This is a genomic window from Paenibacillus sp. FSL R5-0914 (assembly GCF_038004525.1).
Classification (GTDB): Bacteria; Bacillota; Bacilli; order Paenibacillales; family Paenibacillaceae; genus Paenibacillus_AQ.
This window is the reverse complement of record NZ_JBBORH010000003.1, coordinates 1,268,770-1,384,112: the sequence shown is the minus strand read 5'-3', so window position 1 is coordinate 1,384,112 and position 115,343 is coordinate 1,268,770. Positions and strand designations below refer to the sequence as shown.

General features: G+C 43.4%; 89 protein-coding genes (1 of these 89 running past the window's edge). 20 read left to right on the top strand and 69 right to left on the bottom strand.

Going from position 1 to position 115,343, the window contains the following annotated elements; all coding sequences use genetic code 11:
- Positions 1-61 precede the first annotated feature (61 nt).
- The 25 genes from MKX60_RS29175 to MKX60_RS29055 all read right to left on the bottom strand — a co-directional run bounded on the left by MKX60_RS29175 (position 62) and on the right by MKX60_RS29055 (position 28,388).
- On the bottom strand, positions 62-1,012 hold the full coding sequence (locus tag MKX60_RS29175; protein ID WP_339270167.1) for a nucleoside hydrolase: 951 nt from the start codon (positions 1,010-1,012) through the stop codon (positions 62-64).
- Positions 1,013-1,083: 71 nt separating this feature from the next.
- On the bottom strand, positions 1,084-1,365 hold the full coding sequence (locus tag MKX60_RS29170; protein WP_341061703.1) for a hypothetical protein: 282 nt from the start codon (positions 1,363-1,365) through the stop codon (positions 1,084-1,086).
- 117 nt (positions 1,366-1,482) lie between these two features.
- Complete coding sequence (locus MKX60_RS29165; protein ID WP_076298577.1) at positions 1,483-2,664, bottom strand: MalY/PatB family protein; 1,182 nt, start codon at positions 2,662-2,664, stop codon at positions 1,483-1,485.
- Positions 2,665-2,790: 126 nt separating this feature from the next.
- Positions 2,791-3,861, bottom strand: a complete 1,071-nt coding sequence (locus MKX60_RS29160) for a dihydrodipicolinate synthase family protein (RefSeq protein WP_076283230.1) — start codon at positions 3,859-3,861, stop codon at positions 2,791-2,793.
- A complete protein-coding gene (locus MKX60_RS29155) occupies positions 3,861-4,877 on the bottom strand; it encodes an NAD-dependent epimerase/dehydratase family protein (RefSeq protein ID WP_076298578.1) in 1,017 nt (338 codons plus the stop codon). The genes MKX60_RS29160 and MKX60_RS29155 overlap by 1 nt, the downstream gene beginning before the upstream one ends.
- Before the next feature lie 1,003 nt (positions 4,878-5,880).
- Complete coding sequence (locus MKX60_RS29150; RefSeq protein WP_341061702.1) at positions 5,881-7,650, bottom strand: IlvD/Edd family dehydratase; 1,770 nt, start codon at positions 7,648-7,650, stop codon at positions 5,881-5,883.
- A 50-nt stretch (positions 7,651-7,700) separates the two neighbouring features.
- The gene (locus MKX60_RS29145; RefSeq protein ID WP_341061701.1) at positions 7,701-8,540 is read right to left on the bottom strand and encodes an amidohydrolase family protein; all 840 of its coding nucleotides are present in this window, start codon (positions 8,538-8,540) and stop codon (positions 7,701-7,703) included.
- A 12-nt stretch (positions 8,541-8,552) separates the two neighbouring features.
- Positions 8,553-9,452 carry a fumarylacetoacetate hydrolase family protein gene (locus tag MKX60_RS29140; protein WP_341061700.1) on the bottom strand — a complete coding sequence of 300 codons (900 nt, stop codon included), beginning with the start codon at positions 9,450-9,452 and terminating at the stop codon, positions 8,553-8,555.
- 20 nt (positions 9,453-9,472) lie between these two features.
- Positions 9,473-10,243, bottom strand: a complete 771-nt coding sequence (locus MKX60_RS29135; protein WP_076283235.1) for an SDR family NAD(P)-dependent oxidoreductase — start codon at positions 10,241-10,243, stop codon at positions 9,473-9,475.
- A gap of 17 nt (positions 10,244-10,260) precedes the next feature.
- Complete coding sequence (locus MKX60_RS29130) at positions 10,261-11,154, bottom strand: SMP-30/gluconolactonase/LRE family protein (RefSeq protein ID WP_081392981.1); 894 nt, start codon at positions 11,152-11,154, stop codon at positions 10,261-10,263.
- A gap of 21 nt (positions 11,155-11,175) precedes the next feature.
- On the bottom strand, positions 11,176-11,937 hold the full coding sequence (locus tag MKX60_RS29125; RefSeq protein WP_076283236.1) for an SDR family NAD(P)-dependent oxidoreductase: 762 nt from the start codon (positions 11,935-11,937) through the stop codon (positions 11,176-11,178).
- Between the two features lie 24 nt (positions 11,938-11,961).
- Positions 11,962-12,618, bottom strand: a complete 657-nt coding sequence (locus MKX60_RS29120) for an RraA family protein (protein ID WP_052404229.1) — start codon at positions 12,616-12,618, stop codon at positions 11,962-11,964.
- 42 nt (positions 12,619-12,660) lie between these two features.
- The gene (locus MKX60_RS29115) at positions 12,661-13,665 is read right to left on the bottom strand and encodes a Gfo/Idh/MocA family protein (protein ID WP_341061699.1); all 1,005 of its coding nucleotides are present in this window, start codon (positions 13,663-13,665) and stop codon (positions 12,661-12,663) included.
- Complete coding sequence (locus MKX60_RS29110) at positions 13,665-14,663, bottom strand: Gfo/Idh/MocA family protein (RefSeq protein WP_341061698.1); 999 nt, start codon at positions 14,661-14,663, stop codon at positions 13,665-13,667. Before MKX60_RS29110 ends, MKX60_RS29115 begins: the two co-directional genes overlap by 1 nt.
- 32 nt (positions 14,664-14,695) lie before the next feature.
- Complete coding sequence (locus tag MKX60_RS29105; protein WP_076283238.1) at positions 14,696-15,601, bottom strand: Gfo/Idh/MocA family protein; 906 nt, start codon at positions 15,599-15,601, stop codon at positions 14,696-14,698.
- A gap of 47 nt (positions 15,602-15,648) precedes the next feature.
- Complete coding sequence (locus MKX60_RS29100; RefSeq protein WP_081392984.1) at positions 15,649-16,716, bottom strand: glycosyltransferase family 4 protein; 1,068 nt, start codon at positions 16,714-16,716, stop codon at positions 15,649-15,651.
- A 31-nt stretch (positions 16,717-16,747) separates the two neighbouring features.
- On the bottom strand, positions 16,748-18,616 hold the full coding sequence (locus MKX60_RS29095) for a WD40 repeat domain-containing protein (protein WP_341061697.1): 1,869 nt from the start codon (positions 18,614-18,616) through the stop codon (positions 16,748-16,750).
- Positions 18,613-19,677 carry a zinc-dependent alcohol dehydrogenase gene (locus MKX60_RS29090; RefSeq protein ID WP_341061696.1) on the bottom strand — a complete coding sequence of 355 codons (1,065 nt, stop codon included), beginning with the start codon at positions 19,675-19,677 and terminating at the stop codon, positions 18,613-18,615. The genes MKX60_RS29095 and MKX60_RS29090 overlap by 4 nt, the downstream gene beginning before the upstream one ends.
- Positions 19,678-19,741: 64 nt before the next feature.
- Positions 19,742-20,620, bottom strand: coding sequence for a carbohydrate ABC transporter permease (locus MKX60_RS29085; RefSeq protein ID WP_042126182.1), 879 nt, complete (start codon positions 20,618-20,620; stop codon positions 19,742-19,744).
- 48 nt (positions 20,621-20,668) lie between these two features.
- Positions 20,669-21,634, bottom strand: a complete 966-nt coding sequence (locus tag MKX60_RS29080; protein WP_081951079.1) for an ABC transporter permease — start codon at positions 21,632-21,634, stop codon at positions 20,669-20,671.
- Positions 21,635-21,743: 109 nt separating this feature from the next.
- Complete coding sequence (locus MKX60_RS29075) at positions 21,744-23,402, bottom strand: extracellular solute-binding protein (protein WP_042186709.1); 1,659 nt, start codon at positions 23,400-23,402, stop codon at positions 21,744-21,746.
- 568 nt (positions 23,403-23,970) lie between these two features.
- Positions 23,971-25,383 carry an extracellular solute-binding protein gene (locus MKX60_RS29070; protein WP_341061695.1) on the bottom strand — a complete coding sequence of 471 codons (1,413 nt, stop codon included), beginning with the start codon at positions 25,381-25,383 and terminating at the stop codon, positions 23,971-23,973.
- A 158-nt stretch (positions 25,384-25,541) separates the two neighbouring features.
- Positions 25,542-26,780, bottom strand: a complete 1,239-nt coding sequence (locus tag MKX60_RS29065) for a collagen-like protein (RefSeq protein WP_341061694.1) — start codon at positions 26,778-26,780, stop codon at positions 25,542-25,544.
- Positions 26,781-27,114: 334 nt separating this feature from the next.
- Positions 27,115-27,768 carry a deoxynucleoside kinase gene (locus MKX60_RS29060; protein ID WP_042186705.1) on the bottom strand — a complete coding sequence of 218 codons (654 nt, stop codon included), beginning with the start codon at positions 27,766-27,768 and terminating at the stop codon, positions 27,115-27,117.
- Positions 27,765-28,388, bottom strand: a complete 624-nt coding sequence (locus MKX60_RS29055; protein ID WP_076283243.1) for a deoxynucleoside kinase — start codon at positions 28,386-28,388, stop codon at positions 27,765-27,767. Before MKX60_RS29055 ends, MKX60_RS29060 begins: the two co-directional genes overlap by 4 nt.
- Before the next feature lie 296 nt (positions 28,389-28,684).
- Here MKX60_RS29055 and MKX60_RS29050 point away from each other — a divergent pair, with 296 nt between their 5' ends.
- Positions 28,685-30,208 (top strand): stalk domain-containing protein, encoded by a 1,524-nt coding sequence (locus tag MKX60_RS29050; protein WP_341061692.1) that lies wholly within the window; start codon positions 28,685-28,687, stop codon positions 30,206-30,208.
- Positions 30,209-30,257: 49 nt separating this feature from the next.
- Here the strand turns inward: MKX60_RS29050 and nspC are convergent, their stop codons facing one another.
- The 4 genes from nspC to MKX60_RS29030 all read right to left on the bottom strand — a co-directional run bounded on the left by nspC (position 30,258) and on the right by MKX60_RS29030 (position 34,637).
- Positions 30,258-31,394: a carboxynorspermidine decarboxylase gene (nspC, locus tag MKX60_RS29045; protein ID WP_042186699.1), complete on the bottom strand. Its 1,137-nt coding sequence runs from the start codon at positions 31,392-31,394 to the stop codon at positions 30,258-30,260.
- 9 nt (positions 31,395-31,403) lie between these two features.
- Complete coding sequence (locus tag MKX60_RS29040) at positions 31,404-32,603, bottom strand: saccharopine dehydrogenase family protein (RefSeq protein WP_042126167.1); 1,200 nt, start codon at positions 32,601-32,603, stop codon at positions 31,404-31,406.
- 293 nt (positions 32,604-32,896) lie between these two features.
- Positions 32,897-33,187: a hypothetical protein gene (locus MKX60_RS29035; RefSeq protein WP_076298590.1), complete on the bottom strand. Its 291-nt coding sequence runs from the start codon at positions 33,185-33,187 to the stop codon at positions 32,897-32,899.
- Positions 33,147-34,637 (bottom strand): stalk domain-containing protein, encoded by a 1,491-nt coding sequence (locus MKX60_RS29030; RefSeq protein ID WP_341061691.1) that lies wholly within the window; start codon positions 34,635-34,637, stop codon positions 33,147-33,149. Before MKX60_RS29030 ends, MKX60_RS29035 begins: the two co-directional genes overlap by 41 nt.
- 352 nt (positions 34,638-34,989) lie before the next feature.
- Between MKX60_RS29030 and MKX60_RS29025 the strand changes: the two genes are divergently transcribed.
- Positions 34,990-36,876 carry an LTA synthase family protein gene (locus MKX60_RS29025; RefSeq protein WP_341061690.1) on the top strand — a complete coding sequence of 629 codons (1,887 nt, stop codon included), beginning with the start codon at positions 34,990-34,992 and terminating at the stop codon, positions 36,874-36,876.
- 68 nt (positions 36,877-36,944) lie between these two features.
- Here the strand turns inward: MKX60_RS29025 and MKX60_RS29020 are convergent, their stop codons facing one another.
- A complete protein-coding gene (locus MKX60_RS29020) occupies positions 36,945-38,666 on the bottom strand; it encodes a glycoside hydrolase family 13 protein (protein WP_341061689.1) in 1,722 nt (573 codons plus the stop codon).
- Between the two features lie 272 nt (positions 38,667-38,938).
- Between MKX60_RS29020 and MKX60_RS29015 the strand changes: the two genes are divergently transcribed.
- The gene (locus tag MKX60_RS29015; protein ID WP_339802246.1) at positions 38,939-39,934 is read left to right on the top strand and encodes a LacI family DNA-binding transcriptional regulator; all 996 of its coding nucleotides are present in this window, start codon (positions 38,939-38,941) and stop codon (positions 39,932-39,934) included.
- A 39-nt stretch (positions 39,935-39,973) separates the two neighbouring features.
- Here the strand turns inward: MKX60_RS29015 and MKX60_RS29010 are convergent, their stop codons facing one another.
- A complete protein-coding gene (locus MKX60_RS29010; RefSeq protein WP_231573413.1) occupies positions 39,974-40,183 on the bottom strand; it encodes a hypothetical protein in 210 nt (69 codons plus the stop codon).
- Between the two features lie 18 nt (positions 40,184-40,201).
- Positions 40,202-40,783 carry an ATP-dependent Clp endopeptidase proteolytic subunit ClpP gene (gene clpP, locus MKX60_RS29005; protein WP_341061688.1) on the bottom strand — a complete coding sequence of 194 codons (582 nt, stop codon included), beginning with the start codon at positions 40,781-40,783 and terminating at the stop codon, positions 40,202-40,204.
- Between the two features lie 182 nt (positions 40,784-40,965).
- Here clpP and MKX60_RS29000 point away from each other — a divergent pair, with 182 nt between their 5' ends.
- On the top strand, positions 40,966-41,805 hold the full coding sequence (locus MKX60_RS29000; RefSeq protein ID WP_341061687.1) for an RNA polymerase sigma factor: 840 nt from the start codon (positions 40,966-40,968) through the stop codon (positions 41,803-41,805).
- 420 nt (positions 41,806-42,225) lie between these two features.
- On the top strand, positions 42,226-43,113 hold the full coding sequence (locus tag MKX60_RS28995; RefSeq protein WP_341061686.1) for an NAD-dependent epimerase/dehydratase family protein: 888 nt from the start codon (positions 42,226-42,228) through the stop codon (positions 43,111-43,113).
- Positions 43,114-43,529: 416 nt separating this feature from the next.
- Here the strand turns inward: MKX60_RS28995 and MKX60_RS28990 are convergent, their stop codons facing one another.
- Entirely contained in the window at positions 43,530-45,293 is a 1,764-nt protein-coding gene (locus tag MKX60_RS28990) for a methyl-accepting chemotaxis protein (RefSeq protein ID WP_341061685.1), read from the bottom strand.
- A gap of 265 nt (positions 45,294-45,558) precedes the next feature.
- On the opposite strand from MKX60_RS28990, the gene MKX60_RS28985 reads away from it, so the two are divergent.
- Positions 45,559-46,488, top strand: a complete 930-nt coding sequence (locus MKX60_RS28985) for a MerR family transcriptional regulator (RefSeq protein ID WP_341061684.1) — start codon at positions 45,559-45,561, stop codon at positions 46,486-46,488.
- Positions 46,489-46,561: 73 nt separating this feature from the next.
- Here MKX60_RS28985 and MKX60_RS28980 read toward each other — a convergent pair whose 3' ends face one another.
- Both MKX60_RS28980 and MKX60_RS28975 read right to left on the bottom strand, forming a co-directional pair.
- Positions 46,562-50,653 carry a choice-of-anchor I family protein gene (locus MKX60_RS28980; RefSeq protein WP_341061683.1) on the bottom strand — a complete coding sequence of 1,364 codons (4,092 nt, stop codon included), beginning with the start codon at positions 50,651-50,653 and terminating at the stop codon, positions 46,562-46,564.
- A gap of 92 nt (positions 50,654-50,745) precedes the next feature.
- A complete protein-coding gene (locus tag MKX60_RS28975) occupies positions 50,746-51,204 on the bottom strand; it encodes a DUF2798 domain-containing protein (protein WP_341061682.1) in 459 nt (152 codons plus the stop codon).
- Positions 51,205-51,341: 137 nt separating this feature from the next.
- Here MKX60_RS28975 and MKX60_RS28970 point away from each other — a divergent pair, with 137 nt between their 5' ends.
- Complete coding sequence (locus tag MKX60_RS28970; protein WP_341061681.1) at positions 51,342-51,758, top strand: MarR family winged helix-turn-helix transcriptional regulator; 417 nt, start codon at positions 51,342-51,344, stop codon at positions 51,756-51,758.
- A 73-nt stretch (positions 51,759-51,831) separates the two neighbouring features.
- Here MKX60_RS28970 and MKX60_RS28965 read toward each other — a convergent pair whose 3' ends face one another.
- The 5 genes from MKX60_RS28965 to MKX60_RS28945 form a co-directional block, all read right to left on the bottom strand.
- On the bottom strand, positions 51,832-53,769 hold the full coding sequence (locus MKX60_RS28965) for an FAD-binding protein (protein ID WP_341061680.1): 1,938 nt from the start codon (positions 53,767-53,769) through the stop codon (positions 51,832-51,834).
- A 203-nt stretch (positions 53,770-53,972) separates the two neighbouring features.
- The gene (locus tag MKX60_RS28960; protein WP_341061679.1) at positions 53,973-54,785 is read right to left on the bottom strand and encodes a MerR family transcriptional regulator; all 813 of its coding nucleotides are present in this window, start codon (positions 54,783-54,785) and stop codon (positions 53,973-53,975) included.
- Positions 54,786-54,898: 113 nt separating this feature from the next.
- Positions 54,899-55,942, bottom strand: a complete 1,044-nt coding sequence (locus MKX60_RS28955) for a YeiH family protein (protein ID WP_042186676.1) — start codon at positions 55,940-55,942, stop codon at positions 54,899-54,901.
- A gap of 580 nt (positions 55,943-56,522) precedes the next feature.
- Entirely contained in the window at positions 56,523-58,502 is a 1,980-nt protein-coding gene (locus MKX60_RS28950) for an ATP-dependent DNA helicase (protein WP_076283257.1), read from the bottom strand.
- A gap of 92 nt (positions 58,503-58,594) precedes the next feature.
- Positions 58,595-59,446 carry an aldo/keto reductase gene (locus MKX60_RS28945; RefSeq protein WP_341061678.1) on the bottom strand — a complete coding sequence of 284 codons (852 nt, stop codon included), beginning with the start codon at positions 59,444-59,446 and terminating at the stop codon, positions 58,595-58,597.
- Between the two features lie 197 nt (positions 59,447-59,643).
- Between MKX60_RS28945 and MKX60_RS28940 the strand changes: the two genes are divergently transcribed.
- On the top strand, positions 59,644-60,537 hold the full coding sequence (locus MKX60_RS28940; RefSeq protein ID WP_341061677.1) for an AraC family transcriptional regulator: 894 nt from the start codon (positions 59,644-59,646) through the stop codon (positions 60,535-60,537).
- Positions 60,538-60,968: 431 nt separating this feature from the next.
- On the opposite strand, the gene MKX60_RS28935 is transcribed toward MKX60_RS28940, so the two are convergent.
- Positions 60,969-62,474 (bottom strand): alpha/beta hydrolase family protein, encoded by a 1,506-nt coding sequence (locus MKX60_RS28935; RefSeq protein WP_341061676.1) that lies wholly within the window; start codon positions 62,472-62,474, stop codon positions 60,969-60,971.
- Positions 62,475-62,694: 220 nt separating this feature from the next.
- Positions 62,695-63,618 carry a ketopantoate reductase family protein gene (locus tag MKX60_RS28930; RefSeq protein ID WP_341061675.1) on the bottom strand — a complete coding sequence of 308 codons (924 nt, stop codon included), beginning with the start codon at positions 63,616-63,618 and terminating at the stop codon, positions 62,695-62,697.
- A 148-nt stretch (positions 63,619-63,766) separates the two neighbouring features.
- On the opposite strand from MKX60_RS28930, the gene MKX60_RS28925 reads away from it, so the two are divergent.
- A complete protein-coding gene (locus MKX60_RS28925) occupies positions 63,767-64,318 on the top strand; it encodes a TetR/AcrR family transcriptional regulator (RefSeq protein WP_340968564.1) in 552 nt (183 codons plus the stop codon).
- A gap of 422 nt (positions 64,319-64,740) precedes the next feature.
- Here MKX60_RS28925 and MKX60_RS28920 read toward each other — a convergent pair whose 3' ends face one another.
- Positions 64,741-67,251, bottom strand: a complete 2,511-nt coding sequence (locus tag MKX60_RS28920; protein WP_341061674.1) for a DUF4855 domain-containing protein — start codon at positions 67,249-67,251, stop codon at positions 64,741-64,743.
- Positions 67,252-67,638: 387 nt separating this feature from the next.
- Between MKX60_RS28920 and MKX60_RS28915 the strand changes: the two genes are divergently transcribed.
- Positions 67,639-67,896 (top strand): hypothetical protein, encoded by a 258-nt coding sequence (locus tag MKX60_RS28915; protein ID WP_341061673.1) that lies wholly within the window; start codon positions 67,639-67,641, stop codon positions 67,894-67,896.
- A gap of 317 nt (positions 67,897-68,213) precedes the next feature.
- On the opposite strand, the gene MKX60_RS28910 is transcribed toward MKX60_RS28915, so the two are convergent.
- From MKX60_RS28910 to MKX60_RS28870, 9 genes are all read right to left on the bottom strand, one after another.
- The gene (locus MKX60_RS28910; protein WP_341061672.1) at positions 68,214-69,170 is read right to left on the bottom strand and encodes a pectinesterase family protein; all 957 of its coding nucleotides are present in this window, start codon (positions 69,168-69,170) and stop codon (positions 68,214-68,216) included.
- Between the two features lie 27 nt (positions 69,171-69,197).
- Positions 69,198-70,088, bottom strand: coding sequence for a dienelactone hydrolase family protein (locus MKX60_RS28905; RefSeq protein ID WP_341061671.1), 891 nt, complete (start codon positions 70,086-70,088; stop codon positions 69,198-69,200).
- A gap of 11 nt (positions 70,089-70,099) precedes the next feature.
- A complete protein-coding gene (locus MKX60_RS28900) occupies positions 70,100-71,461 on the bottom strand; it encodes a glycoside hydrolase family 28 protein (protein ID WP_341061670.1) in 1,362 nt (453 codons plus the stop codon).
- Positions 71,462-71,483: 22 nt separating this feature from the next.
- Positions 71,484-72,605: a glycoside hydrolase family 88/105 protein gene (locus MKX60_RS28895; protein ID WP_341061669.1), complete on the bottom strand. Its 1,122-nt coding sequence runs from the start codon at positions 72,603-72,605 to the stop codon at positions 71,484-71,486.
- Positions 72,606-72,715: 110 nt separating this feature from the next.
- Positions 72,716-73,819 (bottom strand): glycoside hydrolase family 88/105 protein, encoded by a 1,104-nt coding sequence (locus tag MKX60_RS28890; protein ID WP_341061668.1) that lies wholly within the window; start codon positions 73,817-73,819, stop codon positions 72,716-72,718.
- Between the two features lie 41 nt (positions 73,820-73,860).
- Positions 73,861-74,736, bottom strand: a complete 876-nt coding sequence (locus tag MKX60_RS28885; RefSeq protein ID WP_042186649.1) for a carbohydrate ABC transporter permease — start codon at positions 74,734-74,736, stop codon at positions 73,861-73,863.
- A 21-nt stretch (positions 74,737-74,757) separates the two neighbouring features.
- A complete protein-coding gene (locus tag MKX60_RS28880; protein ID WP_042186647.1) occupies positions 74,758-75,726 on the bottom strand; it encodes an ABC transporter permease in 969 nt (322 codons plus the stop codon).
- A 104-nt stretch (positions 75,727-75,830) separates the two neighbouring features.
- Positions 75,831-77,393: an extracellular solute-binding protein gene (locus tag MKX60_RS28875; protein WP_042186645.1), complete on the bottom strand. Its 1,563-nt coding sequence runs from the start codon at positions 77,391-77,393 to the stop codon at positions 75,831-75,833.
- 177 nt (positions 77,394-77,570) lie between these two features.
- Entirely contained in the window at positions 77,571-79,088 is a 1,518-nt protein-coding gene (locus MKX60_RS28870) for an extracellular solute-binding protein (protein ID WP_339246687.1), read from the bottom strand.
- Positions 79,089-79,267: 179 nt separating this feature from the next.
- Between MKX60_RS28870 and MKX60_RS28865 the strand changes: the two genes are divergently transcribed.
- The 5 genes from MKX60_RS28865 (at position 79,268) to MKX60_RS28845 (ending at position 86,110) form a co-directional block, all read left to right on the top strand.
- On the top strand, positions 79,268-81,613 hold the full coding sequence (locus MKX60_RS28865; RefSeq protein WP_042186641.1) for a helix-turn-helix domain-containing protein: 2,346 nt from the start codon (positions 79,268-79,270) through the stop codon (positions 81,611-81,613).
- A 528-nt stretch (positions 81,614-82,141) separates the two neighbouring features.
- Positions 82,142-82,858 carry a rhamnogalacturonan acetylesterase gene (locus tag MKX60_RS28860; protein ID WP_076300820.1) on the top strand — a complete coding sequence of 239 codons (717 nt, stop codon included), beginning with the start codon at positions 82,142-82,144 and terminating at the stop codon, positions 82,856-82,858.
- On the top strand, positions 82,845-83,945 hold the full coding sequence (locus MKX60_RS28855) for a mandelate racemase/muconate lactonizing enzyme family protein (protein WP_339246680.1): 1,101 nt from the start codon (positions 82,845-82,847) through the stop codon (positions 83,943-83,945). Before MKX60_RS28860 ends, MKX60_RS28855 begins: the two co-directional genes overlap by 14 nt.
- Positions 83,946-83,962: 17 nt before the next feature.
- Positions 83,963-84,805 carry a sugar phosphate isomerase/epimerase family protein gene (locus MKX60_RS28850; protein ID WP_081383067.1) on the top strand — a complete coding sequence of 281 codons (843 nt, stop codon included), beginning with the start codon at positions 83,963-83,965 and terminating at the stop codon, positions 84,803-84,805.
- A 144-nt stretch (positions 84,806-84,949) separates the two neighbouring features.
- The gene (locus MKX60_RS28845; RefSeq protein WP_076283271.1) at positions 84,950-86,110 is read left to right on the top strand and encodes a glycosyltransferase family 4 protein; all 1,161 of its coding nucleotides are present in this window, start codon (positions 84,950-84,952) and stop codon (positions 86,108-86,110) included.
- Here MKX60_RS28845 and MKX60_RS28840 read toward each other — a convergent pair.
- The 5 genes from MKX60_RS28840 to MKX60_RS28820 form a co-directional block, all read right to left on the bottom strand.
- The gene (locus MKX60_RS28840) at positions 86,082-86,546 is read right to left on the bottom strand and encodes a DUF2269 family protein (RefSeq protein WP_042186633.1); all 465 of its coding nucleotides are present in this window, start codon (positions 86,544-86,546) and stop codon (positions 86,082-86,084) included. The two genes, MKX60_RS28845 and MKX60_RS28840, sit on opposite strands and share 29 nt — an antisense overlap.
- Before the next feature lie 148 nt (positions 86,547-86,694).
- Positions 86,695-92,883 carry a rhamnogalacturonan lyase family protein gene (locus MKX60_RS28835; protein ID WP_341061667.1) on the bottom strand — a complete coding sequence of 2,063 codons (6,189 nt, stop codon included), beginning with the start codon at positions 92,881-92,883 and terminating at the stop codon, positions 86,695-86,697.
- A gap of 418 nt (positions 92,884-93,301) precedes the next feature.
- The gene (locus MKX60_RS28830) at positions 93,302-95,134 is read right to left on the bottom strand and encodes a UbiD family decarboxylase (RefSeq protein ID WP_341061666.1); all 1,833 of its coding nucleotides are present in this window, start codon (positions 95,132-95,134) and stop codon (positions 93,302-93,304) included.
- Between the two features lie 110 nt (positions 95,135-95,244).
- Positions 95,245-95,766: a serine O-acetyltransferase gene (locus MKX60_RS28825; RefSeq protein ID WP_042186629.1), complete on the bottom strand. Its 522-nt coding sequence runs from the start codon at positions 95,764-95,766 to the stop codon at positions 95,245-95,247.
- 259 nt (positions 95,767-96,025) lie between these two features.
- Positions 96,026-99,784 carry an alpha-L-arabinofuranosidase C-terminal domain-containing protein gene (locus MKX60_RS28820; protein ID WP_341061665.1) on the bottom strand — a complete coding sequence of 1,253 codons (3,759 nt, stop codon included), beginning with the start codon at positions 99,782-99,784 and terminating at the stop codon, positions 96,026-96,028.
- A 258-nt stretch (positions 99,785-100,042) separates the two neighbouring features.
- Between MKX60_RS28820 and MKX60_RS28815 the strand changes: the two genes are divergently transcribed.
- Complete coding sequence (locus MKX60_RS28815) at positions 100,043-100,627, top strand: GNAT family N-acetyltransferase (RefSeq protein WP_076283275.1); 585 nt, start codon at positions 100,043-100,045, stop codon at positions 100,625-100,627.
- A gap of 122 nt (positions 100,628-100,749) precedes the next feature.
- Here MKX60_RS28815 and MKX60_RS28810 read toward each other — a convergent pair whose 3' ends face one another.
- Both MKX60_RS28810 and MKX60_RS28805 read right to left on the bottom strand, forming a co-directional pair.
- Positions 100,750-101,187: a MarR family winged helix-turn-helix transcriptional regulator gene (locus MKX60_RS28810; protein ID WP_081383065.1), complete on the bottom strand. Its 438-nt coding sequence runs from the start codon at positions 101,185-101,187 to the stop codon at positions 100,750-100,752.
- Between the two features lie 163 nt (positions 101,188-101,350).
- Positions 101,351-102,388, bottom strand: coding sequence for an NADH:flavin oxidoreductase/NADH oxidase (locus MKX60_RS28805; protein WP_341061664.1), 1,038 nt, complete (start codon positions 102,386-102,388; stop codon positions 101,351-101,353).
- Between the two features lie 221 nt (positions 102,389-102,609).
- Between MKX60_RS28805 and MKX60_RS28800 the strand changes: the two genes are divergently transcribed.
- Positions 102,610-102,990, top strand: coding sequence for a VOC family protein (locus MKX60_RS28800; RefSeq protein ID WP_042186616.1), 381 nt, complete (start codon positions 102,610-102,612; stop codon positions 102,988-102,990).
- A 31-nt stretch (positions 102,991-103,021) separates the two neighbouring features.
- Here the strand turns inward: MKX60_RS28800 and MKX60_RS28795 are convergent, their stop codons facing one another.
- Both MKX60_RS28795 and MKX60_RS28790 read right to left on the bottom strand, forming a co-directional pair.
- Complete coding sequence (locus tag MKX60_RS28795; RefSeq protein WP_076300815.1) at positions 103,022-103,672, bottom strand: suppressor of fused domain protein; 651 nt, start codon at positions 103,670-103,672, stop codon at positions 103,022-103,024.
- A gap of 59 nt (positions 103,673-103,731) precedes the next feature.
- On the bottom strand, positions 103,732-104,808 hold the full coding sequence (locus MKX60_RS28790; protein ID WP_341061663.1) for an alpha/beta hydrolase family protein: 1,077 nt from the start codon (positions 104,806-104,808) through the stop codon (positions 103,732-103,734).
- Between the two features lie 179 nt (positions 104,809-104,987).
- Between MKX60_RS28790 and coaA the strand changes: the two genes are divergently transcribed.
- Positions 104,988-105,923: a type I pantothenate kinase gene (gene coaA / locus MKX60_RS28785; RefSeq protein ID WP_339270052.1), complete on the top strand. Its 936-nt coding sequence runs from the start codon at positions 104,988-104,990 to the stop codon at positions 105,921-105,923.
- A 162-nt stretch (positions 105,924-106,085) separates the two neighbouring features.
- Positions 106,086-107,111, top strand: coding sequence for a glycosyltransferase family 8 protein (locus MKX60_RS28780; RefSeq protein ID WP_341061662.1), 1,026 nt, complete (start codon positions 106,086-106,088; stop codon positions 107,109-107,111).
- A gap of 112 nt (positions 107,112-107,223) precedes the next feature.
- Here the strand turns inward: MKX60_RS28780 and MKX60_RS28775 are convergent, their stop codons facing one another.
- From MKX60_RS28775 to MKX60_RS28745, 7 genes are all read right to left on the bottom strand, one after another.
- The gene (locus MKX60_RS28775; RefSeq protein ID WP_445670775.1) at positions 107,224-108,465 is read right to left on the bottom strand and encodes an RICIN domain-containing protein; all 1,242 of its coding nucleotides are present in this window, start codon (positions 108,463-108,465) and stop codon (positions 107,224-107,226) included.
- Positions 108,466-108,726: 261 nt separating this feature from the next.
- Positions 108,727-109,536 (bottom strand): acyltransferase domain-containing protein, encoded by an 810-nt coding sequence (locus tag MKX60_RS28770; RefSeq protein WP_076283283.1) that lies wholly within the window; start codon positions 109,534-109,536, stop codon positions 108,727-108,729.
- Positions 109,537-109,940: 404 nt separating this feature from the next.
- Positions 109,941-110,588: a hypothetical protein gene (locus MKX60_RS28765; protein WP_042186601.1), complete on the bottom strand. Its 648-nt coding sequence runs from the start codon at positions 110,586-110,588 to the stop codon at positions 109,941-109,943.
- 134 nt (positions 110,589-110,722) lie between these two features.
- The gene (locus MKX60_RS28760) at positions 110,723-111,244 is read right to left on the bottom strand and encodes a flavodoxin family protein (protein WP_076283284.1); all 522 of its coding nucleotides are present in this window, start codon (positions 111,242-111,244) and stop codon (positions 110,723-110,725) included.
- 20 nt (positions 111,245-111,264) lie between these two features.
- A complete protein-coding gene (locus MKX60_RS28755; RefSeq protein WP_218640832.1) occupies positions 111,265-111,687 on the bottom strand; it encodes an FMN-binding protein in 423 nt (140 codons plus the stop codon).
- A 118-nt stretch (positions 111,688-111,805) separates the two neighbouring features.
- Positions 111,806-112,387 (bottom strand): TetR/AcrR family transcriptional regulator, encoded by a 582-nt coding sequence (locus MKX60_RS28750; RefSeq protein ID WP_076283286.1) that lies wholly within the window; start codon positions 112,385-112,387, stop codon positions 111,806-111,808.
- A gap of 181 nt (positions 112,388-112,568) precedes the next feature.
- Complete coding sequence (locus MKX60_RS28745) at positions 112,569-114,653, bottom strand: alpha/beta hydrolase fold domain-containing protein (protein WP_341061658.1); 2,085 nt, start codon at positions 114,651-114,653, stop codon at positions 112,569-112,571.
- 204 nt (positions 114,654-114,857) lie between these two features.
- Here MKX60_RS28745 and MKX60_RS28740 point away from each other — a divergent pair, with 204 nt between their 5' ends.
- Positions 114,858-115,223, top strand: a complete 366-nt coding sequence (locus MKX60_RS28740) for a VOC family protein (protein WP_076283288.1) — start codon at positions 114,858-114,860, stop codon at positions 115,221-115,223.
- A gap of 116 nt (positions 115,224-115,339) precedes the next feature.
- Here MKX60_RS28740 and MKX60_RS28735 read toward each other — a convergent pair whose 3' ends face one another.
- A protein-coding gene (locus MKX60_RS28735) for a beta-N-acetylglucosaminidase domain-containing protein (RefSeq protein ID WP_341061657.1) crosses the window boundary here: on the bottom strand, positions 115,340-115,343 show its 3' portion. Its footprint extends 4,118 nt past the window's final position; only the last 4 of its 4,122 coding nucleotides appear in the window; its start codon lies off the right edge, out of view — the gene reads right to left on this strand; it ends in the stop codon at positions 115,340-115,342.

The following is a 115,343-nucleotide window of genomic DNA, read 5'->3' as shown; positions in this document are numbered from 1 at the left end:
TTAATAGATTGTCATCTATGAGCTTCGAAATTATTTTTCATATTAGTAGAGGTCGACAAAATTACATAAACACGCTCAAAAAGGTTCCCACTGCTCGTTCAACATCAACATCCACAGCAACTTGTATGGGTTTACCCACTTTTGGCAGAGCCCGCAAATCCGCTACGACCATTCCCGATGTAAACTCACCTTTGTGCTCCACACGAACATTCATCTCTTTATAGGTTACTAGATCCGGTTGCAGCGCAACCATAAGTGCTAGTGGATCATGCAGCGGTGCGCTGTTAATCAAAAAGTTCGCTTCGCGGTAGAAATTAAAATAATGAGTGAGCGATTGCTCCATAAACGAAATGATCGCTTTATTTTCTTCACGTCCAAAACGGTTCAATAAATCGATATGCTCTTGGGTAATCCGCGTCTTAAGCGTAACGTCTAAGCCCACCATCATAACGGGAAGTCCAGATGTAAATACATGATCTGCAGCTTCAGGGTCTCCAGCAATATTCGCTTCTGCAACCGGTGTTCTATTGCCGGGATTGAAGATCGTACCGCCCATCACCACTACTTTTTTCAAAGTATTCTTAATACCAGGGTCCATATCAAGCGCCATCGAAAGGTTGGTTAGATGTGCCAGTGTAACTAATACAATTTCTCCGGGATTCTCATTAGCCATCCGAACAATAAACTCAGATGCAGTTTCGCTAATGGGACGCTGGCTGGATGGAGCAATTTCCACATTACCAATACCGTTCTCACCATGCACATGAGTGGCGTAGCCTGAGTGCTCACGAACAAGTGCCTTCGATGCTCCGATAGCTACTGGAATCTCATAACCAGGCTTAGCAAGCTCAATCAGTCGCAGTGAATTGTCCGCCGCCTTGTCGACATCAATATTTCCAAAAACGGTTGTAATTCCTTCTACAATTACGTTTGGAGCGCGTAATGCATATAGAATTGCCAGTGCGTCATCAATACCTGTGTCTGCATCAATAATAATTCGTGTTTTGCTCATTTATGTTCTCTCCCACCCTGCAATGTCGTATGGATTATCATATCACGGCCTACCAGTACGCTCAATTTTATTCATTTGCTGTTCTCTTTAAAAGTATGAATAAAGCTTTCAGGATCACACTCTACCAAATAAGTATATACACCCTTACTCGTGTACAGATAGAACATCCCCTCTGAACCTCCCATTGAGCGATAGGACATATCTAAAATATCTTTTATTGGAAATTCACGATGACGAGTCACGACTCTATCTTTGTACAAATACATTAAGCGATTGCATGTAATACTTCGTTGTTCTCCATCCTTAATTTCTCGCTGTATCTTATAATACGGAAGCTGAGCTACCCATTTCATTTGAAGTCCTCCTGCTTGACGTAATGGACTCCATTTTATTATTCTTTTTACCTTTTTGCAAAATAAAGAAGCTCGACGATCCCCTTAGAAGGAATCATCAAGCTTCAGGAATACCTTTTATTTCGCAGTATAAGCTACAGCTGCTCGGCAAAAGCGTTCCAGCGCTTCAACTAGAATAGATCTAGGACAAGCTAGATTGATCCGCAGATGACCTTGTCCCTCAGTTCCAAAGACAGAGCCTTCATTAAAAGCAACTTTAGCCTCTTTGTACATCAGCTGTTTAAGTCCATCTATATCCAGATTCAGACCGCGGCAGTCAACCCATAGCAGGTATGTGCCTTGCGGATGCATCACTTGGACCTGCGGCAAATGCTCCGACAGATAGCTAATCGCATAGTCCACATTGCCTGACACGTACTCTAAAAGCTCATCCAACCATTCTTCACCATCATTATAGGCAGCTTCTACTGCACCTTGGGCGAAGTAGCTAGCCATATGTAAACTCAAGGCTTTCATTTTTCGATCAAATTTAAGCTTCAATTCCGGATTGGAAGACACGATAAAAGAAGATTGTAACCCCGGTAGATTGAAGGTTTTGGTCGCGGCAAGTGTGGTTAGTGTAATATTCGCAATTTCCTCAGATAAGGATGCAAAAGGGATATGCTCATAACCTGGAAGCGCCAAGTCACAATGAATCTCATCAGAGATTACGGTCACTCCATAACGCAGACAGAGCTCACCAAGCTTCAGCAGCTCTTCTCTTTCCCATACTCTACCACCCGGATTATGCGGACTGCATAAAAGCAGCAGCTTGGCTCCACCTTGCATCAGCCCTTCCAATTGCTCATAATCCATCTCGAAGCGTCCATTACGAATAACAAGCGGATTCTTGGCGACCTTGCGATCATTCATTTGGATGACGTCATAGAAGGGATAATAGACTGGCGACTGTAAAATAACCTCGTCCCCTGGCTCGGTAAACAGCTCTACAGCAAAACTTAAGGAGGTTACGATTCCGGGAGAATCCGAAATCCATTCCGGTTTAATTTCCCAATCATGCCGTCTTCTGAACCACGACGTGATAGCTTCTTTATAAGAGTCACTAGGTACACTGTATCCGTAAACCCCTTGTTCTGCGCGGCGCAGAATCGCTTCCTTCACTGCAGGAGGACTTTCAAAATCCATGTCTGCCACCCAAAGTGGCATAATATCCTTCTCACCAAACAACTTCTCGGACTGGTCCCACTTGTAAGAACGTGTATTACGGCGGTCAATTACGCGATCGAAATCATACTTCAATTAAAGTCACCTCATCCTTATAAACTTGTCCCTTATTGTATCATGAGGCGGAGGATATCGCACTCTGGATAAGAAAGAACGCACTTGTCGAAAGTGCGCCCTCCTTAACTCTTATATAACTACGTGTTATTGCAGCCAATCTTCCAAATGCGATGCCACAAATCCATCATCCACTAGATGGGGATAGTCTCTGCGCACTCTGTTGATTTCCTCCACTTGCCCCGGGGATAATTGTTCCTCCGGATTTAGACACCATAAGCCTTCAAGCAATCCTTGATGGCGAAGCACTTCATGAATACCCGGGATACAGCCATGAAAATGATGCGCGGGATCAAATATCGCCGCATTGCTATCCGTCACTTCAGCCCCAAGCGTCAACCAATTGGATGCCAACGAGGGTTCATTTCTGACCTTTTTAATCTCATTAAGCAGCTGTACTGCTTTGCTCGTCCAGACCGCCCAGTGGCCAAGAAGGCCACCGACTATTTTTTTCTCAACGGGCTTGCCGTTCACCATAAATCGGAAGGTCGTGAGCAGATCGCTGACAATATTATCATCATTTCCGGTGTACAGAGCAATTTCTTCGCTACGGCTGGATTCAAGCACAGCTCTGACTACATCCAGCGTCTGATAACGATTGAACGGCGCCATTTTGATGGCGATTACGCCTTCTATTTCAGCGAATGCCTTCCAAAAATCAAAGCTTAAAATCCGTCCTCCCACCGACGGCTGAAGGTAGAAACCAAACACCGGAATCACATCTGCCACTCTGCGTGTTCGTTCTAGCAATTCTTCCTCACTCAAGGTTTGCAGGCCTCCCATGCTAAGCAGTCCCGCTTCATACCCAAAGCTTGCGGCAAGGCGCGCTTCAAGAACTGCCTGCTCCGTCCCACCGCAAATACCCGCTACTTTCATGAATGGCCGATTTAGCTGGGCAAGTTCCACCTCTTCCGCAGCTAGACGTAACACAGGTTCCAGCAGCCCTACTTCTGGATCCCTGATCTCGAATTGAGTGGAATGCACGGCAACCGCGACTCCACCCGCCCCGGAAGCAACATAATAACGGGTAAGTGCCCGTTGACGTCGCTCATCCAGCTTGCGCTCTTTAGTTAAGGCGAGAGGATGTGCGGGAATAGCCAACCCATCATGAAGCGCGGCATGTAATTCTGAAGTCAAAGGTACTCTTGTCAGTGTCATTAATATTTGCCCTCCCGCTCCTGAAAATGCGTGGGTTTATTCCAGGTTTCTCCGCCTTGCCCTACCCAATCGCCAATCCAGTCGATCATTTCGGCCAGCGATACCCGCGGATAGCCAAAGTTGGCAGCGGCTTTCGCTGCATTACTTAGCAGTGCAGTAGGTGCTTCTGCACCTGTAAAAATCGGCTCAATGCCTAACCTTCGGCCGAATTCATTCGCAGCCCAGCGCAGGGACAATGTCTCAGGCCCAGTAATGTTCATGACATTAGGCGGCGAACTGCAACGTAGCAGTGCTCGCAATGCGATTTCATTCGCATCCCCTTGCCAGATCACATTGGCATGACCCATTGTGATATCAATGGGAAGTCCCTCCCTAACCGATCGAGCAAGCTCCAGTAACACACCATACCGAAGATCAATGGCGTAATTCAGCCGATAAATGAACATCGGCGTTCCATTTTTATGAGAGAAATGTTCAAATATACGCTCCCGGCCCAGACAGGATTGCCCATACTCCCCGTTCGCGTTCGGAGAAGTTCTTTCCGTTGCGCCTCCTAGGCTGACCGGAGTAAAAGGGTAAACGTTGCCTGTCGAGAATACAACCATTCGTGAATTACGGAAACGTTCCGCAACGCGGCCCGGCAGATAGGCATTCATCATCCAAGTGAAATGCTCATTCCCGGTCGTGCCGAATTTATTCCCGGCCATATAGAGAATATTTTGGGTTTCAGGGAGTGCCTGCAGCGCCTTATCGTCAGACAAATCGGCGGAGATAATCTCGACCCCGGCCTCTTCAAGCTCTCGTCTCAGCTCCTTATTCGAGAAGCGGGAAACGCCGATAACTTTCTTGTCTAGCCCCGCTTGGCGAATTGCATTCACCGCTAGCCTTGCGAGACTGGGTCCCATCTTGCCCCCCACGCCTAGTAGCATAATATCTCCATCGAGCTGGCTAAGTTCCTCAATCAGTGCTGCCGATGGACTTGCCAAGCGCTCCTCCAACTCTTGAACGGTTCGCATCATTGAACTCTCCTCTCCATTGACTCAAGTTTGTTGCTTTTACCACAAATGACCTCAAAGCTTGGTGTAATCGGACACGATGCTAGTTGTAATTGGGAACCAGGCTAGCTGAGATTAGAAACTAGCTTGTTGTGATCGGAAACCAAGCTAACTACAATCGAAAGCTAACTAGCTACATTCACAAACCAGCTTGCTACAATCGAAAACTAACTCCCTGATTGCAGAATGTGCAATAGAATTTCCAAATTCATCGCAAAAAAATGAATCTATTGCACTTCATACATCAGATTCCCGCTATAAGCTCGTTTAGTGGTGATTATCTGAAATTTCATTGCACAAAATGCAATAGAATCAAAGTCCAGCCTCTCTAGATCGGAATCTATTGCATAAAATGCAATCATTCAAAGCAAAGCAATCATCACATTCAAATCATTCAAATCATTCAAATCAATAAACCAAATTCAGTCCAGCCTATCCAGTTCAGTCAAACAATCTAGTAAACTCATACTAACTTTTGTCTTAGTGTAGCTTAGGCGCTTACCTTGTAATCCGACGCTTGGTCTCATTCTCTTCCAACACCTACAGCCCTAAGCGCCTCGCGGAAATATCCAACTCAATTTCGTCGCCATCCTGCACAAGGGTCGCTATTCCTCCGATAGCCACTTCCGGAGCCGCAAATACGTACGATTCGTGCGATATTTGCGACATGCGCGACACTTGCGATTCGTGCAATGCGTGCGATACGTGCGATACGTACAATTCGTACAATTCGTGCGATATAAGTGTATTTCGTACACTTATATCAACTCCTGTTCCCGCAGATGGCAATTTAGTTGTACTATCTGCAATTAATAATCCAAAATGAGGCTAAAAACAGCGATTTGATTAGATTTAACTGTATGAAGTGCAGTTAAAGTCCAAATGAGACGATTACGATATACTGTAGTTGTATAAAGTGCAGCTATTTTATCTTCACAAGCATTAGATTATTCAGTCTCGGCTATTATTTGATGTGCACCGATTCCCTCTCGCTCAGCAACTCTTCTCTAAGCTCAACAGGGAGAAGAAAGTCAAAGTCACAACCGAGGTTCGCTTGAAGCACACGCTCATGAAACAGCAAGCCATACCCTCTGTCGTAGTGCGGCTTGGGCGCTTGCCATGAGACCCTACGTCGTGCCAATTCTTCATCCGACACCTTCAGCTCCAGGCGCCTCGCGGAAATATCCAGCTCAATTTCGTCGCCATCCTGCACAAGCGCCAGCGTACCACCAACAGCAGCTTCCGGCGCCGCATGTACAATTAATGCGCCATAGGAAGTACCGCTAATCCGCGCGTCAGAGATGCGGACCATGTCGCGTATGCCCTGCTTCAGCAGCTTTTGCGGAATCGGGATTTGCCCGATCTCCGGCATCGCTGGAGCACCCTTCGGGCCTGCGTTTTTAAGCACTAGCACACTATTCTCATCCACGACCAGATCAGGATCATCGATCCGCTTATTTAGATCGGCCGGGCTCTCGAACACTACTGCGCGTCCGATATGCTTTTTGAGATGAACGGATACAGCGGTCTGCTTGATCAGCGCCCCATCCGGCGCCAGATTCCCACGCAATACGGCAATCCCACCTTGGCTGTCCAGCGGCTCCTCCAAGGTACGAATCACATCTCTGTCCAGCGTTACTGCCTGAACCAGATTTTCTGCAACCGTTCTGCCCGTTACAGTCAAGCAATCCCCATGCAGCAGCGGCTCCAGCTCCTTCATCAGTGCGGGTACACCACCTGCCTCGAAATACTCCTCCATTTGATATTTGCCCGAAGGACGCAGGTTCAAAATAAACGGGGTCTGACTACTGATCCGGTCAAATGTCTCTAAAGGCAGCTTCATCCCCAGCCGCTGGGAGATCGCTATAAGATGGATGATAGCGTTCGTCGATCCGCCGCTCGCCATCGTAACTGTGATCGCATTCTCTATCGCCGCTGCAGTCATGATGTCGCGGGGACGAATGCCCTGGCGAACCAGCTCTACGATCTGCTTGCCCGTTCGCTCAGACATATGCCTGCGTCTGCTGTCCGGCGCCGGAATAGCCGCACAGCCCGGTAACGCCATGCCGATCGCTTCGGCGATCGAGGCCATCGTGCTTGCTGTGCCCATCACCATGCAGTGACCGTCACTACGGCAAATTGCATTCTCTGCAACAGCCAGCTCTTCGTCACTTATATTTCCGGCTTTATGCTCCAGCGTAAAGCCATAACAATCCGTGCACGCTCCAAGGCTACGGCCGCCCAGTCGACCGTTTAGCATAGGGCCACCTGTCAGCACAATGGCTGGAATATTGGCACTAGCGGCTGCCATCAGCTGAGCGGGTACCGTTTTATCGCAACCCCCAAGCAGCACTACCCCGTCAATGGGATGCCCCTTCATCATTTCTTCCGTATCCATCGCCATCAAATTACGCAACAGCATCGTTGTAGGCTTCACATAAGGCTCACCAATCGAGATCGTCGGGAATTCCATCGGCACTCCCCCTGCCTGCCAAACACCACGCTTCACATAATCCACCAATTCATTAAAATGGGAATGGCATTTATTCAGCTCACTGAACGTGTTGCAAATGCCGATCACTGGCTTGCGGAGATCTTCTTCGGTGTACCCCATAGACTTCGTGAAGGAACGATGGATAAATCCCCATAAATCTTTTTCCTGAAAATAGGCCTCGCTCTTCAACTTATCACCGGATTCAGCCACACTCTCCTCGCTGTCCCTGCACTCCGCCATGACCCCATCTCCTTTTAACAACCTCGCTTATAGACCAAGCACTTAATCCCTCAGATAAAACCAAGAATATCCGGTGTTAGACGATGTATTATGTCATCGATAAATTTTCGCGGTATTTGTGGCAGCTTCGTTCCCTCCGCTAGATCATTGATATGGTACAGAGTATCTAGCATCTTCTGTGTCCCAAAGAACGGATAATCCGACCCAAACAATATTTTATCTTGAACCCCATATTCCATCGCAGATACCAGTGCATTATAAAATTGCCAAGGTCTACTTCCTAAAGCAGAAACATCCATATATAGATTAGGATGCTTGCGCACCAATGAAATACATTCATCAATCCAGGGATGACCCATATGCGCTACAATCATCTTCAGCTTCGGAAAAGCACGGGCAATCGGGTCCAGCATCGCCGGCCTTGATGCATCCAGATAACCCTCCGGTACAAAAGAGGTTCCTTGATGCCAAAGAATAGGTACATCTAGCTGTTCTGCTTTGGCATAGAGGGCATAATGCCTGGGATCATCAGGATAAAAATTCTGATAGATAGGCGCAAGCTTCAGCCCTTTTAATCCCATCTCACGGATCGCAGTCTCAAATTCAGCAACACAATCCAGATGATTGGGATCTACACTTGCAAAACCGAATAATCGATCCGGATCCGTGCGACAGTAATCTGCGACATAAGCATTCGGCACAACCAGTCCCGTTGCATGCGCTGCCATGGCCAATACGATAGCACCAGAGAATCCTTCCAAATTACTACGATGTTGCTCGGGGGTTGCTTCGATATTCATATCCGGTCCCCAAGCCCGTTTGATCGCCTCATCCGTAGGTCCCGAAACCATTCCCGGTCCAAACAAATGGGTATGACAATCGAAGATCATCCCTACTCCCTCCTATTCGCTAACCATCGTATTTGTAATGGCACCAAGCTTCTCAATCTGCACCGTGACCACATCACCAGCTTGCAAATAGACCTGATCCTCTGGAGGGTAACCCATCACTACGCCTTCTGGTGTTCCAGTCAGGATAATATCCCCCGGCGAAAGCGTCATACACTGGGATACATAGCTGACAATCTGCTTGCAATTAAAAATCATGTCCGAAGTGTTGGAGTTCTGACGCAGTTCACCATTCACCGTGCACTGAATATCGAGCTGATTGGGATCGCCTACTTCATCCGCAGTGACTAAGTAAGGCCCAATGGGTGAAAATTTATCGCAAGACTTTCCCGCTAGCCATTGACTCGTCCGCATCTGTAAATCTCGCGCCGACAAATCATTAGCCGTACAATACCCGAAGACATAATCCAGTGCATCTTCCTCCGTCACATATTTCGCGGTTCGTCCGATGACGATGCCAAGCTCTGCCTCATAGTCCACCTTCTGGCTGTTCCTCGGAAGCGGAACTTCTGAGCCATGTCCAGTTAGTGTATTGTTAAATTTATTGAACAAGATGGGATATTCCGGAATGGCCATCCCAGTCTCTTCCGCATGCCGGCGATAATTAAGGCCAATACAGATGATTTTTCCAGGATCAGTAACACAGGGACCGAATGCTAATTCATCTTCCTGCTTCAGCCAGGATGGATTCACTTCTCCTTCAGGCAGCTCATTCACAAAAATCCTCAGTTGGTTAAGTGCATCCTCCCCACCATCAAGCAATTGCTTAACCGTTACTGGAACCTCCGTCCGAGTGGATAATGCAGTCTGTGCCGCCTCAATATCCACCACACCATGGTCGGTTAGAACGCCCATATGATCATCTTCTTTTTGCAAAAAGGTAACTAGCCTCATCTATAAAACTCTCCTTCACTTTATGCATTTTTTCCGAAGACAAGGCCACCATCCACATATAGCGGCGAACCCATTACAAACCCGGACTCATCGGAAGCTAGAAATAGTGCAGCTCGTGCCACATCCTCAGGTTTGCCAAGCTCACCGCTAAGCTGTCTACGCTTAATGGCCGCAACCGAAGCCTCTGGATCCAGAGAAGTCTTCAAATAACCTTCTACAAACGGAGTCATAATCGTACCTGGTAGCAGCGCATTTACACGAATGCCGTAAGGTGCATAATCAACCTGCATTGCTTTAGTTAAAGATAGAACAGCTCCCTTAGAAGCACTGTAGGAAGCTCGCTCTGCGACTCCGATTTCGGCGATGCCAGAGGACATATTAATGATAGAACCCTTCTTGGTCTTCATCATATAAGGGAGGACAGCCTTGCAGGTTAAGAACACACCCGTCACATTAACCCGCATGACCCTCTCCCATACTTCCTCGGAAACCTCATGTACCGCACCCACGCCACTGATTCCTGCATTATTAAAGAGCACATCGATACGTCCAAAAGTATTAAAGACTTGATCAGCCATCACGGTAGTACTGCTAGCATCGGTTACATCACAGGGTATGAACATCGCATTTCCACCCGTCGCCTCTATTTCAGTGACAGCGGCTTTTCCTGAATCCTCTTGGACATCGGCAATGATTACTGTCGCTCCTTCTGAAGCGAATAAAGCAGCCGTGCTTTTTCCAATTCCCGAGCCAGCTCCGGTTATTATGATGATCTTATCTTTGAGTCGCATCGCTTTGCCTCCTCTTCCTACTCCTTAGCCTGAAAGTTTCCCGGCAACAAGCCAGTCATCCCGGGCTTAGCCATAAACAAACCGCCTGCAAACGGATAATCACGTAACTCTTTCTCGTGCATCCCTATCCTTGCAGTTGTAATGTAGAGTTCCGTTAGATCACTGCCTCCAAAAGTACACGAGGTCACCAGTGGTGCTGGAACTCGAATGAGTCCAAGCTGCTCACCCGTCTCCGGGTTCCATCGTGATACACAGCCGCCGCCCCAGTGGGCGACCCAAAGCATGCCTTCACTATCTATTGTCATTCCGTCCGGATAGCCAGTTGTTGTAGGAATTCGGAACGCTACTCTTCGGTTACTTATCCTTCCAGACTTTTCCTCGTAATCAAATACATCCACTTGCCTAGTCGGCGTATCAATGTAATACATCTTGCTCCGGGAATAGTCCCAAGCCATTCCGTTCGAGCAGCCGATGCCGGATAACAATTGGTGTGTGAAACCATCAGGCTCCACGACGTAGAAACCTCCGGAATCCGGCGCATCATTGTTCAAGCTTATCGTTCCCACCCACAGTCGGCCTTGTCGATCGCATTTGGCATCATTTAATCGGTTGAGTGGTAGCTCTGCTTCTATCGAAGTCAATAAGACAGGAGAATTCTCAGCTTGAGAGAGATAGACCCCATCCTCCATGGCCAATGCAAGTCCTCCCACAGTGGTTGGAATCACTGCGCTGATCATCCGGTCGAAGGAGCGGACTACTTCATTACCCGTGATCCGGTTGTATATTCTAAGCTTCCTTCTCGTAACATCCACCCAGTACAACTGTTTGGATTCGGCATCCCAATGCGGCCCTTCACCAAGCTCAGCCTGAGCATCAATCATCAACTCTGCCTGAATTTCTGTAATTTCCAAAACGTTCACTCCTTCTTCTATTTACAGCTCACTACCATTAGCCAAATGTCCACCATCCACACGAATGGTTTCTCCCGTTACATAGGAGGCTTCATCAGAAGCCAGAAAAAGAAATACATTGGCAGCTTCCCTTATCGTTGCCGCCCGCTTCATCGGTGTATGCTCCGAATAAGCCGGGAGCTTCGAAGCTTCGCGCAGCTTGCGGTCGAGGGGTGTATCCACAAATCCCGGTGCTACTGCGTTTACCCGGATCCCATAAGCCGCCAGCTCCACTGCCATCGATTCGGTTAGCAGTATAACAGCAGCCTTAGAAGCATTGTAATGCGCGAGCTCCGAGCTTGCTGATAGACCATTTTTGGAACTCATATTTATAATGGCGCCTCCGCCACCCTGAGAAATCATTTGTCTCGCTGCAAGCTGACCTATTAAATAAACCGCCCTTACGTTGATATCAAATACTGCATCCCAATGCTCAACCGAGATGTCAAGAAAGTGTTCACGAAAGGCGATTCCGGCATTGTTCACTACAATATCTATCCCACCGAACCTTTCAAAGGCTTGGGCAACAGATTGTTCTAACTGTGAGACATCGCGAAGATCACATATCTCTACTGCAGCTTTTTCACCATAATCCTTCAAGGTTTCAAGTGCAATAAGAAGCTCACCCTCACTTCGGTCCAGCAACACCACCTGAGCGCCTTCTTCCAGAAATCGATGGGCGATTCCCAGTCCAATTCCTCTTGCTGCACCTGTGATTAGCGCTCTTTTGCCAGCCAGCCTCATGTATATCACTCCCTCGAATCTTGTTCAGAGCACCCCGTATTTATCGTAGACCTGCCGCAAGGTATATCCTTCGAGCAGTTCATCCCGTGTATGATTCTCGCGAGTCACCTTATCCATGGCTAATTGGAACACTTCATCGATGATGGCGCCCGGAATCACAACGATACCATCACGATCACCAAAGATTACATCTCCGGGATGGACCATTACGCCACCGCATAGCACCGGAATGTCATAGTCGATAACAATTCCACGCCCTTGAGAATCAACAGGTTTGGTCCCGGTAGCAAAGACAGGAAAACCAAGCTCCAGAATTTTAGCAGTATCACGGATTAGTCCATCTACAATGGCTCCGCGGCCACCTCTCATTTTGGAAGCCGTAGACAATAGCTCTCCCCACAGTCCGTTCTGCCGCGATTCATTCGTACACCCGATGACAATCTCACCGGGCTTAACGCTGTCCACCGCCTCAATCTCCTTCGTGTACGGATCTTCCGGCAAATGATGAATATCCACAGACAGAATGGTCTTTGCTCTTCCGGCAACGATCCAGGTAGGATCTATCGGGTTAATATTTTCACGCATCACCTGATTACGATAGCCCAATTGATCCAACGTATCAGAGATTACCGCAGAGTAGAGCTTTTCACACATACTATCGAACAATTCCTGATCCTTCATAGGCGGTTCCATCCTCCTCAAAGTTTTGTACTTACAGCATCCTCATTTAATTAAACGCACCGGTTGGCCTGCATGAGCAGATTGATAAGCGGTAAGTGCAACCTCAGTGGATCGGAGCCCATCTATTCCCGAAATCGGTACCTCCACCCCTTCTATAAGCGCCTGTACAAAAGCCTTCAGCATCAGTTCATTCATGTCATCTCCCCAGAAGGACCAGTTCCCTTTGCCAGATGCTCTTCCGTATACATTGTTTTTTTGGTTAAAAGCATCTATGGAGATAACACCTTTAGTTCCAATGATTTCTAGGGTCACATCCCCCCATGTGGGGAAGCCGGGATTGCGTGACCAGCTAGGATCCAGCACTCCGAACACACCATTCTCAAAAGTTACATGCACCATTCCAGCATCATCGATCGTCCGCTTGCGCTCTGAATCAAATAAGGTATCCGCATAGGCATACACCTGTTCTACAGAAGAACCAGAGAACCAGTTCATCAGATCCATCACATGCACAGTGTGATCTAGAACAGCACCGCCTCCCGATAGGGCTTCATCAGAGAACCATCTAGGACCCGGAAAAGAACCTCTGTTAGTTCCTTTAAAAGCGATAATTTCACCAATATCGCCGCGATCTAGTGATTCCTTAGCCCGCACAACCGGAGTGAGGAAGCGGCAAGGAAAGGCTGTCATAAGCTGTACTCCCTCTTCAGAGCAGACCGAAATCATGCGTTCCATTTCTTCCACTGACAGACCTAGCGGCTTCTCGCACAGTACATGCTTGCCCGCTCGGGCTGAAGCGATGGTTAGCTCAGCATGATAGACATTTTCCGAGCAAATAATTACGGCATCTATATTCACATCTTCCAGAAGTTCCTTGTAGTTAGCATAATAGGGAATCGAATGACGTTCTGCGAGCGCCTGTGTGCGCTCTGGCACCTCATCAGCAATTCCACTGACCGTCACTTCAGACATGTGCAGTAAACTTGCCAAATAGTCAAAAGCATGCGCATGCGCGAAACTGATCATGCCAATATTCAAACGGCTCATTAAATATCCCCCTTCACTTCAAGCTTCACCGGTTGATGGGTTATTGCCGATTGCTGAGCAGCTTCAGCCCAGCGTACAGCTTCCAGCGCATCCTGCGCAGTGACTATCGGCTCTTCCTCACTTGTTAGACAGCTTAGAAAATGCTCCAGTTCCAAATAATACGGATCCTTCAGCAGCACACTCGAAGGCGTCTCCACAAATCCCGATGTAGAGCCCGTCGTTATCGACTTGCGAATATGCAGACTTTCGCCATCCCCGGTCCCGCCTGAGATGATTCCTTCCGCATCCGCATATTCAAAAGAGGAGTGAAACGGCCCTGGATACCCCCAAAATGCTTCAAGCTGTGCAATGGTTCCATTCTTGAACCGGAAAGTGGCTGAAGCATAATTTATGTCTTCCGACTGGTGCTGGAACGCATATACTTCACGGGCTTCACCAAAAGCCCCACGAATGTAGTCAATGTCGTGAATCATTAAATCTATAATGACGCCACCGCTAAGAAATGGATCCCGAAACCATGCTTGCACGTTTCCGGGATGTGAACCCGCCCGTTTAGCATGGTATATTCCGCCTTGAACACTGCTAAGCTGCGTTATTCCCTCCGCAAGCTGTCTGTAAGAAGGAAAGAAACGAACGACATGGCCCACAAACAAACGTACACCGCGCTCGTTGCAGTAACGAATTGCTTCTTCCGCTTCCTGCGAAGTGAGTGCGAGCGGCTTCTCACAGATCACATGCGCACCATGGTCAGCCGCAATCCGTACCAGTTCTACATGCAAATAGGTCGGCACAGCAATACTGACCACCTCTGGCTTTACCTGCTCGAGCATTTCTTGTACAGATGTAAAATAGCTAACGCCCACTAAATTTCCTAGCACCTCAGCGGCTTTTTCAACGATGTCACATACGGCTACAAGCTCAGCTTCGGGCATGGACTTGTAGCGATCCGCATGAACAGTCCCCATGCCACCGCATCCAATCACTGCTGTCCTAATCAATACACTACACTCCTTTCAGATTGTGCTATCCTTTACAGACGAACATCAGCACCGCTTACCCGGCTTTCGTTGGCCGCTTCGATGAAGCGAATCAACTCTAGTGTTAGGGAAGATCGTACTGGTGGACAGTCCCCTCGCGCCATAGCTATAAATTTCTTCAGTAATTGCTGATGTCCTGCGTTGTAATTTGCTCCGAGCGCGTTAATTCCGTTACTCCCCCGTTGACGGTGCAATACGATATAGAAATCAGAGCCGCCTGTACGGTTTCCGCGGATCGTCCCGATTCGCCCGTCCTTCCACTGGCCGACTACCCATTCTTGCGCATCGTTACTGACGGCACGTACCGAATGACAACCTTCTCCAAGAGCGGCATATAACATCTCAGCAGCGTGTATACCATACCAGAATAACCCCGGTTGTGTCGGCTGAAGATCGAGTGGTCCAGTGCAATCCGCACCTAGAATAGCACCTGCACTTTCATCCTCTAAGAGGGCTACCAGCGGTCCACCGAAACGTAGCATAGAGCTGGAGAAAAATGGCGTTCCATACCTCTCCGCCAATTCCACAATCACCTTCGCATCTTCAGAAGAAACCGCTAACGGCTTGTCAATGAATACTGGCTTTCCGTAAGGAGCCAGCACCGCAAATTGTTCCTTGTGCACTCTCCCATCTACAGAAGTCAATAGAATCGCATGGGATCTCTCCGCAACTTCTTCTATAGAATCGAGCAATTCAACCCCATAGCGCTCCTGCAATTCACTGCTGATCGGTCTCACACGTGAATAGCTTAGCTCGAAATCAAGAGAACCCCCCGGATAACCGCAGTGTAACCTGCCACCCGGAATATATAGCGGATGAGATTCATCATTTAGCAGCGCCGCGAAAATCCTGCTATGTGAAGTGTCCATTCCTACCATACCGATCTGCAGCTCTTCCATTTCAACAACACCTCTTATTCGGTTGACAGCCCCATGGAGTGATCCACTTATTTAAGAATTAAACGTTCTTCCCTGAAACGTTCAAGTAGTTCCATGTATTCTTTTCCCACTTGTTCGATGCTGTAAGCAGTTCTAGCTTTCTGTTCTCCCAATGACTTCAAACCTTCCCTCAGACTATTCTGCTCCAGCAGTGCGCTCAATCTGTCCACACACTCCTCTTCATTGCCTGATTCGTATAGGGAAACACTTAACGGACCATCCAATAATTCCAGCAACGCCCCTACACTCGGAACCACTACCGGACACCTGCAGGCCATCGCCTCCAGTACGGTCATCCCAAAAGATTCATTGGTCGTGGTACTAATATATAACCCACCATTCTGCGCAACCGATGAATAATAGCGATGCATCTCATCGTAATCCACTTTGGGAATCCACTTGAAATGCTTAATCCCCTGCTGTTCTACCTTTACCATCAGCTGTTTCTTGATCTCGTCGGGAGCAGTATATCCCCCAACAAGCATAAATTGCAGCTCTGGCATCTTGGCATTCAGCTTTCCAGCAATGTTCAAATAGGACGACCAGTTCTTGTGATCATCCAGTTTACCCACCCACAAAATAGTGGCAGGCTCCTGCTCAATACCCGCTTCATATCGGAACAAATCGGTATCCAGGCAATTATTAATATGATAAGCACCCGCTATGCCGATACCGTCCAAATAATTCTTCATGTAAGCGGAGGGAGTGATCACATAGTGAAAAGGCAAACTATCTTTCGTTGCGGCCAACTTCTGCAGGGGTTCGGAATAGGTGGTATGTACCTCATGAATAATAACCTTTCCCTCTTGTACAGGCCCAAGTGCTTCATACAGCTCGTAAGTATCAATAGTAATAATGACATCGAAATCATAGACTTCCATGTAGCTCTTAATTTCTTCAACCGTCCCTAGAATTCGGACATGCTCATAACCTTCAAAAGCGCTCGCCCCGCCGTAATCCTCTAGAAAAGCAAAATGCACTTCCGAGTGGTGCCGCAAAAATTTAAGTCTATTTGCAAGTTGAGTGGTTACCCCACCCAGAATACAGAATTTATAAAAATATAAGATTCTCATCATCCCTCACCCTTCGCCAAGGATAGTGCAGACCTTACTTGTGCATCCGATACAATGCTGTAGTTCTTGCAAAAAATAGATCACCCTCACGGTCCATTGCCAGCAGCCGCGCATCGTCATCCAACACCTCAAGCTCCTCATTCCGCATATTAAACTTGAACAAGCGATTCATCGACACGCCGTACAACATGCCTTCCTTATAAAGCAGTTCATTACCACTGCGCCAAAAATGAGTCACTACATTCCAGTCCATGGGGAACAATGAGTAAGTCTTTATAGTTTGCTTCAGCTGTGGATCGAACCGAAATAACAGTCCCGCCGTCAAACCCCAAAGATGCCCTGCATCATCTAGAACCAAAGCAGAAATAGCCCTTTCCCCTTGCACCGGTACACCTTCCCATACTTTGCAGCGCTTCTCTAGATCCCAAATCATTAGAGAGGCATCCGCACGCTGAGGAGCAATCCCAAGTCCACCCCAGACGGACCCTCCAGCAAACAACAGCTGATCTCTACAGGTCAAGGACACCACACTCTGCAGCGGCAAAAGATTTCTGAACACCTCACGTGCACCGCTCGCAGGATTGTACAGTGTCAACGCTCCTCCATGCCGACCATAGGAAGGAACCGTTCCAATTGCGATCTCTTCTCCTGCCCAAGCCCAAGCAAAAGGGCGGTCCTGCTCCTCTTCCTGTAAGGAAAATAGCAGCTCTGGATTCTCTCCCGGCTTCCAATCTTCATTCGGGTCATATTTGAAAATATTCGCTCGCGGATATACACCTAGATAAAGACAATCGCTCCCAGCAAGCATACCTTCCGTCTGACCAATGCCCCGATATGAAATGATCTCGTCGGCTGCCTTATCGAATCTGGACAGCCCACCTGCGAAATACCCTCCGATGTAGAGAGCATCATCAGGTCCATAGGTTATAGACTGCAAATGGACCGATTGACCTTGCAGACCGAAGTCCTTGACCGTATACCGATCCGTCGCCGGATCGTAAATCCAGCAACTCCCGTCCCTGTATACACCCGTTAAGCAGCGCTCTTTCCGATTTAGAGCATGGTTATTCAGCCAGCCATAATCACCTGCCGGCTCCGGCATAGCTAGTGAAGTAACGAACAGGCTTCCAGTCCGGACATCATAACGCTGCAAATAGTCATCTTTAATGAAATACACATTTCCCAGCTCATCCGGCGGCGAAACACTAAGTCCACTCACATGATCCAAAGTGTCTCCCCACTCCTGCAGTTCCAGATCATAAATATACAACCGTGCAGACGGTGTAATTCGAGCAAAAAGCTTACCCTGAACGATGTTCAAGTCATAAACCAGTTGCTCGCCTTTACATTCATCTGGTAGCCTGATTTCCGAGCGTTCTCCCGTCTCCGTATCCAGTACAACAATATGCGGGGTTTGTGTACCAACTCCCACATAGAGCTTACCGTTCCACGCTTCCATAGAACGCGCATACTGTTCTCCAGCTACCATAGCACCGTAATCCCTAAACACTCCTGTCACTGGGTCATACTGGAACACTTTCCCCCCAGGATAACATCCCCCATAGATCCTGCCTTGCGTACCTGCTGCCAACCGCCACGTATAGAATTCACCGGGAATCATCTCACCCAGGTTCTCCACACCATTCTCATGAGTGTACCTGTACAAAATGCCACTTCCCCCGATATACACTCCGCCGGTTGTTAAGACTACACCCCAGCAATGATCCGAGCCTTCCAGCGCATAACGTTCCACCGCTTCTTCACCGCTCGGGTCTAGAACAAATAAGATACAAGGACTTCCGGAAGAAACAGCGTAGATCCGGTCTGCCCCTTGCCATGTTCCATAAGCTGAGGCCCAAACCGCCAGACCGTTCAGTGGTTCACCGATCCGCAGCGCCTTCATCTGCTCCCGCCTTCTTTCGTCAGCTGTTCCTTCACCTTCGTTTCACATCCAGAGACTGCTGCAGGATAAGCTAAGACCGCTCCCAACAGATCCACGGGGTCCTCTGCATAACGCCGAAAGGCTTCTTCACAGCGTTCGACCGGGAATATCGCGCTAATCAACGGCTTCACCTGAATGTCCCCTTCAGAGATTAACCGAATATATTCAGCCATATTACGACCTTCCGTCCATCGCACGTAGCCGTAAGGATAGTCGATCCCCTTCCGCTCATAGATAGGATCATATCGTCCGGGACCTCCGGCTCTAGAAATCAGCACTTGGGCTTCCTTACCGAACATCAGATCACGAGAGAAATCAGGCTTAACATCTCCAACCAACAGTACCTTGCCGCGATCCCGTACCCACTCTAGCGCTTGATCAATAAGGTCTCCGGTTTTACCGCCGGCGCATACAATGACTGCATCTGCTCCCATGCCCTCCGTCAGGTTAGCAAGATGTTCCTTAACCTTCTCCGGGCTAGTAGCAATATGTCTAATTCCAAGGCGCTCAGCCATCTCACAGCGCTCTGTAAGCAAATCATAGACGATCACTCGGCATCCTGCCGCCTTAGCAATCTGAGCAATCAACTGCCCAAGAATTCCGGCACCGATCAGCACAAGTGTCTCCCCAAACTGTGGTGCAACCTGCCTTACTGCATGTACTGCAATGGCTCCAAGCCCTACTGTTGATGCTTCCTCCGAACTAACATGGTCAGGAATGGGCACCATCAGATGCTGAGGCATTAGCAGCCATTCTGCATGCTTTGCATAAGGTCCGCCGTAACAAGCTACACGAAGACCCTCTGCCCAGTGTTCCATTCCTTTCCCACGTGTTCGGATTACACCCGCTGCACTGTATCCAAGTACAATTTGTTGCGTACGGTGCAGGCCATTCATCATTATTTCCGTTCCGGGGCTAATCGCCGAATATTCAGTCTGGACTAGTACAAATCCATCTTCAATGACTGGTGTCAGAACATCCGACATGCGAATCTGTCCTTCCTGAGATATTACCGCCTTCATATGTCTTCTCCTCCCGACTGCTTCAGAAACGATTCCGTCACATGCAGCATCTTTTCTATCGCTGTTACTCCTTCAACGCACCGATCATTACGCCTTTTACAAAATATTTCTGCAAAAATGGATAGATCATTAGAATGGGAACGGTAGCAATGATAATCGTAGCGAATTTAATAGATTCACTAATACGAAACACCTCATCTTGGGTAACGCCGGCCAGCATATTTTGCGCAGAGGATTGAATCAGGATTTCCCTCAATATCAATTGAAGCGGGAACAAATTCCGATCCTGTAAATAAATCATGGCCGAGAACCAACTGTTCCAGTGGCCTACCGCATAGAAGAGGGTCATCACCGCCAGAACCGGCATGGAGAGCGGAAGCACGATCCGCAGTAAAATTCTGAAATCGTGGGCGCCGTCTATCTTGGCAGACTCTATCAAACTATCAGGGATAGACTGAAAAAAGGTCCGCATCACTATCAAATTGAAGGCACTAACCGCACCAGGCAACAGCAGCGCCCACCGCGTATCATACAAGCCAAGCTCACGGACATTCAGATACGCAGGAATTAGACCACCACTGAAAAACATCGTGAACACTATGAAAGCCATAATGACATTTCTCCCCTCCAGATTCTTTCTGGACAGAGGATAAGCACCAAGTGTAGTTAGTACCAGATTAATCAACGTACCGACAATGACATAAAAGAAAGTATTTCCGTAAGCCGTCCATACCCGCGTATCCTCAAATACCAGCTTGTAAGCATCCAGATTAAAGCCGATTGGAAAGAAGCTTACTTTCCCCGCAGCAATAGCATGAGCATCGCTGAATGAGGAGACCAGCACGTACCACATCGGGTACAGGAACAGGAAAGAACACAAGATTAGAAACAGCACATTGCAGCTGTCGAAAATGATTTCACCCATACTGCGTTTCACAACCATTGTCTACCCTCCTAAAAATCGTACAAAACTCGTATCGGAAGCTTATGCTCACCATAGGCTGCTTTCAGTTGTTTTCCGGCTGATACGGTTGGCTAGAACGAGTAATGTGAAGTTAATTATGGAATTGAATAATCCTACCGCGGCAGAAAAACTGTAATTCGCTTCCATCACACCTCTTCTATAAACAAATGTTGAAATAACATCCGCAGTGACGTACGTTCCAGGATTGTAAAGCAATATAATTTTGTCCCAGCCCACATTCAGCAGGGTACCCACATTCAGAATCAAGAGGATTAACACCGTAGGCAAAATCCCAGGCAGCGTTATATTCGTTAGCTGCTTCCATCGTCCTGCACCATCTACAACTGCAGCCTCGTACAGGCTCGGATTGATGCCAGATAACGCTGCTAAATAGATAATTGAGTTCCAGCCCAGGCTCTGCCACATACCAGAACCCACATAGATCGTTCGAAACCATTCCGGCAGAATCAGGAACTGAATAGGCTCCGAGATCAGACCGATGCCAAGCAACAGGCTGTTAATAATGCCTCCGGGCTTGGTGAAATCAATAATCATCCCGCAGATAACGATCAGCGAAATAAAATGCGGCAAATAAGACACGGTCTGCAGAAAGGACTTCAGCTTCTTGAGCCGCAGCTCATTGAGCAGCAAAGCAAAAGCAAGTGAAGCAGGAAAAATGAAGATGAGTGAGTAGAAACTCATTAAGAAGGTATTTTTAAGCAGTCTGAGAAAATAATAGCTTTCGAAAAACTTTTCGAAATTCTTGAAGCCCACCCAAGGACTATCCGTGATCCCCAAGTAGGGGTTGAAATTCTTAAAGGCAATGATCGCCCCATACATCGGCTTGTATTCAAAAATCAGAAAATACAAAACCGTAGGAAGGAGCATGAGATAAAGATAGCGATTGGAGGCTATCCGCTTCCAGGGAATCGGACTCCTCTTGACCGGAAGCTTCCTGCTTTCAACTTTAGCGACTTTTACAGGTACAGCCATATAGTTCTCCTCTCCCGGACACTGGCGTTAGTCATAGCTGTCATGTGGCGAGCGGTCACAAAGCACTCTCTGAACCGCTCGGCCCACGACAACCTCCTCACAAGCTGAATCATTTCCCTTTAAATCGCTCGTATGCAACCTGATACTCTTTTAACACATCGTTAATTCCCATCTTCTCAAGTTGCTTCATTACTTTGTCATAGTCCTCAATCTTTTGGCGCCCCATGATCATGGCATTGATTGTTTCGGCTACATAGGTCTGAATATCGGCCATCAAAGGAACAACTACATCGTTTTCCTCTGTTGTGAATTGGACTGGAGGCAACTTGCTATCAAAATCGATATAGTCACTATATAACTCGAGCGGATTCTCCGTTTGCCCGTTAGCTTCTCGGATTTGTTCAGCATATCTGGTATCCGCTACCGTAGCCCAGCTTCCGCCCCCGATCGTATGGTTCAGCAGTTCTTGCGTATTCGTGAGGCCATTGGTCGGATGAGTTACTTCTTTCTTATAAATCGGTTCTCCGTTTACCAGATCATATGACTTGCCTTCAACCCCAAAGTTGTTCAGCAGAATGCCTTCTTCTGAGTATTGATAATCCAGCCATTTCATCACTTCCTCAGGATGTTCCGTCCGCGAGGAAACCGCTAATCCGTGTGCTGCTGCCTGCCAGCGGAAGGAGACATGACGTTGATCACCGTTCGGTCCTTTAGGTGGAATGGCTGGTGCAATTTTGAAGGTTGGATGTTTGCCCTCCATTAGGGTAGTAAAGTTCCCCATGTAGGAGCCAGACCAACCAAACCATGCCCCTGCCACATCGGTAGTCACCTTCTCAGTCAGCGTCTGGAATGTGGTATCTACCAGATAGTTCGGGTCAAGCAATTGTTCATCGTAAAGACGGTGCAGATAGGTTACGACATCCTTGAATTTAGGATCATTCGGTCCATATTTTACTTGGCCATTATCCACGAAGAATCCGTAGTCGACGCCAAAGGCAGGCGCGAATAACATCATGATATTTTCCAAGTTGACTGTGACTAGTGGAATTTCATCCTTTTTGCCATTTCCGTTGGCATCCTGCTCCCTAAAAGCCTTGAGCATGTTATACCAATCTTCGGTAGTTTCCGGCATAGACAGACCCAACTTATCGATCCAGTCTTTCCGTACTTGCGGGAACATTTGAGTGAGATCCTGTGAATCAAGAACGAGATTAGGCAGGTAAAAAATGTGGCCTTCAGGCGAAGTAATTTGTCCCCGGATATCCGGGTTGTCGTCGAGGATTTTCTTGAAGTTTGGCGCGTTTTTCTCAATTAAATCTTCCAGAGGAAGCAGCGCGCCTTGTGTACCATATTTTCCGGAATCCGTGCCCCATAGATCATTGTAGATAATGTCCGGCAGCTTACCAGATGACATCAATAGGCTAAAGGCTTCCGCACTGGCTTCCGTACTATGCTGAAAGTCAATATGAATGTTAGTGTTCTCTTCCATTTGCTGAAAGGATAATTTCTCATTAAAATTAGTTCCTCTGAAATTGCCGCCGCTGGGTGACCAAAGTGACAGTTCAAGCTTATCTGAAACAATCGGGAGCTGCAGACCACCTACTGTTTTACCTTCCTTAGCGGGAGCTTGCGTAGCCTTCTGAACTTCCGCAGTAGGATCTGCGGTATTGCCCGTCTTAGTATTCGAACCGCCGCAAGCAGATACGAGTGTAACTAATGACAACAGGACAGGCAGCAGCAGAACTAATTTCCTTTTAGCAACATTCATAATTCAACCCCCTATTAATAACTAAAAAATAAGATAATCATTATGATATATTCACTAACATCAATCAGAAGGAATCAACGATACATCAATAAATTTTTAAATGAGTCATCACTCTGAAAATTACCTTTTATAGGGGATATCCTCCTTTCAACTGCCTCTTTTCTACTTTAATTAGACGAAAACATCTGTTCTGACTTCTTTTTGATTTACATTTCAGAGTATCAGATCTATTATTTCACTAATCTGATATATATCTGATGTATTTTATTATATTTTCCAGCCTACATGATGTCAATATAATAATAAGAAATATCTCTAATAAGTGTGATCTTATATAACATGTACCTGTCGCAAAATGTTGAAATCCCTCAAATTTAATAGAAAACGCTTACAAAATTACTCGTATTTCACTGCTTTAAATAAGCCATCTCTGATCTCATACAGATTAGGCACAATATACAACTTTTGCTTGCTTTTATTTAAAAAAATGCGTAATAATGGCCCACCAGCACCATTATCACGCTTTACTGATATTCTAAAGAGAACAGCCTTCGCAGAAGAACACCTTTTAGACCTTCTTATCGGCAGCAGCATCCTGTTCCGAGATTAAGAGACTCAATTCCTCATGAAGCGTTTCCTCATCAATCATCTTAGACCAATAAGCGTTCAACAATTTACGAAAGCTTTTTAGAACGGCTATAGGAAGTCCTAAATCTTTAAGGTAGGAGAAGGTTGGAAATAGCTCTCTGTACATCAGATATCTCGAAGGACGATTCAAATGATCCGCCGTACTCATCTCAGCGATCCGCTTTCGAGCTGGAATACTTACTGTGCGTTCCCGAATAATTTTCTGTGCTTCTACGGAAGCAAGGAAGTTAACGAATTGACGAGCCGCTTCCTTTTGTCGTGAATTTCCGACCACAGCCGCTCCGATCGTGACCAGTAATGTCTTCTGCGGATCTTTTGTTTTCAGCCTAGGTAACGGAGCAAGATCATAGTTCAGCGTTAAGGCCTTGAATTCATTTAAATTAAAAAAGGTCGTCAGAATCATAGAAACTTGTTCTTGGACAAACAAAGAAATCGTCTCATCTTCATGATTACCAGCAAGATATTTAGGGAAAATCTGATGGTTGTTCACGAGCCGGCTATACACACTGAGACTATTTGCCGTCTCCGGACTAAGTGTACGGTGTTCGGTCCCGTCTGCCACGGTTTGAATCCCGCTCTGCAGCAGGAATACAGAATAACGGTTCTCGGAAGCAGGCACAAAATAAATAGCATGGCGTCCACGTTTCTCTGCCAACTGACGAGCCGCCTCAATTAAGTCATCCCAGGTCCAATAGCTATCCGGCTCAGGAAGATCCGCTTCCCGAAAATGAGCCTTGTTGTAGCACAGCACCACGGGGGAGAAGGAAATCGGATAAGCATACAACTGTTCTTCATGATAGAAAGCTTCTGTCGCGATTGGATATAATTCAGGATCAGGATCAAGCGATTCCAGCAGCTCAGCCGAGCCATTTTCAGCCATTTCCTGAAATTGCGTGCTATTCAGAGATACGGCATCAAGCATCCCATTATTGATCATCTCTACGGCAGAATTCACATGGTCAAAATCATTCAGCGCCAGCGGAAGAATATGAATACCGGGATGCAGTCGATGAAATTCACCAATTAGATCATCCAGCAGAAAGTCCTTGGACAGCGAGGCACTGCAGCCAAAATGAATACGGATTCTCTCCTGCACGGACTCCATAACCTTGCTTCCGACACGGTCGATTTTGACGATAAGGCCTTCTTGGACTAATACATCCAGCCCTCTTCTGACAGATTTATTGCTTAACTCAAACTGCTTGGCTAGCATACTCTCTGCTGGTAGATACGCACCTGGTTGTAGCACTCCACTTAGGATATCCGTACGAATCTTACCCACCATATGATCCAGTCGCTCTCGGAAGGAATGACGACCTGATTTATTATTCATGTACAATTCTCCCCGAAAAATTCAAATTTACATCATCTCCCTCTTATTTTGCGTCAACTCTGAATTGAAGTCAAATGGAAATTCCAGCAAATGCCATAAGAAAAGCCACCTGATTAGAGGTGGCAAACTTCCAAATTATCTATACGTAAGAGATTTCGCTATGCTAATTGTGTAATAACGAGATGTGCTGAAACAGATCTTGTTCCTCCAGCAAGAGGAGTAATAGTAAGTGCGGTGGAATTGCCAGCAGGATTCCGAACTGTCAGTATGGTGTTAATGACCGTTGTTTGCACTATAGCCATTTCTACGATTTCTGATGTACCTGTCGCACGTCCAACTACCGTATAGGCCAGATCTGCGCCATTAAGAGTCAAGATGAGTTGGCCTGCTTCGGTTACACTAACCTGAAACAACACCTGATAAGTCCCTATTGCCGCTAAATTAAAAGAACTAGGGCCCGTTCGTGCAATCGTCGTCCCGCTGGTAGGGCCATTTTGAGGAAAACTCACGTCTGTGCCCGGTGCTACAGTTGCTGCATTATCAGGGGGCATCAGGGCAAAAAAATCAGCAAAACCTAATACTCCTCCTGCTGCTCCGGTCGCTCCGGTTGCTCCTGCGACTCCTGTCGCACCGGTTGCTCCGGCCGCTCCTGGTGCCCCGGTTGCTCCGGTTGCTCCTGCTGGTCCGGCTGCTCCTGGCGCCCCAGTTGCTCCTGCTGCTCCGGCCGTTCCTGGTGCTCCGGTTGCTCCTGCTGCTCCTGGTGCTCCGGTTGCTCCCGCGACCCCTGTCGCTCCTGCTGCTCCCGGCGCTCCTGGTGCTCCTGTTGCTCCTGCTGGTCCGGCTGCTCCTGCCGCTCCGGGTGCTCCTGGTGCTCCCGGTACCCCAGGTGCTCCAGCCGCTCCAGTCGATCCGGTTGCTCCCACAAAACCTTGTGGTCCTATTGCTCCTGCAGGACCAGGTAAACCTTGCGGTCCCTGAGGACCTACGGCTCCTTGTGCACCCGGCACTCCTTGCGCACCCTGAGGACCAACGGGTCCCGCTACACCCTGTGGACCTATTGCTCCCGCTGGACCAGGTTGACCTTGCGGTCCTTGGGGTCCTGGGGGCCCACCGGCGGGACCTTGAGGTCCTTCTGCTCCTTGGATTCCTCGTGCTCCTTGGGGTCCTGGTACTCCTTGGGCCCCTTGTACTCCTTGGATTCCTTGTGCTCCTTGAGGTCCTGTAGCACCAACGACTGTTGGAGTGGTAACATTTACTTCGGGCGGAGGACATGTGACTTTTACAATCTTCTTAATAACTTTTCGACGATGTTCTTTTCTTTTTCTTTTCGAAGGAAATACAGTGGCGATTTTTTTCTTATGACACTTTTTATCATCTGGACAACTCAATACGTACACCTCCCTATAAAGATAGTTCAGTGTACGCATCTTATTAATTTTGGACATGGACCAATAACTAGTTTCTATTAGACTGGAACCTATTTCTATAAAAAAGGGCTATAAAAATAGGGGCTGGCCCTTGAGTAGATTACAATGTCCACACCAATTTGTATTGTTTTTCGTATTTTATCACTAGGACAACTGACATTTCCCTATTAGACCCATATCTATGATTTGGGTCTTTTTTTATTTTTACAAATCATCCCTCAAACTCAGTTTATATCGCTTAATTCGCTTTCTGATTTCATAAAAAAACAGCCCCCAAATCCCGGGGGCTTCTAACCATTAATTATTATATTTTATCAGCAGGCTTACGAATCGCATTGCCCACCTTCACAAGAATATCAGACATCGAAGTCTCATCATTTACATCATAATCATCAATGTTCAAACGAAGCACTGGACAAGCTGTAAACTCGTTGATCCATTTCGAATATCTGCCATGCATATGTTCCCAGTAGGAAACATCCGTTTGAATTTCCATCTCGCGGCCACGTTCATTAATTCGGGTCAGGATGGAAGGCAGGCTGCCTTCAATATAAATCAGCACATCAGGATGCGGGAAGTACGGCGTCATAACCATAGCTTCATACAGGCTGGTGTAGGTTTCATAGTCCGTTTTGGACATCGTACCTTGATCTGCATGCATTTTCGCAAAAATACCGGTATCTTCATAGATGGAACGATCCTGAACAAAACCACCGCCAAGTTCGAACATCTTCTTCTGCTCTTTGAAACGTTCAGCAAGAAAATAGATTTGCAAGTGAAAGCTCCATCTCTCAAAATCATGATAGAACTTTTCGAGATAAGGATTGTGATCGACCTGCTCTAACGAGGTTTGAAAATTAAGTCTTTTGGCCAAGGCGCCTGTTAAAGTGGATTTCCCCACCCCGACAGTTCCAGCCACGGTAATTATGGCATTTTCCGGGATATGATATGAATTCATTTCATTAGCTCCTTTATATAAGAGACAATTTCAGTGAAGTGTTCTGGATTCTCCACGAAATCGACTGCATTTCCATCAATGGTAATAATAACGGTCGAAGGCTCCTGAATGGCAAGAGCGGCCATCGCGTCATCATAATCTTTAATTAATTGCTCCAAATACGCAGTATCCATCCCCTCTTCAAAGGGCCGCCCACGTTTTTCAATTCTGTTTAATAACGTATCTAAATTGGCCTTAATATAGAGGATAATATTTGGCTTTGGCAGGTCATCCGTAAGCACATGATAAATTTGCCGATACTTTTCACGTTTCGTTCCATTCAGCGTTCGTTCTCCAAAGATCAGGTTCTTATAAATATGGTAATCCGAAATGACCGGGATCCCTTTATCTATGTATTGTGTAACGGTATCTTCAAGCTGTTTATACCGATTACAGAGAAAAAACATCTCCAGTTGAAAGCTCCAATCGTCCATGTTCTCATAAAATTTAGCTAGAAACGGATTCTCATCGACAATCTCTTTAATGATCGGTAAATTTAACTCCTCTGCTAGCATAGACGCTAATGTTGTTTTTCCAGCCCCGATTGGGCCTTCCACTGCAATAAACGGTGCATGTCTCATTGACGCTGACTTCCTCCTCAGATACGAACCTTTCAATAGCTAATCAAGCATAAACGCCTTCGGCGTCTTTATAAGGACGGTACGTGTGTATGCGTGAAATATAAGGATAAAGTATAGTGTGAAACTTATACTTTCTTTATTTAAAACAGACTAAATTATTGTATCACATGAGACCTTTCTTGTGAGCGGGTAAATATGAAGAAACTTTTCCAGTAGTTCTAGCGTCTAAATGTAAGATAATGGATTATATCGTGAACATATCAAATTTATCTAATAAGAAAAAGAGAGGTATTCCTATGAAAAAAAAATGGATCAGCATGGTTAGTGCTCTTCTAGTATTAAGCCTCGCCTGTAACGTAAGCGCAGCTGCAGCTGCAGAGAACACAACCACGACATCCAACCTCACTTCGTATGGCGCGGATTATCTGACGAAAACAGATGGTTCCTTCTGGGTATGGGGAGGTAATCGCTCCGTCCCTACGCAAATCCATGACCTGAATGAGGTACAAGCATACTTTGGTTCCCAATATGTAATGAAGAAAGACCTTTCGGTCTGGCAATGGAGAACATCGGCATACTCTGAAGCTGTTAAAGTGACCCCCGTTCAAGAGCTAGACAATCTGGTCGATATGTTCATGACGGGAAATAGAACGATAGCCCTTAAGGAAGACGGGACGATTCTAAGCGCCCCCCTTTCGTCCGATGGACTCACTACCTCCGCGTTCACACCCGTTTCCGGCGTCGATAACGTGACTGCTGTGGGCGGTTACTATGAGTCTGATCTTCATAAGAGCTGGACACGTTACGTGTTCTTAAAGAAAGATGGAACTATTTCTACTACACGCGATGACTTCGAAAGCTTCGAAACCATCCAGAATTTAACGGATATTATTCAAATCAAAAACAATCTTGCACTTAAGAAGGACGGCTCCATATGGAGTTGGCCAGTCCAAGATTATTACAAGAACCAAGGAGCTCCAATAGATCTATCTGCGACCCTTCTCAAGGGAATCAGTAATATTAAAAGTTTAAAAGGAAATCAGAACAGCCTATTAGCCATTGATGGGGCCTCTCAATTATGGTTCTGGGGTGCTACCATTACAGGTTCTTCAGACGGAACAACCTATCATGAACAACCACCGATTCTTCTAAAAGGGATCAAGAATGTAGTTGATGCTTACATCGTAGAGCGCTCTATTGTTGCATTAACCGGGGAAGGAAACGTCTATCAAACTTCTATTGAAAACGAAATGATGCCCGCAGATTCAAAATTCACACTTCTCGAAAAAGAAGTAAGTAGCCTAAAGAAAGGTGGACGACATATCATCATGCAAAAGAAAGACGGCTCACTCTGGGGCTGGGGCGTCAATAAGGACGCACAGCTGGGCTATGGCGACTATGAATTCAGCCATGCCGGGCCCGTTCCAGTGCAAAAGCCTATTTCGATCTCCTTAAACGGAGAATCTATCCCACTCTCAAATGGAGTTATTACTCGAAACGGACAAAATTTCGTCCCGCTTCGATCGCTGTTCGAAAAATTAGGAGCCACAATTACCTATAAAGAGAACATTACAGCTGCGAAAACAATAGATAAACAAATTATGATCACACGAACCACTACAGATAAACCGGCTCTCGCCATCAGTATTAACGGTGTAACTGGAGCGACAATGGTGAACAATAAATCCGTGAATCTTCCTACACTACCCTTCATCGTAAACGGTTCGATGTATCTGCCACTTCGCTTTATAAGTGAGCAGCTCGGAGCAAATGTCGAGTGGCTCCCACAGGAGGAGCGCATCGCCATCACGATGCAATAAGGAGTAATCAAAAAAAGGTGTCCCATCACGGGACACCTTTTTATTAATCTTAAGATAAACGTTCGCTGAAATCTTCGAAAGCGAACTGTTTGATTACTTTGATTCCCTCTTCTTCATTGTAACTAACAATAGAAGGCAGATTCACACCGTTAAACATATGATTCTTCACCATGGAATAATGGGCCATATCAAGGAATACGAGTCTGTCGCCGTATTTCAAAGGCTCCTTGAAGGAATAATCTCCGATAACGTCTCCCGCAAGGCAAGTCATTCCACCTAATCTGTACGTATAAGGAAATTCCCCAGGTTGTCCAGCATCGATAATGTTCGGACGGTACGGCATAGCCAGTACGTCCGGCATGTGGCACTCTGCTGAGGTATCGAGAATCGCAATGTCCATTCCGTTATGCATCACATCAAGAACGGTAGCTACCAGATATCCGGTATTGAGAGCTACTGCCTCTCCCGGCTCCAGATAGATTTCCACACCGTAAGTCTCTTTCATGTGTAGAATACACTTCACCAGGGTCTCCAGATCATAATCAGGGCGTGTAATATGATGACCGCCACCGAAATTAAGCCATTTCATTCCTTTGAGATAAGGTCCGAACTTCTCTTCGACTACTTTGAGCGTACGCTCAAGTGTATCCGAATTCTGTTCGCACATTGTATGGAAGTGTAGTCCATCAATGCCCTCAAGCTCTTCCGGTCTGAAGTTAGGGAGAGTTACTCCCATTCTGGAATAATTGTAGCACGGATCATACAGCGGAACTTCGATCTCGGAATATTCCGGATTCACTCGAATGCCGCAGCTGATGTGTTTCGGTGCATTCTTAACGCGATCCTTGAATCGATTCCACTGGTCAAAAGAATTGAACACAATGTGATCGGAGTATCCAAGGAGCTCATCAAACTCACTATCTATATAAGCTGGTGCGTACACATGAACCTCTTTGCCCATCTTTTCATAGCCAAGTCTGGCTTCGAACAAGGAGCTCGAGGTTACACCATGCAAGTACTTCCCAACTAACGGATACAAGGAATGCATGGAGAAGCCTTTTTGCGCGAGCAAAATCTTCGCTCCAGTGCGTTCCTGTACAGAATTCATAATCTCAAGATTACGTGTAAGCAATCTTTCATCTACAAGGTAACATGGTGACGGGACCGCGCTGATATCTATATCCATTATCGCGCCTTAGTCTAACAGCGTTGGCGAGAAATCTTCTTGCCAAGGCAGACCATGTTTATTTAAAGCTTCCATGAATGGATCTGGATCGAACTCTTCAACGTTGAATACGCCCGGCTTCTTCCAGATACCTTTTATAATTAACATCGCTCCGATCATTGCAGGAACGCCTGTAGTGTAGGAAATGGCTTGGGAGCCAACCTCTGCATAGCACTCTTCATGATCGCAAACATTGTATACATAATAAGTTTTTGGCTTTCCGTCTTTAGTTCCTTGGATGATACATCCAATGTTCGTTTTTCCTTTTGTTCTTGGTCCCAAAGAAGCTGGGTCCGGTAAAATAGCCTTCAAGAATTGCAGAGGAACGATCTCTTTTCCTTCATACATGATAGGCTCGATAGAAGTCATGCCCACATTCTCAAGCACTTTCAAGTGAGTCAGGTAATTCTGCGAGAAGGTCATCCAGAAACGGATCTTCTTTACACCCTTGATGTTAACGGCCAAAGACTCTAATTCTTCATGATACAAAAGATAAATATCTTTTGGTCCAATTTCCGGAAGATCGTATACTTTTTTCTCGGAAAGCGGTGCAGTCTCAATCCACTCGCCATTCTCGAAATAGCGGCCATTGGCTGTAATTTCACGAATATTGATTTCAGGATTAAAGTTTGTTGCAAATGGATATCCGTGATCACCAGCATTGGCGTCTACAATATCAATGGTATGAATCTCATCAAAATAGTGCTTTTGAGCGTAAGCTGTGAACACGCCCGTTACACCTGGATCAAATCCACTACCAAGCAACGCGGTAAGGCCTGCTTTTTCGAATCTTTCTTTGTAAGCCCACTGCCAAGAGTATTCAAATTTCGCTGTATCTTGTGGTTCATAATTGGCAGTATCCACATAGTGCACTCCTGTTGCCAGGCACGCATCCATGATTGTCAGGTCCTGATATGGGAGAGCGACATTAATAACGACATCCGGCTCAAAGCTCTTGATCAGTTCAATGACTTCGTCCGTATTATCTGCATCGACCTGAGCAGTAGAAATCTTCGTGCGGCCTCCGGCTAATTTATCTTTCAGAGCGTCACATTTCGCGACAGTTCTGCTAGCTATGCAGATCTCTTCAAATACATCCGGGTTCTGGCAGCATTTGTGAACAACAACACTGGAAACACCGCCAGCGCCAATAATTAACGCTTTTCCCAAAATAAAAACCTCCTAAAATTCCATTTGCAAAATCAACAAGGCTGATTATACATAATATTTTTGAATAAATCAATAAAAACCGACAAAAATTGATGTTTATTGTGTAAAATCTTCAAGGATTCTTGTTAATACTCTTGAATGCTCATATTTCCTCGATTATCCACCTATATATCTAATGAAAATCGCTGGAATGGAGTAAATTTCCGGAAACTTGGACAACTAGATTATTCTATCACAAGAGGGGGCTACTTCATACGTTTATTTTAAACTCAATGAGAAACCTCACCACCCTTTCAACTCCGCGTAGAGACGTTCAGTTTCAGTGGCATCCTGAACGGCCATTCACCAGTTCCGATCAACAGCACTGCAATGAATATAAAGAGGGCCGTAATGTATACTCTTACCCGTTTTTGTCCCAATATTACCGTTGTTCCTATGCCCATCCGTTTCAAGATCCTAATTGAATGATCATTGGGGTTATTATACGTTGTCCCATTGATCCAATATTCATCAGCATCATGATTAAGAATTTCGAGCTGTTTTTTATTGGTTTGAATGGATTTGAACAGCGTAAGCTTCGGCATCCCATTCTACCTTAGCGCCTAACATTTCACTCACCAATCTTAAAGGTACATATACACTATCATTAATAAAGACTGGCTTTTGATCTGTGGCTATTACTTTTCCATTCACTGTCGTTTGTCCATTAATCGAATTTAAGATCAGCGTAGTAGATGTAGATTCCTTCACGGCAATAACTGATCTCGAAGGAACGTCCCAACGTACATCCACTCCCATTTGCTGAAATATTCCTCTTAAAGGAACGTAAGTAGAATTGTTGAGCAGTAAAGGAGGCATAGTCAGATCCATTTCACTATTGTTCAACAGGACCTGTATCGATTTCTTCACGGGCTGAGGCGTGTCAATCATAAAATCTCTAACCCCCAACCCAGTCTGTCCAAATTCATTCGTTCCCCATGCAAGAACATGACCGTCTTTTAAGAGCACATAATGATTTCTGTTCCCGCTGGTAATCGAAACTGCATTTTGAATACCACTAATCTGTTTAACATTCATCTTATTCTTATCGCCAACTCTCCACTGCCATACGGTTCCATCGGCTTTTACAGCAGAGTCCGTTGTCATCGATACGACATCAGTGAGTCCTGGAATCTGAATCGGCTGTAAAGTTCCACCCGGATTCATATCTGTGTAATTATTCCATAACCAAACGGTACCATCCCATCTCAAAGCTACTCCATTCCACCCATCAGTATCAACAGCTCTATACTCCCCGCCGCCTTTAAGTAGGGTAGGCTTTAGAACCGCATCCTTTTTAATGCCTCTAGTTTTAGATGAGCCCCATACCCACACCTCTCCGCCGTTCCCAAGTGCCACTGAATTATTCGATCCTGCAGCTATAGCTAAAATGGAGGGTAGTCCTTTCACCTGCACCGGTGTTAGCCCGTTTTTCCCCGAATTATCACCGAGTTCTCCTTGCTCATTGCCTCCCCACGCCCATACCGTTCCGTCTTTGCGAAGCGCTAAGCTAAATGTGTCTCCTGCTGAAACAGAAATCACATCCGTTAGCCCCTTCACTTGAACCGGCTCTAGAAGGACTGTCGAGGACTGCGCTCCAGTGCCAAGTTGTCCATGTTCGTTCCCCCCTACTGCCCACACTGTTCCATCATCTTTCAACATCAAATTATGACGGTAGCCACCTGAAACTTGCTTAACATGATCGATGCGCATTTTGACTGGAGTATACGCTGGTGTGGTTGCCCCATTACCAATAGAGCCGTATCCACCACCCCAAGTCCAGGCTGTTCCATCCGCAGTGATGGCATAAGCGCTTCTATCCCCCGCATCCAGTCCTGTGATGCCAGACAATAACTTCTTTTCATCCGGGAAATTCACAACACTTTCCGCTCTTACGAATAATGGTGAGGCTGTAGCTAGGATAATAGCTGCCCCAACAACTACAATACCTATTCGTCTTATCTGAATTTTAATGCTTGAAATTTGTCTTCCCACTTAAGATCACTCCTTTTAGAATCGGTAGGGTCAAACTGTTGATCTGCAACAATAGAGACCCCCACTGTATTCAATCTTCTTATATAGACTGTGGAATATTATGTAAAGTTGCGAGAAACTGTAATTTTTCAAATCAATTTATACGCTTTAACCTGTAGTTTAGGATTGAAGCTGATTTTAACTGTTTATATGGCATAAATCGCTTGTTGCTGCGCTCTAGGTCTCTCGTCCGTCTTTTGACACACTAAAACTTCAAGAGCATAATAAGCATCGGCATATTGCAACGGATTCCCACAACATACAGAGTTATGCAGGATTTTAGTGTGTTTTGCACCAGAGAGGATGATTACGAGTGAAAAAAGATTTTCAAATAAAAAATAAGCCCTTTCTAATTTTTAGCTTCATCCTGCTCTTAAAATGCGCAGTGGCCTGGTTCGTAGTATTTAGTGACGGCCCTAATTGGAGCATGCTGCTCACAGAGATCCCGTTCTTCTTTATCGTCTTTGGACTCATTGAGTGGATGGCTTCCAAACGGAAGTTTCTGTATTACATGATTGCGAACTTATTAATTTCAGTGATTTATTTTGCCGTCCTGATGTATTACAAGTATTACGGCGTAATTGCTACTTACCATGCTTTGGAACAGGCAGATAAGGTAACCAAGGTCGGAGAAAGCACATACTCCTTGCTGGATCCTTACTATTTGTTCATTTTTGTGGATATTGTAGTCTTCATGTTCTTTATGTTCCGTCCCAAATATATTGCGATCTGGAAAGAAAGAGGCATGAACCGGCGTATGAACCGAACCGCCTTACTTGGGATCATCAGTGTTTCACTTGCGATATGTGTCTTTAATATTTGGCCGAATCATGCCAGTATGAACGAGAACAAAAAGGCAGAGCGTATGGGGATTCTCAATTACGAGGTATATACCATTTTTGCCGACACCACAGAAAAGAAAGAAATGATCGACAACAAAGAAATTACGCAGCAGTCTGTGGACGCTACAAAGGGAATTACGGAGCCAGTCTCACCAAAGTATTGGGCAGCGGCTCAAGGTAAAAATCTCATTGTAGTGCAAATGGAATCTTTTCAGAATTTCCTACTTGGCTTAAGCATTGACGGACAGGAAGTAACTCCCAATCTAAATAAACTTATTTCAAGCGAACATTATTTCAATAACTTCTATACAAATGCGGGGCAAGGAACAACATCGGATGCTGAATTTGTAGTGAACACCTCGCTATATGTTCCTCATCACGAAGTAGCCACTTCGTCCAACTATATGACTAAGGAGCTTCCGAGCCTGCCCAAGCTGATGAAAGCTAATGGATATAACACGGCCACCTTTCACACCAACAGCGTGGAGTTCTGGAACCGCAAAACCTTATACAAGGTGCTAGGCTTTGATAAATACTACGATCAGTCCTTCTATGGAGATGATGATCATATCGCATTTGGATCTTCTGATGAGGTGCTGTATGCCAAGACCGTTCCTGAATTAGTCAAAATGGATGCTAAAGACGATCCTTTTTACGCGATGGTCATTTCTATGAGTGCTCATCACCCTTATAAAATGCCAGAATCTAAATTTAAAATGACGTTGCCTAAACGGTACGAAGGGACCTTAGTCGGCGACTATGTTTTAGCCCAAAATTATGCGGATTACGCCATGGGACAATTTCTAGACGAACTGAAGTCCAGCGGGTTATGGGACGATAGCGTGATTGTCTTCTACGGAGATCATCAAGGTGTATCCCTGTATTCCCTTGACGGCAATGAGAAATCATTAATGGAGGAAATGGTCGGACACGAGTATGGATATACCGATATGTTCAACGTTCCTTTCATAATTCATGCCCCCGGCATAGACCAACCTACTGTGTATACCCAAACTGGCGGTCAGATTGACATCTTACCAACTGTAGCTAATCTGTTAGGGATTTCTATGAAGGACCAGCTCCACTTCGGAGAAGATCTGATGAATCAACAGACCAATCTGCTACCTGTTAGACATTTTCTTCCTACTGGTTCTTTTATTAATGACACAAGCTTGTACTTGACTGGTGTCGATTACGATGATGGAAATAACTATAACCTAATCGACGGCTCTGAAACTGAGGGCGGTTCGACACAAGCGCAATTTGATGCCGTTCAGCGGCTCCTGAATATGTCTAATAGTTATATTCTGCAACGGCCGGATTTATCTTCTACGGATGATGGCGAACAGAGCAAATAATTGATAATTAATAAAAAGAATGCCCCTTAGCCATTGGCCGAGGGGCATTCTTGCATTTATTAAAATAATTAAACCGTTGTTGCAGGCACACTCTTAAGAATTGCCTCTTGCTCTACAGGCGCGTTAACCAGCATATACACACGAGATTCGTAAGGGCGTAATGCCACTGTCTCGATCTTCTCGGCAGGGTCAACTTCATAGTTATTCAACAGCAACTCACTGGAGTCAAATTCCAAATCAAACGGAAGGTCGAACAGCGCTTCCTCTGAAGTCAGGTTTGACATGACCAGCAATTTCTCATTGCCAAGTGTACGAGTATAAGCGTAGATTCGTTCATCTTCAGGCAGGATCAAATCATAGGTTCCATAAACGGTAATAGGATTAGCGGCCCGAAGTGCGATTAGCTTTTTATAATGATGATAGATGGAATCAGGGTCCTGCTTCGCACGTTCCACATTGATCTCCGTGAAATTAGGATTGACCTTCATCCAAGGCTTGCCGCTACTGAAACCAGCGTTCTCAGAGTCATCCCATTGCATTGGCGTTCTAGAATTGTCGCGGCCGTTCTTCCAGATAACCTCCATAACTTCTTCATGTGATTTTCCGGCTTCTGTCTCTAAACGATACAGGTTCTTCATCGCCACATCATCATAATCATCCATGGAATCAAATCGTACATTAGTCATCCCAATTTCTTGACCTTGATAAATAAACGGTGTTCCTTGCATTAGGAAATACATCGTAGCCAGCGATTTGGCCGATGCCTTCCAATACTCACCATCATTTCCCCAAGTGGAAACTGAACGCGGCTGATCGTGGTTCTCGATAAAGAGTGCATTCCAGCCTTTACCCTCAAGACCTTTTTGCCAACGGGAAAGTGCTGACTTCAGCGCAAGAACATCCAAGCCACCCGTAACACTCTTATTCCAAAGCGCTAAATGCTCGAATTGAAAAATCATATTGAATTTGCCCTGCTCCTCGCCTACCCACATTTCCGCTTGATCGACACTAACACCACTCGCTTCACCAACGGTCATAATGTCATAACGATCAAATGTTTCCTCTTTCAGCTCCTGAAGAAAATCGTGAATTCCTTCCCTATTCATATGACCTGCACCGGACGAAACGAACGGAAGATTATCTGGATTTGGCAGATCAGGAAGACCTGGGATTTTCTTAATATGTGAGATAGCATCCACTCGGAAGCCGTCGATCCCTTTATCTAGCCACCAATTGACCATACCGTATAATTCCTGACGTACTTCAGGATTCTCCCAGTTGAGATCAGGCTGTCTTTTGGAGAATACATGCATGAAATATTGCTCTGTAGCAGGGTCAAGCTCCCAGATCGAACCGCTAAAAATACTCTCCCAGTTATTCGGTTCCTTACCGTCCTTAGGATCTCTCCAAATATAATAATCACGTTTAGCATTATCCTTGCTTGAACGCGCTTCAACAAACCAAGGGTGTTCGTCTGAAGTATGGTTAATAACAAGATCCAGAATCAGCTTCATGCCCCGCGCATGAACCTCGCTTAATAGCTGATCGAAATCAGCCATACTGCCGAACTCCGCCATAATATCCTGGTAATCTGAAATATCATATCCATTATCATCGTTCGGGGATTTATAAATAGGACAGATCCAAATGACATTGATGCCAAGGTCCTGTAAATAATCAAGTTTTGAGATGACTCCCTGCAGATCTCCAACACCATCGCCATTGCTGTCCATAAAGCTCCGTGGGTAAATTTGATACGCTGTGGCTTCTTTCCACCATGTTCTGTTCAATGTATGCAGCTCCTTCGTATTCATATACCCTCTTAGGAAAATATTTTCCTATTCAATTCACGAATTAGTGATTTTCATAATAAAACTTAAGATTATCGACTAAAAAACTATCTATTCAGGGTTTATTCAAGGAAATTATTTTCCTATGCGATCATTATAGGATCTTTTATTTTCCTGGTCAATAACAATCTTTTGGATTCTTGAAGCTATCCGTGATATGCTTGCGATATATTCTAGAACGAATACAAGATTGGAAAGTTATGGTGATATTCTTGAAGGTAAAAATTAAAGATATAGCCAAAATGGCTGACGTTTCAATAGCTACCGTATCAAGGGTTGTCAATAACAGCAAACCGGTAAACGAGGAAGTTCGTAAGCGTGTATTGGAAGCCATGAAACAAATGAATTACCGTCCTAATGTCATCGGTTCAGATGCAGGTAGACCGGATACACCTCTGATTGGTGTCATTATTCCGCAGAACAGTAATACCGTGCTTGATGATTTCAATATTGGCATACGTGATCTCGCCGAGCTATATGGTTATGATGTTTTGGTCGGGTTAACAGACGGAAGTGTTAATAGTGAACTTCATTATTTGAACTTATTCCATCATATGGGGACTGAGGGTTATATATATGTAGGCTCGGTTCCGAGTAAGGAGCACTTGGAGATTATCCAGAAATCCGGGTCACCTTGCGTGTTAGTTGGAGAACAATCTCAGATTGATTCGATCCCTTCTGTCCATCTGGATAATGTTACCGCTTCCTATGAAGCCGTTACTTATCTGATTCAAAAAGGACATAGAAGTATCGGCATGATCCGGGTATCTGGAGATAATGCAGTGGGTGGCGATCGATATCGCGGCTATCAACAAGCGCTTATGGATGCAGGCATTACCTTAAGAGAAGAATGGGTAGTAGAAAGTGGAATGGCCGTAGAAGATGGAAGTGACGCTATGCGCCGGATTAAGGATAGCGGGGAACTACCTACTGCGGTTTTTTGCTCCACAGATTGGATAGCTGTAGGGGCGATGAATTTTCTGATCGATAACGGTATTCGGGTGCCAGAGGATGTTGCGGTGTTCGGATTCGATAATAGCTTTATCGCTTCTGTCGTTCGTCCCAAGCTGTCCTCGGTGGAATACTCCGGAACGGAGATTGGAATGACTGCTACCCGAACTTTAATCAAGCTGATTAAAGGGGAGACTGGTATTCAGCATCATGCAAATGTAGCTCATTATTTGGCAATTCGTGAAAGTACGGGTTAGGGAAAGCTTCCCTAACCCTATTTTTAAATCTGATAATGGTTATTGTGTAAATCCTACACGGGCGCGTTCCCGTCCTTTAGTATCTAGTGTGATGGAACAGACGGAAGTCATGGGAATATAAAGCTCCTCAAATTCTGTCCGATATTTGATAAACTTCTCAGTTACCGTTTCCAAAATGCCTTTTCTAGCATTAGAGCCATCTACAAAATAAATGGTTACCTCTTTGCCCTGCAAAGCTTCCAGCATCATTCACTTCACTCCTTCGACTTACAGATTTGTGATAACTTTGTCGATAATCCCGTACTCCACTGCTTCCTCGGCTGACATGAAATAATCCCGATCCATGTCTTGTTTCACCTTCTCCAACGTCTGTCCGGTTCGGTCCGCTGTAATCTGAACAAGCACTTCCCGTAGCTTCAAAATACGTTTGGCTCTAATCGCAATATCACTGGCCTGCCCCTGCGCACCACCATGTGGCTGGTGAATCATAATCTCACTATTCGGCAGCGCATAACGTTTACCTTTAGCCCCAGCTAACAATAGAAGTGAACCAAAGGAAGCCGCCATACCTGTGCAGATCGTGTTTACTTGCGGTTTAATGAGCTGCATTGTGTCATAAATACTTAATCCCGCTGTTACGGAGCCCCCTGGACTATTGATATACATGTGTATATCTTTATCTGGATCCTCAGCTGATAAGAACAGCAATTGGGCAACAACACTATTCGCTAATTGATCCTCAATCTCCGCCCCTACAAACACAATTCGGTCCTTTAAGAGCCGCGAATAAATATCGTAGGATCTTTCCCCTTGATTCGTTTGTTCAATGACATAAGGAATGTACGCCATGCGTATGCGACCTCCATCCGTTTATTTTATTTGAAATCTACCTTGTAAACGGATTAGTCTATGGATAGGATACGTTAAGCGGGCAAAATATTATTTTTATTATTGCGTATCTTAATTTGGAGCTCATTCGTTTATTATTAGAAGTAACCGAAAGCACTTTACCGGAAAAGGGGTTATGCAGAGTGACCAGCCTTGAGAAGCTTAGCGCCGGCCATGAACCGGATGAGAATCATACCACGTCTTTGCAAATGGCCCTGAAGCGGTATTGCCTTACACTGACACAATCCCCGTGGGAAGCCGAAGATTTGGCTCAGGATACGTGGGTCAAAGCACTGGGCTATATGAAGACTTCCAAACATTCGAAGCTGAAGAGCGATATGAACGATACAAGTCAAATGAACAATAATTCAGAACATACAAGTCGTACGAATTTCAGCTCGCTAACGAATCATCCGAATCCTGAGGCGCTACTCCTGCGGATTGCCAGAAATACCTGGACAGATATTATGCGGCGAAAAGCCACGTTGTCACGAGTGCTGGTAATGGATCAACCACGGACAGAGGAAGCAGCAGAGTATGGTTTATTTGAGATTGAGGCTGCTTTTCAAGCCTTACAGAAGCATCTGTCTCCACTGCAGCAAGCAGTGTTCCTGCTCCGCGATGTATTCGAGCACTCCGGAAGCGAAGCTGCCGAAATCCTCGACACCACAGAAGGAGCCATCAAAGCTGCTCTGCATCGAGCCCGCCAAGCCCTCCCTGCAGTCAGACAAGAACTTCTTCAATCTAACGGCCCCTCCATACTGCAGGAGACGGAACTACAGATTGCCTTGAATCATCTTGCATCCGCCTATGAACAAGGACAAATCGCCGAGTTGATTGAGCTTGTCCTTGCAGATGAAAGTCAAGAAACTGTAATGGCCGTGTCTAGCCAAAGCTTCCAAAGCGTTCAACCTTTCCAATCTGGCGGATTCAGCTCTATGGGCTGGAACTTTTCCGAGCCAGGAATGCGGATGGTGGCTTAGTCTTTCGTGACGCTATTTCGTAATACTGGAGTACGCTTAGCCAAATGAAGCACATTACGTTACGTTATAACCGAACAAATATTAGTTTTGAAAAGTGTGAGTTTGATGAGATAGGTATGTTTTGTGAGTTAGGTCAAAAACGAATCTACTGCACTATCTGCAATAGATTCTTAATAAAAGTGACTTTTAAGTCGATTTCTCATCTTTTGATTGTATAAAGTGCAATAGAATCAAATTATGTCCTATATAGTTTAAATTCTATTGCACAAAGTACAATCACACTAATGAAATCTCCTCACATATCTTTATGCTTCATTCATCACCACTCATCACTCTTTAAGGTACAATTCCCCTGCTTTCTATGGAAACCTATAATTAGACTTATAAATAAACATTAATGTTAGTTAGGAGTGATATTTTTTGAGGAAAATTCTTATCTTAGGCGGCACGCGCTTTTTTGGAAAAAGGTTAGTTGAACGATTGCTACAAGATTCCATAAACGACGTAACAATACTTACACGCGGGGAAACTAGCGATTCCTTTGGAGATCACGTTCAACGGATCCATGCGGACCGTTTCCAAGCAAACGAGCTCGCTCAGGCGGTAGGAGATACACTATGGGATGTCGTGTTCGATAATATTTGTTATTCACCGGACGAAGCGGATCAGGCACGCCGGATTTTTGATGGTAAAACGGAACGGTATATCCTCACCTCAACTTTATCCGTTTATGATTTCAGTGAAGAAGCGCTGACCGAGGACATTTTCGATCCTGAGACTTACCCTATCCGCCACGGAGGGCGAAATGATTTCACCTATCAAGAGGGAAAAAGACTAGCGGAAGCCGTCTTCATGCAGCAGGCTAGCTTTCCAGTCGCTGCGGTTCGCTTTCCAATTGTGCTGGGCATAGATGATTATACGCGAAGACTTCATTTTCATATTGAGCATGTCCGTAATGAGTTGCCGATTGGTATACCGAATCCCGAAGTACATATCTCCTTTATCCGTTCGGATGAAGCTGCTGATTTCCTATATTGGCTAGGCTGTAGCTCTACTATGACAGGACCGTTCAACGCTTGCTCAGACGGTACGGTTAGAATTAAGGATATTCTCACAATGATTGAAGAAGAAACAGAGAAACACGCCATCATCCAGAAGCAAACCGCAGACGAGCATATGTCACCCTTCGGAATTGAACAATCCTGGTTTATGGATACGACAAAAGCCCGGTCGGCGGGGTACAAGTTTCTCAATCTAAAGAACTGGCTCCCAGAGCAAGTTAGCTCTCTGAACAAAACCTACGAGTAATATACGCCCTCATCCTCCCTCATTTATCTAAACGACAAAAAAGCTGCTCCAAAGTAGAGTTCATCTACGATAGAGCAGCTTTTTCATTGTACAAAACCTCTGCGAATATTTAAATAATTGCACTCTATACAACTAAATCAGGCCAATCAGGCTTAGGTTCAACTTTAGTTGTATTCTGTGCAATTAAAATTTAGCTAAACACCACTAACAGCCAATTCTCGTAGAAATAATTGCACTAAGTGCAATTAAACACTCATAGCAGAAAACACAAACTTTAATAGCTGCATTAAATACAACTAACCACAAAAAAGGCAACCAGAAGTCTCCCTCTTAGCTACCTTTTAACATTACAGAACTAGCAAATCAAGTCACTCCCTATATGTGTGCATCCGATCAAGAAGCAAACCTCTCCCTACCTATGCGGAGATTGTCAAATAAGAGCGCTCCTCAGGCGTTTCAGCGCCAGGTGAGTCACTGTCATCCCCAGCGATAATCTCGTCTACTATGTCCGAATTAATCTTGAAGACGTTGATTTCCTTGAATAATTTTTGCGAAATCTCATTAATCTCAACGGCTTGGCGGGCAATGTCGTGGATCGCGTTGTCCTGCTGTACGCTAGAGGCATTCACTTCCTGAACCCCTGCCGCAGTTTCCTCAGCAATGGCAGCCACGTTGTGAACAGACTCTGCGAGTTTACGATTCATAGTCTGTGTCATATCTACCTTGTCATGGATTTGCCCAATCTGCTTACTAATCTCAACGATCGACTGATCTATCGCTTCAAAAGACGACAACGTTTCTGCCACTTTTTGATCCTGCTCTTCAAGATTTCCTTTGGTCTCCAGCATATATTGCTGAAATTCATCCATCCCTGCTTGCAGCTCGTTAATAATCTGACTGATATGTACGGAGGACTCTTTGGTCTGATCAGATAATTGTCTCACTTCATCTGCTATGACAGCAAAGCCCTTCCCATAAACTCCCGCCCGCGCTGCTTCAATCGCTGCATTTAGTGAGAGAATGTTGGTCTGGTTTGAAATGTTTGTGATCGATTTGGTAATTCTGGAGATATCCTTCGATTGGTCGTTCAATTTGGTTAAAGCAAGATATACTTTATTCACAGACTCACGTGAGTGCTCTGATACCTCGCGCAAAGCGATGACGGACTCGGAACCTTTTCGAGTATTGTGATTAGCCGTTTGACTTGTCGAGAGCATAACCTCGGTATATTCCGTAATTTCATGAACTTCCCGTTCCAATTCCTGAATCAAGCTTGCGCTCTGCTCAGATTGTCCGGCTTGCTGCTCAGCGCCTACAGAGATTTCCTGTATTGTGCTTACGATTTCTTGGTTCGTATGAGCGGTAATCGATGAAGATTGTTGAAAAGAGTGCGAATAAGTCGCAAGCGAAGAAGCTACCGATTGGGTCTGCTGAAGCATCTCTCGTACCCGCAACACCATATGGTCGAAATGATGACTCAGACTTCCTAGCTCATCATTATATGGCGAATTAATCTGCTGCCGCAAATCTCCCTCAGCAATTTTACGTAGAGCATCTTGCAGCTTATTTATAGGGTTCAGGAAGGAACGAATAAGCATCACAGCAATAATAAGTGTGAAAATGAATACTAGTATTGCTGCATAAGCCCCCATAGAACTAGTCAGATTTAACAAATCAAAAGAATAGTCTTGAGCCTTCTCTGCGTTCTCTGCTGCTGCTGTATATAGTTTCTCATTGGTCTCCAGCATAGCTTTATTCATAGCCAATGCCTTCGTATGTAATTCATCAATTCGTTCCAGAACGGCCATGGGATCAAGCTGCTCATCCTTTAGGGTATTCACTAATCCGTCAAAATAGCCTGTATATCCTCCAACTTGATTATGTAATTGTTCTAACTCCTTAGACGCTGGCGAATCTGCTTCAAACTTCACTTTACCCAATTCTTCCATTAGCGTTGTCTGCTTGTCCTTAAAAGGTTGGGTAAACTCTAAATCGCTAGAACCCGCTAGAGAGGTCTCCACACTGTTCATTTCTTGAAGCAGTTGAGTAATGGTGGATACTGTAATTCTTTTTTCCATCTCCATTTTTTGTGTTTCCATAGAGATTTCTACTTGATTGATTTTATAGTTTTGGTATAGCGCTACCCCTAGAAAGAATAGTACCACGGCAGAAAAACTCAAGATCAACTTCCACTTCATTGATAGATGCATAGACCTAGCCTTCAACAATATCATCCTCCGTATAAAGCCTCATATGGCAATAGGTACTTTTTACTAATATCTAAATTGTAGAAGCTGTACATTAAATACCGGACACAGTTTTGTATGAGAAATGTAAATTTTGTCGAGTACACGTTCACAACTATCCTATTGCAATTGACGTAACGTTAAGTGCTAAAATACTTCTCATAGGGCGCCTTATCAATCAATAGAACGGGAGTTGTCTATGAGTGGATTTGTGACCATTGATAAGCTTTCTACGCAAATCGGACTGACGAGTCGGACGTTGCGTCACTGGGAAGCACAAGGATTATTTGAAAGTCACCGTGAGGCTAGCTCGGGCTGGCGAATTTATGATGAGCACGCAATCCTTGCCATTCAAATCACTGCATTATTAAGAAAGCTTGATATTAGTATTAAAGATATCGGAACCGTTCTAAAGAACATGTCCGTACAGTCCTTGTATGAAACACTTCTTCAGCAATCCGCTTCAATTCATAATGAGAAATCCAAGCTAACACAAAAAGATCGCGAAATCCGCTTCTTATTACAATTAATATCCGCACGTACGGAGGAGTCCATAACTAACCATTTGTTATTAGAGCTGAATGAAGAATCATGCAATACATTGGATGATTTGAATGAGAATGAGGAGGTTCTATCTATGACAAAAATTAAACACTCTCCACCTATCCATGTAAGATTCATTACACTTCCAACTATGAGATTTGCTTATAACATTGCAGTCAGTACATCCCCAGAGGATGAAGCTATGCTACCTGTCTTGGAATGGTTGGAAGTTAAACACCTCTTGGGGACGGCACGTTTATTTGGCGGGAATACAAATCCGCATCCTAGTGGTGAGAATAACCCTTATGGCTATGGATTCTGTGCCTCCATTCCTGAAAATGTAGAAATACCAAGCCACCTTAAAGAGATGCGGTTCGACGGCGGTCTCTATGCGATGACGGAAAGCAGTGATGATATCTACGGCTCATGGCAAGCACTGATGAGTTTTTTGGATAATAACCTTGATTATCAAGCTGACCACGATTCAAGATTATGTCTTGAGGAGCATATCCGTAACGATAGTCCCAAAGGCAGCGGAAATGAGTATGTATTAAATCTGCTCGAACCTGTAAAAAAGAGAGCATAAAACAAAACGCTCTCCTTTGCCCATCATGGCATTGGAGAGCGTTTTTATTATCATCAAAAAATATGATGATCGCTTATGATTGACTCAGCTTTAACAGCTTCGCTAACATTTGAGCTATTTCTTCACGAGTCGCTGTATCTTTTGGAGCAAAGTTAAGCCCCGTACTTTCTGCAACAGGCTTGCCTGAAATAATTCCTGCCTGCTGAGCAGCTGCGGCTGCTTCAAGAGCATAAGAGCTTATCGACTTCTGATCCGCAAAAGCTGAACTGTCGCCACTTACAGGCAATGTCCAGTTCATAGCTTTCGCTAATCGCACGATCATGACAGAGAGCTGCTCACGAGTTACATTTGCCCGAGGATTGAACTGTCCATCACTTACTCCGGTAACAATTTCCTTGCGATTAGCCCACGCTACCGCTGCCGCATAATAATCGTCAGCCTTAACATCTGTGAAGTTTCCTGCTCCTTCTGCGCCCAGATTAACACCAGCCAATCGTGCTAGGAGCAAGGTAACATCTGCTCTGGTTAGTTGACTCTTAGCTCCGAACTTACCTTCACCAATGCCGGTAATTACATCACGAGCTGCCAAATACGTAATAGAATCTTTAGCAAAGCTGCTGCCAATATCAGAGAAGCTCACTTTGTTGTACCCTACTGCATACGTGGAGAATTGTGAAGTTTGGAAATTCAGTTGTCCCTTTGCTGCGTTATAGCTACTGCCTGCTAGTACAACCGCTTGCCCCGCATTCGTCAAATCATAAGCTACGACTGCATTAGCATCTTCATTTGCTCCTAGTGTATACGGCACTGTTATTGTCGCAAAACCAGCACCTAGGTTAGAGAGACGCTGACTGCCAGCTGAAATCGCAAGGTTTATTACTGGACGACTGCCAACCACAGCTTGAGCTTTGCCTTTCCCATCCGTGTCCGTACTGCCGATGGACAGCTTAATGTCCTCACCCTTTGCTGCTGCGTGCACAGCCGAGAGTGCATTACGATCCAATGTTATCGTACTAGCTCCTGCTTCAACTACAACTGACTTTGCAGTACTACCTGTCAGTGCCGCAAAAGCACTCGATGGGAAGTTAAGTAGAACTTCACCTGAAGCTGCATCAACCTTAGAGCGGAATATCAACTGACCATTAGCATTATTCGCCAGAGACTTAAGTCCCTCTGTAACCATATCCAAAGTAACGGAGGCAACTAACTTACCTTCTGCATCCGCTGAAGCCTTAACCTCTACGATAATCTTATTACCTTCTGTGGTTACAGCTGGTGTTGTCGTCGCTTTAACTGGATCTTTAGTCGTTACCGTTGTACCAGGTCCCGGATTTGAAATCACCGGATCTGCTGCGGATACGGTCACAGTAGATTCAGCTACGCCATAACCATCTGCGCTATAGGCGGAGATAACAGCTGTTCCCTTTGCCAAGGGAGTGACCTTTCCGTTGTTATCAACGGAAGCAACACTTGGATTCGAAGAACTCCAAGTTACCACATTCGATCCACCCTCAGCAGGAACTACGCTAGCCTCAAGCGTTGCTGAAGCTTCGCTAACCTTCAATGACAAAGAAGTCCGATTCAGTGTTACCTTCGATACATTCAATTGATAAATGGCCACAGTACCACCAACTTCATTCGCTACGAGTACTAATGGCAATCCAGTCGGGCTTGATGTTGCCGAAATAAATTCGATACCTTCTGGACCAGTGTCCGTTTCAATGGTGTTCGCAGGTGTGAATTGACGTGTATTAATATAGTTCACAAAATTCGGTTCCTCTGGATTCGTCACATCATAAGTCATCAGACCACCGATTCGCTCAAGACCAATAAAGGCCAGCGCTTTTTGTCCAACCTTGCCTACCTTGACATACTCAGGCTCCGGTCCTTTTTTGGTACTACGGTTATCCATGGTCGTGTTACTGTTGCTTGCATTGAAATATTCTGGCAGGCGTTCTCCGGTAATCTTTTCAAAGTCGCTGCCACTATCGTAGACCTGTTCCATAGAATCTGCTTCCCAAATGGAAAATGAACGGCCACCGTACAAGTAAATTCCATCATTGCCCATGTCAGACATAACTTCTACACTATCATATTTATCTTTATTTTTATTCAGAAACTTAGCCGCATCTGATTCCGGATCTAATGAGCCCTTCATTTTTTTGACTGAGCTCACGTTCACTTTACTATCCCATTCCGTTGCGTCACCTTCGTTGGCCGTGAACAGATAAGTTTTACCTCCGACCGTGTACTGATCTATACCATCAGGCATATACGTACCGAAGAATGGAACATTTTCTAAATTCACTTTATTATCTTTTACCAGGTCCAGAGCATTGTTAGGAAGGCTTAAATCCTTGAAACCTAATCCTTTAACCCATAGAACCTGCTTGGAGGCAATATCGATGGCAGCAATAGCATTATTCTCTTGAAGCGCTACATAGGCAATGGTCTGGTCATCAGAAAGCACCACAAACTCCGGCTCCAGATCACGTATCGCTTCCCTTTTTTCACCTTTGCCCGTAATCTGTTTAGTTACCGGATCAGCTACTCCACGAATATGGACAAGATCGTCAATTACATCAGGGTTATCGAACTTCACCTGAATCGAAGTGTCCTTGAGCGTATCAATGATCGTTACACTACCTTCAGGATCACCGACATTCGTGCGTGGTTCAGCTTCGTCCGCTGTCAAAATGTAACGGCCATCATCGGTATACTTCACCATGTCCGGTTGTACTCCAGCTTCATAAGAAGCCAACAATTTACCATCATAATCGAGTACAAGAACCTTACCGTTCTTCATAGCATCTTCTTCTTGAATGGCTACAGCGATCCGTTTAGTAGCGTTGTTGATATCTACACTCGTCAGGTCTCCGTATGTAAATCCACCCACTTCGGATAGCTGTTCTACGTTAATACTATATTCTTTTTGCGGATTGGAAGGGTCCTTGAGATTCACAATATCGACTGTTGCAGGGTGAGATGAACCATTAACGAGGTAGAACTTGCCGTTATCACGGTTAAACTTCACGATCTCCGCCACGCCGCCATCTTTATTGGTCACGCCTACAGCGTATCCGCCGATCTTAGTTACACTAAGTAGATCTGGAGTCAAAGGTGCTGCGGCTTCCGCCACATTCAGTGGTACTATAGCTTCTGTCTTCTTCCGGGGTGTCGAACTGTCATACACTGCGATACTTACGGTGGCCGCCCCTACTTTCGTCGGAGTTCCACTAATATTCCCAGATGCTGCATCCAGTGATAGTCCGTCCGGTAAACCCGTAGCTTCAAAAGAATAAGGTTGTACTCCCCCATAAACGGACAATGTTACCGAATAAGGCGATCCGAGTTTTGCTTCTGAAAGATTCTGAGTTGCGATGCCAAGATCGCCTACATTTATTCCCCATTGTCCATCTGCGCTGTTATGCGGCTTTGCCAAGGCCAAAGCTGAAGCATCTAAGGAATCAAAGCTAATCTGTTTGAAATCTGCTTTATTGTTGTCTGAATCTACGAAAGCAACGCGTCGAACGGACTTTTGTTTAGAAGTACCTTCCGCTTTCCCCGTAGGATAGTCCGTCTCGTATCCATCTATCTTAGCATTATCATCATTTGCTGCTACACCAATCATGTCCACGTAACTACTTGACATTGTTTGAAATGGATTCACAACCTGCAACAAGTCTGTACTGCTTAGCAGAACAACCTTCATGCCTTTGTTATTAAAATACATCCCCGGCCAGGACTGATCGCCTTTGGCACTGATATCGTTTTTGTGATCCTTGTTGTTGGCATCATCGGTGATGAGATAAGAAGAATGAGCTTTAATGGTTCCGTTCAAATCTAACTTGCTCCATTGCCCAGCGAGCTTAGGATCCGAATATTGTACAGACCAACCTACTAAACTCACATCGGAATCAGTTGGGTTATATAATTCAATGTAACCTTTCGAGAAAAATCCACCTGATGCATCGGCAGTGTTACCCCCACCATAAACTTGATTAACAATAATATGAGGAATCTTCACATTGTATTGACCGTCTGCCGTATAAGGCGTACCTGATTGAACGGATGCAGCCACTGCTGGACCTGCCATCCAAGCGGAACCTAACAACATCTCAGCTGTAAGCATAAGAGAAACAATAGCTTTACCAGTGGGTTTCAAGTAGATTTTCACTCCTATTGATAGTTTCTATCAATATAGAGTAATAGTATTACCTAACCTGCAGATTTGCGTAATGGTGATGTAAACATTCTCTATGCAGTAGCAGGAGTAATTTTCACAAATATAAATCGTGTAAGAGGCCCGACTAATAGAATTTGCAGTGGAAGTGCAACAATGAAATTCTTACCTATCGCAGACAGATAAGCCATCGGTAGTGCTGAGGCGAACCCTACATGAAGAACTGCGCCATAGAAGGACATAAACAGCACCATTCCGGTCACCATAAAAAAGGAGATGAACATGATTTTTTTGATCATCGGATCATTCTCTTTTACCAGCTTATGTGCGATCCCTTTCGCAACTTTCCCTACAACAAAGACATCCAGAATAAATGCAACTACAAACGCAGGTACGTAGCCGATGATCACATCTTTAACTAACGTACCTGACCAGCCCTCCATCAGCGCTACATTGTAAATGCTCATTCCCAGCACCATCAAAGCACACATGATGAATGTAAATAATAATGCTTCTTTTTTGTTTCTTCCCATCTTCAAGCTCCTTTTATCTTTCAGTATTGTCAACCTGGATTACAATATCACAGCCATTCGAACTAAGTCAACCAAGTTGACAATGAATACAAATGACTTATACTTGGATTAATGAGCGATGATTTAGGAGTGTTCACATGGATAACCATCTGCACGAAATGAATCTTATTGATTTACTTAGTGAGAAACATCTAGCCCTACGTAAAATAGTGACTGACCAAGACCCGGACCAAATTAATAAGACTGAATCCCATATCCTAGCAGTTCTTGAAACACATGAAATACTCACGATCTCAGAAATCAGTAGAATTATTCATATTTCAAGACAGGGTACGCATAAAAGTATTCAAGGACTGTTATCCCGCAACTATGTAGAAGCCGTGGAGGTCAAAGGAAATCAACGTGACAAAAACATCATCCTTACCCAGAAGGGTATCGAATGCAATCAAAGAATGATGATCACCAAAATCGAATTAGAGCAAAGAATCGCTAACAAGCTTGGGGCAGCTAACGTAGAGCATCTCAAATCTTTGTTAAAAGAGGAATGGCTCTAAGCTCAAGCAAAAAAGACGCAGGGCTCCACCCTGCGTCTTTAAAAATCTTCAATTATTTTCCGGGAAATTGTCGTTAATTAGCTTTCAAAGCACTGTTTGCCGCGCTCTCCCCGCCAAGACGACCTGAGGTAAAGGAGTACCCAATACCAACGCCGTTTCCAACATAAGTATCGTTAAACAACACGCCTTCAGATTCAAGACCTACAGCAAACAATCCTTTCACTGGCGTCCGTTTATCATTCAGAACTTGGAACTTTGTATTTACTAGCAAGCCCCCAACAGAACCCAAGTTATTGATTTCAGCGATGATTGCATAATATGGACCTTCTTCACCCATAGGTTCTAAATACTCAGCAGCTTTACCAAATTCAGAGTCAACACCAGTTTTTGTCGCTTCTTTATAACTATTGTAATTTTCTACAAACACGTCAACATCCATTCCTGCATTCGTAGCTAATTCTTCAATCGTATTTCCTTCGAAGCCATCTCCGTTCTCCACCATCGAATCAAATACTTTCCCGACATTTGCCCAAGGGTTCTCAAGTGTAAATTGATCCGCAAATTCAGCATAGAATTCCGGTGGCATTCCTGGAAGACTTGGTGCATGAACACCGTTCATTCCTTTGGTCTGAAGTGCATCCAATTGGGATTTCGAGACAATAACCATATGATAGGGTCCATTAAATGCACTTGTGTTCGCTGCTGCAACCGAAGTTAGAGTCGCTGCTTCATCTCTGAATCTTGCGCCAGAAGTACCTACATTCATGAAATTCGGAAGATAAGTCAACATTAGTGGATAACTTGCTTCAAAAGGCTCATATTGTGCTTTTAGACCTTGTGTTGCTCTAGCTAATGTTTGGTGAAGCATTTGTCCACCGAAGTTGTCCGGTACCTTAGCTCCAGCTTCCCATGCCATTTCGAGACCTTCCCCTACGTTTTGTCCTAATCCACCGTTAACCCCTTCGAAACCAAAAGCCTCTTTAACCATCTCTTTATTTGCAGCATAACCACCCGTTGCCATTATGACACTCTTCGCTGAGATTTCTAGCGTTGTACCGTCTGCTTTCTCAGCGACTACTCCCGTAACTTCTCCAGCTTCATTCGTAATCAGCTTCTTGGCAGTCGTTTCTGTGATCACTTGTCCGCCATGTTGTTCAACCGATTCGGACAACATTTTCCGAAGGGTCTCTTCACGGGTTTCATAAGCCGGCAGCACATGTAGTTGTTCACCGAAGAAGTTCAGGAAGCTAGTTTTATATCCTTTTTCGGCTAACCAATCGTAAGTTTCACCGGATTTAGTAACATATTGTCTAATCGCTGCTGCATCCACTCTCCAGTGATTGTTGACAATCCAATCCGCAATTTCTTTTTCCACATTTACTTTTAGATTATTACTAGTAGCAGCAGAGGAGTTGTAGAACTTACCTGCCCAAGACAGATTACTTGCTCCCCCGATGACACCAGTTTTTTCTATAATAATAACCTTCGCACCTTTATCAGCTGCTGTAACCGCTGCAGATACACCGGATGCTCCAGCGCCCACTACAACAACGTCGGTTTCCAGTTTTTCTGTTTTCCCTTCACCGGCTTTTTTGACACCTCCAGCTTTGAGGACTTCTAGATTACCTCCACCTTTGGTTACGGCATCCTCTACAGCGGCAAGCATGGCTTCACTGGAAAGACTGGCACCACTAACAGCATCAACCGCCAAGGTTTGTCCTTCTAGAATTTGTTCTTTCATTTTTTCAAGTGCGCTATCGCCTAGGCCCCCTGTTTCCGATTGGCTTACAATCTTAATATCTTTAATTTTATCTGGCTCATCCATAGTTACTTCTACCTTAATAATTCCCTCTTTACCTTCCGCTTCCCCAGTGAACGTACCCGCTTTAAAGGACGATGACGACGAATTAGCCGACTCCCGATTTCCCGTACATCCGCTCAGCATGGAAACGATCAGCACCATACAAAAAGATAACATGAGCATTTTCTTGACGAAATTTCTGTTACGCATTCTGTTCTCCCCCAGTGTCTAAAATCTTATAACCTGAAACCGATAACGTGATAATTTTCACAAACTTAATTGTTAATCAACAACGTAATCCGACAGGCTATATACCGAAGTGTAAACCTTGGTGCAGCACCAAGGTCAATGTATACTTTTTGTCCAACTAGAAAAAAACACCCGCTCAAAGAGCAGATGTTTAATAATAGAAGCTATTGGATTGGGATATTCACTTCCAAATAAGATCTATTCTGGCCTTCGATTTTCTCAGTAAGCAATAATTTCCCGACCACATCTCCCGTTATGGCATAATGATTAGCCTCAATATAGTCGATCATGAACTGCAAAGAGTTCTTCGTGATATATTTTTCATCCGGACATAATATGGTAGCTGAGATACAATGACTTGGGCTAATATACTCTGCATATTCTTCGCTATCCATTTCGAATTTTTGCGCTTCTTCCTCTAGTAAGGTAAGGCCCCAGCTGTAATCAAAATTTTTGTTTTCGCTGACAAAGTTATCTGTATCTTCAATTCTAAAAGAATAAAATGCATAAGGAAGTAAATCCATCCAAGTGTTGACCAAACTTTTAACCATATCATTTTTTATTAATGCATTCTTATCCGTTTGCTTTAGTCTGTACATACCTGGCAGTTGTTTAAGTTTACACGTATATAAAGAGGACTCTAATCCCCTGAGTTCTTTATGAATTTCATTCATCTTATTAAGCAGCATCGTCTTCTGCTTGATCTCTTCTTCTAAATTCAACGCTGTTTCTTGCATCCTACCCATAACTTGCTTTAAAGAAGACTCCTTCATGAGGTTTGCCACTTCCGGTAATGGAATTCCCATACTTCTGTACCATCTACTCATAAGCAAATCTCTTGCATCTAAATCATTAAAATATCTGTAATTATTGCTGTTATCTTTAGTGGGTCTAACAATATCATGTTTCTCGTATAACCTCAGCGTATCCGCAGTCACACCGAGAATGGAAGCAAATTCCCCTATGCAATATTTCAACTGATGTCCCTCCATCCATATCATGCATACCCAGCCACATGAAATGATACACAGAAGGACCATTTTTAGATATGAAGTAGTTCATTTCTTACGATTCTAATGTATGCAAAAGATCACGCCAGACCAAACCAGTGAACTAATGTAAATCCAACTAAGGACAACAAGACCGAACCTATAAGCCCTGCTGCAAAAGACTTCATCCCCAGTCGTCTAAATGCCGCCAAGTCAACGTTTAAACCAAGTCCAGCCATCGCCATAGCGATTAGCATATAAGCTATCGTTACAATTCCATTTGCCACTGATGCTGATACGATCCCTAATGAATTCACACCACTGACGAGTAAGAAGCCTAGAATAAACCAAGGAATAGGAATGCTTTTCCATGAGGCTTTAGACTGTCCACCTTGCACTTTTCTTTCTGCACGATTGGTCCAAACCCCAATTAAGATAGCGACAGGAACGAGTAAGGCCACCCGAGTCAATTTGACGATAACCGCCATATCTACTGCTGCACTCCCACCTGCATCTGCTGCTGCAATGACGTGAGCAATTTCATGTAAGGTCGCTCCAGAGAAAACCCCATAGCCTAGATTCGATAAGCCTAGTAAAGGATACAAAAAAGTGTATAGCAACGTGAATATTGTACCTAAAATTGCAACTATCGCTGCGCCAATCGCAGTTTCGTCGTCTTTGGCTTTGATTTGTGGAGCAATCGCCACCACCGCTGCCGCACCGCAGATCGCTGTTCCACAGGCTGTTAAGATACTGAGTCGCTTATCAACCTTGAATAGTCGGGCAAGTCCGTATACAACAGAGATCGTAAATACGATCACAATCACAGCCAGTAGAAATACCCGTGGACCTGCAGCAACAATATCCATTAAATTCAACCGCATACCGAGCAGGATAATCCCTAGACGTAGCAGCTTTTTGCTGGAAAAATCAGTGCCATGGGTGATCGTACCCGGCACTCCAACTGTTGCCCGCCAAATAATTCCGATTAAGATAGCAATGACCAATTGGCCCATAATAGAGAGAAAAGGAAAGCCTGCTAAATATTTTGCGACTAATGCAATGATTAAGGTTAACCCAATGCCAAGTGCAAAACCAACTTGTTTCTTATTGTTCGATTGGTATAATCCCTGTGAATCCCCCATGTCGTGTACACCCCTTGTATGAATCTCTAGATGACGGAGGTATGTATTTCCCTTCCCCCATGAATCAACAATAATACGCCATGGCTCGAAAGTTAAATACCAATATACTATCCGTAAGATTAGTATTCCTTATGCTTGAATCCATGCAAAAACTCATTTATGTACATGAGCGCCATTTCATTATTAAATGTTATTCGCTCTCCCCATCTGCGACTGACAATGATCCGGCATACACTTATCCAATCCATGACCGAATTAGTGAATTCCTGCTAAAGTACATCAAATGTTCTGATATCCTCTTTCACATCGGTAAATACTGCAAAAATACAGCAATCCCCCCGCTTATCACTTGAAAATGAATTCTGACGCAAGTATTACTGCAGATCCGCATGAATAAGTCGGTTAGCGATTGCTTATATCAATAAAAGATGTATTTTTGCAGGTTTATCCTCTACCCGTCATCTCAATTAGCTACTTTATTTCCTCACATTCACACAAAAAAACTCCTTCGAGAAGGAGAATACCGAAGCATCCACCTCTCCAAAAGAGCAATTGTGTTCCTATATTAATTTTTTTAAATTTACACTTCAAGCTTCTGGAGCTTAGTTCCCTTCGGGAGTACAGAAGTTATATACTCGTGAACGGGATGTTGTCCTTCAGCTTCCGCAAGTACCGTCACAATTCCTTGGTCCGTACCCGTTCTGATCAGACGTCCCATTCCTTGTTTAAGTCTTAGCAGCATGTAAGGTAAATCCACATCTTCAAAAGGATTGGAAGTCTCCGCACGTTTTGCCATAAATACAGGGTCAAGCGGAGGATAAGGTAGCGACCAAATGATCACATTAGATAGTGAAGGTCCTGGTATATCTAATCCTTCCCACAGTGTCACCGCACAAAGCACACTATGCTCATCCCGCTGAAAAGCTGAGATCAGATAGCTGATCTCTTGATCCCCCTCATAGAGGAAAGAATACTTGCTGGATTCTGCTCTCTGCGAGCTGAGCTGCTTGAACTGCAGAAGTTCTTCTCGAGTACGGAATAACAACAGGGCTCTTCCTTCTGTCTGCTGGATAAGCTTCAGGGAGATCTTCATTTTCTCAGCAAAATCACCGCTCTGAAGCTCAGGTACATAGATATTCATCTGGTGCTCATAATCATAAGGTGAGTCTACAGAGAAAGACAGGAAGTCGTGTATCCCAAGACTATCCTTCAAGTATTGGAATGATTTATCCACGGATAATGTAGCCGAAGAGAATACGATTGGCATTTTTTGCGTGAATAAGCTGTCTTGAAGTACTTCTTTAACATTACGCGGCATGACCGACAGCGTTAAGCCATCGCTATCTTCTGTCGCCCAGCAGATTAATGCACCTGAATCCTCAAACAACCTCAATGCGATCTCTATGGTCTCCAAACGTTCTTCCACAATCCGCAATTGATATTCATCAATCGTGTACAGTCCACTTTCGAATACTAATTCTTCTTCAATAGCGGCAATTACACTACGCATGCGATGCACCTCACGGATTAGCGATGCATTTAGCTCAATGCTTTTTCGATCCGATCCAGGAATGGTGCGGCATTGACGACGAATGTGTTTAAACATTTGCTCACTTTGCATAATCGCTTCATCGATAAGAACAGCAAGCGTTTCACGAATCTCATTCTGTAACAGACGAGAGATTAGTTCTTCAAAGACAACATGCTTCATTTTATAGCCTAACGCCTTCATGGCGGCAGATTCTAACAAATGCCCTTCGTCAAACACAACTGCACAATGCTCTGGAAGCAGAGGAATTTGACCCTCTCGTTTACGCGCTTCATAAGTCCAGACATGCTCCATGTAATAATCGTGGGAACAAATGATCAGGTCGCTTGATTTCCGGTAATGATCACGGGACAACGTTTGTCCACAGCGATGACGCATATCACAAGTAAAACAATCCTGAAACGTATCCCAGTTGATCTTATTCCATTGTTCATCATTCAGATCTGGATAATCCCTACGGTCGCCATAGGCATGGAACTGCTGCATCGGTGCATGAGAATGTACAAAATCAGGTAAAGTACCATATAAACTCTCCAGCGGCAAGCTCCCATCATCATTGTTGCGAGCATGATCCAGCTTTTTCAGACACATATATTTATCTGGAGATTTCGCTAGTCTGGCATCAATATTCATATTCAGATGCTTCGCAAGCTTGGCAATATCACCCTCTGGCTTCACCAACTGCTCAATCAAGGACTCGTCCGCACAAGCGATAATCGCAGGTTTACCCATATACCGCGCATAACAAATGCTATATAACAAATACACTAAAGTCTTACCCGTACCGACCCCTGCCTCAGCAAAAATCGTCTTCTTCTCAGCAAAAGCTCGCTCCACCTGAAACGCCATGTAAATCTGTTCATCACGAACTTCAAATCCTGCCTCAGGAAGAATTTCATAGAATACATCGCCGACCCATTCCCCTACTTGCTCCATAAAAGGTCTGGTCCGATCATATTCAAAAGGATACTGTGTCGCCAACAAGCCTACCTCCAATATTTGATCAGGCATATCACGTTATGCCATGAAAAATAGAATCAACGGAAAAACTCTATTATCTCATAAGATTGGAGTAATTACAAAGTAGTTCATTTGAAAATATGTTAGATATCGAGTTTACGAGTACCAATCCATTTCACCATTTCAGGATCCCGATGTGAAAAGAACAAACTCTGATTCGTATCTAACGTAGCAATGGATGCCATATCCTCTTGGCTTAATTCAAAATCAAAGATATTGAAGTTTTCGATAATTCTTTCTTTACGAACTGACTTCGGAATCACAACGATTTCTCTTTGTGTGAGCCACCGTAAAATCACCTGAGCCACGGATTTATTATACTTTTCAGCTATGGATACCAGTAACTCATTCTGGAACAAATTATTTTTCCCTTCAGCAAAAGGTGCCCATGACTCGATTTGAACATTATTTTCAGTCATAAATTCCGCATTTTCGATTTGCTGGTTGAAAGGATGCGTTTCAACCTGATTTACAGTTGGGACTACTTCATTATGAAGAATTAAATCAATCAAACGATCCTCATGAAAATTACTAACGCCGATAGCACGGATCTTGCCCTCACGATATAATTCCTCCATAGCTCGCCATGAGCCAAACACATCGCCAAATGGCTGATGAATTAAATACAAGTCCAAATGATCAAGCTGTAATCGGTTCAGTGATTGTTGAAATGCTTTCTTTGTGCGCTCATAACCCGTATCTTGAACCCAAAGCTTTGTAGTGATAAATAATTCCTCTCTTGCCACGCCACTCCGTTTAATCGCCCTGCCAACTGCTTCTTCATTTAGATAAGAGGCGGCAGTATCAATCAGGCGATAACCTGCCATAATAGCGTCATAAACGCTTTGCTCACATTCATTTGCATCTTGAATCTGATAAACACCAAAACCGAGTATAGGCATTTCAACATTATTGTTCAAAACTACTTTTTGCATAATATTACCCTCCAAGTTTTCAATGATTAAGTGTAAATCCTCTTTCTGTTTGCATATCCTTATTATGTACCTGATGACAAAGCGACCGTTATCCCATTCTTGCCAAATGTTTGCCTAATCCTCTCACTAACACTTATGTAAGGGATGAATATAGACTATAATCAGACTATAAAGAGATAACGAAATGAGAGGATCAAATGCCTGAAATAATCACTAAACAGCAGAATGAACTCGTAAAAATCATTGACCATTACACAGAAAAAGATGGTGTTCACCAAACGGCTATTCCCTCTTTATTTTTCATGCGTGACTCGAATGCGTCCATACCAAAGCATGGAGTTTACAAACCTTCCTTATGTTTGGTGGTACAAGGGGCTAAGGAGGTATGGCTGGCACAGGAGCGTTTTAGATACACCCCCTCCGATTACCTCATTGCATCCGTTCACCTGCCAGTTACCGCCCAAGTCACTGAAGCCACTTCCGATGTTCCATACTTAGGGTTCAAGCTTGAATTTACACCAAGTCAAATTTTAGAGGTTTTACAGGAATCTGAAGTTCGAGTTTACGCTAAAGAAAATCCTAAGCGAGCTATGTTTGTTAGCCAGATGGAGTCTTCCTTAATGGATGCGGTCCTACGGTTAGCTCGTTTGTTAGATCAGCCTAAAGACATTCCAGTGTTAGCTCCATTATTTACAAAAGAGATTCTTTATCGGGTGCTACAAGGGCAAAATGGGATTGCATTGGAGCATATTGTAATGGAAGGAAGCTCAACTCATCTAATCAAAGATGTTATTGAACATATCATGAATAACTATGCTAGTTCTTTTAAGATTGAGGAGCTTGCCGAAATAGCGAATATGAGTGTTTCTTCGTTTCATCGGTACTTTAAAGAAGTAACTGCAATGAGCCCTATTCAGTTCCAAAAACATCTGAGACTTCAGGAAGCCCGCCGGTTATTACTAACCGAGTCAGCAGATGCCACCGATGTGGCATTTCGAGTAGGCTATGAAAGTCCTTCGCAATTTAGCCGTGAGTATTCCCGCATGTTTGGTTTTCCTCCTAAACAGGATGTAAAGCGTCTGAAGGCATAACACGTTTAGATAAAACCTAATCTTAAATAGTAACTGACCCAAATAAGGGCGAGCATAGCTAACTGTAAGAAACGATAACTTAGTAAGACTAGTAGGCAGCCGGTCATCACGACAGCCAGATGCCGCAAGCTTGCAGGTCGATCAATACCTCGTAGGGTGCCAATAACGGAACTTCCGTCGTTGCGACTCTGAAATTCTGCGGTCCAAAGACTCTAATTTGTTTCATATACCCTCCGTTCAATAGCAACAAGCTTGACGAGTCTGTGAGTCGGATCTTCAAGCAAATTAGGATTAACAGAACACTGCTTAAAGCGAATGGGAACATCATTCTTCTTAGACAAAATAAAAACTCCCCTTCAAGTAACGGTTATTAATTAAACCCTTGTCTACTTGAAGAGGAGCTTATCAAAATCGGTAGCCTGTTACGTAATTTATAATAGTGAGGTTACGAACTTCACCTCCGGAAAGCCGCTATTCGGTCCTTTCATTAAGATTCCGCCTTTATTTTTCAGATACATATCGAAGAAATCAAGCATATAGGCATTAATAACGGAGTTTGCTCTTTCGGGAGCAATCTTTCCGGTAACGCCCAGTATTTTGAATATCGGAGTAATGAACTGTACGTCGGTGAAATTCAAATGCTCCGTATTTTCGATATAGAGAACCTGTCCCCCTTCGTCGACTGTCTGGCGCATCCGTTCAAGTTCTAACTTTTTATCTTCCGTTACTTTATCCTCCCACTCTCTTGTTGAGCCCATACGGTTAAGCTCTGAATCCGTGTAGACCCGGTTATCCATCACCATTTTTAATTTTTCAAATTCGCTTTCCGAGTGGATGAACAAAAACGGCTTACGCAGACCCTCTCTTTCACGCAAACGATAAAGCCCTCCATCAAAGTCTATTCCAACCGCGATTCGCGGATCGTAAGAGGCGTCATAGGCCGTCGCTCCGCCGATGGAATGACCGAACACACCGACATTACCGAGATCAATTCTCCCTTTTAGATGACTTGGAATCTTCCCCGATTGGATGAGCTCGAATTGGTCCAGCACAAACGCCACATCGTCGGTTAAAACTTTACCCAACTTGTCGCGATTACCTCTTTCCGTGTGGTAATCATGGTCAGGCGAGAATAAATCGTTAGTTGTGCTGGTCGTGATTCGACCGTCTGGAAACTTGGTTGCAAATGTATTGTAGGTGTGGTCAATCACTGCCACGATATATCCGTGACTCGCGAGATATTCAGCTTGCGCCGTGTGGAGGAACCTGGAAGAGCCGAAGCCGGGATTCGCAAGGATCAGTGGGTATGAAGTCTGTGCAGAAGAGACTTCAGCCCCCGAATAAGCATGACTGGATACGTACTTTAGGTGTTGTAAAGTAAACCCGGGAAGGCCATAGTTCGTAGCCATATAACGTAAAATCTGGGTATCTGGAATAAAGGGAGCGTACTTGCCAGTGCCATCTTGAGCCGGATACCATACCTGAACCATCAATTCTCTCTTGCCTGTCGCGGTTTTGCTAAATGTTTCCTCCCGGTTTTGGTCTATGAAATGAAAGATTTTCGTGCCTACCTGCAACTCGCCGGTTGGCGCCGGAAAGTCGAATACAGGAAACACATATAGGAAGCACCCCGTTACGATTAGCCCAATCACGATAAAAAGGCGGCCCAGCACCCTACGAATTCGCGAGGCAGTCCGAGCGACTTTCCGCTTTATGAAAACGTCTATAAGCGAAAGCATAAGCATCAGGATCGTAAATCCGTATAAAAATACAAGCTGAACCCTGTATCCTTCGACAAGCAAATGTATCACTAAAAAAATGGAGCCTGCTCCGCTTGTCAGGAGCAAAGCAGATCTTCGAATACGTTGATTTAAAATGAACAGGAGTGCCAAAAAACTAACATTTGAAAAGAATAACAGCATTTCAAAAAACCTCACGACCAACTCCCCCTTAAAAATAATCCTATCAATGGGTTAGTATAGAGGAGCTGCTAGGTTGATGCCATTGATCTAGATGACAATTCATTGATCTAGATGACATTTACCTAACACTTTTGTAAGGTTTCGTGACGATGGCGCAGTGCAATATGCTGTTATGTAGGGGAAAGAAAAGCCCCCTCCGCCGCATGTCATGCCCAAGGGATATTGACAAATTTAATTACTGAACATGTATTTCTGATTTGATATCATGTTGACTTAAAAATTTCATTAAATCATTACTCAGCTGCACAATCTCATTGTTAGCATTATTCGCATAATCCGGCAACATCATATCCCTAACCATTTTAGTTCGTAGCCATCTCATAAAGAAAAGGTCCAAAAATAAGTTTGGAAATTTAAGCACCATTTTAAGCATTGGAGGATCAATTGAAACGCCAGCTTTTTGTATTGCCCTTAGATACGCTTTTAAAGTGAATGTTATTTTACGTGCCGTCTTTCTAGTTCTGGCTGTTTTTTTGTCAATGATCTTATTCTCAGAATGCAAAAAGCTCAACATGGCAATGTCTGATACGGAATGTGTGATTAGATACGCTTGCATATCTTTTTTAATAACGTAGGGAAGCTTTGCAGTTTTAAATAATTTTGCAAGGTTTTCTATGCGCTCTGTCACTACACCATTAATTTCTCCAAATGCAGTTGCCGCTATAAACTTTGGTAGAAATCGAGCATGCAATACTCCATCTTTAATCTGTCCGCCGAAGCCGGGAAAAGCTGGTAAAAGTCTATCCCCTACGATATCCAGCCACGAAGAAAATCCAATTGAATTACTAGTCATCGTAACTATATTTTTGCTTTGATTATCTTTTAGCGCTAACAACGCTGCTTCGGACCGATCATAACGAACGGTAACGAAAATAAAATCGTATACATCGTCATTTTCGAGCGTATCAATGACATTCACTTGTATCGATCTAACTGTACCTTTTTCTATATACTGCAGGCCATTTTCTCTTAATGATTTATATCTATTCGAATGTGCAAACAAGCTAACGTCAAACCCAGCTTCAATAAGCTTAATTGCGTACATGCTCCCGATGACACCTGCACCAAAAATTAAAATTCTATCTTGTTTTGCTGACATATAAACCACCCCTACTTATTAATATTCCCTTTTGATTATCCGACAACATGTTGTATGATGTGATTATAAATCTTCATTATTCCTTGATCAACCATCAGTTTTTTATGATTTGTCGGATGATATTCTTATTCGCTAGTAGGAGGGAAACATGAAAAAGCAACCCCAAATAACGGAGAAAACAAAACAAAAGTTTGTAGAAGTTTTTTGTGAGTTATATAGCCAAAAGCCGATTGAGAAAATTTCGATTCAGGAAATTTCGAATAAGTCAGGATATAACCGCAGCACCTTTTATCAATACTTTACTGATATTTACGAATTGTTAGACTCTGTTGAAAATGACCTATTGAATGAAATGAAAAAAGAATTGGCAAATAAAGAGCTATCGATGGATACGGTTCAAGATACGCTCTATTGTCTGGATAAAAAAGAACATCTCCTGGTTCTCAATGCCCTTTTGGGTGATTATGGAAGTGCCCGTTTTTTAAAACGCTTAAAAAAAGAAATCACTTTGGATCAATTAGAATTAAACGTTCCGCAAAACCAATCCTTAACGCCATACTTCATTGAGTTTTACCTGACAACTGCCCTTTCTTTATTTCGTCTTTGGCTCCAGCGTCAAAAGGATTTATCGTCAGAAGAATTTTTCAAGTTAGTAGAGAACCTATATTCAAAAGGGATTACACCCTATTTTAAAGAATGAGTCTGTCATTCAAAATAAATCCATATGTTGTATAACAATAAAAAAGCGCGCATAGGCTTGTTTACACAATATACTCCATAAAGACTGACCTACTCTTAATGGTCCGCATTCTGTAAATACAGACTTCTGCAAGTTTTTCTTCAGAGAAATTGCCTCTATTTGTGATACGGTTCACCGCGCTGTCTGTAACGGCAAGTTTTTGAGCCATCCTTTGTGGGAGTGTCATATTTTTCCAAATACGTAGTCCCGCCGACACGTGCCCACCAGCAAATCCGGTCAACTAATAGCCGAGATATTGGATATATTCCGCCTGACATGTGATGGGGTCCAAGCTAAACAAGCCCGGCACAGTGTTTCGTGCATGGGCTTGTTTTGTTATTTGGGATGAGAACCCCATATTAGGCTTTACGTATGCTAATGGATCAGCTGCCATAAACTTCGAACTCATAAAGAGAATACCAGTCGCCTGTGCCTCGATCTGTCGCATGCATCCTTATATACCTTGCATTTACCGGTTCAAAGTAGATATCGTCTATACCACCGTCTCCATTCGTTGTCATGTATATATCCGTCCAGTTGGTTGCATCGTTCGACACCTGAATCTTATAGCCCTTAGCATGAGCATACTCCCAGTTGAGTTTGACATTGTTGACGCGGGTTTCCTGTCCGAGGTCTACATAGATCCATTGCGGATTTGAATACAGGCTGGCCCATCTTGTCGTTACATTACCATCCACCGCTTTATCGGCCGTTAATGTGGATGTCTCGTTGGAAGAGGATGTTGCCGATTTGTTTAAAGCTAGATTCGGTTTGCCATAAACCTGGAATTCATATAAGGAATAACCATAGAAGGAGTAAGCTCTTTGGGTTCCGTACATTCTTACATACCTTGCATTTACGGCAGTAAAGAATATATCGTCAATCCCCCCGTCTCCATTCGTTGTCGTATACACATCCATCCAGTTGACAGTGTCATTCGATACTTGAATCTTGTAGCCTTTGCCATAGGCAAGCTCCCAATTCAATATAACTCGATTTATGTTATAAGCCTGCCCAAGGTCGATCGTAATCCATTGCGGGTCTGCAAACTGACTGGCCCATCTTGTCGTCACGTTACCGTCAACCGCATTATTCGGAGAAAGAGCTACCTCTTGATTGGAAGATGACGTAGCTGTATTATTTAACGCCAAATTTGTTGTAGTAGCGGATCCGACGCTGTCTCCATATACTTGAAACTCATAAATAGAGTAACCATAGCTCGTGCCCCTCTCTGTTGCGTGCATTCTCACGTATCTTGCCGTTGTAGGCACAAAGCCTATATCGTCTACACCTCCGTTGCCTGTCGTTGTCGAATACACATCGGTCCAATTGACCGCATCATTCGATACTTGAATTTTGTAGCTCTTGCCGTAAGCATACTCCCAGTTAAGTTTAACGCGTTTGATGTTATTAGCTTGCCCGAGATCGACGTAAATCCACTCTGTACTTGAATACTGTTGGCTTGACCACCGTGTACCCGGCAAATTGTCAACAGCTTTAGCAGCGGATAGAGAAGAACTTTGGTTGGATGAGGCTACTGCCGATTTACCGCTTGCAAGATTAACTGGAATGGTATACGTTCCTTTAACAAATTTGTAGATATCTTCATACATCTGTCTCCCGTCATAAACTCCGTTTACACCGTTGTTATTCTTGTTTTTATACAAGTTGTATATCCCAAAAATATCTTGATACCAACCCTTGACCGCTCCCGTCATGTATCCGTATTCTACGCCGGCCTTTAAGTAATTATCGAATCTGTTTTTAAAATCGGGGTCGAACATCGCTCTTTCGTCAAACTCCATTTCGATGCCCTTATTATATGTTTGAGCTTGGGCCGATACATTCGTCATTCTCGAATAATCAGTCTCCGGAACGAAATAGTGATTGGGCTGCTGGATGCTAAAATCGATTGCATAATTATTCCGGTTGTTGCTTTGTCCGGCACCAAAGTATGGAATCCAGGCAAGTTTCAGACCAAGCGTATGAAGATAGTTACCAGAGTTATTAATTGCATTTACTTCACCCGGATTGCCGGGATCAATATCTTCATGGAACCAGTAGAAGCCTTTTAATTCAAGGTTGCTGTATTGGGCTTGATTCCATCTGCTTAATACGGTGTCGATATACCATTTGGTTACCTTCGTCATATTGCTAGGCATCGAATTCAGATTTTCGCTGATTCCGTCGTTATCGACATCTCCGAAATTGGTGATTTCGCTATTAGGATAAGGCAGCATAATATATACTTTGGATTTGTAATTTGTTAGGTTTAGTGTGGTTGCAACTTGCTGGGTTGCTTGGTTGAGGGCATCGAGCTGTTGATTAGAGGTGAAAATGCGGTTTATATACCATTCCCAATCCGCCTTATAGGTCCACTTGGCAGGGTCCGCTGTATCACCAAAATCTCTATAGTCAGATGTGTTGATTCCTAGAAATAGAAATGAATCGAAAAAGGTGTCATCCATCACATTATTACTGTTGTAGTGCGCAACATAGGGCAAAAGCGTATTCTTGTCATACGTGCCGATTTCTCTTCCCTCGTATGTCGTTCGTCCACCGTAATATCCAGTATAAAGCAAGGCCATGTTCTTCACATTCCCAGATGCCGCGGTATTTGGTGGGAAATATCCTGTTGCAGCAGCAGCGGCAAGCGGCTGTTCTAAGTTAGACTGGGGTTGTTGCTCGAGATCAGGATCGGACTTTTCTTGTTGTCCCTGCTGATTAGGAACTTCAAGTAAAGGCTGTTGATCCTCCTGCCCCTGCGAAATCTTCGGCGACCTATCCCCTTCTCCCTTCACTACTGATGGTTGAACAGAAAAAACAATCGATAAGATTAACACAAATGATAACAGCAAGGAACTTCGTCTTGGATACCTCTGACTTCGCTTCATCTTTCATCCCCATTTCTTAGGTTTAAATGAATTTTAACAAGTCTGGTACATGGTCTTGATCCGAGTGTCCATTTTATCCAAGCTCCAAACGGCCCCTTTACGACTAATTCTATGAGGCAATTTTATGCTTGAAAATAGATATCTGTTTACTTTCATATACACCTTTTTACAAATCAAAAAATGAACCGATGCACCTTTCTCTTGTTTCTTCGAAATGTGACCTACGCACATATATTCAAACCCATACGCCGCAAGGAATTCCAAAAAAAACTTGCCCTTATTTGTGGTACGGTTCTCCGAGATTGATCTTAAACCTCCTACCCATTAGCTTAATGAACCACTCCATTTATTAACAATTATATTGCATATTCCACAAAGAAAAATCTAATGCCATTTTTTTGCGCTATTTTAATCAAATCGGAGCTAACTTTAGAGGAATTAAATAATTTTTATTCAAAGTATCGCGAGAATGAGTGGAGCTACGTAGTTGAAAAGCAAGTGAGTAATAACATTACCTTTATTGAACATCGTGATTTGAAATTCAAAGCATTGAAAGCAGAGGAACAACTAATCAGCTATTATATTGTTTATACTTGGGGCAGTAGTGACTATCCATTAAGTGACCTTGGTATACAAGTGCATTAACACTCAAAGCTAGCAAAATATTTTTTTAGTATTAAACAAAAGGTGGGAAGAAGAAATGCATTGGAAAAAGTATTTTATTCTATTGCTACCAACGATATTAATTGGGCTATTTTTATTTTACATTCTTCCAGCAATCCAGAGACCTTATGTTTTAATAGTTCCTATGGTATTTTGGTTGATCTATTACTTTTGGATATATATTGAAAGAAAACAAAAGAATAAATGATAAAGCGCTCATTCATTAAAAAACGGCAGCCTAGGACTTTATCTCACTCGTCCATGACTGCCTCTCTTTTATAAACTAATCAATTACAGTATTACTTCCAAAAGTCCGTCCCAGCAAAAACAAACGCTTTATCCAGCGCTTCTCCCCCATCCTCATAGCAATCCGCCCAGGGAACACGTTGCTTTCGTACATTAGCAGCATCCTTCACGCCATATTCCTGATAACCTACGGTTAGCTCATTGGCGGCATTATTCCAGTTATCCCAGCCCAAAGGATGAATATGCGAACCCATCTTGCAACCCACAAATACTGTCTTAGCGTGCTCGCGCCAAGGGCGTCCTAGATACACCGGAGCAATATCACGCACTGCTGTTAAGAAGCAATTTTTAAAAATAAAACCATGTGACTGTCCCTCGGGTGTCGAAGCTGCTGTTATATACCCTGCTTGATTCTCGCTATGACGCAAGCTTCGGATCTCACATTGATCGAAATAAGCCGTTGCACCGCCAAAAATAAAATCAACCGTTCCTTCTATATAACAATGCTGATACAACTGGCGATAATGGATATGATGATCTCTCAGTGGAATGCCTCCGAATGCCCCTCGCTCTCGTGGAGCAGGCGGCAAAGGTCCTGTAAATAACGTGTCTTGATGCCCTTTAAAGGTACAATGTCTGAACACAGTTCGGTCACAATGCGCATAAACGGCTACCGCCTGACCAATATGTTCTCCCTGCCCAGCACTATTAGAAATCACCAGGTTCTCTAAGACCAGGTCGGTACCTCCCAGAAATAACGTTGGTGTAGCAAACGTATTGATTTCTTCACCCGCTTCATCACGCTCTTTGGCATAATGATTCATGGTTATTTCCACGAGGCCAATCCCTATAATCGTTAAATAAGAGCGATAAATCCTAACTGTCTCATTATAGATGCCTGACAAAATATAAAGCGTATCTGCTTGGCCCGATGGCTCGCACTCTAGCGAATCTATCGCCTCTTGAATCGTGTGATAGTCACAAAAGGATTCTTTGCCTACTACTAGCATCGTTGGTTCAGTTCCCTTCTATGGATTTTAGAGATGCTTCGCCAAAAATTGCTGCCATAGAGTCCGCATTTCCAAGGTCTCCATATGCCCACCACTAGAAATGACAGGTTGCCAATGTTCTGATTTCCCTGCCGTTTGATAAGCTTCGGACAGCCCCCTATCCAAGAGTGCTACTCCTTCAGTGGGACATAGCCGATCATTTCTGCCTACTAGGCTCATTCGCGGGCGGGGAACGATCCGCTTTTGAATATCGAGCGTTGTGAAATGCTTCAATAACCCGGGCACATAAGAATAGTAACCATGGTGATCTAGTCCTCTTACAGCAATTAGGGTATGTGCATCTACTTGACCACAAATATCGACAATCACCCCGACTCGTTCGTCTAATGCAGCCAGCCACCATGCCATCAAACCACCCATGGACATACCGATTGTTGCGATTCGTGACGTATCAATATCCTCACGTTGGCACATGTAATCTAGCATACGAATATTGTCATATAGCATCATGCCCCACATGACCTGCCCCTGCCACAGCATTTCCTTCACTAACTCACTCTCAGTTCTGCCACCACGCTCATTAAATCCCCACATGTCGATACAGCAAGCAGCGTAACCCATCTCTGTTAAGACTTTAGCAAAAGAGGGCTGTTGCAAATAGGAACTACTCCGAACAAACTCGTTACGTCCATTCGCGTAATTCCCTCCATGAGAATGATTAAAGACAACTAGTGGAAACGGCCCTTCCTTATCCAAAGGGATTGCTACATAAGCAGGCACTTGTTCAATTCCATTAAGATCCAGTAAAAGAGATTTCAGACTATATCCGTCCCGCTCCTCTTGGTTCATCACAGTTACGGCAATCGGCTTATCCAACGGAAGATCGCCCAACAGTTCCTTCAGTTTATCACGATCCATGGTTCCCTCCCTTACGGACACACATTCTGTTCTGTGGGCGAAACTGTAACTTGTTCTACTAGTTTTTCAGGCTTGCTCGTGTTCTTCGAATGACAATTCATGATCTCTATCGCTTCGCCATTTTCAATATAAAAAGCAGGCCCTTCATGATTCTCGATGCTCACCTGATGAAATTGCACATCCCTTGCATTGCCCAGAAAAAATCCGCGATTGTTCATGTTCTCGATCCCTGTCATCATATCCGGATGCCCGGGAACTGCATTGCGTGCCATGGAGATATCAATATTTGTAAAAGTAATCTCCGATACATACTGCTCTGCAAGTCCATATAAGAATCCCGCAGATGCATGTACATTACGTGCGGTAATATTGGCGAAATGAATTCGTCTAAAGCATGGCGTTTCATCTGTAATCGGATAAGGGTTTTTGTCCCACACATACTTCTCTTTCCCGCGAGGTCCACAGAAATAGTATAGATTTAGTGTGAACGGACAAATGACGTCTTCCATTACAATATTACTGATCCGAATATCTTCAATCGTCCCTCCTCGTCCACGTCTTGATTTCATTCGTATGCCACGATCGGTTTGTTTGAATACACAGTTACTAATGGTTACATTACGAATATCTCCGCTCATTTCACTTCCGAGTACAACTCCCCCATGTCCATGAACCATGGTACAATTGGTGATCGTAATATTCTCGCATGGAATGCGCTCTTTCGTATCTTCAGTTCCCGCTTTGATAGCAATGCAGTCATCACCTACATCAATATTACAGTTACTAATCCGAACATTCGTACAAGATTCTGGATTAATACCATCTGTATTCGGAGAATCAGCCGGGTTATTAATGGACAGATTATCAATCGTCACATTGTAGCAGCCCACAGGATTAACGGTCCAGCTTGGAGAATTCACTAGCGAGACATCCTTAATCGTTACCCGCTGACAGCTATCAAATCCAATCAAAGTCGGACGGGGGTACTTGAGCTCTTCCCGACGATTCCGAAATACATCCCACCATGCTTTGCCATTACCATTAATAGTTCCGCTTCCGGTAATCGATATATTGACTAAACCTTTGCCATGAATACAAGGCGTATGAACCTGCTGCTTCACCCCTTCCCATCTGCATTCCACCGCAGGGTAATTCACCGGATTCGTACTGAATGAAAGGATCGCTCCTGGATTTAAATTTAATTCAATATTGCTTTTCATAACAATCGCACCCGTAAAGTAAGTTCCCGCTGGCACATAAACGGTTCCTCCACCAGCCTCACTTGCCGCTTCAATCGCACGCGAAATCGCTTCTGTCGCTAACATCCCGCTATTCTTAAGCGCTCCAAAATCCTCAATATTATATACGGACATTTTATAGCACTCCTATTCTATATCAGATCCAGCCTCTTAATTGTTCGTACTCCACACAGGCTTGCAAGAAAGCACCGACACCCTTTTGGTCGTTAGTAACAATAGGCTCACTAATGTAATAAGCGAACGTGCCGTCGCGTTGATCTGCTCCACCTAACCCTGCTACTTGGCAATTTTTATTTAGATTGACCCATCCTTCTTTGGTCTCAAGAACAAACTCTGAGATAAGTCCTTGGAAGGCGAGATCTAACGATTCGTACCAACTAGCCTCTAATACGCCTAATCGAATACCTTTTGCCATAGCATACACAATCATGCTAGAAGCAGAAGCCTCTAAGTAATTCCCTTTGCGTTGTCCCAGATTCACTACTTGATACCAGACGCCAGATTCAGGATCCTGATATTTCTTCACAGCTGATAAAGTATCGTTTAGAATACGCACCAGCTCTGGATAATCGGAATGCTCACTCGGCAATAACTCTAGAACATCTACTAAAGCCATAAGATACCAGCCAAGTGAACGCGCCCAAAAGTTTGGAGAGCATCCTGTCTTGCGGTCACACCAAGGTTGAAGACGCTGTTCATCCCATGCATGATATAGCAGACCAGTTTCCGAATCCTTCGTATGCTTCTCACACAAGATAAATTGTTTCGTAACATCTTCAAGCCCCTGCCCTTCTTCAAAAGCTAGCAAGTAGGCTAAATAGAAAGGCGCGCCCATATAAAGACCATCTAACCAGATTTGATAGGGATAAATATTTTTATGCCAAAAAGCACCTTCCGAGGTTCGCGGATGTGTCTCAAGCTGCTTTCTAAATAAGGTAGCCGCTTGTTTATATTTTTCCTGCTTGGTTTCTTTATATAGCGTAAATAATAATTTCCCGTTGTTAATGTGATCGATATTGTATTCATCTATGCGATAACCCTTAACGCTGCCATCCTCCTGAATAAAGTTATCCATCTGATCTTGAATGAATTGCAGATACTTCGCATCACCAGTTTGCTTCCAAAGCCATTCAAATCCATTCAATACGACACCATAGTCATACGTCCAGCTTCCGTTGTAGCCTTTATCTTCATAGAGCTTTGGTGTCCTCGCCATGATTGAGTCTGCTGTGCGGATTGCCCAATGTGATCTCTTCATCCCAACCCCCTGATTATCATTAAATTTAAGAATAACTTTCCCACAAAATAATAGGACTTGATTCTCAGTCCCAGAGAATCAAGTCATTGTCTAGTAAGAATTCAATCGAATCACCCTTGGATTAAGCTCTCCATCTCAACACAAGCCATCACCAACGCGCCTACGCCATGTAAATCATTTTTAACTTTAGGTCTAGTGACGTAACTCTCGTAATCTCCAGCCGAAGTACCGATACAGATGTCCGGCAAAATCAACCTATCCTGCTCATCCCACTGAATGATTTGGATTAACCCTTCATACCCTTTTCTAGCCGAGGCTGTAGCGACTTCCACATCGCTTACAATGCCATGCTTCACTGCTTTGGCAATCGTGTAGACAAATAAACATGAACCTGAGGTCTCCAGCCAATTATCCGGCTCATGACCCTTATCTACGACCTGATACCAAAGTCCACTTACCGGATCTTGATAACGAATAAGGGCATCAACAAAATCACGTAAAGTAGAAGATAATTCAGCTCGGGCTGGGTCTTGGACGGCCAACAGATCAAGAAATTGCGACAATGCGAGACCATACCAACCCAGCGATCTGCTCCAAAATTCCGGTGAGCACCCTGTCTCCGGGTTTGACCATGGCATCCGGCGGCTCTCGTCCCAAGCATGATACAATAACCCGGTTGTCTCATCTTTCATATACTTACGCATTAACATCTCTTGATGGAGAACTGTATCACGCAAGCTAGGATCGCCATAGACATTAGCATATTTTAACGAGAATACGCCTGCCATATAAAGCCCATCTAACCAAATTTGGTTAGCATATTTATCCTTATGCCAATACCCACCTTCAGAGGTTTTGTTTAACGTAAGCAATAAATTCCTCAGCTTCTCCGCAGCAATGCGATACTTGAGTTTACCTGTCCGTTTATGAAGATTAAACAGTAGTTGTCCAGCTTGAACAGCATCCAGCTCATCGCGGGCGAAATAAAAGTTACCATATTCATCTACCAAATCATCCACGTATTCCTGAATATAGTTAATATAGCGGTCTTCTTGATAAGCACTCCACAAAAGCTCCATCCCACACAGAAATACACCTTGATGGTAATGCCAACGATGTGCTGGAGGAAGCTCTCCCGCTCTATAAGTATCCATTAAAGAATCGCATGCCTTTTTTGCCCAATCCATTGGTGTTGTTGGTATCCTGCCAGTCATCTCCAAGCTCCTTCCAAAGAATAATCTCTCTCTTCCTCTTATTAGCCCTTCATAGAACCTAACATGGCACCTTTGGCAAAATGCTTCTGTATGAATGGATATACACAAACTATTGGTAAAGTAGCAACAACGATAACAGCCATTTTAATTGTTTGGTCTGGCGGTGGAACAGTTGTATCCAGTGTAGAGCTGTGATCCATACCGCTGGCAAGGACAACAATTTGTCTGAGCAGAACCTGTATTGGCCACTTCGAACTATCATCCAAATACAGAATCGCATTCATGTAAGTATTCCAATACGTAACCGCATAGAACAATCCGATAGTCGCTAACGCAGGTAAGGATAATGGCAATACAATTCGAAATAATATTCCGAAGTCGTTGCAACCATCAATTTTGGCCGACTCCTCCAAACCTTCAGGTATATTCTGGAAAAAATTTCTCAAAATGATCATGTTAAACGCACTAATTGCTGAAGGAAGAATAAGCGCTGCATAACTGTCTATTAGTCCCAATTCCTTTACCACGAGGAAGGTTGGGATCATTCCACCATGAAAGAGCATCGTGAACACAACCATAAAGTTAACCACTTTACGTCCATCCAGATCTCTTCTGGTAAGAGCGTAGGCCATCAAAGAAGTTATAAACAAACTGAGGAAAGTACCGACTGCCGTAACACCAATGGAAACACCCATGGCTTTAAATATTGTATTCGTTGAAAAGATGAACTTGTATGCTTCCAGACTCCATACCTTTGGGATCAGTACAAACTTACTAGAAGCTAGTTCTGCACTCGTTGTGAAAGAGCCTGCTACAACGTGAACAAGGGGGAGCACAGTTATTAAAGCAATGATCGCAAGCAGCGTGAAGTTTATAGCAGAAAAAATTCTGCCACTGATTGTTTTATCTTCTACCATTTCTATTCCTCCCACAACATATCAATAAACGCCTTCTTCTCCCATTTTCTTAGATGCTTTATTCACCAACATAACCATGATCAAGCCGACAATTGATTTGAAGAATCCAATGGCTGTACTGTAACTAAACTGCCCCTGTCTCAGACCAGCAGTATATACATACGTATCGATAATTTCCGCAACTTCTCGATTCATGGAGTTAAGCAGCAGAAACACATGTTCAAATCCAAGATCCAGAACGGAACCAATTTTCAGAATAAATAATGTGATAATTACGCCTCTAATCGCTGGAAGTGTAATATGCCAGACTTGTCTGAGTCGTCCAGCTCCATCCATACGTGATGCTTCGTAAAGTCCTGGATCAATGGCAGCTATGGAAGCTAAATAAATAATCGTTCCCCAGCCTGCTTCTCTCCAAATCACCTGAATAATATACATGGGCCTGAACCATCCAGGATTCAGCAGGAAATTAATTTTTTCAAATCCGAAATAGGAAAGTAGCTCGTTGATAATTCCTCCATCCATCGTAACCATTACAAAAGAAATGGAGACGATGATAACCAACGACAGAAAATGGGGCAAATAGAAGATCGTCTGAAAGGTTCTTTTGAAAAAGCTGCCTTGAAGTTCATTCAACATCAGGGCAAGAATAATCGGCATTGGGAAATAGATAAGAATGTTTAATCCGAAAAGTACAAGTGTGTTCACTAAAATATTTAAGAAATCCGGCTCTGTGAACAACCTGCTGAAATGCTTCATTCCTACCCAGTTACTGCCTGTTATTCCTTGATAAGGTTTGTAATCTTGAAAGGCGATAATTAGTCCGTACATAGGAAAATATTTAAAAATAATAAAATATAGCACTCCCGGTGTTAGCATGACGTAGAGCCATTTATTTCTCCACAGACGCTTTTTAAGTTCACTGCTGCTCTTGTAAGTCTCACGCTTTATTTGTGGAGCTGGACTGGGCTGTGCGGTGAGTTCCTGCATGATTCTCTTCCTTTCTCCTTCTTTATTCAAACTCTTTATTTCTCCATGTGACTATGAAGAGAAAAGGTTGTTGAAACAAAATCAACAACCTTTTCAGCTAGGTTTTATTTCTTATACAATGCGTTGTACTCATCAATAATCTTAGCTCCGCCACGGTTCTTCCAGTTCTCAACTTCTTTTTCGAACCCTGCTTTGTCGATCTGTCCATAGATATATTTATAAGTTGCATCGGTAATAATCTGTTGAAGCTCGACACCTTTTTCTGTGTACGTAGCCGAATCCATCGCAGCTGTTGGATCTGGTACCCCCACCTTGACATTCTCAAGAACCAATTGATCCGCATGAATTCTTCCTGGCAGCGTGTTATAGTTCTCGTACATTCCATTGGTTTCAGCTTCGCCGATAACGCTGTCCTTATATCCTTTTACTTCACGTTCAATCAATTCTTTGTCATCTGTAGCTTTCGCTTTACCGTCTTCAACGGTATAGTGAGTACCCTCGATTCCCCAATACATCAAATTAGCTACTTCTGGGGTCATCATTTGATCAAAGAAAGCAAGAATCTTCTTGAGTTCTGCCTCATCCTTTACAGCAGATTTTGGGAACAAGACAACATTGTTATAGCCTGGAATCATCCATTGAGCATACTTTCCATCTGGACTTGCAACCATACTATGCGCATCCAAAACAGCATCAGGGTTATTCTTAATAGTATCTTTATTGAGGGAATCAATATCTTGCATGGAGCCCCCAATATAGAGTCCACCCTTTCCAGCCTTAAACATATTTACAGCATCTGTTTTACTGGTAGCAGCGAAATCTTGATTAATGTATCCGCCATCACGAGCTTTTTTGAAGAAGTCCATCGTGTCGAAATATTCATCGAATGTAAATTCAGGCGCTAATTTTCCATCCTTCTCTCCCCAGGTGTTCGGTGTTCCGAACCAAGAAGAGACAGTTTTGAAAGCTCCATAGGTCAACTCATTACGGTCAATAATACCTGTAGTATCTTTCTGTCCATTACCGTCTGGATCTTGTTCCGTGAAGGCCTTAGCCATTTCGAATAATTCATCTACATTTGCTGGTGCAGCAAGTCCTAATTTATCAGCCCAGTCTTTTCTGTAAATGATACCTTGACGTGCTAGAGGGCGGCCGATATATAAGGTGTACAGCTTGCCGTCCACTTTCGTGTTATTCAGAATTTCTGGTTTCAATTTACTCAAATTAGGAAACTCGCTTAATAGCGGACCTATTTCCCAGAATTGTCCGTCTTTTATCGCTTCTTTCATCTGAATGAAGGTTGTCTGATTCTTCAAGTACGTCACTTGCGGCAGTGAGCCGGTTGCAAAAGATGAATTAAGTTTTTCTTCATAAGTATCAGCCGGGAAAAATTGATAGGTCAGCTTCGTGTTGGTCAATTTTTCAAGTTCAAGCTTAATCGTATCAGGCGGGGTCTCTGGAATATTTAACGGAAGCATAATCTTAATTTCTGTTGGTCCTGCTTTCACTTCTTCTTTAGGTGCTTCTGTCTCAACCGGCTTAGCAGTGCTCTCACCACTTGCAGTTTCAGAACTTGCTTGATTGTTGTTGTTACCACCACATCCAGCTAACAATGTGCTGAACGCTAACAGTGCCGTCAACAACATGGTGAAGGATTTCTTCTTCATACCATTTTGACCTCCATAATTTGTATTGGTTACGAGTTCCACGTTACATCGTCGGCAAGGTTACGAAAACAATCATTTCCCCATAAAGGCCCGTTCTTAAAGGGATCTGAGCAAATGATTATGGTGATAACACAAAAAAATCCACCGCGTCATCCGCAGTGGATCAAACTAACCTATTTACTTTTCTATCCCAAGCTCAGCCTCACCATATTCCTTAATAATCTGATCTCCTCCGCTAGCTCTCCATTTCTCAACTTCCTTCTGGAATCCCTCAGCGGTTATATTGCCTAGTATGTAATTGTACGTAGCATCCACAATAATGGTAGACAGTTCCACATTTTTCTCATCATAGGTGGATGAGCTTAAAGACACGGTCGGATCGTCGACCAGAAAAGATTCATTATCTTTACTTAGCTGATCCGCAAGTGAGGTCAATTGCTCCTTCTGAGCCACCTCCATAATGTTCTTATTACTAATATCTGCAATCATCAAAGAATATAACGGATTTACTTCTTGCACCCGCAGTTCTGAGGTTTCCTCGGGAAGAATGATTTTTCCACCCTCAAGCTTATAATGGCGCCCTTCAAACCCATACATCATTATATTCGCTACATCTTTATCCATGGTTCGATCAAAGAATTCGAGTACCTCGCGGAGTTCATCCTCCGTAGCAATGGCTTTTTTGGAGAAGAGATAGAGTCCATTATAATTGGGTATCGACCACACCTTATATCCTTCAGGCCCTTCGATCCGATTGATTAACGTAAGTTCTGCCTTTGGATTCAAATTCTGAGCTTCAATAGACAGCCGCTTTACATCTGTCATACTGCCAATAAATACACCAGCAATACCATTAATGAACTTATCGCGTTGTACTTCTTTGCTCGTTAAGGCGAAATCCTGATTAATAATTTTCTCATCATATAATTTCTTCATGAAATTCATGGTGTTCATATACTCAGCGGTCACAAATTCAGGAACGAATTGATGATTCTCTAGTTTCCAATTATTCGGGGTGCCAAAATACGAACTTAATGTCTTGAATACCCCATACACAAGATCATTTCGATCGACTAATCCGAAGGTATCCTGTTTGCCATTCTGATCTGGATCGTTGTATGTAAATTGCCTCATAACCTCATACAGTTCATCCAGTGTTTGTGGATTATTTAAATGGAGATTGTCGAGCCAATCCTTACGAATAATGACCCCCTGTCTGGAAGAGGGGCGTTCCGTATATAGGCCATAGATCTTACTATCTACAGAAGTCTGCTTAAGAATAGCGGGGTTCAGTTGTTTAAGATTGGAGAACTCCTGAAGATAGGGGCCGATCTCCCAAAAGGCATCCGAACGAATAGCATTTTTCACCAGATTGTAGTCTGAGAATTTTACAAATGTGACCTTTCCGAGGGAATTGGTCGTAAGCGCCGTGTTCATCTTATCCGTGTATACCCCCTCTGGAACCCACCTTATATCGAGCTTCACACCTGTCAGTTTTTCGATCTCTGCCATAATCTCTTTCGAAGGCTGTTGTGGAAAATGAAGGGGTGCCAAAATTGAGATGCTAGGGGAAGATACTACTGGGCCGGCTTCGGCAGATTCCTTATCGTTGCAAGCGCTTAAAAAAGAGAAGACGAGCATGGTAAATAAGCAGAAATACAGCGTTGCCCTTTTACCCATAGATACTTTAGACATTTCTGTGGCCTCCTAGGTATTGTAAGGATTATCACTCTATATCTTGAAAATTTTACAATTTATAAGCATAATTAGAGCTAATGATTATCACAGAACGAGATGATTATTGTTATTTCATACCAAGTTACATACACTTAGATCAAGTGTCTACTTCTACATAAGTAAAGGTGCTGAGTCCCGTGAGACCATTAAGCTTTCTAAGTAAGCTAACGATGTTTGCCTTTGTAATTAGCACGCTGCCTGTATTGTTCATCGGTTCTTTTTCATATTTCACATCTTCAAAAGAAATTCAAAAGAACGTTAACAACAGCAAAATGGAATTAATCTTACAAATCACCTCAAATGTAGAACATAAGTTAACAACTGTCAATCAAACATTAAACCAAGTGATCAATTCTAGTGTATTAAAAAAAGCACTAAACAACCCTTTAAATGAAACCGATTTCATTTTATACAATGATTTAAGAAACGAAATTCGCAATATGCAGTCCTTCGATACGAAGCTGGAAGATGTCATCTTATTAAATCAGCAGCAAAATTGGATGATCAAAAATTCTGGTGTTTATCGCTTAAATGAGTACAAGGACCATGCGCAGCTCACCAACCTGATGAATATTGCCGAAGATACCTCGTGGATCCTGAACCCGTCCTCCATATTTTACAGTGAGGAAAGCATTAACGTCACAGGCTGTAACTACAGCATTAGTCTTATCAAGAAACTCCCAACCAATAAGCTGCAAAAATATGGGCTTGCCTTAGCTAATATTCCTGTCTGCAGTCTTCAGGATTTCATTAACTCGGATGTACAGCCACTCGATGATATTATCGTTCTGGATAAGACAGGTCGATTCCTGCTCCATCCGGACCGCAACTTGATCGGGAAACCAATGAAAGAAGGCGGATTTACAGAAGATTCTTTCATTACTAATCCATCTAAACTTTCAGGACAGTTTAAGACCAGGATCCACAAGAAGGATTACTCCGTCACTTACATGCGCTCTCAGATGAATGGCTGGGTCTATCTTTCGGTCACATCCATGGAAAGTTTAACGAAAGAATCCAAAAAAATTAGCCTGTTTACGATATTCGTGTGTAGCTTTATGCTTCTATTGTCTATTCTCTTGGCATGGATCGGTTCAAGACGGATGTACACTCCCATTGAAAGACTACTCAATCAAATGGGCCAACGCAAACCGGACATTAAATCCAGACACACGAATGAATTTCAGATTATTGGAGAACAAGTTCATTCTTTATTCCAATCCAAATCACAGCTTGAAAAAGAAGTCCGTCAGCATATCCAACAGGTGCGTACCTTCTTCCTAATCAATGCTTTCCATGGCAACGTTAAGAAGCGCGATCTGCACGAAGAGCTGGAACAATTCGGCTACCATAAGCAGCTCGAAGAATGGAAGACGATGGCTGTGATTACGTTGTCGATTGATTTTGCCGATGATTCCAGCTATGAGAAAAAAGATCTTAATCTCTTATTATTCGCTGCCCACAATATAATCGAAGAGTTAGTCTGCCCTGAACAACGACTGGCACCTGTAATTATGGATCATGCAGTAGTCGTCTTATTGGGGAGTCCAGACAGTGATACCGAGTCTTTTCACAAGACATTATATTCATTAACGGAGAAGCTGCAGCAGGAAATAAACAACTACCTAAAGCTTCAGGTGAGCATTGGTCTGAGCCTTCCCTTCAACACCTTCGATAAATTATCCACGGCTTACAGAGAGGGACTCGAAGCACTGAAGCATCGGATCAAACTTGGTAAAGGTGTCATTATCCAGTATGAAAATATTAACTCTGGCAAGCACTATCTGAATTTGAACTACCCTACTCATAAAGAAAATGACTTACTGGACGCTATCAAATTAGCTGAAACAGATAAAGCAAAAGAACTCATTCATTTGCTCTTCAAATCTATCTTTGCTCATGAGCTTTCACCACAGGAATACCAGATCCCGTTGACGCGCTTACTCAATAATTTACTCATTATGATGCAGGAATCCGGTATTAGCTTAAATCAAATTTATCATGCTAATGGTTCCATATTTGAGGAGCTGCATGACCTCCATACTGTAACGGAGATTGAAGATTGGTTCTGGAGCATGGTCATTTATCCGATGATCAAGATTTTTAACAGCAGACAAAATGCTCAATACCACAACATCTCAGAGAAGATCATCGATTTGATACAACATGATTACGATACAGACCTTACTTTAGAAGAATGTGCTTCACGTCTGCATTATAATGCCAACTATATCAGCAGCGTCTTCCGTAAGGAGACCCAGTACTATTTCAGCGAATATTTAACGATGTACCGATTTAAAATGGCGAAAAAATGGCTGAAGGAAACTGATATGCCCATTAAAGATATTGCAGCCAAATTAAGATATAACAACTCTCAGAACTTCATTCGCTCTTTCCGTAAGCAGGAGGGCATGACACCCGGACAATACCGGGATCACAACGCTGGCACAAAACTTAAATCCACCTTTGACGAATCAATGTAAAAAGAGAGAACTATTGTTCAGGTGGAACAAGCATAAACGCCTTCGGCGTCCTAATATGGACGGCAAGCGTTTAAGCGAGAAATATAAGACATAAAGTATCGTGTGAAACTTATACTTTCTTATATTTTCAAAAAAAGAGTCTCTCTTTTTTTCTGAAATATGTTAACGTGTGCATATCGCCTTTTAAGGAGGAATTGGAACATAATGTTGAGCTTTCGTGTACATTCCAACCATGCAGAACAAACCGAGCTCTCTCTGGAAATCTCACTACTCACCCTTTATCCTCTTGCAACGCCTGGGAGACCGCCCAACACAAGCTGAGCTTCACGCCTACTCCTCAGAATCACAGATGACTTCTCTAACACCTCCAACTTTTATATGGACTACAGTAAATGATGCCAGCGTTCTTGTGGAGAAGAAGGACGGCATGGTTTAGGGCTTGCTAAAGAACATCCTCATTGCCAGCAATGGCTTTCCCTTTCTGAGAAATGGCTAAGTAAACACCACTACATTCAAGGAGAAGATCCTATGACACCCACATTATTTATCGCGGGAGATTCCACTGCGGCTATCAAAGGCGCTGGAGAAAAACCTATGACAGGCTGGGGAGAATACCTGCAAGGTTATTTTGGGATTTCTGTTCGAATCGAGAATCGCGCCATTAATGGTCGCAGTACCAAATCCTTTATAACTGACGGCCGTTTGGAGGACATCCTTAAAGACTTCAAGGCCGGTGACTACCTCTTCATTCAATTTGGACATAACGATGAGAAAAAAGAAGATCCTTTGCGTTACACTGATCCCGACACTGAATATCGCCGCAACCTAATTCAATATATTGAAGCTGCTCGGCAGTTAGGCGGGACTCCGGTTCTATTAACCTCTGTAAGTCGCCGCCGCTTCAACTCCGATGGAGAGCTTGACCCGCTTGCTGTAGGCGCTTATCCCGAGGCTATGAAGCAGGTAGCTGAAGAAACGCAAACACCACTGCTTGATATTTTCGCAGCTTCGCAAGTGCTCTATCGTTCGTTAGGTGTTGAAGAATCCAAAAATTTATTCATGCATTTGCCTGAAAAAGCACATCCGAATTACCCAAATGGAGTTATGGATGATACTCATTTCTCTGATCAAGGTGCTCAGCACATCGCCAGACTTGTGGTTCAGGCTATTGAACAATCTACTGCCTTACCATTAACAGACTTACAACAACTACTACAAGGAGTGATCACAGATGTCTCTAATTAAAGAAGTTATTACAGAGTACTATCGTATCCCTTTGCCGGAAATCATGGAGGACGCTAAACACGGACTGCACACTCACTTTGAAGTTCCCATTGTCAAAATTAGAACCGATGACGGTCGTGAAGGGGTAGGTTATACCTATACTGGCGGATTTGGCGGCAAAGCGATCTGCTCACTAATTGCGAATGAATTAACTCAGATCTTAATCGGTAAGGATGCTAGCTGTGTGGAAAGTATCTGGGAGCAGATGAACTGGGGAATACATTATGTTGCTCGCGGGGGTCTGGCTAGCTTCGCCATTGCAGCATGTGACATCGCTTTATGGGATTTACGTGCGAAGAAAGCAGATGAACCGCTTTACAAACTTCTGGGTGGCGCAAGCAATGAGGTCAAATGTTATGGCGGAGCGATTGATTTGAATTTCCCATTAGAAAAGCTCCTCCTCAACAATCAAAAATACTTAGATATGGGCCTGCAGGCTGTCAAAATTAAACTAGGCCAAAAAACATTAGCTGAAGATGTGGAACGAGTGGCTGCGGTGCGCCAATTAATCGGTCCAGATGTGGCCTTTATGGTCGATGCGAATATGAGCTGGAGTGTAGAAAAAGCGATTAAAGCCGCTCGTGAATTTTTGAAATACGATATCCTCTTCTTAGAAGAACCAACGATTCCGGAAGATTATGCCGGCTATGCGCGTATTGCAGAAGAATCAGGCATTGCTGTTGCAGGCGGAGAAAACCTTCGGACCTTAACCGAATTCCATCACATGCTGCAATATGGCCATGTAGATTTCCCTCAACCGGATGCTTCCAATATAGGCGGAATTACGGGCTGGTTAAAGGTAGCTCACTTAACACAAGCCTATAACCTTTCCGTTTCCACACATGGGATGCAGGAATTACACGTTAGTTTATTAGCAGCTATGCCAAATGCAGGTTATCTCGAAATGCATAGCTTCCCTATCGATCAATACACTACACGTCCGCTAGTGATTAACAAAGACAATGGGATGGCAGTTGCGCCTGAAGTAACAGGCACTGGGGTTACCTTTGACTGGGATAAATTAGCGCCACACAAACAACAATACTAATAGGAGCGATCGATCATATGAGTATTCCCCTGCACCTAGGTGTTCGAGCACATGATTTCACACAAGTTCCATTGAAGGATTTAATTGAGAAGCTTCAGTTCTATAATTTCGCTCATATTCAGTTTGCACTTAAGAAATCTTTTCCTGACAGCACTCCGAGTCTGACTGCTATAAGCCCTGGAACAGCTAGTTATTACGGAAATGCCTTTAGACAGGCTGGTATTCAGATTGCGGTGCTTGGCTGTTACGTTAATATTGTAGACACCGATCCATACAAACGGGCACAAGCGTTAGCCGAGTTCAATACCCATCTTCGCTTGGCCAGAGATTTCGGTGCCAGTCTAGTAGGTGCGGAAACCGGAAGTATGGGACTTGGGTATACCACAGATAATTTTACAGAAGAAGCTTTTCAACAGGTCGTTACTTCGGTAAAGCTAATGGTCGCAGAGGCCGAACGTTTTGGTGTGACGGTAGGAATCGAAGCAGGACTCCATCATCCGCTGTACACCGCATCCTTAACTCGCCGACTGCTGGATGAGATCCCTTCTAATAATCTTCAGGTCATATTAGATTGCGCTAATCTCATGTCACCTACAAATTACTTGCATCAGGAAGCTATTATTATGGAAGCTTTGAAGCTCTTAGGAAATCGAATTGCCATCATTCATTTAAAAGATTTTATCGTGCAAGATGGAGCCATCAAAATTGTTCCTGTAGGTCAGGGCTGGCTTGAGTTTGAGCCGATTCTCCGTTATATGAAATACGAGCGTCCGCATATTCAGGGCATTTTAGAGAGTACTCCTGAATCGCATCTAAGAGAAAGCATCGCTTTTATACAGCGGATATATGAAGAAGTGTAAATATAAGATCACATACAAAAAAATCCACTGTACACCTCATTACCGTGTGCAGTGGATTTTTATATTCTGTTTAACATCCGTTTGACCTCCATGAAATAATGGGCTGTTATGATCAAGACATCAAGAGTACCTGGGAGGGGTTCTATGCGTCTTGCTTTATTTACAGACACATTTCTTCCGCAAACGAATGGTGTCTCACTTACGCTTCAGCGCTTAACCACTCATTTGAACCGGCGAGGTATCGAGCATCTGCTATTTTCGCCGAAATCTGCTCCTGAAGACAGTTATGCCGATCCCATACGTCCCATTACCAGTATCCCCTTTTTCTTATACCCGGAATGTAGACTCGCACTGCCGAATATGTCCTCCATCCAGTCAGAGCTAAAAGCTTTTCGACCCGATCTGCTTCATTTGGCTACTCCATTCAATATTGGTCTATGCGGCCTTCGCTATGCGCGAAAGCTTGGCCTGCCTCATGTCGCCTCCTATCATACCCATTTTGATCGCTATCTTGAATATTATCGGATGAAAAAAATTGTTCCTCTTTATTGGAAGTACATGAAGTGGTTTCATCGGTCCTGCGATGCTACCTTCGCTCCCTCCAATGAAACACTCGATTCCCTACAAGCTCAAGGTTTTCAACGTTTGAAGCTTTGGTCTAGAGGCATCGACTGCAATCTCTACACTCCGAAAAAACGCAGCCATCAGGTCCGTGATCGTTACGGAATTACCGCACCGATATTACTTCTGTATGTGGGAAGGATTGCTCCTGAAAAAGATATCAACACCCTTGCTCTCGCCATGCAGCAATTGCCCGAGTCTATGCAAGCTCAGGTACATTGGTTAGTTGTTGGAGACGGTCCCTTATTATCAGAGATGCGGGCGCAGGCGCCGCAAAATGTCACGTTTACGGGCTACAAACACGGTGAAGAGCTTGCCCAATTGTATGCCTCAGCTGATCTATTCGTCTTCCCTTCCAGTACGGAAACCTTCGGTAATGTTGTCCTTGAAGCCATGGCCTCTGGACTGCCTGTCCTCGCCGTAAATGAAGGCGGGGTGAAGGATCTGGTTACACCCGGTCGCACCGGAATAATCGCCCCACCTCGTTCCCCGGATGCTTTTATTCGTGAGATTTGTGCATGTATAGAGCAACCCCAAAAGCTGGCTGCTATGGGTTATGAGGGGCGACAGCTGGCGCTCGGCCGCTCGTGGGAGAGCATTTTTGATGGACTCATTCGCGATTATGAAGAGATCCTTGAGAATAGACGCTTCGATCTTATACCGGCTTTACTACCATTAATATAATAATGACGATAGTGAGCACATGTACAGCTGCTTCTAATGGAGCGATCTTGTTCATAGCGGCGTTGTAGCCTACAGGGATTTCGTCGCCTTCACTCGCCATCACGAGCTGGGTCAGCTTTTTCAATCGAGGCTCAACAAATCCAATAATAATGACTTCTATCACGATAAAAAATAATAACGAAAGATTGATCCACAACACCGACAAGCCCATTTTATCAATGATCATTAACAAAATGCCTGTAACGATCAGGGTAATTCCACCCGTTTTAGGGAATCTGTTGATTGTCTTCATCATGCCAAATACAAAACGAAGCTGGCTGCCTGTCTTGGCAGAGCTTGTCAGTATTGGCAGCACAAAAGCTGGTCCAATTCCCACTATGGCCGCTATAACATGTATGACTACCACAATCTTAGAGATAATATCCGTCAATTCCATGATTACAATCCTCCCTATCATTCGTTGTTTAGATTCATATGACGATGATAGTGGAAATAGTCTTGCAGAATCCTTTAAATCTTAGATAATCTCAAAAAGCGCCTAGCCGGATATTACCGACGTAGGCGCTTTTTTAACTATTGCTTAATTATTTTACCGAGACTTTCATAACTGTACTTTCACTAACGCCTTGATCATTCATCAGTTCTACACGGTATTCATAAACACCCGGAGATCGATTCGTGATCGAAGTAGAAGCCGTTTGGGCATTCGGAGTATTTGCTGTTAAAGTCTGTGTATCGATCAGCACTCCATTCTCATACAAGCGATACATTTTGCCGTTCATCCCCCACCATAGATTCATGGTCACTTTATACTCTCCATCACCATCCCAGTTGTCATTAGATAACACTGGCTTACCTGGTGCAGCATCCTTCACGATAACCACATGAGCAGCAGACACCGTTGTGCCAAAAGAATTGGTCAGCTCAGCCGTATAGGTGTAGGTACCGTTTTCTTTTCCAGTAACACTAGTCACTGCGGTCTGTGCGGTTGGGGAGTCGTCACGTAAGGTTTGCGTGTCTATTAAGGTACCGTTCTCATATAGCTTGTAGATCGTACCATTATTACCCCACCACATGTTCATTGTGATTTGGTAATCACCATCCAAGAGTCCTGTATCCTGCCCATTGTTATTGGATAGAACCGGTTGCCCCGGAATTCCTGTAGCCTTCTGAGGCCCGTTTACGACTATAATTACTTGTTCTGTCGTCGAGAGTCCAGCGTTATTCACAGCTGTTGCGATAAACGTATGCGATCCCGCAAGTCCTTTGAGTGGAATCTCATCTCCATAGACAACTTTTTTTCCATCAAAGGTGATATCCAGACTACGAATACCAGACTCAGGATCTTCTGCTACGACCTGTGCCTTCAAGATATCCGATTCACTCATTTGAGTAGAAGGTAAACCCGTTATTGCAGGTGGTGTAGTGTCCTCTGTTTCCACAGGCGAGCCTACATATTGAATTTTTGGTGCAGCTGGTTGTTCCATGCCTTCGCCAAGAAAAAATCCAGGATGCGGAGGTTGATTATAACCCACGTTCTGCCAAGCCACTCCCAGTCGGTAGATCGGATCATGCATCAAAGTGCGAATACGATAATCTGTCATATCCGTTGTTGTATAGATTCGTAATTCAGAACTGTCCGTTGCTCGCCAGATCACTTCTTCACGCCAATCCCCGAACAGATCCGCCTGCACGCTCGGATTCGCCTTGGTGCCATTATTAGAAGAGGCTCCAGTTGCCGTCAACAAATTAGCTGTTGTCTGGTTGGTGTAATCCCACTTATCCACTCGATTAGAATCCAGCAATTCACGTAAAAGATCACCGTCCCACCAAATGCCAAAATTCGTAGAAGAAGGCAGCTTATTCGTGATTAGCTCTCCCTGTGCACTATATACGCCTGTAACAGGAATCTGCACCTCATTGGTAATCGTTGCAGCCCATACCTCTTCACCGGTATAACGCGGGTCAATATCTGCTGACATTCCGCGTCCAGTATCAATTCCCGTGAACACACCCCATAAGGTTTCCCCTGTAGCTGCATCGCGCATTTCAATACCATATTTCGAATCCGTATGCTCATGAACATCAAAGACTTCCAGTCCAGGTCTGGTAGGGTCAAGGTCTCCGAAATGGATTGCATCCCCATGACCAAGCTTTGTATTGTACAGTGGTAATCCATCATCATCGATCGCCATCGCGCCGAAGGTTATTTCGTCCTTGCCGTCACCATCTACATCTCCTACTGAAAGGTTATGGTTTCCTTGCCCTGCGTAATCGCCATACCCTTCTTCATTACTATCAAATCGCCATACCTTCTCTAGCTTACCTCCGCGATAGTTATACGCTGCAAGTACAGTTCTTGTGTAATATCCACGGCTGAAAATCACGCTTGGCTGTTCACCATCTAAGTAAGCTACGGCGGCTAAAAAGCGGTCCACCCTATTACCATAGGCATCGCCCCAAGCACCTACGTCACCACGCGGCGGATCATAACTAACCGTATCCACAGCCCGGCCTGTTGCCCCTTCGAACACTGTTAAATACTCATTGCCGAGGAGCACATAACCCGAGCTATTGCGATAGTCTGCACTAGCATCACCGATCACAGTACCTTGACCATCAACCGTACCATCTGCTGTCTTCAGCATAATCTCAGCACGACCATCACTGTCCAAATCGTAAACCATGAATGGTGAATAATGCGCGCCCGCACGGATATTAGGCCCTAAATTAATCCGCCATAAACGTGTACCATCTAGCTTATAAGCATCCATATAGACTAGTCCTGTGTAACCTGCCTGGGAATTATCTTTGCTGTTCGAAGGCGACCATAACATGATGATTTCGTACACCCCATCACCATCCACATCCCCTACACTTGCATCCCCTGCACTATACGTATAAGGCTGACCATCTTTGGTGTAATCATCTGCTGGTTTTTGCAAGAGGATAGATAGGTATTGCTTCTGCCATACGCTGAATTCTTCCGAAGCCGCTTTTTCGACTCCATTGATTACTGATGTAATTCTGTATTTGGCGTCAGCTGTACCGGAAGTGTCGAGATAGTTCGTGCTATGAGTAATCAACGAATCATTTAGCTTCTCTTCCCCACGATACAGATTGAATCCAATCGATTCTGGATCCAGACCTAACATCCGCCAGCTGATATAAACACCCGCATCTGTCTTAACCGCTACAGGCGCACGATCCAGCGCCTCCATCTTCCGGTATAGTGTTGTCACCGCTGAGGTTTCCAGCGAAGCGGAAAGATCAGAGATACCGCCTGCATTTACCGAGGCAACTTTGTAATAGTAAGGAATTGTACTTAAAATGGTCGTGTCTGTGTATGAAGCTTCAAATGATTTGCCGATTAGAATGAACTCACCATCCGCGGATTTCGCACGATAAATGTTGAACATCCTTGCATCCGAAACCTCATTCCACGTAAAGGTCACATCATTTTTGTTCGTAGATTGTACCGATAGACCACTTGGTACGGCTGCTTTTGCTACAGCTGGATCAATCATAGACACCTTTAAGGCATTAGATGTTACGGATTCCAGTCCCGTGCTGTCCACCGAAGTTACCGTATAGATGTATTCCATACCGATATCCGCAGTGGTATCTGTGTAAAGCGGCTCTGTTGTCTCGCCCAGCAGCTCTGCACTATTCGCAACCGTTGCCTGACGATACACTCGGTATTTCAACGCACCATCCATACCATCCCAAGATAGATTAGCTGTGATAGGCTCATTGTTTAAGTCCAGACTACCCAGTTGCAGATTCGTTGGGGCTAATAATAGAGGTGTGATTTCCAGTCCATTGAGATGAGCCGTTGTGCCACTAAAAACAAGATTCATCTGACCGTCTTTGACAGCGATCTGGTTATACAGCTTCTCAGCAATATTTTCCTTACCTGAAGAGACTGTTCCATAATCTTTGCCTTCAATTGCTACGTTCGTCTTGGTAGAACCAATCCAATCTCCGGTATAGGTCTTAACGGAGTAATAACCATTCGGTAAATCAACTTTAAATTCATACGAACCTCCAAAATAGATCACGAAATCTCTACGAAGGGCATCAGTCGCATTACCGCGATCTCGATCACTCATACCTTCACTTGAGGACAAGCCATAACCACGTTCTGTTGTATAAAGTACATTACGGTTCACTTCCGTATAACCGGCGGCAACGGGTGAGCCAACAGGTCCAAAATCATAACGATATTGAGCGGACTTCGTAGTCAGCTTAACTTCATCTGAAGGCTCAGACTCTCCTAACCCATTTACTGCAGTCACTCGAACGGAGTAGCTGTTACCTTCCGCCATTCCGCTTAATGTTAAAGTTGGAACAGTGGCAGTTCCCGCCAATGCGTAAGCAGTTTCAGCTTCGGACGCTAGCTTACGATAGATTTTATAAATATCAGCACCCTCTACTTTATCCCATTTCAGTACTGCACCTGCATTACTGATACTTCCCGCTACAAGACCTTGTGGCTTGGCAGGCACTGTTTCTGGCTGCTTAATGTCCTGTACAAAGCTGGAGAGCGGAATGTTTAATTGCTCTATTCCTTTGGCCAACAGACGAGCCATTTGAATCGCTCCGTACTCTTGAAAGTGAGTATCGTCTGCTGACCCATTCGGGAAAGCACCATATATCCCTGCATCGAGGTGAAGGAATACAGAGCGTGTAGCTGCAAAACCAATCGAATTGTAATAAGCGACACTTAGCGCGCTAAGATCAACCATTTCCACATGCAGCTCATTGGCTACCTCTTTCATCGCCTGCACATATTCAGGGAAACTCACATTAAATTTTTCCGTGGCAGCATTATAATCTCTGCGGCCCATCGGGGTCACCAGAATCGGAGTCGCTCCTCTTTGTCTGGCACCCTCGACATACGTTTTTAAATAATTTTTGTAATCTGCTGGAGAGGCATACCGATCAGGAACACTGATCGTTGCGTCATTGTGGCCAAATTGGATAAGGAAATAATCACCTGGCTGTATCTTTCGCAGTACTTCATCCAGCCGCCCCTCTACAATAAATGACTTAGAGCTGCGGCCTCCGATAGCGTGATTCTTAAACGTTACTTCCTCACTAAAGAAATCAGGAATCATTTGTCCCCAGCCAGCCTGTGGTATCCAGTAAGGATCGTAAGTCTGCACAGTGGAATCACCCGCAATATAAACTGTAGGCAATTCATTAGCAGGACGATCTGGCTGCTTAGTAATCACCAGTGCATTGATATTAGGCTTCATGCCAGAGAACACCAAGTTCATTTGTCCATCCACCAGAGCAATGTCAAAGCTCATTTCCAAATACTGACCAGCTGTTTTACTTGTCTGCTGAACTTTTTGAATGGATTCTACTTTGATGCCAATGTCCGTGTCTCCGGCGCTATCTCCAGCGATAAGTGACACAGTATAGTCACCATTCGGTAAATCTACATTAAAGGTAGTATCCTTAGGGACTACCAAATCCGATCGCAAAGGATCAGTGGTTTCCCGGTCTACACCAGTTACCTTTGATATATCCGTAAATCCATATTTAACCGCAGAGGAATAAGATACCCCCGCATCGACCTTAAGATAACCTTCCGCCGCAGCACCTGGGCCAAAATCAAAGGAATATACATTTCCTTCTGGCAATGTTACAGGTGGCGTGTATACCATACTTTCAACTTTGTTAGATAACTGGGATTCTCCTTGGGCATTAGCAGCTTTTACCCCATAATATTGGCGTTTAGAGGTATCCACTGCTACATCCGTAAATGTCGCCGTCTCCGACTGGCCAATCTCCTGGAAGGATCCATCTGCTGAATCAGACCTTAAGATTGTATAACGGGTAGCTCCCGCCACGTTGTTCCAACTTAGCTGAACAGAACTCGCACCCACGCTGACAATCGAAAGGCCCGTTGGTACTGCCGGAACCTCTGCCCCCGGAATTTCATCTACCGTCACAGGTGCACTCAAAGCAGACTCCTCACCGCTGCCTTTAACAGCAGACACATTATAAATGTAGCCACTGCCTTCATTTACGTCTGAATCCACGTAGTTGTTCGCAGCAACTTGATCTATCGATTGAATGGTCCCGCTAGGAAGCTCTGTCCGATATATATTGTAATAGACTGCTTCTGTCACGCTGCTCCACCCGAGGGAGACCGCAGTGGGCGAGAGATTCGTAACCGCTAAGCCCTCGGGAGCCTGCAGTGGACCCGGCACGATTTGCTGAATCATAAGTCCATTTAAATACCCGCCAACCCCTGTACCCGTGATGCCAACGGTTAGTTGACCGTCTTGGACAGTCGTGCGGTAAGTGGCTTGATTTACAGCCTGCTTGCTGCTTATTGAACCAGCCGTAACACCTTCTAAGGTAATCGTAGTTTTAGTTGTACTTGTGCCTGCCAATAAATCTCCTGAGAATACAGTCACATCGTAATCCCCATTAGGAAGATCCACTAGAAAGGCGTAGGACAATCCCAGTACAAAATCATTAGTCAGTTCATCTCCGCCCGAGCGATTTCTTGAGGCAACCGCCTGATCTAAGCCATATCCTAGCTCCTTCGTATACAACTTTGATTCATGCACAGCTGTATAACCACTCATTACAGGACTTGTTGCCGTTCCAAAATCATATCGCAAAGTTATTGGACCTGAATCCGCACTGGCTGGTTGCACTCCAAATGTTGTAGAGGGAAATAGAGATGAACAAATGAAGACCCACGACAATAACACAATAAGTATTTTATTCCCCATTTTATTTCTCTTCATCTTCCGTGCTTCACCCGCTTTCTTATGATTGAAAGAACTTAGTACGCATCTGGCCCTTTTGTAGTAAACGCTTACAATAAGCTTCATTGTCATTCGTTCTTCAAATATAAGTTCACTTCGTGCGCGTATCCCCTCCTCCTTGCTCAGACACTTTTCTGGATAATTATTTCCAGATGCACTCATATCCAACACGATACTACCACCTAAGTTTCACTATGAACATTTAAAAAACAGAGTTTATCATACACTAAACCGTTCAATTCACTCGCCTCTAGTTATAAAATCCTACGATTTTGTGACAAGCTGGGATATAAAACCCAGAATACGCCTATACATTTTTAATTTCATTTGAGTAAAATCATTTCAAAAAACAGCAAAAAGACCTCCTTGGTTTCCCAAGAAGGTCTTTGAGTTATGGTTAGATCTTACCGTTTAAGCTCCCACCTGGAGCAAATAATCGTTCGATATGCTTTTGAACCACTGGATCCGGAATTAATGGCGGCGCTTGATGAGGTTTTACACGCGCATCAATAATCACGTTATCACATGACCAATGCTTATACTCCGTTGAACTGTTCACGCCATATATATCATGAGAAGGATTGCTGCGTGTGAACGTTGCCCATAGGAAATTCTCAATTCTATCACTTAAGAACTCGCTATCATCACACACAATAATCATCGGACAAGATAGGAGTGCTCCCTGTTCTTGAATCGCTTCGCTAAGCTTGTTCATTTCCTGCGCTGCTTCAGCGTAAGTAGTGAATTTAGAGCCTTGAAGCGCCACGAGACCCGGCATCACCATCTTTGCATGTCCAAATCCCTGTAGTTCTTCAAGTATGTCAGGAACCTCTGTACATAGTTCTCTTTTCTTCTCCCCAACCGCAGCGAAAATCACCTTACTTCCGCTGTTAAGTCCTGTACCGGAATAATCAAGAGTATCAATCGTTGTATTCGTATAGAAATGAATATCTCTGCGAAGATTAATTCGCTCTAAAATATACGTCAAGAAATCCTCAACATCATGTGTGCTGATAGGTTGTTTCTCTTCGGCTGTAATAAACAAGAATTTAGCTAAACTAAGCTGACCTGTGCCTAATATCCGATTCGCGATCGTAAGAATCTCCGCTGGCTGCTTCACTTGTTGATAAGGTGTATAACGTTCACTGCCAATCGCAAACAAAAGGGGATGAACACCAGCAGCATCTACTGCATGAACTTCTTTGACACCCGGGATTTCTTGTCGGATAGCTCCACCCGTTAACTCGTGAATTAACTCACCAAAAGCGGTATCCTCTTGTGGGGGTCTGCCGACAACCGTAAATGGAAAGATTGCATTCTTTTTAGCGTACACTTTATGTACTTTCATAACTGGAAAAGGATGCACTAAGCTGTAATAGCCTAAATGATCGCCAAAAGGTCCTTCCGGCTTCGTCTCACCAGGATGAATTTCCCCTGTGATCACAAAGTCCGCATCATTGCTGATACAATATCCATCTACATAGCTGTAGCTAAAATGACGTCCCGAAAGTAAACCGGCAACGATCATCTCACTCATACCCTCTGGCAATGGCATTACAGCCGATAACGTATGCGCTGGAGGTCCGCCGATAAAACAGCTCACTTTAAGCGGCTCTCCTTTTCGATTAGCTCTTTCTTGATGCACGCCGATACCGCGATGAATTTGATAATGAATGCCAACCTCTTTATTGAGCTCATAATCATTACCATTCAACTGCACACGGTACATCCCCAGATTGGAGTTCATAATGCCTGGCTTGTCTGGATCTTCAGAATACACTTGCGGCAATGTGACAAAAGCGCCACCATCCTCCGGCCAATGTGTGATCAGCGGAAGATCAGAAATACTGATTTCCTGAAAACCACTTGGTAGACCACCCGGCTTTTTAATAGGCAATGCTTTTCTTGCGGATAGTCCTGTCCCTACATATTTAAAAGGATTTTTGAGTGCTTTTACCGGATCGTTACGAAGTGCAATTACGTTATGTGTGGAGTTCCAAGTACGCCGAAAAATAAACTTACTGCGCTCTAGCGTTCCAAAAAGGTTAGATACGGCACGAAATTTCGAGCCTTTTACATTTTCAAATAATAATGCAGGGCCACCAGCTTCATAAACCTTCAAGTGAATCGCGGCCATCTCCAGATAAGGGTCCACTTCTTCACGAATACGAACCAAATGTCCATGTTTCTCTAAATCATTAACACACTCTTCTAAATTGCTATATTTCATTTGATTACTCCGATCTCTAGAAGGTTATTACAAGATTTCTTGGATGCTTTAATTATACCCTGTAACTTATTAAAATAAAGCGATACCCTATGTAATAGAACATCCCGCCGTTATCTTGTATTCTCAGGTTTGGGTTCATCTCGCAAAATATTTCTAGCAGGAATCCCTACTGCTGAAGCATTATCCGGCACATCCTTAACCACAACAGACATAGCTCCGATATTAACATCGTTCCCCAGCGTAACCGGGCCTAGTATCTTAGAACCTACTCCGATAAATGCTCTATCACCAATCACGGGTTCCCCTAAGTTATTTCTCCCCCCAATGGTCACTTGGTGAAAAATAGTAGCGTTGTTGCCAATCACCGCTTTAGGACTAATGATAATGCCATTTAACCCATGCGGTAAATGAAGTGCATCACCAATTTGTGCCTCTGCATGAAGCTCTCCACTGGCAACAATTCGAACAAAAAGCACATCCATTATTCGATATAGGAGCCACAAAGGTTTGCGGATCAGGCCACTTTTCACCCGATAATACACCCAATTTCCAAAACGATAAGTAAACAAAGCCATAATCGTTTGTGGATTTTTTAGATTTGCCTTCCAGTCCGTTTTGAATAATTTCATCATTGTATCATCCTCCTATTGGGGCAAGATATGAACTATATTCTCGTGAAATGAAAGCCTTAGTGTAGTGAAAAATATTCTGGGAGGATCGCAGGATGGAGAGTCATTCGGGTGATTGTGCTTTCATCAGTGTATGTTAGATTCAGAGATTCATCAAGAAGTGGACAGTTCTCCCTATATAAACATCAACCGATTACAAGCCTTCCTAAACAACAACACGCGCCGAAGTATTATCGGCGCGCGCTGAATGCTATCTTTTCTATTAAATAAGATCCAGAACAATCACGTTCACAGAATGGGCAGGTAGATTTACAATTGCAATGTCTTTATCAAACCTGATTTCCGTTTCAACTGGAGTAACCTTCTCATCATTTTTTCTATTCACATTAGGTGTGTGAACTAGCGAAGCATCGCCCGTTAAAGTAATCCATTTACCGGTAGTAGCTACGTTTAAGCCTTTTAGATCAAGCTTCGTTGCTTTCTCTATACGATCCGCGTTCACAAGCTTCACATAGAGATGCTTATCATCTTTAGTAACGGAATTGTATACTTCTCTGTTATACGCTTCGAGCTTATAATCAAGCACTTTGCTTGTTGTCTTGCCATCTGTGTATGAGCAAATCAAATGCTTGCCATCTGCTCCACCATAATTAACAGTGATGGTATATTCCGTATGATCCGCTAGTTCTTCATAACAACTAGCTCTAAGGTTACCCGCTGCTGTACTAGAGGAATAATCGCCGAGTGTATAAGCCTCAATCCCTTGCTTGTACACCTTGACTCCTGTGGCATCGCCATTATAGCCAATCGCATATTCGATAGCATCTTTATTTTCCGGTGAAATGTCTGTCAGACCTGCACCTACATAGAAGCCATCTTCGCCGGAAGCTTTTTCAAGAACGACCTCTACTTTATAATTAGTCCACGCGTCATTGAGAATATACAATCCATTCAGCCCGCTGTTCTGTGCCTTCAAGACTAGACCTTTGGAAGGATCAATCGTATATCCGGCAGAACCAGGAATGACTTTCCAAGCTTCATGCAGCGGCTGTGTAAAATCTTGCTCTAGCATAACGCTGTCATCCGTATTCGAAGTAACCTTCACCCGCTTCACAACTACAGATGATTTCCCGGCAGCCACTTCAATTCCTCCGTGAGGAATGAGGTCTACCTTTTCCCCGTTGCGATATGTCGAGAACGATGTGCCAACCACTTTGGTGCCGAGATATTTAGCATACAGCTGTTGAACATAGTAGTTCGGCGTGTACCATACAGTTTCATCATCGAACCAAATGCAATCTGGTGTCCATCTGTAGGTGCCATCTGTTAATACCTTATTGAACAAAGGTGCCGTTGCAGCTAGTCTAATCACATCAGAGTTATTCTCAAAGCTGGACATAATCGCCGCTTCAGCAATCGCTCCTGCCAATGTATTTTTATCTGTCGAAGCATATTCACCCACAAAAACCTTCGAAGTTTCAGCCTCGTCCAAGCTGCCGTCTTCTTTATAAGCTCTGTAATAGTAATTGTAGCGATCCGCATTCTCTAACAAATACTCGTTGGAACGGTAGTAATGCTCGTCCGCAATCGTATCCATGTAGTTTTTTTGTTTCTCATACCAGGTAACCGTCTCTTCAATACTCGATGTTCCATCCGTGAAGCTGATCTGTTCCGAGCCCTGTAGATTTCCGCTTAGGAATTTCCAGCCTTGCTGATAAGCATCGTCATCTGCTTGTGCGCCAACCGTAGAAAGAATGGTCAGTTCATGATCAGGGTAGTTTTTCACCATATATTCGTCAATCGTTGTTTTAAAATACTCGAAGTTGGCAAAAAACTCTGTTCCCCAGTTTTCATTCCCCACGCCCAAGTAACGCAGGTCAAACGCTGCTTCATGGCCCATCTTTTTACGCAAAGCGGCCCACTCGTTATTGTCAAAATCCATGCTAATCGCGAAATCAATCAGATCCGTAAAGTTCTTCACATAATAATCTCTTAACGCACCGCCAGCTGGATTCGCATAATCCGAACGAGCTTGACACAGTACGCCGCAGGCCATAACCGGAAGTGGTGTTGCATTCAAATCTTCGGCTAATTGAAAATACTCCATATATCCAAGACCCATGGTCATCATATAGCCCCATACATTATAGTTCTCTTTGCGAAGCTCAATATCGTTGACAGACTCTTTCCAATCGTACACATTCTCCCAAATGTGAGAGCCTTCAGAAATACAGCCCCCCGGGAAACGTAAGAATGTAGGATGAAGATCAACAAGTGCATTCACTAAGTCTTTTCGCAATCTATAGTTGGAATTTCCTTTATAGTTAGCATGAGCTGTTGCAGAGCGTTCTTCTTCCCCAGCGCCCCAAACATCTTCCGGCATTAAGGAAACCATATCAATGGAAATCTCACCGTTAAAGGTTAAAGCAAGCTGACCAAGTACAGTTTCAGATCCTGTTAATACAAGCTTAGACTCTACACCATACTTCTTCCAGTTACCGTCACCGTTCACCTCAACTACCGTTGCATCACTAATGGCTTTACCATCTTTGTCGAGCAATTGCAGGGTGATTGTTCCCGCTGCCTCTGCCTTCGCCCAAATCGTGAAGTTATACTTAGCATCCTTCTTAATAAACATTGAGCAGTGCTGATTGGAATCCGCAAAGCCTCTATTATTGATCGTCGCGCCATCTGCCACTGTCACATAATGCGCATTCATATCTTTATCTTCGATTCCGAAGAAATCATTTAATCCGCCTGTATGATGAACCGTCATTTTGTCCGTGTCACCGGACCATGCATGAAGAGGTGTATAATTTCTTCCTGTTGAAGTCCCGTGCACACCACATACATGCGAATAGCTGTCAAAAGCAAACGACTCAAAGGAACGATTCTGCACTAGCTCTGCATAAATTCCACCATCTGCCGCATTATTAATATCTTCATAGAATAGGCCATATAGAACTTCGCTAACATCCAAAATCTCATGGTTTCCATCGATCGTTAAGGTGTAGGGTGGCAAACCTTCTGGGAGCACAGACACGGTGAAGCTCTTCTCTACTGTACTGTCACCTTTTTTCAAAACTGCTGTAAGCGTTACACCTTTAGCAGAATGGACGGTTTTATTTACAACTCCCGCATTAGAAATAATTGCTGAGTCACTGGATACCCAGGACACGTCAACTTTTCCACCCATGAGCGAAGCTGGTAATTCGATATCTTTGGTGATGATTGAACTAGTGAAGGTTAAATATTTATCTTTTGCGAGCTTAACGATCTCTTCATCTGTCAAAGACTCACACATAATCTCAATCACTTCGTCCTGCGTTAATCCCGCTTTATATACACGGAAGTCCGAAAGAGAGCCGCCAAAATCTACATCTGCAGCGTACTGGGACTTGCCGATCGTATTGTTACTATAATTCACTTGATCCTCAAATGTAGCAAACCACGTGCGTAGTTTAGCATATGTACCGCTAGAAGTCTGACTTATCATTCCATCCGCAACGATCTCACCATTGACATACATCACAGGTCCTGCACTGCTTAGTGTTCCACCTTTTGTTCCTGTGACCGCAAAGGCAACGTGCACCCATTCACCAGCAGCAAAGGATTTACCGGGATCTGCGACTAAATCTTCCCCCGCAAAACAAGTCCCCCGGAAATTACGCGTTAAAAAAATATAGGGTCCTGTCTCGCCTTTGCCGAAATCGAACAGTCTTTCCCATAAACTCCCGCCAGTACTTACATGCATCCAAGTCGAGACAGTAAGGCCAGCTTGGTCGCTGACTTCTTTAAGAAGATCATCTGGCAAAGAAATATAGGATGTGCCATGTTCTCCACCCGCTAGTGAAACAGCACTTCTACCCGCTACAGTCTGTATGGATGGCAGCTTAGTCCCTGAAGCGATTCCATCGTTCCCATTCCCTGAGTAATCTTGACCCACATGATCGGGGTTATCAAACTTATAATGCGCTATCAAATTACCATTAATAGATTTATTACTGTTGTCATTGTTCATAGAAGATCACCTGTCATCTTTTGTATTAGAAATCATAAAAGCCTAACCAATCTACTGATTACTACGACAAAACCGCCCCATCCGTGAATCATTTAACCTTTATACGAAACATAATAACACACTTTATAATCAATTAATATATTAACTAATTAATATTTGTGTGAAATAAAAGAAAACTTTTTTTATAATCAAAGATTACCAAATCGTACTTTTTATTCATGATAAAATGAATTTGAATGCACGAAGGAGAGATGAAATATGAATAACCATGTAGGTTATGAAACAACAAAACGCGATTTATTTACAATTCAATGTAAAGATATCCTGTTACGAGAGTTTAGAGTGGAGGATTTAGACGAGTTTCACGCACTTACCACGCAGCCTGAAATCATAGAATTTCTGCCCGACTGGAATGTCCCTAAAGAACAACGGCTAGATTGGTTAATAAACTATGAAATGAAAGAAAACCAACAGTTTCTACAAGCGGTCTCAGCGGATGGAAATATCGGGGAGCTTCGTCTTCGTTTAGGCATTATTTTAAAAGAGACGAATGAGTTTATCGGTTGGTGCTGTACAGGAATGAAGGATGAATTACCCGCTCCGAACAGAGAAATCATGTATGCCATATCCAAGGATCATCGCGGCAAAGGGTATACCACACAAGCTGCCGAGGGGTTAATTAAGTATTTGTTTGAGCACACTTCTACCGATGTATTAAACGCTATTGCTCTGGTACACAATACGCCCTCAAATAGAGTCATACAAAAATGTGACTTCGACTTAATGAATGAAATTACGATTGAAAATGAAAGCTATAATTATTACCAGCTTTCTAAGCGGTAATGGCAATAGAAGGCTTAATGAATGCTGGCACACTTTTGATAGATTACAGCACAAGCAAAAACCTCTGCATGGGAAATGGAGATACGATCCATTTACCTAAACAGAGGTTTTTTTGAGCTGATTCATGATTGCTGCTTCATACGAAGCATTTGCGCTAGAAGCTGTTCCACATCTTTTTCCGGGAATGCCGTCATTAGCGTGTCTTTAAAGGTTTCTTGTGCACGGATGAGCTTGGCCTCACCAATGGAGGTTAGGGAGGTATAAATACTTCTGCGATCACTGTCGCATGCTTTTCTCTCTAAGGCTCCGCAGCCCTTGGCTTCAAACCGGCTAACTAAACGTGAAACGGCACTTTGGCTTAAACCAACCATGGATTCAAGTTTCTGCAATTTCAGTTTTTTCTCTGGGGCTTCCGACAAGAATAATAACAAGTAGAACTCTTTTAAAGATAATCCATGATTCGCTTGCAAATTAACTTCTAATTCATTCGTCACATTCATTTGTATATGCGTTAACGTCAACCAATTCGCGATAAGGTCATTGTTAAGAATTTTGTCCATCTATCTCTTCATCTCCTGAGCGTATGACTATTCATGAATTTTTTCTTCTATATAATAGTACTACACTCCCCATCCATTGTGCCAAGCTTAATCCAAAAAAGAGAAAAGACCGTTTCTCCAAGAAGTCGGTCTTTTCAAATAATTCCATTTAATTCGTTAGTCCTTAGCCTTTAATTCTAGGAAATCCAAAGGCATACTGCCGAGGAATACTAGGGTCTTGCTGAAGCTCAACCCCAGCCTCCAGCGTCCAATATGGATTTCTCAGCATCCCCCGACCAACCGCAACAAGATCTGCTTCCTCATTCCCAATGACTGCATTAGCAAGAGCAGGTTCATCCAATCTGCCTACAGCAATCACCGGTACATTCAAACCATATTTGATCTCTCTTGCCAAAGGAACTTGATACGCCGCATGTGTTCCTGGCTTGCCAGCAGCCGCGATAGGACCTTCACCACCTGCACTGATATGGAAAATATCTGCGCCAGCTTCTTTATAAGCTTTACTAAATGCCAAGCTTTCTTTAATGCCGTATCCGCCCTCTACATATTCTTGAGCTGAGATACGCATGATCAATGGCATTCCTTCAGGCATTTCACTTTTCGCTGCACGAATGATTTCAGTACCAAACAAGGTCAAATCTTGGCCATATTCATCTGTTCTTTGATTCGTTAGTGGTGAATGGAACTGATGAATAAGGTAACCGTGCGCACCATGAAGCTCGATAACATCAAACCCCGCTTGAATCGCACGCTTCACGCCCAACCGAAATTTTTCAACCATACCCTTCACTTCTTCAGTCGTTAGGGCACGTGGTGTTTTGGAGTCAGCATCAAATGGAACGGCAGAAGAGGATACAGGAACTGCTGCATCTTCAGCCTTACGCCCAGCATGAGCAATTTGAATACCTACTTTTGCCCCATAAGCATGACAAGCATCAACAATTCTAGCCAATCCAGGTATTTGCTCATCGGACCAAATGCCAAGGTCAAAATCAGTAATTCGGCCATCAGGCTCTACATCGGTCATTTCAATAATAATTAATCCTGTTCCTCCAATGGCGCGGCTTACGTAATGATTATAATGCCAATCGGTAGCAATTCCGTCCTTGTTAGTCACTGAATACTGACACATTGGAGGCATAACCACGCGGTTCTTCAATTTCAAATCCTTCATTTCATAAGGGGTAAACAAGTTCTTCATGATATCTCTCCTCTTTATAAAAAACTAAATTTATTATGAACATTAAAAACATGTTTTAGCAGAAATTAATTAATGCATGCTCATGCATGTATATTATTATAGAATAACTAAGGTGTCAACCATGAATGTCTCCTGCGGTTTAATAACTCCATGTATTGTTGAAATCTTAGCCCCAAGGTAATATATGGGTATCTATTTTCTTAGAAAGGATGAACTCACAAGTGGACAAAAAGCTTTTACAATCACATAGTATCTTTCCTACCCTGAATATTGAGCGCACCGCTGCTTATTACAATCAGTACTTAGGCTTTCAAGTTGTGCCCTATTTAGATACGGAAGAACCGCATGTTTGCCTCTATCGTGATGATACAGAAATTATCCTTACTCAATCCCAAGGACAAAGGGTTATTCCTAATCGAGAATTGTATGGCTATGGTTACGATGCCTATTTTATTACGAAACAGCAAGAGCAGCTGGAGAAAGAATTCGAAGCGGCTGGTGTTAACATTGTCCGAGCATTAGCCAACACCGACTATAATAACAAGGAATTTGTTATTGAAGATGTTGATGGGCGCTGGATTGCTTTTGGGATTAAAGGATAAAAAAAATGGCCCTCGGCCGTTTTTCTTATTTTTAAAAGAGTCCAAATATCTTCTTACAGCTATTTTTACGGGAAGGATTCAGAACATCGGTGACCCCAATCTTATTTAACTTATTAAGAAGTTCTTCCTCGCCATGCTTAACTTTATAATCTAACTCTTCTCCATAAAGCGGAATTAAAGTATAGAAGTGCACAACTTTCTCACTGTTCATTTCCAAATTAAAAAATCCAGCTGTATCTTCAACATCTGGCACCCACACAAACATCCCTTGAAATCCTGTATCCTCACTATAAGGCTTTACTGGATTACCGTTTACTAGCGTATGCCCCATATAGAGCCAAGTATTATATTCATGTGGAAACCTAGCCGTTGTTTTTAGCGCACGTACAGGCCAATAATTTCTTTCGTCCTTAAAAGCCTCATCAGACAGCTTCCATGTAGGAGGAAGGCAAATCATTAATTCAGTAAATTGATATTCTTCTGCACCATCTGGAACCTGCATCGCAAATTCACTCATTCCTGATGTAATTAAAGTATAGTAATTCCGCTCAGGCGTCGGGTTAACAATTAGAATATCAATGGACAGAACATCTGAAATAACCTCTTTAAAAACATTATCAATAACCCCTATGTATTGTTCAATATGATTACATATTATCTGATGAGACTGAGCTGAATGCATTTATAATCCCCTCCCTTATATATGTTTATCGGTATAAACGAAGTGGATTTATTACTAGATTACAGAATTTCATCTCCACTGCCATTGATCACACAGAAATCACTATGATTATAACTAACGAATGTAGAATAAGCATTACCCTGATTCAATAGATGCTCCTGAAAAAAATTAGCGACAAGCTCATTTATCTGATTATGAATCCCACAAGTTCTATGATATAAAGCTTCGTCCTCCTCAAAAAGAGGCATATCACTAAAGGTCATATGCGTTGCCTTTCGTATTTTCAGAAAAGACTTATATCCATTCCAATTCCGAAAAAGCTTCTCTTGTCCTTTGATGAAATCATTTGCTATTTTTTCCTGTAAAATATTACTTAAGGCTTCTAATGTAGAAGCTTTTTGCCTTAATACAAGTAGGGGGACCGTATTCTTCACTTCATTCTCAATATATAAATGCATACTTGCATCTAATAAAACTGCGGCTTTAATTCTATCATCTTCCATAGTTAAATCTAATGCAGTAGCACCGCCGATTGAATGTCCAATAATGCCAACCTTGTCCATATCAAAACTTTCCATTCTTGAATTCAGATTGGATAGGTGATCTAATACATACTTTATATCCTTTTTTCGAATAGAAATTAAGTGATGTAATTCGGTATAATCTGTAGCCTGTATTGTCCTCATGACCTCTGACTGATTCATAAATTCTCCACTTGAACTAACTGTAAACATGGCTTCATAAGCAGCACTGACGGTTACCACTATGAATTCTAGCTTTACCAGCGCTTGTATATTGTAAATATACATATCTCTATCTAAGCCTAGTGCAGGAGAGTAGATAATGACAGGATAGGATCGTTTGGATTTTTGTTGCAATGCTCCCTCGCTGATTGAGGTAGATAATCCATCTATGATATCCATATTCATTCCAATATCTTGTAGAATTTCTCTTGCTTGTTGTTCACAGGGCCGGAAAAGATCCATATATTTCATTTTAGATTCGTTGTTATCGAGCAAACCATCCGTATCCGGATAATAAATACTTATCACGATTTTTCTGGGCTCTGACTCTTCTTGGAACGTACCCTTGCGCGTGTAATCCGTTAATACTTCAACTTTTCGAAAAACTCCCATGGTTCCACTCCATTCTTCCTCGTTCACTATATTTTAATTTATTTTCCTATTTATTGAAATGAATTCTCCATAATGTCCATACTAATGTCGATTGCTATGAATGGAATCAAGTTGAATGAACGGTTATAATACCTAAGTGCAGGTGAATCTTTAAAAAACTCAGGGATGTGGAAACTTTAATGGTGAATAATTCAGCATATACACTTTATTTACGTGAGGATTGGAAGAAGCTAAGCGATTTCACCGCTATCCAATTATCAGAAGAAGAGCTTAGTGATATCCAAAGTATTAACGATAAAATTTCGATTGAGGATGTAAATGAGGTCTATCTTCCTCTATCCCAATTGATACATTTGCAGCTTCAAGCCTCTCATACATTTAAAGATTCTATAAATCACTTTCTTAATAACGATCTTAAAAAAGGTCCATTTATCATAGGCATCGCCGGAAGTGTCGCTGTTGGCAAGAGTACAACCGCTAGACTTCTTCAGAAGCTCCTCTCTCAATTACCTTCTCATCCAAAAGTAGATTTAGTTACAACTGACGGGTTTCTACTTCCCAATGCTGAGCTGGAAAAGCGTGGAATCATGAAGAAAAAGGGATTTCCTGAAAGCTACGACACACGTAGTTTAATTTCATTTTTAACTAAAGTGAAGTCTGGTGTTTCGGGTGTTCAAAGTCCTGTATACTCGCATCTAACTTATGATATCGTGCCAAATGAATGTATTACGATCGAGAACCCGGACATCCTAATTGTTGAAGGATTAAATGTTCTTCAGACTAGTTTGACAATTAATCAAAGTATGCCAAACTATTTTGTATCTGATTTCTTTGATTTTTCAATTTATGTGGATGCTGATGTGAATAATATTGAGAAATGGTATATTGACCGGTTTATTAAGCTTAGAGATACCGCCTTCCAAGATGAGCAATCTTATTTTAAAAAATATGCACAGTTATCACTAGAAGAATCTATCGAGATCTCGAAAAGAATATGGAAAGAAATCAATTTTGAAAATTTGATACACAATATTTTACCTACCAGAAATCGTGCAGATCTTATTCTATTTAAAAATAACAATCATCACATAGACTGTATTAAGCTGCGAAAATAAATAAGTGCTTTCATAAACCAAGCCTCTGATTTGCAGAGCTTGGTTTTTTTATGTACAAAAAAAATTGGGTGAATATCGTAGGTGTAATGCCTTTATCCTCTCGCCAGGGCAAACGTATACTGTGGTACATTCGTACACTAATGTAGAGAGAGGATAAATCAAATGATCGAAATTGCCTTGGCCTTTCAAGATAAGGATGGAAAATATGTAGAGCATGCCGGTGTCGTTTTAGCGTCAGTTTTTCATCATACAAGTTCCCCAATCCATGTTCATATTTTACATGATGCCTCTTTAACCGAAGTTAACAAGCGAAAGCTCACCAGATTAACCACTAAACATCAGCATACGATTAGCTTTTATTCGATTACTTTACCCGAAGATATGCTCCAGGTTCTTGCCAATATTAATTCTATCGATATGTGGACACATGCAAGTATGTACCGATTGCTGCTTCCCGCGTTAATTCCTTCTGACAAAATTATTTATCTGGATTGTGATGTATTGGTAAACATAGACATCGCGGAGCTGTGGCAGGTCGAGCTGAATGAAAAATATTTAGGGGCGATTTGGGATCAGGGCATTATGGATGTTGCATCTATTGTGAGCGCCAAAGGGCTGAATCCCGAGATTTATTTTAATTCTGGAGTGATCGTATTTGCTTTGAATAATATCCGCCAGAATACGAACTGGTACCAAGAGATGCTGAACTTCTTGCGCACTTTCCCTGATGTCACCATGCCTGACCAGGATGTTCTAAATGCAGTTTTTGGAGCGAATTACCTCCCTCTCGATATCCGTTTTAATTCATTTAACATGGCCATCCCAGATCATGACTACAATAATAAAATTGTCCATTTTGCCGGGGATGAGAAATGCTGGAATAAAGATTCCTCAGGATTTGCGCTATATCGTAAGTTCCTAAATCTAACTCCTTGGAGAGCTTTTAAAGCCAAATTAAAACGAAGAAGACGGAAGGTCAGCTATGTTAAGCGGCGGTTCATGCGAAAAAGTAATAGACGAATCATTTATAAACGTAGAATTAAAATTATTCGCACAAGAATCTCACCCCTTTCGCTGTTTCAATTGAAATTAATTAGAACGATTAGGAGAAGAAAAGGGACAGTAATCAACACAAGAATTCAATATCAACGACGTATTAAACGTAAAAATACAGCCCCTATTAGATAGGGGCTGCAGGATCTCGAGAAACCCAAGGCCATCCAGTGAATTGGGTTTCTCGTCATTCTGAAAAACGGCATCTCTGCCGTTTTTCTTAAACATGATCGTATAATAGATCCTTTTAGTTCACTTTAGTAAAAAACCATTTCTGAGCATCGCTTCCGTTATCCGTCCACTGCTGAACCGCTGCGCCATCTGCGGTTGAGGCTCCGTTTACATCCATAGCTAATCCACTCACTTTAGAAATTAATTTGTAGTAGCCACCCCCTACATCTACAATGCTCCACCGCTGAGCGTTGGTACCATTGTCATCCCATTGCTGCAACTGTACGCCGCTGACGGTTGATGAGTTCGGTACATCCAACACTTTTCCACTATGCACTGCTGTCAGCTTATAGTAGCCGTCTCCTGTACTTTCCACCTTAAATTTCTGATTATTGGCTGTGTAATTGGTCCATTGCTGCATCTTTGCCCCACTTGCTGTGGACACATCCACTACGTCCAGAACCTTGCCACTAGCCTTGTCGGCTAAAGTATAAATCCCCCCACTAACGATGTTTGAGGTAGGCGCGGATTGATATACACGTACATAATCAACCAGCATTTGCGCCGGGAAAGCAGTTGAAGTGTTTGGACTTCCAGGCCAATTCCCACCAACAGCAAGGTTTAGCAGGATAAAGAAGGGTTTTTGGAACTCCTCCGTATTACCCGTTCCATTCTCGATATAAAAAGCATTAAATTGGTTGCCATCTACAAACCACTTGATATAATTCGCATCCCATTCAACGCTGTACACATGGTATTGAGAGAAATCCAGATTTCCGGATACCTGCCCATACTCGGCATGCCCATTGGCATCCCAGTGTACCGTCCCATTAACAAAAGCATTATTGTTCACACGTTCCATAATGTCTGTTTCACCGGATTTAGGCCAACCTACTGTATCAATATTTGATCCAAGCATCCAAAATGCCGGCCAGAGTCCTTGACCCGAAGGCACCTTAACTCTAGCTTCGATTTTCCCATAGGTAAAACTTTTGAGTCCTTGTGTTTTGATCCGTGCAGAGGTGTAATTCATTCCACCGTAGGATTCTTTTTGCGCTGTAATAACCAGATTTCCACCCGTAACTTGCAGGTTCTGCGAACGACTAGTATAGTACTGAAGTTCATTGTTACCCCAGCCACCGCTCCCTGTGCCGATTTCGGCGGACCAGTTACCAGTATTCAGAGAATTCCCGTCAAATTCATCACTCCATACCAGATTCCAGTTCGAGGCTGCACTTGAATTACCTGTAGGCACTAGAGCAATCATGAGTGTAAACAGCAGAAATAGACTTAGCATTTTTCCTTTTCTCAACATCATCGTCTCCTCCTAATAAATGAAAAAATTATAGGACACAGGAATGCTTAAGACGATATCTGCCCAGGGTCAGCCCAATGGAATCACCTCTTTGATCTTATTGATTTCATTGCACGGCGCGCTCGTACATCTGAAACCGGTTTCGTTTTTGGATAAAACAAAACACTATCCCCAAAACCAGCTATTACAGCCAGAGTCAGGTTAACGCATCACTTCATTTGCAGTGTACGTCTTCTCTATCCGTAATATGCCAAGATTTCAACCTTACTTATGTACTTTAATCCCATAGCCACTTCCTAGTTTACCTCCTGCAATTAAAAAGGCTTTTGCACGCCGTTGCAGTTGGGTGTTCTCTTCGTACTCTTGAGGGGTCATACTTAGTTTACTAAATATTCTTTCTTCTGCTTCCTTGGAACTTTTATCGACTTCATAAATGTAGAACCGACTTTGAAACTGAATAATGTTCGATTCTGGATTCAAAATCTCACTTAATTCCGGATCAAGCAGCCATGAATGACAAATAAACACTGGAGTTATACCTCTAAAAAAAAATCTGGCTAACTGAAAGGATTCCTCGACACTTTGAACGGATAAAGGCTCTCCCGCTGGAATGTGCACATTAAGCACGATTTGATTGGTAAAGATTTTACAACCATCAACAACTAAATCGCGGTCCATCGCAAAAGGTTGAAATTGCATTCTTCCCAAACGAAATAAACGAAGCTGAACATGCTCTTGCAGCCAGTTATATTCTTCAATACCATATTCACCGTAATCACGTAGACATTGCATGCACCAGATCTGAATATCTGAGAATGTATCATAATAGATCTCATCCTCAATGTTACGAATACGATACTCTTCATAAGCATCTACTGCGAATCTCACAAATAAATATAATAGTTGCTTTCGATAGCCCTCCGATGCTTTCACAGATTCAAAAAAAGAAAATCTGTCAAAATAAAAATGTTGTTTATAAACTAGATATTCATCCTCTTTCATCTGAAACTCATAAACCTGCTGTCTAGCCGCTGGATCAAGCTTTATCCCTTCACACAATGCTCTGATGTTCACTAGAAAACCTCCTAAAAGACTACGTTAAATCATAGCCTTAAATATACATTCTCACGCGCTGGAATGCTAAATTCATAACTATAGAATCCATATCGTGTTGTGCATAATATAGAATCAAGTGCTTCTGTTGTCAACGGAATCGTTGACCGCACTCCTCATGGCTTTGCAGTAATAGCTCTCCGATGGCGGCTGTGGTACCAAAAGTCCCATCGATTTGGAAGATTGCGCGAAATAATCAATGGTAGTATCCACCATATACGGATGCCCATCAAAAAGATTAGAATTTCAAAAGCGCTTCTAAAGTGAATTGACTCTACGGATTGTAAGAACTCATAAAATAAAACAAAGAAACGGCATTTCTGCCGTTTCTTTGTTTTATGGATGGCCAGGGCTCTGAGCCTGTTTTACTCCAATCCATGTTCCTTACGGATGTTATACATGCCTTGAACAAGCAGCTCGGAAGGATCCCGATTCAATTGCAAGTGCGTTAACAATAAATGCAGTGGGAACGCACAAACGTTATTCCCATCGCTTATCGCTGGAAATCCAGCCTCGAAAACCGGACCTAGTTTTTCGTTCCAAGCTAGACCAACATGTACATCTTCTGGCGCAAATTCTTCGGTGATTTCTTTTATACATTGCGGGACTAATACATTGTCTATGATCGCTTTAGCTTCTTCTTCACTTGAAGGCGGTTTTGGAAGCGTTTTGCCTCCCTCAATCTTCATCAGATCAACAAAGAATGAAGCCATCCATGCTGCAGGATCCTTACCCGATTGGAATCTTGCAATCAATTCACGCAGAAAAAAGCCACAAGAATAGACATGGTCTAACTCAGACTTTACGTGAAAAACAAAAACCGGGCCGTAGGCCTCCATATTCAACACTTGTCCTTCAACGTCTTGAAAGTGCACTCTCAAAGCTACGAGACCGTTATGATGAACAGCCATCACTAGCTTATTCATATCCTCCTCAGACATTTCTGGATCATTGGTTATTTCCTCGTTCTCGTTTAATGTTTCTTCGTTCTCATTTGTTATCTCATTGGTCATTTTAAATTCCCTCCCGCTCCTATCATACCATCTAGTGAATTGAACTGACACTTTAATAATAGACAAATTCCTACCAGTTGAGGAGAAAATAAATAAACGGCATCTCTGCCGTTTATTTATGGGTCAACTCTTACTTAAGTCACATCCATTATTTTCTTCACTACTATACTGGTTAATTGTTTGATATCCCCAGGATCTAACTTGTAAGCAGAAGTAGCTTTTCGTGTCGGTTTAGGATTCGTCGATATTAAGTCAGCGATATACAGATCTATAAATACAACGGGATCAGCCCCAGTTCTTTTCCTGAGTTCGCCTGGTACCTTCGTGTTGGGTCCGTCCGCTCCGCCACTGATTGAAATAAAACCATACTTGTTCGGGTTTGTTTTCAAATGCTTTAAATAGGGTCGGAGTGGTGTGGCCACTTGCCCCATCCAGATCGGCCCGAAAAAGAGGATCAAATCATACTTCACTAATACATTAGGTGATGGCTGTACCAACGGTATCCTGCTGAAAATCATATCCATTGTAATGGAACTCAATGTCCGCGGCTTGGATTCAGAAATCTGAAAATATTCAGATGACAGTTCTTTAGCCACACTGCCAGCTAATGCATCATTGTTGCCTGTGAATGAATACGATATGACTGCAATATTCATCTTAGCCCTCCTGAAACGAATTATTTCGTCTTTGCTTGCTCCAGTGCATTTTCTAGTGCCTTAAGATGTGCTTTAGAGGTAAGCGTTGCCCCACTAATAACGTCTACCTGAAGGGATTGTGATTCAATCACATGTCTAAACAAATCACCAATGCTTATCCCCCCCTTCATTTTCAGCGGATTTCCATTTTTATCTAAAGCGCCTTTGAATATTTTAATATCTAAAATTTGACCCTCAGATATTGATGCCTGAACCTTGGTATCTCTGGAATGATCCTTTGTGCCGATATATTCTCCCACATAGGTTCCATCACGCAGCTTTTGGAAATCAATGACGTTGATAGTAAGCTTCTGAACTTCACGCCTCCCTGGAGCGCTTAAGAGAATCCCTCCCCATACGATGACTACAATCACGACGAAGATGATCAGTATAACCATCCACATTGAGATCTTCCTTTTACTTCTTACAACAATGTTCATTCGCATGCCCCTCTTCTCAGTTTTTGAATGAATATTATTATATTCATTCACTTTAAGAGATAAAAAAACTGCCTCATTCGTTCTATTTGGGGCAGTCTGTAAGACCCTTCATGATTAGTTCCATCATATGGTCCAGTAGTTGTGGAAAGAACTCCAGTCCTATTTCTTCCTTGTGGGTTTCCACATTGATCATGGCGGCGAAGACCATCATAATCATTTTGCTGTCCATATCGCTTCGCATCTTGCCTTCGGTTTGCCATTGCTGCACAATTTCATGGAAGCTGTCATATAAGAAATCGTTCACCTGAATGCCGGTTTCTTCTCGATAAAGCTGTTCGATTTTCCCAAAAACACTTTTGTTGTACCATTCCTTTAGAATGGGGTTGGATATTATGCCTTCCACATTGAGTGCCATCATCTGCCGAATTACAATCACAGGGCTTTGGGTCATGTCAAGGGATTCCATACAGTTTTTTTTGAGTTTCGCATTTTCTTCAAGAAAGATATCCATAAAAAGCTTTTCCTTAGAAGGATAATAATTGTAAAAAGTTCCTATAGCTATTCCAGCTTTTTTTGTAATGTCCGAGACATTCGTATCCTTAAAACCTTTATTGCTAAATATCTCTTTCCCACAATCATAAATCTTTGTTTTTTTATCTTCCACTTTCCGCATCTCCATGAATGAATAATTATTTTTTCATTCATATCATAATGTCAAAAGTTGGATGTGTCAATGCAAAACTTATTTGTTATCTTTTCGTTCATTGAGCGACAATAAAATAAAAAAACGGCATCTCTGCCGTTTTCCCGATAGTTACAGAAACTTATAGTTTCATGAGATCCTCTTAATCCATCAGGTACAGATCCCCGAAGGCATTAACATCCTTCGAAGAACCTATGCCACTATTGTATTCCAGCCAGCCTCTACGCCCCTCGCCGTCATTATCATTGACCAGCAGCGAAAACTTAAGCTTCATTCCTTGCTTCACCTGCGTAATGTCATGGCTCAGTTCACGCCAGGGTATGGCTAATTCGTAGCTGGTTGTTGAATCTGAACGACTCACCGCATACTTTAGCTCTAGGGCATCATTTATATTGAATCCCATTGGGGTTAGCCAGCGCCACTTGAGTAAATTCCCTGCATTTCCCCGAGCCACACCTAGTTCATGATACTCCGAGGGTACCGTTCCGTCTAAGTTTGCAATACCAATCCCAATCTGAATGCTGTCCCCACTCCAAATGGCATCGCCTGATGCCGACTGTTCATGCTTGTCATCTATAACTTCTACCCCTAGATAAAGGTTATCCTCGTCCCAAGCTAAGGAACCGGTCGCACTGATATCCTGCTTACCTCGCCAATTGATTTTGATATCCTTCACATCAAAGCGAGCCAGATCACTCCAATCTGTTAGGTTACCATCAATTTCAACGGGCTTACTGAGTTTTGGCAACAACAGCGCGTTAAAGGAATCTAACGTCGTCTGCAATAGATTACCTATGTCATTATAAGATTTAAGAGTCCGTTGTCCTCTAGCAAGCTCAGGAATCTCTAACCGCACACTCTTTCCTAATTCCAGATTCTCCACAGTGGCGTTGTAGGTCCCCTGAGTAGAACGTTCTGTATCATAATCGGCTTCCACAGAACCATTGAAATTGTTCGTAGACTGATTAGTAACATCCATATGAGTTTTTATTTCCTTAGCAGCTTCATCATAAAATGTCTCATATTTCACCATCAGCGGGTCGATTACGTTAACATTGACAGCGAAGCTCATTGCCGTTTTAGGATCTTCTCCTCGTGAGACAAACAGTGTATCGTTTCCTCGCACCAAGCCTTCCGGAACCTGTATCCGAAGTCTGTCTTCTTCCTCCTGCTCACGAAGTATCCAGCCCTCAGGCAAATCGATGTTCATCGACTCCTTCGCAGGAATGCGATAGGCCCCAGGCAGCTTAATATCAAAGGCATCGCCGGAAGCAATCGAAATCCCGGAATTCTCTGGCAGCTCTGCAAGATCAGAACTATTCATGACATTCCATAGAAAATGTGTTGTCGTCTCCATAATTTCATCGATGTATTTATCATTCTTGTAGTCATGTCCGACACCTTCCATGGTGAGTAGATTATGATACACCCCCTTCTCTTTCAGCTGTTCGGCCAATTCAACACTTTGCTGGTACGGCACCAGTTTGTCTATCGTTCCATGAATGATGAGGACCGGCGGCAGCTTGCTGTCCGCACTTTTCGTCAGATCACCGCCATAAATATCAACAATAGAAAATACAGATTTAATGATGGAAGGATCCTGTGATACATATTGATTGACAAAGTTTATGGCTAGATGTCCCCCCGCCGAATCACCACCGATAACAATACGGCTTGCATCCATCCCGTAAATCTCTGCGTTATCGTTGATCCATTTAATCACATCGGTTATATCTTCATAAGCGTCATTAAGTGTGCGGCTGAAATTAGTAAATGGATCTTTTTTCAGCCTATAATCAACGGACAATACAGCATATCCTCGCTTCGCCAATCCCGTAGAAAAGTCTGCTGCATCGTTCTTATTCCCTTCTGTATAACCACCACCGTGAATGAAAATAAATACAGGCCTCTTCTCGTTATTATCGCCAGACGGCTCGTACAGATCGAGTTTCAGCGGTTCTACAGCATCTGTCTCATTCTTCTTGCTCGCATACAAAATATCTCCTTTCACAGTAACCTTATAAGCAGGAGTCAAGTACTGAACAGGAATTTGTCCGTTATTGACAGTAACTTTAGCCGCTGATGTACTACTGTCAGTAGTAATCACGTTAGTCACTTCTTTTCCTTCCTTTTCTAAAGCGCTCTTATTCTCTCGGTTATGCAGTAACAACCAGGAACCTAGAACGATTACTAGGATCGTAAGAACGTAAATAAGCCTACGCTTCATTATGACAACCTCCCAGAATGATTTTGGATTTGAAAAAGTAATATAATTCCAATATCATCATTCTAGAATTCAAGGCATCGTTTAACAATTATGTATTCCTTCGTGAGTTAGGTTTAATATTACGAACTTTTAGTGAACAAGAAAGCGTATAATTAAGTAGAATCGGCTTTGTCATAGAAATAGATAGAGGAGGACATTACAATCATGAAGTTGAGAATGAATTGGGTAACGCTTAGGGTGCGCGATCTGGAGGCTTCCCTTGATTTTTATAACCGGATTCTGGGGCTTCCCATTGACCGCAGATTTGAGAGTAGAGGAAAACAAATTGTTATGTTAGGCACGGTGGATCAGCCCAAAATCGAGCTTATTCAGGGTAGTGATCCGGCACTGAAGCCGGAATGCGGCGTTTCTGTTGGTTTCGAAGTGGAATCGCTCGACGATGCCATAGCGTATTTGAAAAGCCAAGGCATCCCCGTCGCACGTGGACCGATCACACCAAATCCCCATCTGCGATTCTTATATATACTGGACCCGGACGGCTTCGAGGTACAGTTAGCGGAGCATAGCTAGGCTAGCACTCTTCAAGCAAAAAAAAGGAAGTGTCCCAAAAGCCATGAAATGGCTGCGGTGACACTTCCTTTTTTTTGATTATATCTGCTAATTTGTTATAGGTTGAAGGCTACTACTCAT

Bases quoted from the DNA above. Each gene is read 5' to 3' on its own strand.
- MKX60_RS29075 (WP_042186709.1), bottom strand. From the start codon at position 23,402: ATGAATGTTGCTAAAAGGAAATTAGTTCTGCTGCTGCCTGTCCTGTTG.
- MKX60_RS28830 (WP_341061666.1), bottom strand. From the start codon at position 95,134: ATGAAATATAGCAATTTAGAAGAGTGTGTTAATGATTTAGAGAAACAT.
- MKX60_RS28810 (WP_081383065.1), bottom strand. From the start codon at position 101,187: ATGGACAAAATTCTTAACAATGACCTTATCGCGAATTGGTTGACGTTA.
- MKX60_RS29170 (WP_341061703.1), bottom strand. From the start codon at position 1,365: ATGAAATGGGTAGCTCAGCTTCCGTATTATAAGATACAGCGAGAAATT.
- MKX60_RS28955 (WP_042186676.1), bottom strand. From the start codon at position 55,942: ATGGGGGATTCACAGGGATTATACCAATCGAACAATAAGAAACAAGTT.
- MKX60_RS29080 (WP_081951079.1), bottom strand. From the start codon at position 21,634: ATGGCTGTACCTGTAAAAGTCGCTAAAGTTGAAAGCAGGAAGCTTCCG.
- MKX60_RS29155 (WP_076298578.1), bottom strand. From the start codon at position 4,877: ATGCGAACCGTTCAAGAGTTGGAGGAGCGCTTGGCAAGTCCATCGGCA.
- MKX60_RS29135 (WP_076283235.1), bottom strand. From the start codon at position 10,243: ATGCGACTCAAAGATAAGATCATCATAATAACCGGAGCTGGCTCGGGA.
- MKX60_RS29115 (WP_341061699.1), bottom strand. From the start codon at position 13,665: ATGAGCCGTTTGAATATTGGCATGATCAGTTTCGCGCATGCGCATGCT.
- MKX60_RS29035 (WP_076298590.1), bottom strand. From the start codon at position 33,187: ATGCCGAAGCTTACGCTGTTCAAATCCATTCAAACCAATAAAAAACAG.
- MKX60_RS28940 (WP_341061677.1), top strand. From the start codon at position 59,644: ATGCCTGAAATAATCACTAAACAGCAGAATGAACTCGTAAAAATCATT.
- MKX60_RS29060 (WP_042186705.1), bottom strand. From the start codon at position 27,768: ATGAATTCATATCATATCCCGGAAAATGCCATAATTACCGTGGCTGGA.
- MKX60_RS28925 (WP_340968564.1), top strand. From the start codon at position 63,767: ATGAAAAAGCAACCCCAAATAACGGAGAAAACAAAACAAAAGTTTGTA.
- MKX60_RS28900 (WP_341061670.1), bottom strand. From the start codon at position 71,461: ATGTCCGTATATAATATTGAGGATTTTGGAGCGCTTAAGAATAGCGGG.
- MKX60_RS28795 (WP_076300815.1), bottom strand. From the start codon at position 103,672: ATGCATTCAGCTCAGTCTCATCAGATAATATGTAATCATATTGAACAA.
- MKX60_RS29085 (WP_042126182.1), bottom strand. From the start codon at position 20,620: ATGGTTGTGAAACGCAGTATGGGTGAAATCATTTTCGACAGCTGCAAT.
- MKX60_RS28885 (WP_042186649.1), bottom strand. From the start codon at position 74,736: ATGGTAGAAGATAAAACAATCAGTGGCAGAATTTTTTCTGCTATAAAC.
- MKX60_RS28825 (WP_042186629.1), bottom strand. From the start codon at position 95,766: ATGATGAAATTATTCAAAACGGACTGGAAGGCAAATCTAAAAAATCCA.
- MKX60_RS29095 (WP_341061697.1), bottom strand. From the start codon at position 18,616: ATGAAGGCGCTGCGGATCGGTGAACCACTGAACGGTCTGGCGGTTTGG.
- MKX60_RS28740 (WP_076283288.1), top strand. From the start codon at position 114,858: ATGAAGTTGAGAATGAATTGGGTAACGCTTAGGGTGCGCGATCTGGAG.
- MKX60_RS28780 (WP_341061662.1), top strand. From the start codon at position 106,086: ATGATCGAAATTGCCTTGGCCTTTCAAGATAAGGATGGAAAATATGTA.
- nspC (WP_042186699.1), bottom strand. From the start codon at position 31,394: ATGGATATAGATATCAGCGCGGTCCCGTCACCATGTTACCTTGTAGAT.
- MKX60_RS28765 (WP_042186601.1), bottom strand. From the start codon at position 110,588: ATGACCAATGAGATAACAAATGAGAACGAAGAAACATTAAACGAGAAC.
- MKX60_RS29010 (WP_231573413.1), bottom strand. From the start codon at position 40,183: ATGATGCTGGAAGCTTTGCAGGGCAAAGAGGTAACCATTTATTTTGTA.
- MKX60_RS29050 (WP_341061692.1), top strand. From the start codon at position 28,685: ATGAAAAAAAAATGGATCAGCATGGTTAGTGCTCTTCTAGTATTAAGC.
- MKX60_RS29160 (WP_076283230.1), bottom strand. From the start codon at position 3,861: ATGACACTGACAAGAGTACCTTTGACTTCAGAATTACATGCCGCGCTT.
- MKX60_RS28975 (WP_341061682.1), bottom strand. From the start codon at position 51,204: ATGGGAAGAAACAAAAAAGAAGCATTATTATTTACATTCATCATGTGT.
- MKX60_RS29140 (WP_341061700.1), bottom strand. From the start codon at position 9,452: ATGAGGCTAGTTACCTTTTTGCAAAAAGAAGATGATCATATGGGCGTT.
- MKX60_RS28805 (WP_341061664.1), bottom strand. From the start codon at position 102,388: ATGAAGAACTTGTTTACCCCTTATGAAATGAAGGATTTGAAATTGAAG.
- MKX60_RS28860 (WP_076300820.1), top strand. From the start codon at position 82,142: ATGACACCCACATTATTTATCGCGGGAGATTCCACTGCGGCTATCAAA.
- MKX60_RS28755 (WP_218640832.1), bottom strand. From the start codon at position 111,687: ATGTGGATGGTTATACTGATCATCTTCGTCGTGATTGTAGTCATCGTA.
- MKX60_RS28745 (WP_341061658.1), bottom strand. From the start codon at position 114,653: ATGAAGCGTAGGCTTATTTACGTTCTTACGATCCTAGTAATCGTTCTA.
- MKX60_RS28985 (WP_341061684.1), top strand. From the start codon at position 45,559: ATGAGTGGATTTGTGACCATTGATAAGCTTTCTACGCAAATCGGACTG.
- MKX60_RS28760 (WP_076283284.1), bottom strand. From the start codon at position 111,244: ATGAATATTGCAGTCATATCGTATTCATTCACAGGCAACAATGATGCA.
- MKX60_RS29105 (WP_076283238.1), bottom strand. From the start codon at position 15,601: ATGGAAGAGCTGCAGATCGGTATGGTAGGAATGGACACTTCACATAGC.
- MKX60_RS29090 (WP_341061696.1), bottom strand. From the start codon at position 19,677: ATGAAGGCGGTAATATCTCAGGAAGGACAGATTCGCATGTCGGATGTT.
- MKX60_RS28905 (WP_341061671.1), bottom strand. From the start codon at position 70,088: ATGGATCGTGATAAACTGAAGGAACTGTTGGGCGATCTTCCGTTGGAT.
- MKX60_RS28915 (WP_341061673.1), top strand. From the start codon at position 67,639: ATGCCATTTTTTTGCGCTATTTTAATCAAATCGGAGCTAACTTTAGAG.
- MKX60_RS28965 (WP_341061680.1), bottom strand. From the start codon at position 53,769: ATGCGTAACAGAAATTTCGTCAAGAAAATGCTCATGTTATCTTTTTGT.
- MKX60_RS28890 (WP_341061668.1), bottom strand. From the start codon at position 73,819: ATGACTGGCAGGATACCAACAACACCAATGGATTGGGCAAAAAAGGCA.
- MKX60_RS29145 (WP_341061701.1), bottom strand. From the start codon at position 8,540: ATGATCTTCGATTGTCATACCCATTTGTTTGGACCGGGAATGGTTTCG.
- MKX60_RS29120 (WP_052404229.1), bottom strand. From the start codon at position 12,618: ATGAAGGATCAGGAATTGTTCGATAGTATGTGTGAAAAGCTCTACTCT.
- MKX60_RS28820 (WP_341061665.1), bottom strand. From the start codon at position 99,784: ATGAACAATGACAACAGTAATAAATCTATTAATGGTAATTTGATAGCG.
- MKX60_RS28970 (WP_341061681.1), top strand. From the start codon at position 51,342: ATGGATAACCATCTGCACGAAATGAATCTTATTGATTTACTTAGTGAG.
- MKX60_RS28895 (WP_341061669.1), bottom strand. From the start codon at position 72,605: ATGAAGAGATCACATTGGGCAATCCGCACAGCAGACTCAATCATGGCG.
- MKX60_RS28875 (WP_042186645.1), bottom strand. From the start codon at position 77,393: ATGAAGAAGAAATCCTTCACCATGTTGTTGACGGCACTGTTAGCGTTC.
- MKX60_RS29150 (WP_341061702.1), bottom strand. From the start codon at position 7,650: ATGGCGGAGTGCAGGGACAGCGAGGAGAGTGTGGCTGAATCCGGTGAT.
- clpP (WP_341061688.1), bottom strand. From the start codon at position 40,783: ATGGCGTACATTCCTTATGTCATTGAACAAACGAATCAAGGGGAAAGA.
- MKX60_RS28945 (WP_341061678.1), bottom strand. From the start codon at position 59,446: ATGCAAAAAGTAGTTTTGAACAATAATGTTGAAATGCCTATACTCGGT.
- MKX60_RS29100 (WP_081392984.1), bottom strand. From the start codon at position 16,716: ATGATGAGAATCTTATATTTTTATAAATTCTGTATTCTGGGTGGGGTA.
- MKX60_RS28845 (WP_076283271.1), top strand. From the start codon at position 84,950: ATGCGTCTTGCTTTATTTACAGACACATTTCTTCCGCAAACGAATGGT.
- MKX60_RS28850 (WP_081383067.1), top strand. From the start codon at position 83,963: ATGAGTATTCCCCTGCACCTAGGTGTTCGAGCACATGATTTCACACAA.
- MKX60_RS28950 (WP_076283257.1), bottom strand. From the start codon at position 58,502: ATGCCTGATCAAATATTGGAGGTAGGCTTGTTGGCGACACAGTATCCT.
- MKX60_RS28920 (WP_341061674.1), bottom strand. From the start codon at position 67,251: ATGAAGCGAAGTCAGAGGTATCCAAGACGAAGTTCCTTGCTGTTATCA.
- MKX60_RS28840 (WP_042186633.1), bottom strand. From the start codon at position 86,546: ATGGAATTGACGGATATTATCTCTAAGATTGTGGTAGTCATACATGTT.
- MKX60_RS28790 (WP_341061663.1), bottom strand. From the start codon at position 104,808: ATGGGAGTTTTTCGAAAAGTTGAAGTATTAACGGATTACACGCGCAAG.
- MKX60_RS29055 (WP_076283243.1), bottom strand. From the start codon at position 28,388: ATGAGACATGCACCGTTTATTGCAGTGGAAGGCCCAATCGGGGCTGGA.
- MKX60_RS28835 (WP_341061667.1), bottom strand. From the start codon at position 92,883: ATGAAGAGAAATAAAATGGGGAATAAAATACTTATTGTGTTATTGTCG.
- MKX60_RS29070 (WP_341061695.1), bottom strand. From the start codon at position 25,383: ATGAATAATAAATCAGGTCGTCATTCCTTCCGAGAGCGACTGGATCAT.
- MKX60_RS28910 (WP_341061672.1), bottom strand. From the start codon at position 69,170: ATGCTAGTAGTAGGCAAAGAATCCTTTTGTGACTATCACACGATTCAA.
- MKX60_RS29125 (WP_076283236.1), bottom strand. From the start codon at position 11,937: ATGAGGCTGGCTGGCAAAAGAGCGCTAATCACAGGTGCAGCAAGAGGA.
- MKX60_RS29175 (WP_339270167.1), bottom strand. From the start codon at position 1,012: ATGAGCAAAACACGAATTATTATTGATGCAGACACAGGTATTGATGAC.
- MKX60_RS28930 (WP_341061675.1), bottom strand. From the start codon at position 63,618: ATGTCAGCAAAACAAGATAGAATTTTAATTTTTGGTGCAGGTGTCATC.
- MKX60_RS28870 (WP_339246687.1), bottom strand. From the start codon at position 79,088: ATGTCTAAAGTATCTATGGGTAAAAGGGCAACGCTGTATTTCTGCTTA.
- MKX60_RS28855 (WP_339246680.1), top strand. From the start codon at position 82,845: ATGTCTCTAATTAAAGAAGTTATTACAGAGTACTATCGTATCCCTTTG.
- MKX60_RS28815 (WP_076283275.1), top strand. From the start codon at position 100,043: ATGAATAACCATGTAGGTTATGAAACAACAAAACGCGATTTATTTACA.
- coaA (WP_339270052.1), top strand. From the start codon at position 104,988: ATGGTGAATAATTCAGCATATACACTTTATTTACGTGAGGATTGGAAG.
- MKX60_RS28775 (WP_445670775.1), bottom strand. From the start codon at position 108,465: ATGATGTTGAGAAAAGGAAAAATGCTAAGTCTATTTCTGCTGTTTACA.
- MKX60_RS28880 (WP_042186647.1), bottom strand. From the start codon at position 75,726: ATGCAGGAACTCACCGCACAGCCCAGTCCAGCTCCACAAATAAAGCGT.